Consider the following 115,343-nt stretch of genomic DNA (forward strand, 5'->3'; position numbering starts at 1 on the left):
CGACAGTTATTTCCTGATGGCGCAGATCCAGCTGCAGCACCAGCAGTTACACAAAGCCAAAGCGCTGCTGGTGCAGGCGCTGAAACTGCGCAATGAACCGGAGTTTCGTGTGCTGCTGATCAAAGTCTGCAGTTTGCTGGCACAGATGGCCGATGTGCAGCAGCTGATCAAAGCTTTGCAGCCCGCCGGGCTTTCGCAGGCAGGCTGGGCCGATACGCTGGGGGTGGCGCTGACCCGGCTTGGCGATCATCAGGCCGCCCTTGGTTATTTTGCCCGGGCTGTCGCCCTGGCCCCACAACAGGATGCCTATCAGTACAACTATGGGGTGGCGCTGAAATTCTGCGGCGATTTTGCCGCTGCCCGTCACGCCTTGCAGCACACCCTCCGGCTAAACCCGGAGCATAGCCCGGCCTGGTATGCCTTAAGTGAACTGGACAGCGCTGAACAGGCGCCCTCTGCCATGGCTCAGCTGCATCAATTACTCCGCCAGCAGCAGGACCCGGAACAGCGGCTGATCGCCAGTCATGCGCTGGCCCGGTACCAGGAAGCGCAAGGGGCCTTTGCCGACGCACTGGCCACACTGCAGCAGGCCAAACAAAAGAAAAAGCAGACGCAACCCAACGCGGTTGCGCAATTGCTGCAGCTGTTTCCGGCCCTGACCCAACTGGCGCAGCACGCCCAGCCCCCCGCCACAGGCAGCGACAGCAACGAGCCAGTTTTTATTATTGGTATGCCACGCTCCGGCACCACGCTGGTGGAACGGATTTTAAGCAGCCACAGCCAGGTGCAGTCGGCCGGTGAATTGCAGGATTTTGCCACTGCCGTCAAAGAACTCAGCCAAAGCCCCGGCCAGGCAGTGTTAGACCCGGCCACCTTAAGTGCGGCGTACCAGCTGGATCCGGCGGCAATAGCCGAACGTTATTTGCAGCGCAGCCGGGTGCTGACGGGAGCCAAACCGCATTTTATCGACAAACTGCCATTTAATTTCTTTTACGTTGACCTGCTGCGCCGCGCTTTTCCACAGGCAAAAATTATCTGGATGCTGCGCAACCCGGCCGACACTTGCCTGGGCAATTACCGGGCGCTGTTTTCGCTGCAAAACCCCTATTACAGCTATGTGTTTGACCTGGCAGACACCGCGGCTTTTTACGCCGGGTTTTACCGCTGGACAGAGTTCTGGCAACAACAGCAACTGCCACAAATTCGTTTTCAGTCCTATGAACAACTGGTGCGCCAGCCTGCCGAACAAACCCAGGCTTTGCTGAGTTTTTGTGGCCTGAGTGCTGAACCTGGCTGTTTTATCTCTGAGCGCAATACCAGCCCTGTCGCCACTGCGTCCAAAGTGCAGGTGCGGGAAGCCATTCACACCAAAGCCGTCGGCCGCTGGGCCAGGTACCAACCGGCGATAACCCCCTTGCTGCAGGCCTTAGAGCAGCACCAGTTGCCCTTTGAGTGGCCAGAATTTTGAGACCATAGCGCTAGGTGTCTGAACTTAAGGGCTTTATACTGTTGCGCTGTTTTTCAGTTCAAGGACTACTGCGATGAAAGTTCTGGTCGCCTCGGCCAACCCGGCCAAAATCCGCGCTGTGGAATCGGCTTTTGCGGAAGTTTTTGGCAGTGCCGGCTTATCCGTTTCTGGTGTCGCCACACAAAGCGGCGTGGCCGCCCAGCCGATGACCAGCGACGAAACCCTGCAGGGCGCGCTGAACCGGGTGCAGGCGCTGCAGCACGCTGATGCCGATTACAAAGTAGCCATAGAAGCCGGACTGGATGGCGATATGACTTTTGCCTGGATGCTGATTGAACACCAGGGCCAGTATGGCAAAGCCCGCTCGGCCAGTCTGATGTTGCCGCCAACAGCACTAGAAGCCCTGCAACAAGGCCTGGAGTTGGGGGATGTGATGGACCAGATGTTTGCCCAGCAGAATGTGAAACAAAAAGGCGGCGCCATAGCCCTGTTAACCAGAGATACACTCAGCCGCAGTTCGGTTTATCATCAGGCGCTAATCCTGGCATTGATCCCCTTTTTAAACCCGGAGTTATTCAACAGATAACGCATTCTCAATGCATGTAAAAAAAATCCACCTCCCCAGGAGCTGGATTTAAATTGACAAAAAAGCCTGCGTTAAGCAGGCTTTTACCGTGCAGCGTCCTTGCTGCAAACATGTTTACACCGTTTTACAGCATTAGAAGCGAGCTTCTAAACCCAGTTGGACTGAACGAGGAGCCTGCCAGCTATAAGCCGCACCATAAAACTCGTTACGACTTCCCGCCGTGCCAGCTTCATAGTGTTCGTTCACAGAAACAATTTCCTGAGAATCCAAAACGTTATAGATGTTCAGCGTTGCTCTCATATCGACACCACCCAGTTCGAAACTGTAGTTGGCAGATAAGTCTACTTTAAAGGTCCAAGGTGTACGGCCAACTGAACCACGAGGCACAAATCTGAAGCTATCGGTCTCTGAATCATAGATGTAGAACGTGTCGCCATAGCTGCCGTAAACCATTGGATCTATGTTCGGGTAGCCTGAACCAAACGCACTTTTCGGACGACCGCTTGCCAGAGTGCTGTTAAAACCAATCGTCAGATCTTCGGTCAGATCATAGCTACCATAGAGTTTAAACACATGACGTCTGTCGTTGGCCTGATAACCATCCGCGCCATCCATCAGAGCCGGGAAGTCAAAATCCTGTGTAATACCTGGATCGGCTTGACCGATGTCTGACTTCACAGCACCTTCAAAGTTACCCACGCTACGACTCCAGGTATAAACCAGAGTGACCCGTGCCGCTTCAGCTTTGTAGTCAAGCTGACTTTGAAGCGCGGTGTATTCGTTTTTCGCTTCTGGTAAACCAATCTCTTCAGCAGTGTAGGTACGACGGCTATCGGCATCAATCACGCCATCGCCATCATTATCTAATTGCCAGGTAGAATCTTGGCCTGGGTTTAACAGAGTACAGGTTGCCTGAGAAGCTAAAGGACCACAGTAATCATCCAGTGCAGAGACTACGTCACGGTATATACCACGCACTGACACTGTCATATCGTCGGTCAGTTGAGTTTCATAACCCAGAATATATTCATCTTTGGCAAATGGGTCGGCTTCTTCTGACTGGAAAGTAGCCTGGACTGCAGGATTGGGTACAGAGTTCACAACTGTTGAATTAGCGCCAGCCAGCGGAGTCAGACCTGTTGGAGCCCCCGTACTGTCATAACCGGTAAAGGTATAGAAAGTGGTGGTATCACTGACACCTGATGCCGCACGATAGTTGGTATTGTTTGGTACCGGTAAATAATAACGACCGTAAGTACCAAAGAATTTTGACGTGCCTTCACCTGTGGGATCAAAACTAAAGCCCAGGCGTGGAGCTACATCAGTATCAAATGAAGAGAACAACAAACCTGTTACCCCTGCATTCTCAAACTTGTCTTTGCGGATCCCTGCATTTAAACGCAGATTTTCCGTAACTTGCCATTCATCTTCCAAATACCAGGCATTTAAGTCAGTAGTAAAACCACCTCCACCAGCAAAAATGCGGTCACTCACGTAGTAAATGGTACTGTCTGTAGTGTTGGTGTAATTTTGGTTATTACCCACACGTCTGGATGCTCCGGCTGCCAAAGCCTGATAGGTCCAACTATGCCCTGTAATAGGAGCTGAGGTATGCATAGTGTCTCGAGTCTGTTTATCATAGCCAGCCCGGACCAAGTGATCACCCAATACATACTCAAGGTTTAAACGAAACTGTTCGTTGTTATCGACGTTGTCACCATAACTACCTCCAGGACCACAGCTGGTGATCTTCTCTGGCAGACCACGTGAATCAGTGACCGTTGGGCAATCCAAATTGCCAGGAATATTGGTGTACTCAGTTTCAATTTCACCGTACATCAAATTCAAGGTTAAATCATCGGTGAAGTTGCCTGTGTAGTTGACACTCTTCAGCTCCCCACCCCGTTTCAGGATAGTAGTACCGAGCAGGCTACCAATTTCTCCGGTTTCACCATCAAAACCATAAGTATCTGACGTTGTGTCGCTACGGTTGGAATAGGCAAAGAAACTCAATGTATGATCGTCAGTAATTAACCAGTCAATTTTGGTACCCCAAAACAGATTATCTCCGCCACTTGAATCACGTTTTACAAAACGGTTTGTTCCAGTGTAACGATCTGTCCCTGTATAGGATGCAAAATCATCCTGAATATTACGGGGGTTCACTAAAGCATAGATAAACAACTTGTCTTCAATTAACGGCCCACCAGCAGAAAATGTAATCTCTTTTGCGGTGTATTCGTCTTGGGTCGTGTTACGGAACACTTCACCTGTACCACCATCGCCCCGAGAGACAGAGCCTGACTCAGCTAAACCAGCCGGAGTCCACAATGCTGTAGCAGCAAACTCCCATTCGTTGGTACCACTTTTAGTCGTACTGTTAATTAAACCGCCTGTAGTACGGCCAAACTCTGCTGAATAACCACCGGTTTTTACCTGGAACTCTTTGTAGAATTCAAAAGGTACTGTACCGCAACCTAAACCCTGGCTGGTATCAGTTACTTCCATGCCGTTGATATAACATGAGTTCTCTGCAACAGATGCACCACCAAACGACGCTGTATTCCCAAAACGACTATCACCAGACACAGTTCCCGGAGCCAGCAAAGCAATAGCAGTCAGGTTTCGGTTTACTGGCATGCGGTCAATTTCGATTTCGCCAACAACCAAACCAGAATCACTGGTGGTCAGATCGATCGGGTTAATGCGGCTGCCGGTGACCTGAATCACTTCCAAGCCTTCAGAACCAGAGCTGCTCAAATTGTAGCTGGCTTGAGTGTTGCTACCTAAAGTAACACGCACTTTATCCGTGGTGACAATTTTTCCATCTTTCACAATGGTCAGCTCATATTCTCCTGTAGGCAACGAAGAAATACGAAAGGCGCCATTACTGGCCGGTGTTACCTCACGGCTCAATCCCGTCGCTTTATTTTTTACACTGACTTTATAGGTTGTAGAGTTGGCAGCATTAATAGTACCAACAATATCTTCTGCAAGAGCTACTGCAGGCATGCCTATAAAAGAGGCAATAGATAACGCCAGCAAACTCTTTTTTGCATATCTCATAATTTTCCCCTGGATATTATTATTTTCTTGTTTGTAGAAATAATCTACAAAAAAACAGTACCCCCAGAGGAAACACAAAGAAACAACACCATCGATGAAACAACAAAAAACAAAGCCAAAACCACATAAACAAATTTAATTAACCCATAATGAAAACATAAGTAATTAAATACATACAAAACAAAATAAAAGTTTACATAACTTAACATTACTATAATTCAATAAATATCATCAATCTGTTTATAAATTCTGAATCATAGACAATCAGGTCATTTTTCTATTCATTATTCGTGAGAATGATGAAACGAATATGACTGAACTGACTGCCATTCAGGCGCATCAACCGATCCTTAGCTGTGACCATGCACGGAAAGGGCTGGATCTGACTGCACCTTACAGCCTAAGCTGGGGCTTCAACCAACAAGGAGTGAACCATGGCAAATTTAAGAATTCTGGCGATTTGTGGCAGTTTACGGCAAAAATCCACGAATAAAGCACTGTTGCAGTATGCGATGCAGCAGGCTCCGGCAGGAATTGAGATTGAACTGGCGGACTTGTCGGAGCTGCCATTTTACAATGCAGATTTGGCAGAAAAACCGGCCAGCGTGACCAGACTGGTAGCACAGGCAGCCGCCGCTGATGGGTTGCTGCTGGCTTGCCCTGAATACAATTACTCTGTTGCGCCTGCCCTGAAAAACGCACTCGACTGGTTATCCCGTGAACCAAACAATGCCGTGTTGGCTGGCAAAACTGCGGCCATTCTGGGGTCCGGTGGCGGTATGGGCACGTCCAGGGCTCAGTACCATTTACGCCAGGTTTGTGTTTTTCTCGATTTGCACCTGGTGAATAAACCTGAAGTATTCTGCAATTCTTTCGGTAATAGCTTTAATGAGCAGGGTGAACTGGTGGATGAACGTATTCAGGGTTTGATCCAGCAACAACTGCAGGCGTTGGCCGTATTAACAGCGAAGATCCGCAATTAAAACAAGGCAGTGCTTGTGCCTGATTAAAAAGTTTGTCAGATTAGCCAAAGCAAAAACCCACGGATAAGAGGTTGTCGCTTGATTGAGCGTTTAAAACAGGATTTTTACCTGATGATGGTGACACTGGTCGGCGTGCTGGCCAGTTTCACCTTGGTACCTTTTGTGCTCTACCGTCTGGCCAGCGGGGATTATCTGGTTGCCACTGTGGATCTGTTGCTGATTGGCACCTGCTCGCTTTCGGTTCAATGGGCCTGGCGCACCGGTGATACTGAACGGCCAGGCCTGATGATGGCCGTGGCTTTTTGTATTGGCGCTGTCACTGTCGTGTATAAACTGGGGTCAGATGCGCTGTATTGGATCTACCCATTAATGATGTTTCTGTTTTTCCTGGTTGCGCCGCTCAAAGCCCTTTGGTTATTGCTGTCGATGCTGACCGCTATTGCGTTGCTGTACCTGTCAGACGAAAGCCATATATTTGCCAGCTCTTTTCAGTTTGTCGTCTTTATCGCAACCACCTTAATCACCTGCATCTTTGCCTATATTTTTGCCTACCGTACCCATTTGCAGCGCAATGAGCTGCGGAAACTGGCGACGATAGACCCCCTGACCGGTGCTTGCAACAGACATCACCTTTCCGATGAGTTGACAGCGGCAGTGCAGCACTACCGCACCACAGGCAGGGATTCAGGGTTGATGCTGCTTGATCTGGACCACTTTAAAAGCATTAATGATCAGTATGGTCACCAGACAGGTGACCAGATCCTGATGCAACTGGTGCCTCTGCTGCGGCAAATGGTGCGTCAGCAGGACCAGATTTACCGGTATGGCGGTGAAGAATTTGTGATTTTGGTGCAAGGGATTGAATTAGCCGATTTGCACCAACTGGCGGAAAAAATCCGTCATGGGATCTGGCAGCAACTGACGTTGCCGGATGACAAAACCATCACCACGTCCATAGGTATCGCCTGCACCAGCCAGGCCCGCGACTGGTCGCATTGGCTGCAGCTGGCCGATCAGGCGCTGTACCAGGCCAAGCATCAGGGCCGCAACAAAGTGATGCAGGCAGAACAGAATGTTACGACTTAAGTCGTAACGCCAGCCCACAGACTCTGCATTATGCTGAAGGTATTAGGGTTTGCAGGAGTTTGCTGATGTTGATGTTTTTTCTGCCACGTTACCTGGCTCTGACCATTCTTGTGTTACTCGGCGTGGCCCTGTTGCATGCAGTGCAACCTGTCAGGCTGGGTTTTGTTGCCGATGTGCTGGCCCCACCGCTGCTTTGCCTCTGGCTGGTCCCTTGGTATCAGGCTCAGCACCAGAATTTGCAGCTGACAGACCGCCCCCGGCTCACCTACGGCCTGGCGATGCTGGACGCGCTGGTGCAGGCCGCCCTGGTATTTATCAGCGTCGGCTCCGTGCAAACTAGTGGCTTAAGCGATGCCGTGCTGAGTTTTTTCAGTGTGGTGGTCTTTCATACCCTGATGATTTATTTCGCCTTGGGCTATGCCATCAGTAAAGCAGCGGCGACGCCAAGGTCGAAACCCGCATAAACAAAAAGGGCTGGTATCAGGTTTCAAACCAGCCCTTTTTTCCTTTTTAGCAAATTAGCTGCGCAGCAGGTGATCAAAGGCACCCAAAGCAGCTGTGGCCCCCGATCCCATCGCAATAATAATTTGCTTAAACGGGGTATTGGTCGCATCGCCTGCCGCATACACGCCGTTCAGTGATGTTTTGCCATAACCGTCGACAATAATCTCGCCGCGGTTGGTCAGCTCAACAGCACCGCGCAGCCACTCTGTATTTGGTACCAGGCCAATCTGCACAAAGATACCAGCCAGCTCGACGGTTTTGCTCTCGCCTGTCGCACGGTCTGTGTACTGCAGCCCCACCACTTTAGTACCATCCCCCAGCACTTCAGTGGTTTGTGCCTGTTTGATAATGGTGATGTTGGGCGTGGATTCGGCTTTTTTCACCAGCACAGCGTCAGCACGCAGCTTGGCATCAAACTCCAGCACAGTCACATGCTCCACAATCAAAGACAGGTCCAGCGCCGCTTCAATACCGGAGTTACCCCCACCGATCACCGCCACTTTTTTGCCTTTAAACAAAGGGCCGTCGCAGTGTGGGCAATAGGCCACCCCTTTGCCGCGGTACTCTTTTTCCCCTGACACGTTCATTTCGCGCCAGCGGGCACCGGTCGATAACACCAGGCTTTTGGCTTTTAATACAGCACCGTTGGCCAGCTCCAGCTCCAGATGCTCAGTGCCCTGACTCAACTTCACCGCTTTCTGGCTGTTCATCACGTCCACGTCATACTGCCGGACATGGGCTTCTAAATTCGCTACCAGCTTTGGCCCTTCGGTTTCTTTCACCGAAATAAAGTTTTCAATACCAACAGTATCAGCCACCTGGCCACCAAAGCGCTCAGCCACGACGCCGGTGCGCAGGCCTTTACGGGCAGAATAAATGGCCGCAGAAGCACCTGCCGGGCCACCGCCGACGATCAGCATGTCGTACGGCGCTTTGTTTTTCAGCGCGTCGGCCTGCCGGGCTGCAGCGTTGCTGTCTACTTTGTTCAGAATAGTGGTCAGGCTGATGGCACCTTGTGAAAACTGCTGACCATTCAGGAACACAGTCGGCACCGCCATAATAGCGCGCTTGGCCACTTCATCCTGAAACACAGCCCCATCGATCATGGTGGTTTTAATCTTCGGGTTCACGGCCGCCATCACGTTCAGTGCCTGCACCACTTCCGGGCAAGTCTGGCAGCTTAAGGACACAAAGACTTCGAAATTCAGCTCATCGGTCAGGCTGGCAATTTGCTCCAGCACCGCCTGCTCTTCTTTGATGGTGTGGCCACCAGAATGCAATAAGGCCAGCACCAGCGAGGTAAATTCGTGACCCAGAGGTACACCGGCAAAACGGATCAGGCTGTTTTTGGCAGTGCCACGCACAGCCATCGACGGCGCACGGACTGTCAGGTCCGTTTCTTCTTTGACGGAAACCAGCGGACTTAAACCAGCAATATCTGCGGCCAGCGCTTTAATTTCAGCGGCTTTCTCGCTGTTATCCAATGCAATCACCAGCTCCACCGGGCTTTTCAGGTATTGCAAATACGTCTGTAACTGAGATTTTAAGCTTGCATCTAACATATTTAGCTCCTTTGACTGCCTCTACTGGTCTGCTGCTGTTGCCTTTTGGCAAAGCTTCGCCATGCGGGATAAATCCCACGGGCAAAACATTAAAAATCTGGAATTGAACCGGCTGTGCCAGCCGGTTTGAATACAGGGGCTGGAGGTCAGCCCCTCTGTCTTACCAAGACTTAGATCTTACCAACCAGGTCCAGAGATGGCGCTAACGTCGCTTCACCCGGAGTCCATTTCGCTGGGCATACTTCGCCGTCGTGGTTTGCCACGTACTGGGCCGCCTGTACTTTACGGAACAGTTCTGCCGCGCTGCGGCCGATACCCAGGTCGTGGATTTCCGCCACTTTGATTTCGCCTTCTGGGTTGATCACAAAAGTACCGCGCAGAGCCAGACCTTCTTCTTCGATCATCACACCGAAGTTACGGGTGATAGTGCCAGTTGGGTCACCGATCATTGGGTAGTTGATCTTCTTGATCGTCTCAGAAGCATCGTGCCACGCTTTGTGCGTGAAGTGAGTGTCAGTAGACACTGAGTACACTTCGACACCAATTTCCTGGAACTTGGCATAGAAGTCAGCCAGGTCGCCCAGCTCAGTTGGGCATACAAAGGTGAAGTCAGCCGGGTAGAACACCACAACAGACCATTTGCCAGCCAGATCCTGATCCGTCACTGGTACGAATTTGCCCTGATGAAATGCAGTGGCTTTAAACGGCTTAATTTTGGTGTTGATAATAGAAGACATTGTCATACTCCATGTTGGTTAGTGAAATTGAACACACATCAGATGTTGCACAGTGTAGTCCGGTCCGATGATTTCATACAACGAATTAAATCCATAAATCTAATCAATAAAAATGATTGAACAAAACTCAACCAGCAGGACCCGCGCCGTCAGCATGCACTTCTGGACTAGACTGATGAAACACTCACAGCAGCATGGGGGCAAATTGTGACAGTTCAAGGCATTAGCTACGCTGTGTTATTGATTTTCTTTCTGAAGCTGACCGCAGCAACAGCAAACCCAGTGTCAGTGTATCAGTACACAGATCCCCGGGGGACACCGGTGTTTGCGGATACCGCACCTAAAACAACGCCTTTTCGTGTGCGAAATTACGACTGCGCTGCCTGTGGCCTGACACCGGCAGTCAATTGGGCTGACACACCACTTTTTCTCACAGAATATGCAAACCCGATCCGCCAGGCCGCCCGGCAACAACAGCTTGAGCAGGCCCTGATCCGGGCGGTGATCCACGCAGAATCCGCTTTTAACGCCACAGCGCGCTCTAAAGCTGGCGCTCTGGGCTTGATGCAACTGATGCCGCTGACCGCCAAAGCCCTTGGAGTGAACAACAGCCTGGATACCGAAGAGAACATTCAGGCCGGTTCAGCCTACCTGAAACAACAACTGCAGCGATTTGATGGTGAGCTGGAACGAGCGCTGGCGGCTTATAACGCCGGTCCCGGCGCAGTGGAACACTACAAAGGCATTCCCCCTTACGCTGAAACCCAGCGTTACATTGCCAGGGTCAAATTATTGCTGCAGCGTTACCGTCAGGCTATAGCAAAGCCTGCAGACGCTGTTTAAGCTCAGCGACAGAGCTGGTGTTGGGGAAAGTCAGAGCCTGAAAGCCGTCACGCCGGAAGGCTCTGTCCAGCTCGATCAGCACATGGGTTTGCCCGGCTTCGCAAACAAAAGACAGTTCCACTTCATTAATGCTGAATAAACCAAAACCTTTGGGTCTGAACTCCAGTTCCTGATAACAGCCGGTGCTGGAACGGAAGGTGCGGGCATTGACGTAGCCTTTTTCCACGTCCGCTTTCACCAGTTTCAGTCCCAGCTCGTCCATCGCCTGGATCACCCGGCTCACCAACTCTGGGGCCTTAATAAAAAGCCGGTCTTTGTCAGACGGGTCCAGTGCATTATCGACCGATAAACCTGTAGCCAGCCAGACAGCGGTCTGGTTATTACGCACCGGCAATTCAGTGATCGGCGTTTCCGGATGCAGCTGGCCTTTAAACTGCAAGCGTTTTTCCTGGCCGGGACCAATGCTGAACCTATCCGCCAGATGCCAGCGGGCCAGAGCCAGAGCGCTGTAATAATGATTGTCACCGGATTCCACTTTCATCCGCGTCATCAGGGCCAGCTCCAGCCCCTGGATATGCTGTTCCACCTCCCCCCCGCGGATAATAATCTCAGCCTGAAACTGCTGGCCCGGCAACAGCTGATCGGTTAACAAGACGGTGTCGACTTTGGCCGCACCAATACCCACACTGGCTAACAATTGCTTAAACATGGCGTCCTCCTTGGTTTGTTTTCGTTATATCCTCTTTGGCTGTTAAATTCGATCATCCGTGCCTGAAAAAAGGTAACAAATTATAAGGCATTGAATAAAAACAGTTTTATTCTTTGCGTTCGGACAGAGCTCTGTTGCAGACTAAAAGAAAAAGGAGAACCTTATGAAAAGCCTGTTTCCCGCTGTGACCCTTCCGCTGCTGCTCAGTGCCTGTGTCGTTCATGTGAATGCATCCAGTCCGGAACCTGCAGTGCAGGAACAGCAGACTTTATTTGTCACCAGTGCAGGCCTGAAAAAGTTAGTGCTGGAAAGTCAGGCCGGGGATGTCCGTATTGTCGGCAAAGCCAATCACACTCAGATTGATGTTGACGCCAGGCTGTATTATCAGGACAAAGCTCAGGTTCAGCTCAGTTTGCAAAGCCAGGGGGACAGCGCCATACTCAAAGCCCTGACCGACAATAACTGTGTTGGGATCTGCACAGGCGAATCGCCCCGCATTGATTTGGTTGTGACTGTGCCGGCAGCACTGGCACTGCAGATAGAGGATGGTTCCGGCACTATCAGTATCAATGGCATGGCCGCAGATATCGCCATTGAAGATGGTTCAGGCGCTATTGCGCTCGACGGTGGCGCTTCTGTTGAGATTGAAGACGGCTCGGGAGAGATGCAGATCAGCCATCTCAGCGGCTCCTTGTCAATCACCGACGGCTCAGGCTCCATCCAGGTGCAACAGGTGGCAGGGGCTGTCCGTATTGAGGACGGTTCAGGTGACATTACGGTGCGTCAGGTCGGTGGTCAGGTCCGGGTATCAGACGGTTCAGGCAGTATTTCAGTGCATCAGGCCGGCAGTTTTGTGCTGGACGACGATGGCTCCGGCGAACTGGATTTAACAGATATTCAGGGCGCCGTTGAACTGAACAAGGACTGAGTCGCCCCCCACACAGACAAAGCCCGGTATTGCGCCGGGCTGGCCTTTTGTCCCTTCTTATTGCCGCTTGCCACTTCAGTGGCCCATTGCAATCCGATTTGTCGCACACTTTTGCTAAAACAGAGGGACGACAGATGCATATCAGCAAAACAGAACTTCGATCGGCCGGTATCAGCTTTTTGGTACTGAGCAGTATTCTGGCGTTAGGCGCCTATCTGCCTGTGCTCACCAGCCCGCTGCAATCCTGCTGGCTTGCGCTGATGCTCTAACCCTGCTGACGGTACCACTCCCCGAGGATCAAACTGGCAGCGACACTGACATTCAGCGATTCCACATGGCCAGTGCCCGGAATTTGCAGCGCAATATCCGCCGCTTTCGCGACAGACTGCGACACCCCAAACATTTCTTCGCCAAAGACCACCACCACTTTGGCCGGTAATGTCGTTTTGTACAACGACTCGCCACCATGACTGGAAGTGGTCACCAGAGTGTATCCCGCGTCTTTGCACAGCTTCAGCGCCAATGGCAGACTGTCACAGTGCAAGCCTTCGACAAACTCCACTCCGCCTTCTGCGGTGCGGGCGGCGGCCCCATTGGCCAGCAAGTCGGCGTCTTTCATCAGAATACCGCTGATCCCAAAATGGGCGCAGGTGCGGGCAATAGCCCCCAGATTATGCGGGTTGCCCACACCATCCAGTGCCAGCAGACAATCGCGTTTTTTCACCTGCTGCAGGTATGTCGCCACAGAACGCACAGGCTTGCGTTTGAGCAATAGCACCACACCGCCATGGTGTTGGCTGCCACTGATCTTCTCCAGCTCGTCGTCAGAAACAATGTGATAAGCCTTTTTCGCCTGGGCCAGAAACTTCATCAGATCGGCAAATTTAGGTGCCAGCTGTTCATTCAGATACAAACGCACCAAGGCCTCAGGCCGCTGCTCAAACGCCACCCGGCAGGCATTTTCGCCATAAATTTTCGCTTCTTCGCTGCGGTTTTGTTTCAGTACTTTGGCGGAAACCGGCTTTTTGCCTGCCAGCTCCTGCCCTGCTTTGGCTGCCCAGGGCTTGTGCATCAGGCTGTTGCTGTCGGTCCGGGGGCCTGTACGGCGTTTGGCTGAACGATGGTCGGTCATGATGGGTCCAGTGCGGTAAAAATGGCGCTTAGTGTAGCAGTTTGTCATCCTGTGCCACAGTAGCAGACCGCACAAAGCTTGCCTTTCGTGCACCAGCCAGTATGCTGGCGTTTTGTTTTTGTTCTGGTTTTCTTATGCTGAGTTATCGCCACAGCTATCATGCTGGCAATCATGCCGATGTTATTAAACACCTGGTGCAGGTAGCCATTCTCAACTACCTGAAATTAAAAGATAAACCTTTCTGTTACCACGACACCCATGCCGGGGCCGGCTTGTACAGCCTGCACAGTGCTCAGGCGCAAAAAACCGCCGAGTACCAGACCGGCATAGGCCGTCTGTTCGACTACCAGGCGAATAGCCCGGAGCTGGCGGCTTATATAGCGCTGGTGAAAAGCCTGAATGACGGCGAGTTAGAGTTTTACCCGGGTTCACCGAAAATTGCCGCCTTGCTGTGCCGGCCCGGCGATACCATTCAGGCCACTGAGCTGCACCCGGCCGATCACCCTATTCTGGCCAGCCAGTTTGTGCAGCGCCGGCATTGCCGCATTGAACAGATGGATGCCTGGCACGGCATCAAGGCGATGCTGCCTCCGCTGGCCAAACGCGGCCTGGTGTTGATTGACCCGCCTTATGAGCTGAAAACCGAATACCAGGATCTGGTCAAAGGTCTGCAGCAGGCGTATCAGCGTTTTCCTCAGGCCACCTACGCCATCTGGTATCCGGTGATTGAACGCAGCGCTGTGGAGGCCTTTCTGACAGCTATTGCCAACACAGGTATCCGCAATCAGCTGCGTATTGAATACAGCCCTCTGCCAGACAGCTGCGGCTTTGGCATGACAGGCTCAGGCATGTTGGTGATCAACCCGCCTTACAGGCTGAAACAGCAAATGCAGCAGGCTTTGTTAGAGCTGGACCCGCTGCTGGCCCAGCACAACTCACAAATCCGGATTGAACAACAGGTGGAGGAATAAGATGCGCTGGCTACTGCTGCTCGTTGCTGGCCTGATGTGCGCCAAGGCCCTGGCCTTTGGCCCTGTCGGTCACCAGATGGTCTGTGATATGGCGTACAAACTGCTAAGCCCGGAGTCCCAACAGAAAGTGGACCAGTTACTGGCGTTGCATGAGGAAAAACACTTTGGCACCGCCTGTTCCTGGCCGGATCAGGTACGGGCGTTACCAGAATACAAACACACAGCCGTCTGGCACTACGTCAATATTCAGCGCAGTGACACCAGTGTCAGCATGGCGCACTGCCCGGCAAAAGGCTGTGTGTTATCGGCGATAAAGCAGCAAAGCCAGAAATTGGTGCCTTTCGCTCCGTCCAGAGCCCAGCTGGAAGCGCTGCTGTTTACCGGCCACTTTGTCGGTGATTTACATCAGCCTCTGCATGCCGGTTATGCCGACGATCTGGGCGGCAATAAAACCGCGGTTTATGTGGATGGTCAACCGTCCAACCTGCATGGCGTCTGGGACTACGTCATTCTGGAGCAGGCCGGTTACAGTGCAGCGGATAAACAACAGGCTTTGTATCAGAGGTTGCTGCAGAAACAGCAACAGTGGCAGTCCGTCAATGTATTGGACTGGGCCAATGAGTCGGTGCTGCTGGTCAAGCTGATTTATCAGGGGTACAAACCTGGCATGCTGGTGGACGCACACTACACAACAACGCATCTGCCCGAACTGGAACAACGCCTGCAGCAGGCTGCTGTCCGCCTCGCCTTCTTGCTGGAGCAAGGCTGGACTCAGCCAGCCAAGGCATCTCAGGGCAACTGAAAGGATTTAAATTTGTTCAGCTTCAGCTGGCTTAATAAATTGGCCAGCTGCAGCTGGTGCTCCAGCTCTGTCGGTTCAAGCTGATAAGCGCTGTAAAACATTCGGGCGGCCAGCTTCAGTTCACCATCCTGCTGATAACGTTGACCCATGCGGCAATACGCCTGAGCCCGTTGCTCTGGCGGGTACAGCAGCTGAAAACTCTGCCGCTGCAAGCCTTCAGCGTATATTCTGCCTGCATGGTAAGGCAGTTGATTTAACAAACGGTTGGCCCGCAGCAGCAACTCAAAAGCGGCTTGAGCCTTACCTATACGGTTCATCAACAAGGCGCCATGATACAAAGCCGGTAGTGACATGGGCATGCTTTCCAGATGGCTGCGCTGACGCTCCAGAAACTCTTCCACTGCTGTCACGCCCGAACTGAGCTGCATCAGGCTGGCCTGTAACCAGATCACTTCGGCAGCAAAGGCCTGTACTTCTTTATCAGCCACGACTTGCCTGAAGGTCTGAGTCAGCAGATTTTGCAGCGCCTCTGTCTGCTGATTCTTGTAGTGGGCCAGATACAACAAGACCCGGCATAAGCTCAGGCTCAGTGCACAATAGTTGTAGCCGCTCCCGGCCAGTCGACGTTTACGTTCAATAAATTCAATGGCCTGCTCATGCTGCCCTGACAGTACCAGCACCAGCTGAACCAGCTGTATCATCTGCAGCGACATGCCTGCGGCCGGGATCTGACTGACATAGTGCGCTGCTGTTGCATAATCATCATCGTTCATCGCCAGAAACACTGACCAGAACTCACGTTTTTCCTGATACGGCTGCAGTTCATCCGCCGGGTTTTGCAGAAACTCCCGGCAATGCGAGAGCTCGCCGTTTTCATAATCAATGCGGAATTGCGCCCACAAAGCCCAACCTTGTTGCCGGGCACAGGCATTTTTAATCAGACCAGCGGCTGCCTCATACACCCCCAGTTCCAGCAATACCGCCACTTTCAGCTGCAGCAGTTGGACAGGGGCATCGGCACCCGCTTTTTGCTGCAGCTCGGTAATCTGCTTAAAGGCGTCAACATAACGGCGTTTTTGCAGCAGTGCCAGGCAAGGCTCCAGAAAAGGCGCCAGCTTTACATGCTGTTTCAGCTCGTCGTCAATATGGTATTTATTGCAGGGCCGCTCCAGCAGACTGATTTGATGAAAAGGGTAATCCAGTGCATGGCGCAAGCGTTCGTTGGGATTGGCCAGCAACACCAGCCGGCTGGACGATTTCAGCAGCTGTTTATCGAGAATACGTTCTACTAAATCCTGCCCTGTCTGGCCTGGCTCCACCTCCTCAGCCAGGAAAATAATGTCATAAGGTGCCGGATGATCCAGGCTCAGCAAATCGTGCACGGAGCGGGCCATCTCCAGCTTTTTCATGCCGAGACCCTGCAAAATTTGTTTCATTAAATGCAAGGCAGCAGGGTCTGGCTCTATCACCAGTACCTGCAAATCAAAAAACTTACTGAAATCAAATTTGGTCAGACTCAACCAGGGCCTCCACCTATTGAAAAGCATATAACCACATGATTTTCTTAGTGTAGGCCTATTCTACTTTCAGGCAAACAAGTAATTTGGAAAAATCAATACCGTTGAAGCCTGCAGCAGCCTTTATTCCTGGCCGCGCCAGCGTGCATGACACAAAGTTTCATGTTTTTCTTTGCTGAGCAGAATCCGGGCCAGCAGAATTTCTTCCTGCCCCGCAACATCGGCCAGACCAATACGGGCTTCCAGATGCAATTGTGGCTCAAGTTCTACGGCAAACCAGTCTTGCCATTCATCCGTAGCACTCACCAAATCCACAAAAGCAGCTGCGTCTGCATGCTGCAGATACAGCTGATAATCCGCCGCGTTCAGATTCTCCTCGGCCAGCTCTTCAAAAATAACAAAAGCATGATCACAGAGTTCATCCAGGGTCCAGAGTTCCAGTTCAGGGATCGACATCGGCAGTTTCCTTTAAAAGCGGTCAATAGGCGTTTATGGCGCCGATTATAGCGCCCGACCGGCACCAGCCGCAAAAGTCTCTGGTGTCACCGGCAACGACGCGTTAGCATACAGCCCTTTTTACGGCGGAGCCTTCGGATGAACCAATACTTAAGCTTAGTCAGCCTGCTGGTGGATGATTACGATCAGGCGCTGGCTTTTTATCGGCAACAGCTGGGATTTGAATTGGTGGAGGACAGCCCACAAGGCGATAAACGCTGGGTGGTGGTTCGCCCGCGCGGCGCCAGAGAGAGCGCTATTTTGCTGGCCAAAGCCAGCACTGAGCTGCAGCGGGCCCAGATTGGCCAGCAAGGTGCTGGCCGGGTCTGGTTATTTTTGCACACAGAAGATTTTTACTCAGATTATCAACGTATGCTGCAGGCCGGTGTCGAATTTCTGGAACAACCGCGGGAAGAGCCCTACGGCACTGTGGTGGTGTTTCAGGATCTGTATGGCAATAAATGGGACCTGCTGCAAAGGCGGACTGCCTGATGTACCGCTGCCCTGTCTGTGCACAAGTGCTGACCCCCAACCCGGCGGGCTTGGGTTGCGTCAACCGCCATCAGTTTGACCGGGCCCGCGAGGGTTATGTCAATCTGCTGCCAGTGCAACACAAAAACTCCAAAGTGCCGGGCGACTCGGCCGACATGATGCAGTCCAGACGCTTATTCCTCAATGCAGGCCATTATCAGCCGCTGTCCGATGCACTGAACGCGCTGCTGGCCAGTGCCCAACCCGCCACATTGTTGGATTTGGGTTGTGGCGAAGGCTATTACAGCAACCGGCTGCAGCAGGCGTTGCCGGACACCACCGTCTATGGACTCGACATCGCTAAAACGGCCGTCCGATATGCCGCCAAAGCCTATCCGGCAGTGAAGTACTGTGTGGCCAGCGCCTGGCATTTACCTTTTGCCGACCAAAGCTTTGATGCCGTCCTGAAGCTGTGTGCGCCTTGTGAGCCACTGGAGCTGGCCAGGGTCAGCAACAAGGGGGCAACACTGCTTGCTGTCAGTGCCGCCCCCCAGCACCTGGTGGAGCTGAAACAACAAGTCTACCCACAGGTACGGTTACACAGCGAAGACATAGTGCAGATCCCAGGCTTCTGTCACCGGCACCGGCAACAGCTCAGTTATCAGCTGCAGGCGCTTCCTGCAGCTGAACTCTTGGCCTTGTTGGACATGACACCGCTAAGCTGGAAATTTAAACCCGGTCAGAAGCACGGGTTTGCCGCAACAAAGCCGGCTATCAGCCTGGATTTTTATCTGGATCTGTACCAAAAAAACTAAAACTGAAAAAACTGGCAACAGCTTTGCATAAACTCCGGCGGATTAACCAGGCAGTACCGCTGCAGAAGTTGGTGTATGCAAGAATTTCTCACCCAATATAAAAATGAACTCAAACTCTGTTTTCAGAATGTCGGCCATCACGAAAGCCAGTTACAGCAACTGAACAGCTGGTGGAGCAAAGTCAGCCTGATTGGCAAAATTAACTGTCTGAAAGTGGGATCCACCATTCTGGACAGCATGGATGAAACGCGGCAGCGTTTTGAGGAACTGCAGCAGGATCTGGTTGAACAATTGCTGCTGGAGCAAGGACGTAAACAACTGCAGGCCGATCAGGCTTCTGTGCAGCTGGCGCTGGATTTACTCACCCGCAACCTGTTTGAGCGCACCGCCGATATTGGCTTTCTGGCCAAAGATGCCGTCCTGATCCGTTACCTGCAGCAACAAGACAGCAGCGACACCGCCCAGTTGCAGCACCACCTGAGCCTGTACTGCAGATTCTATTCTGTCTATGACGATGTGCTGCTGTTCAGCCCGGATGCCCTGCTGCTGTGCCGGCTGCAAAGTGACAGGCCTGACCCCGGCCGTCCTGAACCTTATGTGCTTCAGGCGCTGGCGCAGCCCGGACAGTTTCAGGAATACTGTGGTCCAAGCGCCTTATTTAGCGAGAAAGACTGTGCCCTGCTGTACCTGCAGGCCGTAACCGACAGTGCGGGCACAGTGCGTGGCGTCTTGTGCCTGAGCTTTAAATTCAGCAATGAACTTCAGGCCATCAGTCAGCAACTGTTGCCAGAACAACAGGGACAGTTTTTCCGGCTGGTTGGGCCCAAAGCCCAGCTGTTATTTCAAAGCGCAGCTCACCAGAACCCTGCCGGCTTGCTGCCGAAACGTTGCCTGCAATCTTTGCAGGGCGAACCTTATCTGGTCAGCCCTGCACAAAGCCAGGGCTACCAGGGCTATGTGGGGCCGGGCTGGCAACTGCAGCTTTGGACGCCGTTAAAACTGCTGAACCAGACAGTGGCAGCAAGTGCCGGGCTGGCGTTGGACCCTGGCGCTTTATTTCCTCAGTTGCAGCAAATCCGCCAGGATTCGCTGCGGGTCAGTGACGAGCTGGATCTGATCGTGCTCAATGGCGTGATTGCCGCCGCCCGCAAAGCTGCCACCGAGTTTGTGCCTGTGCTGGATGCCATTCGCGGTATAGGCCGTCATATGCATCAGGTGTTCAGCAGCTCGGTCAGCGAACTGAGTCAGACGGTGCTGCAAAGCCAGCTGCAAGAACTGCAGACCATGGCCGTGCAGGCTGCTGATATGCTGGAACGCAACCTGTATGAACGCGCCAATGACTGCCGCTGGTGGGCACAAAACCCCCGCTTTCGTCAGGCACTGCAACAGCCGGCGATCCGCGCTGAGCTGCAGCAGGAACTGACTGACGAACTGCGCTATATCAATCAGCTGTACAGTGTTTATGCCGGTATTTATCTGTTTGATCAGCAGCAGAACATAGTGGCGGCCTCTGTGCCCTCCCTGCTGCAGCGGCTGCCGGCGTCAGCCGGTGCCGATGCCTGCCTGCAACTGGACTCGGCAGCGCTGTACCATGTCAGCCCGTTTCAGCCCAGCGAGCTTTATCAGGACAAGGCCACTTATGTGTATCAGGCGGCAATATTTCCCATAAAGGAACAAAAACCTGCAGGTGGCATTGCGTTGGTGTTCGACAGCGCGCCCCAGTTCAGTGCAATGTTAACGGATGTTCTCCCCAAAAACGGGCAGCATACTAGTCGCGATGGCTTTTCCGCCTGCTTTATTGATGCCACAGGCAAAGTTGTATCGACCAGTGCAGAGCAGCTCTGGCCGCTGCTCAGCCAGCTGGATTTACCTGCAGGGCTGCTGAGCAAAGCACTGCAGGGCGCCTGCACTGAGAAAATCAGGTTGCAGCAACATGACTGGTTAGTGGCGATAGCGCCGGGCCGTGGCTACCGCGAGTTTAAAACCACCGACTGTTATCGCCAGCAAATTTACGCCTGCTTTTTTCTGCGTTGCTGAAATAGCGGCCCCAGCGGTTCAGATGCCGGTCCGGCTGCGGGCTGGCTGATCGTTCCGGCCAAAAAAGCATCAAACCTGCCAACCTGGGTTTTCCTGTCCAATTCTGTGGCGCTGATTCTGCGGATGCTGTCTGGATCAGACTGGCCCTGTTCATCATTTTTTTCAATGACGACCATTTAATTAAATAGTTTTATCGGAACGAAGACTATGGATAAACTGCCGTTATTGAGCTATCTGCCGTTATTGAACACGCAGAAACTGCAAGTCAGCACGATAAATTGAACATTTTGCTCAAGCGAAGGTCGATACGTGGCTGGCTACAGATTGATTTCCTGTGTTGTAAGACCTGGTTACCCTGTACTAGCGCAAGCGGTTACCACTATCTCCCTGGACCGCTTTTTTCGCCCGGCTTATTGCCGGGCTTTTTTTTACAGCGTTGTCAGTTCGACACTGTGCTGGTTTTATTCCACAGATTCTGGTGTTTGCCGTAAGAAAAATACTCGTCCGGATACCAGCATTTGGGCAGCAGATCCATATTCTTGCGCTCTTCAAAATTGGACACCAGTTTGCTGAGTATTTCCAGCAGCCGCTCTTTGCTCATCACTTCCAGTTTTTTCCGCGCCTGCGGGAAGTACAGGTTGTTCTCAACACTGATCACCAGATTTGATGCTGTCTGACTAAAGGTCAGATTGCGGGTGGCCACCCGGCAAATAGGCATATCGGCAGCGGCCGGATACAAAGACACCACAATGGCATACTCGTATCTGTCCATATCACGCTTGTCGGAGTCTTTTGGAATATAGGTAATACCAAAGCCCTGCGGAAACATGCCGGTGATTTGCAGAAGGGCTTCTACTGCAGCCTTGTGGTAATAGCCACGCTCCACCCCACTTTGCAGCACCAGAGCCGCTTTAGGTAACGATTCGTAGTTGTGGTTCGCTTTGGTTGACAACACCACAGAGGTATAGATTTGCGGAATTTTCAGCAGATTGCCCACCCCACCTTCTGGCTTGATGGCGTTCTTCAGCAAGGTAAACACAAAGTTCAGCTTGTCCTGCTCGTTTTTATTAAACAGGTCGCGCTCTTCTTTGGAATTGCCGACATAGCGGTCGCAGGCCAGGCCTTTGACCACGTAGTTCAGGGTTTCCTGATAGTTGATCTTCAGTAACTCCACCCTGTCTGCGTCGTCCAGTACGCGAAACTCATTCAGGTCCCCCTCGGGCCCCCGCAGAATCTGCAACGCTTCAGGATGGAAAGTGCCAATATCCTGCAACAGCGCCGCCATCAGCAACGGGATCTGAACATCGTGTTTAAAAGGCGAATACTGCCCACCGTACCCCATATCCGGTAAGTCCAGTTTTTCCTTTTCTGCTCTGACTTTCGCCAGTACATAGTCATTCTGCAGTTCATTGTCGAGCAGTAACCTGTCCAGTAAACGCAGGCTCAGAATACCTTTGTATAAATGTTTATGCCGCTGATTCACCGACGCCATGTATTTACCGGAACTGGGGGATAACAACTGAATGGTGCCCAAGAGTTTGGAGCTCAGCTGGTTGGTCTCTTCAAAACTGTCGCCTTCTGACAGCTCCAGTATCGCCAGACAAATGGCTTTCAGTGCTCTGAACCGCTCAACCCGGCTGTCATCCAGCATGCGCAAATAAAGTTTGTACGCCGAGGTTGCTTCTGCCAGTTGTTTTTGCAGTGCCTCACTTTTTTCACCCTGCTCCAGTTTCTGTTCCAGTTGACGAATTTGCAGCACCAGTTGCTGGTGCTTCTCTTCCTGCTGTTTCGCATGACGAAAATAGTCGGTTGCCACTTCATAGACGGAATCATTGATCGGGGTCAGATCATGGATTTTGCTCAGCAAGGTTTTGACTGTTTTAACATAACCGGATTGACTCTGGGCTCCATTGGACATACGAACTGATATTCCTTGATTATGAATAAGTTACGATTTCTGATTATAGCAGCAGTTCTGCCTCACTCTACTCCGCTACTTCGGACCCCACAGGATCGTCTGCCGCTTCTGGCAGCATGTCTGGTTGCATCAAGGCGGCCATTTTCTTTTTGGTCTGAGGTTTGGCATTGAGTAGCCTGGACCAGAAATAAGTGGATAAGTCGCCCACCAGATTGGTTTCTGCATTAATCAGCACCACCAGACCCACACCTTTTTGTTTCGAATACGCCATCTCGGTACGGTAACCTTTGACCCAGCCGCCGTGATAAAACACTTCATTGCCGGCAAAGTTAAAAATTCTGAGCCCTAAGCCATAATGCGACGTGCTGACATACTGCCCCCAAGTGCGGCCACCTAAATCATTGGCAACCTTCACTCGTTTTTGCCGCACATCCTGCAGCATCACAGGCGATAACACAGCCGGATATTGCCCCAGCTGTGCCATCAGCCATTGACTCATATCCATCACACTGGCGTTCACACCAGCCGCCGGGTTCACCCGGTAATAACTGGGATTGACTTTGGTTTCAGCCCAGCCCCGTTTGACCCGAATATGAGGCATGGCCCGGTTTTTCGACGCCAGAAAAGCCGAATACCCCACTGAAGCGGTCGGCATTTTCAGTGGCTTAAACAACTTTTGTTCCATCAGGCTCTCAAAACTCTGGCCTGTGGTTTTCTCCATCACAGGTTCAATCAGGCTGAACATCACATTCTGGTAACCGTAACATTTACCCGGCGTGCAACGCGGATTCAGGTAGCGGAATTTCGGCAGGATCTGTTTAGGGGTCTGGTTCGCTTCGATCAAATCATCGTAGGTATTGGGAAACACCCCTGTACTTTGCGACACCAGATGCTCCACTTTCAGAGCTTTGGTCTGGCTGGCACTTTTAAAGGAGAACGCCGGAACATAGCGGGTGACAGGGTCCTGCCACTGAAAGCGGCCCTGATGCACCAGCATAGATGCCAGCTGCCCGGTAAATGTTTTGGACACAGACGCCAACCGGAACACCGTATAAGCATCCACCCTGGCTTTGCTGCCAACAGAGCGCACACCATAGGCTCCGACTTTTATAATTTGATTGTCTTTGACAATGGCATAGGCCGCCCCCGGCACATTGGCCTTTTTAAGTTGCTGCCGGAAATGTTGGTCAAACTCTTTGGCCAGCTGCTCCACCGGCGCCGCCACAGACTGGAGGGAAAACAAACAGAAGGCGCCCGCCAGTAATACAGTTAATCTCACACCAGAACCCTTAATTCGGAGCATCGCCCCTGCTGTTAGTCATGTTTTGCATCAGCTGGTACTGCTGCAAAAGTTCAGGAATTTGTTGTTCTGCCAGCTGTTGCAACTGGGCCGCACTGACCTGCTCAGGTTGCCACGGCCCCACCGCAAAAGGAGCCAGTTGCGGCCCGGCTAAATAAACCCAGGCATTCTGCCATTGCTGATTGGCATAGACCCGTACCAGCTCACGCCGGTACAAACCGCCGTCGATTTCTTCAAAAAAGTCCAGAATAGCCAGGTCCTCTGCCGTCACACCGGATAACAGCACACCCACTTGTTCTGCCTGGCTGTCGGCCATCAAGACAGGGACTGAACCCGCATCCAGATCTTTACTCAAGCCAAAACGCCGGTAGCCTGGTAACAGCGCCTCTGACTGTTGAAAGTCGTGCCCGGTCAGCGCTTTGGTGATCACAGGAAAGGTCAGCAAACCATAAACAAACAGCTGTGTGCAGTCCGGTTGAGTCATAAGCGGGTCTCCAGATGCCTCAGGGTCAGAAAAAGCCGTAAATCAAACTCCAGTTGATGATACTGGGGTTCCATGTGCTGGCACAATTGGTAAAAAGCTTTGTTGTGATCTTTTTCCTTCAGATGCGCCAGCTCATGCACCACCACCATCTGCAACAACGACAAAGGCAGTTTTTTAAACAAAGCACTGATACGGATTTCATTTTTTGATTTCAGCTTCGAGCCCTGAACCCTGCTGATCTGACTGTGCAGCCCCAGGCTGTTATCCAGGTGTAATTTGGCATCAAAGCAGACTTTACTGATCGGGGCGCTCGATTTCAGATAACGCTGTTTCAGCTGTTGGGTCAGTTGATACAGTGCCTGGTCGGTCTGGATACTGTGCTGGCGTTCAGGGTAACGCCCTTGCAGCACCTCAGCCAGCCGGCCTTGCTCCACCAGCTGCATCACTTGCTGCTGAATACCGGCCGGGTAAGCCGCCACATAACGTAAAGGGTCAAACGACATCAAAACAGACTCCAGCAAAAACTACAGGCAGTGTAATGAATTTTGCCTGCGGGTCCAGCCGGACTTTAAGTTTAACCAGCCGCAGGTTTCAACCAGCTGCGCAGTGCAGCGCTCGCTCACTGCTGCGAATAGCCAGGATCTGGCCCTGCTGCCCACGCACCAGCTCAACGGTTTGCCCCTGCCGCCAGCTCTGATCCTGACGTAACTGTTCCGCCAACTGCTGATCCAGCTTCACCAGCAACTGGTCACAAACCGCTACCTGCCACTGCTGCTGTTCAAACAACAACTGCCCTACCAGCGCCTGTTGTTGCGCTAAGGTCTGTTTTGCCTGTTCATACTGCTGATAACGCTGTTGCCAGCGTTCAGGCTGCTCGGAGTCGGTATGTTCAGTGAGCTGATGCAATTGCACTTGGTGGTAGCCTGCCTGCTGCACTGTCTGAATTTGGTAATAACTGTCCTGCTGCCAGACATAAGCCAGTGCCAGTATCGCCAGCACAGCTGCGGCTGCCTGGGGCCAATAGTGCGGCGATTTGCTGCGCCGGTTTAACCCTGACAATTGCTGCTGCAACTGAGCAGGCATAGCTGCTGTGGCTTTGTCTGCCTCATACAACTGCTGCAGTTTGTTATCAAGCTTGCTCATGATCCACTCCCAACTGTTGTGCCATAGCGGTTTTGGCATAACGCAGACGGCTTTTGATGGTTTCTTGCCCCACCTGACAAATGTCGCTGATCGCCATCAGACTAAAGCCTTCCAGCTGTAACAGCAGAGCTTCACGTTGCACTCTGGGCAAACCAGCATTAGCCCTGCGAAACCGCTGCTGCTCCTGAGCCAGCTGCAGTTCCAGTTCAGGTTGTTCAGCGGCTTCTGGCTCTACCGGTTCATGGAACCAGCGCCAGCGCTGACGCCGGCGTATTTCATCCTGCAACAGGTTACGCGCAATGCTGAAGAGCCAGGTTTTAAAACTGCTTTGCCCCTCGAACTGATAGCGCGCTTCCATCACCCGCAACCAGCTTTGCTGGCAAATGTCAGCAGCCAGATCCGCGGGGCATTGCCGCAACAGAAAGTAATACAGCGGCTGCCCATGCATTCTGACTAATGTCGCCACATCCTGCGAACCACGCTGTGTTGCCTTATGCAATTCCGGTTCAGCACAGCTGTCTCTGACTTCTGCAATTCTGCTTATGCTGTCCATACCCACCTCCACTGCGACTACTGAGCATCCAGGCCAAAATCCAGTTGCACCACCAAACCATGTTGGGCCACGGCTTTGCCTTCTGTCATTTGTGGCTGATATTTCCATTGCTGTAAAGCCCGGATAGCTTCACGCTCAAACACCCGTTTTGGTTCTGCCTCCAGCACCTGAACATTGGTGACCTGGCCTGCACTATCAATGGAATAACTCAGTTTTACCCAGCCCTGAATACCGTCTCGGGCGGCTTGCACCGGGTATTTCGGTTCAATCCGTACCAGGGGCAAAGCAGCTTTGTCCTGTAATCCTGCTGTAGGATCATCCGAAAACGAAGGCGGTTCGATCCGTGGAGGTTCGGTGACAAGTTCAGGGCCAGTCCCTTCACCCCCAATGTTTCTTGCAATCACAGGTGGTTGTACCGGCGGCGGAAACACAGGCAAAGCAGCTTTGTGTTTTTCTGGCTCTGTGTCAGGCCTGATCAACGAAAGGACAACAGGCTCTGAATTGATATGGAACACAGGAACAGCGTGCTGGCCCAATAAGGTCTGCATCAGTACAAATAGAAAAAAAGTCACTGCTGCGGCACCAGTAATAGCGACAGCAAATTGCTGACTGGTTTTCGCTTGAGATATGCTCATCATCATTCTTCTCCATGGCTTGTTTGTGAATTAGACGAACCAGCCGGCTAAAAGGGGTTATCAGCGGTGAAAAAATTAATAGTGTTGTTGTCTGTTGCAACCTGCCTGCAGCTGCAGGCCTGGCCGCAACAGATTGTGGTGGTGCGTCACGCGGAAAAACAGCCCGGCAGTCCAGACCCAGAGTTATCACTGTGTGGCCAACAACAAGCGCTGGCCATGGCGGCTCTGGTGCCAAAGCCTGTCAGCCAGGTCTGGCACACAGGCCTGAACCGAACCCGCCAGACCGCCGAGCTGATGGCATCAGACTGGCCAGATGCCAGACTGGCTACTTACCCGGCAGCAGATTTCAGTGCCTTAATGACCGCCTTGCAGCAGACGGAAAAGAACAGCCTGATCGTAGGGCACAGCAATACAGTACCGGATTTATTGCGCCAGCTCAGCGCCCAGGCTGCACCTGAATTGACAGAGCAGGATTATGGCCAGGTTTTCATATTGGAACGCCAAAACCAAAGTTATCAGTGGCGTATGGCCGCGGTACAGCCAGCGGTGCTCTGTCAGAAGAAACCTTGATATGCGGGGCAATCCATGCAGCCGTATTGCCCCGGTTACGGATTGGTTATTTGCGAAAACGCTCGACCAGTTCGTGTAATTGCTCGGATGTCGCCTGTAAATCCCGGCCCAGCTCACTGACCGCATTGCCGTTTTTCAGGGAGCTGGCCGCCAAATCAGAAATACTGACCAGTTGCTGATTGATATCCTCAGCCACATGAGACTGCTCTTCCACCGCTGCCGCCATCTGGCCAGCCATAGTGGCAATACTGGTCACTGCCGCGGTAATACCAGACAACATTTGTTCTGTCTGATTCACCTGTGCCACGCCCTGCTCTGCATCTTGTTGCCCACCCTGAGCCACCAGTACCGCCGCTTTGGCTTTGTCGGACAACTGCTGAATAATGCCAAAAATCTCTTTGGTGGAGTTTGTGGTGCGGGACGCCAGCTGGCGTACTTCGTCAGCCACCACAGCAAAACCACGGCCCTGATCACCGGCCCGCGCCGCTTCAATAGCGGCATTCAATGCCAGCAGGTTGGTTTGTTCCGCTATTTGTTCAATCATCTGTGCTGCTGAAACAATAGTGGAGGTTTGCTGCGCCAGGTCCCCTACCGAGCTGCTGATGTTATTCACTGTGTTTTGCAGCTGTACAATAGCCTGGCGGGCCTGACCTGCCACCTGCGCCCCTTGCCGCGCCAGTTGATCTGCATCATCCGCCTGTGTGGCCGTGTCCTGCACATGGGCAGACACTTCAGCAATGGTGGTGGTCATTTCATTCATCGCCGTCGCGACCTGCTCCGTCTGTTGTTGCTGCTGACGGATACTGTCGGCCGCTTCGACGGACCGTTTCATCACATGGCTGGACTGTTTGGCAACTGTGGTCGATGAGTCTTCAATCCGGGTAATAACCGCATTTAAGTGCGCCAGCTCGGCTAATAAGGCCACTTCCAGCTTGCCAAGCAAGCCACTGTCTTCGGTGTAAGACAACACCGCCAAATCATCCATAAATGGGCTGGGGTTCAGCGACTTTAATTTGCCCAGCGCCCCTCTGTAGCGGCTGACCCCTAATAAAATGGCGGACAGGGTACTCAGTAAAAAACCACCCGCAGCCCAGGCCGCACCTTGCCAAAACCACAATAAGGCACTGATGAGTACCAAAGCCAATGGCAACAGTTCCCACATCATGTCGTTTGGCCATTCGGCACTGACCTGGCGCATTGTTTTACCCTGATTAATCGCCTGATACAGTGCATCAGCCCGGCTGACTTGCTCCCGGCTGGGCAAAGTACGTACAGATTCATAACCCACCACTTTGCCATGTTCTGTGATAGGAGTGACATACGCATTCACCCAGTAATAATCCCCATTTTTACAGCGGTTTTTCACCAGCCCCATCCAGGGTTTTCCTTGCTGTAAATAGCCCCACATAGTGCGAAAAGCCGCTTCGGGCATATCGGGGTGCCGCACAATATTGTGCGGTTTCCCTATTAACTCTTCCCGCGAAAACCCGCTGATCGCAACAAAAGCATCGTTAACATGCTGAATGCTGCCTTTGATATCGGTTGATGAAATCAGTTGTTGTTCTTTGGGAAAGGTCCGCTCTACTGCAGTGACAGGCAGGTTCTTACGCATCCTTGCTCTCCTTGTTTTGAGCTAAAAATTAATCAGAGATATGATAATTCTGATAAAAACTAGCAGCAGTTCAGAAACAAAAACAGAAAATAGGGAAATTATTTTTTGCTGAGCAATACAAGCACTTCGGCATGTTGGCTATGCGGGAACATATCAAAGAGGCGGGCCCTTATCAGACGGTAGTCCAATGTCAGCTGGGCTAAATCTTTTGCCAGGCTGTGAGGGTTGCAGCTGGAATACAAGACATAAGCTGGTGCCAGCTGCAGCAGTTGCTGGCATAGTGCCGGTCCTAAACCACGGCGTGGCGGGTTGACCAGCAATAAATCCGGAGCCTGCTGCTGCGCCATGGCAAAGGCATTGGCATCCAATGCCATAAATTCCGGCTGCTCCAGTTGCAGTTCAGCGGCTGCTTTGCGGGCACTGGCAATGGCCGAAGCGGATATTTCAATGCCCGTCAGTTGAATGCCGGGCCTGCTGCTGGCCAAATGCAAACCAAAACCACCCACACCACAAAACAAATCCCAGACCGACTGCAGCGGCAAGTGCGCCGTCCAGTCCACAGCGCTTTGGTACAAGGCTGCCGCCACGTGTGGGTTGGTCTGAAAAAAGCTTTGCGGAGCCAGATACAAAGGCACCTGATTCAGCCGTTCCGCCAGATACAGCTGGTCCGTCAGCAGAATTTCGGTCTCCCCTTCCAGTTGTGCCATAGGCACAGGCTGCAGATTGACCGAACAGAGCTCCAGTTCTGGCCATTGTTGCTGTAGCCAGGGCAAATGTTTACGAATGGACGCCAGATGGTTTTGTGAGCGCAACACAAACCTCAACATAAAACGGCCACTGAAACTCGACTGACTGAGCAAAATAAACTTCAGCTCGCCGGTGCGCTGGGCGACCTGGTAAGGCTGCAGCCGGGCACGCTGAATAAACTGCTGCACCAGTGCAAAGGCGGATGAAAACGCCGGCGGATACAATAAACAGGAGGTTAAATCGACCGCTTCGCCAGAGCTTGACGTCAGCCCCAGTACTGGCTGCTCGCTGGAACCCGACACCACCATTTTGGCTTTGGTTCTGAACGCCGACTGCTGGCTTGGAAAAGGAGCGTCCACCTGATCGGGTGAAAAAGGTTCAAGCAACCCAAGCCATTGCTGTTGTTTGTGCTGCAACTGCTGTTGATAATCCAGCTCTATTTCCGAGCAGGAGCGACAAAGCCCTGCAGTAAATTGCGCACAATACACCAGAAATTCCCGCCCGAAAAAAAGACGGGCTAGTGTAAACCAGCCCGCCTGCCTTCCGCCAGCCTGATCAGGGCTTGAGGTGTTGCTGTAAAAAACTCAGCACAGTATCAAAGTATTTTTTCCGGTTTTGTGGGTCATAAAAGCCGTGGCTTTCATCATCAAATTCTAACCACTGATAAGTTTTGCCCTGTTTATCCAGTGCGGAGCGCAGCGCCTGAGCCTGACTATAGGGCGCCCGTTTGTCGCGTTTGCCATGAATTAGCAGCAAAGGCGCTTTAATAGTGCTGGCCCGGTGTGTCGGAGAAAAAGCGTTCAACAGCGCCGGATCAGTCCCCAATACCAGGTCAAGATAAGCGATACCGAAAGAACGCAAGGGTATATCCCCATCGGATTTCATCAGCTCCAAATCATAAACACCGGCAACACCAATAGCACAACGGTACAGTTCAGGTTCCACAGCCGCAGACTGAATGGCTGAATAGCCCCCAAAAGAGCCGCCCATAATGCACACTTGGTCGGCACTGGCAACGCCCTGTGCTATCAGATAACGAACCCCTGCGCTGATGTCTTTTTGGATAGCGCCCCCCCACTGCAGATAACCGGCCTGCTGGAATTCGGCGCCGTAGCCGCCTGAGCCACGATAATTCACCTGCAACACGTTGTAACCACTTTGACTCAGTAGCTGTACTTCTTCGTTAAAGCCCCAGTAGTCGCGCACACCATGTGGACCACCATGCACCAAAACCACCAGGGCTTTACTTTGTGCTTTATTCGCTTTGGTCAGATACCCCTGAATAGGCAACCCATCGAATGAGGTGTAGCTGATAGCTTCTGTTGTCGACCATTTGTGTTGCAGCAACTCTGGTTTCCGGTCTAACAACTTGCGTAGCGAATTATCCTTTTTCTGGTACAAGTAATAAGCCCCGGAACTGACGTCGCTGTATGCATAAATAATCCAGGTATTATCATCTGAACTGCGGCTGGTAATGGTCAGCACTTCGCCCGGAAATGCTGAGACCAGTTCTTTAAACAGCTGGCTCTCTACCCGTTTTTTATCCAGCAAGACATAATCCGGATAACCGTCATCTAAGCGCAATGCATAAGGCTGTTGGTCCTGTTTGGTCAGCTCAACATCCGTAATGCCGACTTTTGCATCGGTGAAAATGGTTTTGCGTTGACCTTGAAAATCCATCCTACTCAGAGCTGGCATCGGAGTGTCTTTCTGATCAAGTAAAATCAAGCTGTCATCCGATGCGCTGACGGCCACAACTTTGACCGCTTCACCAAACCATTGGGCTGGTAATTTAGTCCATTGATCCTGTTCCCTGAGATAGACATCTTGCAGGTAATTTTTGGTGGTCGTGACCGCCACCCTGGGCTCTCCCTGCGCGTTGGTAATAATTCTGGAATAAGGTGCTGGCGCAGCAGCAAGACGCTTAGTGGCACCAGTGTAGACGTTCAGCTTCAGGATCTCGGCCATCCCATCGCCGCTGGCACTCCAGTTGGTGGCGGTGATCAGAATAGTGTCGTCATCTTTCTCCAAGGTATCCACCACACGCCCCCAGGCGCGACGCCCTTCTTTCGCTTTAAAACGGGTTCCTATCTGCTGCTCTCCGGCACGGTAACCAAAAATGAGTTCCGACTTTTTGCCGTCGTAATTGACCGCAAACAGTTCACCGTAAAACAGCGGTTCTTCGCTCCAGGGGCTCGATTCCGCTAACTCAATCACCACACGCTCGTTATTCACCCACTGATAACTTCCAACCTCCATCAAGCCGGGAAATTTAGCACTCCCTACCATCTGAAAGCCGTCCAGTGCGATAAAGAGCAATGCGCGCCTACCTTCTACCCGTATTACCGCGGCCAGATGCTTGCCATCCGGTGATATTTTGACGTCGGTGTAGGTACTATGCTGAGCCAACAATGTGGTTAAATCAGGTTCATTCGTTTTTGCTGCACCAGGTTGTGCAAACAAGAAAAACAAAAACATAAAAAAAGAGGCGATCACTCTCATAAATTCCATTTATTCCTTTATCCAAAACAACTTCACTATCGAGCAACAACCTAACAAATTTTCACATCATTTTAAATAGAGCAATTGCTCTGGAGTAATTCTCCATTGCCAGAGCTGCATCATATCGGGCCCCTTCATCCCGCATAAACGCATGTTCAGCATTGTATTCAAACCAACTGAACTTCACCTGAGCTTCTGTCAGTTGCCGGTAAATCTCAGCACGGCCTGTTGCTGGCACATGCGGGTCTTGTTTGCCCCAAACCATCACCAGTTCGGCTTTTATCTGTGGACTAAGCGCCAGAGTTTGCTTTGAAGTCAGCGTGGGCAGCGTGTCACTGTGCAAATCTGTGGCATACAGGCAATAGGCGGCTTTCACTTGTGGCTGCAGCGCAGCCCGAAACGCCAGATGCCCCCCAATACAGACACCAAAGGCGCCGACTTCCGGGCGGACATACGGCAGGCTTTGCAGATACACCAGCATGGCCTGATTGTCGGAATCGTACTGCTCCAGCGGTTTGCTCCATTTGTCCTGATTGCCTTTGTCTTTACCGGCGTCGTCGTAAGCCAGCACAGTGCCTGCCGGGTTTAATTCATGGAAAATTTCCGGCACCAGCACCACTAAACCGTGAGACGCCAACAGAGTGGCGGTTCTGCTGATTGGCGCCGTCTGCTGAAATATCTCCGAATAAAACAACACCGCCGGATAACTGCTACCGGATTGTGCCGCCCCACGGGGCTGGTACTGATAGACCCGCATCGGGCCTGTCGCTGTATTGAGCGTGAGTTGCTGTTGTTCAACCTGCATAAGAAAGAATCCCCAAGATGTCTGGCCGTTTATAGTAATTAAGCACCGCACCACACACCAGAGTGCAGGTGGATTTTGATTAATTCGGCATTCAGTCTCGGCCACCTACACTGGCCGATATCAACTAAGGAGAATATTTATGCAACAACAGCCTTGGCTCGCCGCCGCTATTGTCTCTGCTGGTCTGGTTGGCGCTGCCGTCATCCTGGGTCATGCCGTGCTGGATTTTCGTGCCATGGAACGGGTGGTACAGGTCAAAGGGCTGTCGGAGCGGGAAGTGGCCGCCGACACCGTGATTTGGCCGGTGAAGTTTAGTGATGCGGATAATGATCTGAGCAAACTGGTGGCCAGCATTGAACGAAAAAATGAGCAGGTGCAGGCGTTTTTAAAGTTGCAGGGGTTCAGCCAGAATGAAATTTCCGTTGCCCCCCCTCAAATAGTCGACCGGCAGGCCGGCTATTACGATCCCAACACCCGGCAAATGCGCTACAGCGCCACCTCGACCGTCACTGTGTACAGCAGCAATGTGGATTTAGCCCATCAGGCCATGACCCGTTTACTGGAGCTCAGTAAAAGTGGCATCGCCATCGCCGGTCAGGATTACGACAGCAAGGCCGAGTTTATTTTCAACGGCCTGAATGAGATCAAACCCGACATGATTGAAGAAGCCACCCGCAACGCCCGCGAAGTGGCCAGCAAGTTTGCCACCGACTCCGACAGTCAGCTTGGCAAAATTAAAACCGCCAGCCAGGGCCAGTTCAGCATCAGTGACCGCGACAGCAATACCCCTTACATCAAAAAAGTACGGGTCGTTGCCACCGTGGATTATTACCTGTCGGATTAAGGAGCCATGCCATGAAGAAGTTAAGTCTTAGCCTTGTGCCATTTATTGCCGTGTTCTTGTTATCCGGCTGCGCCGTATCCGGCCCCAGTGTCTGAATCGAGCCTCCACGCCTGTACGTACCTGCAGTTGTGGTTGAACCTGCCCCAGCCGTAATTGTGGTGGAGGAGCGCCATTACCATCGCCACCATAAAAAACACAAACGCAATTATCACCCTTGCCACAGATGTGATGATTAACAGAAAAAAGCCGCTGAATTCAGCGGCTTTTGCATACGGAACTGCTGTTATTTCAAACCTGCCTGCTGTAATACGGCCTTTAACTGCTCCAGCGGCACCAGCTTCAGGTTCTGGCCTTGTTCTGGCATCCTGTTGCGGCCATCCTGCACCACAATCACCCCCTGTTCAAAACCAGGCCCCAGATCCAGGGTGGAAAGTTCCAGACCATCGGTTTCCGATGAACCATCGATCCCCAGTTGTGGGTTCAACCGAATACGAAAGCGTAGTACTGCATCATAAGGTGCTGTGGCTTTATAGAGCACATAACTGTCATTGCCCTGACTGGACACCAGCAGATAAGGCTGGTCCGCCTGCCATAACGCCAGGCCTTCCACATCGGCCACCAGCATCTGACCATCGGCTTTGATGATCTGCGCCCCCTGGGGTGTGGCATTGGCGCGGGCGTCAAAACGCCAGATACCAACATCTTCTTCACCCACAAACAGCTGATGCTGCTTATCGTCCGCCACACAACCTTCTGGCTGCGACGGCACCTTCAGGCGACGCACCAGTTGGCCGCTAAGGCCCTGGTCTGACGCCTTGATTTCATACTGGGCCACAGTGCCGTCTTTGCTGTTGGCAAACACATAAAACGCTGAGGTACCGGCTGGCTGATACATACACAAGCCATAAATATCCTGCAGTTGGGTCGCTATACGGGCCAGTGTGCTGACTTTGCCCTGCGCGTCGATGCCAAACAACTGAATACCATTGTCTGCTCTGGTGCTGGCTGATGCCAGCGCCAGGGTCTGGCCCTGATAATGGAAGCCATACCGCAGGTCCACATTATTCACCCGGCCGACCGGCAAAAACTGCTGCTGTGCGCCTTGCATGTTGTACACCGCCAGGCCTGCTCTTTTGTCGGTGGCCAACAGCAGGCTTTTCGCCGGATCGCTCGGGTGCTGCCACACCGCCGGGTCGTCTATCGCATCGCCGCGGTAACTGACCGCCGCCGTCTCCAGCGTTGGGCTTAACTGATAAAAAGCTGGTGTAACACCTGAACCTGGCATCTGCCCGGCTTTGTCTGTGCTATTGAGCTGACTCAGTCTGGAGGCACGCGCCCCGGCACTGAGCCCTTGTTGTGTCAACTGCAGCACCTCAGGTTCTTCCAGTGTTAAAGGCTGCCTGACAGGTGCCTGTTCCAAAGCCCCGGCCCGGTAACGCAACAACACAGCAGGCTCTGCTTGCAGTGCCAGCAAGTCCCCTTCAGCCGTCAGCTCCAGCGCTTTGATTTCGCCGCTCAGATGACCTTTTGGCGCCCGGACGTCAATCAGCTGGCGGTCTTCCGCCTGCTCCAGCTCGGCCGAATAAGCCCACAGTGCGGTATCGCCTTCAGCCAGGTACAACAGGCCTTTGTGTTGATCAACAGCACAGGCGCTCGCATTGGTCGGCAGGTTCAGGCGGCGCACCGGCAACGCTTTTTCCAGCCATTTGCCGTCCTGCGCCAGCAACCATTGCTCGCCAGTGCCGCGGTCACCTATTAAAAACAAACTCAACTGTTGGTTGGCCTGGCTGTAGTACCAGCACAGGTCATCCACCACCAGTTCAGTGCTGGTTTGCTGCAGGATCCGGGCGGGTTGTGCCGCTTCTTTCTGGCCCACCAGCACTTGATTGGTTTCAGTATCCACCGCAGCAAACCAGCTGTGTTGTGCCCCTTGCAGCAACTTAAAGCGTTCAAAACGACCGGCCCACTGACCTATCACTTTGCCCTGATGATCACGCAGCTGTACGGCCTCATCCCCCGGCAGCACAGTAAATTCAGCAGTCACCAGTTGCACCTCAGGTGCAGTGGTGGCAGTGGCACAAGCACTCAGACACAGCGCCGCCAGCAGCGTCAATTTATGAGAAAAAACAGTCATCCGGCTCTCCTTACCAACGGCTCAACTGCACACCAACAGCAAAAGTGCGGCCATATTCTTCGTACTGCGCATTAAACTGGCGCGTGCCTGTGTAGTTGTAATAAGGCTCATCGGTCAGGTTCACCGCATTAAAGTACAGCTGCAGTGCCGGGCTGACTTTGTATTTGGCACTGAAATCCCATTGCAGCTGCGCGTCGGAAAACAGGTCATAACGTGCATCGTCCAGCTCCGCTACTTCCACCAGATACTCTGACTTGTAATTGGCCGCCAGGCGCAGACTCCACTTTTCATCTTCATAACCCACAGCCAGGTTGGCGGTGCGGTCTGACTGGCTGGGCAGGTCAATATCCCGCACCATCAGTTCCCCGTCATCGTACCAACTAATCTGCGCCTCAGAACCGGTCAGGGTCAGGTTGGCGGACACCAGAAAATGCTGCCAGAAGCCACCCAAAGCGTTCAGTTGCTGCACCAGGTTCAGCTCCAGACCATAAAGACTGGCATCGTCCCCATTGACATAAGTTTCAGCGGCGCTGAAATCAGCGTACTCGCCATGGCCGGCTAAATCTGTGGCATAAATAAAGTCTTTAATGTCTTTGTAAAACAAGGTCGCCGACAGCACACCCAACGCGTCCGGGTAATACTCCACCCCCACATCCAGGTTGGTGGAGCGCAGCGATTTCAACGCCGGGTTGCCAAAACTGGCTTCCAGTTCATCGTCATCTTCTTCCAGTAAAAAGGCCGGAGCCAACTGGGCAAAGTTCGGCCGCACCAAAGAGCTGGTGGCCGCAGCGCGCAGCAGGCTGTTGTCGGACAACTCAAACTTACTGATCACTGCCGGCAACCAATGGGCTTCAGAGCCGCTGTAACTGCGGGGGCTGAACTCTTCATTGGTGTCGTCGTATTGACTGCCGAAGGCGTCGCGCTGTTCATGCTCATAGCGGCTGCCCGCCAGCACCTGCCAGCCATCGCCCTGCCAGTTGCCCTGCAGGTAAGCCGCCTGGATCTGTTCATCCACGCGGAAATCGTTGATTTGTGACTCCACCTCGTCCAGATAATCGCTGTTGTCCAGTGTATTCAGCATGGCCATCAGCCGATCCGGGTTGATGGCGGGGCCAAAGCGGTCCAGACCATAACGGGCGTTGCCGGTGCTGTAATCGGACAGACTCAGCGCACTGATACCCGCATCTTCGAAGTCTTCAAATAACCAGAGGCTTTCGTCCGCTGTTTTTTTACGGTCACTGAATTTGGCACCGGCTTTTACTTCCACTGCGCCCCAGTGGGTCAGCAGCTCACGGCCTAAATCCAGCTTGAAGTTATGTTCACGTTCTTCGGTGCGGGTGTCCGCCACTTCCACTTCATTCAGCTCATAGCTGCCCGCCTGATAAGCAGCCTCTGGCGCCTGCAGGCGCAACACATCGCGGCCGCTGAAACTCACCCCCTCATCAAACTCCGCAGCAAACTGACCATCCGCCAGGCTGTATGGTGTCACTTCGTCCGCCTGGCTGGCCCCGGCTTCCAACGACCAGAACCAGACATCCAGTTGCTGTTTCATCCCCAGCACCACAGCGCTGATGCTCTGGCTTTCTTCACGGGCTTTAATACCCCGCACCAGTTCAGCGCCACTGTCGGCACCGGCCAGCACAGGGTCGCTGAATTCAGTCAGTAAGCTCTGACGCACTTCGGTGTCAACAAATTCGCTGTAGAGGGTGCGCAGGTAGTAGTCGGTGTCGCCGCCTGGCCGGTAGTCCAGATTCAGCGCTGCGCCCTGGCGTTTGCGGCTGATGCTGTACTGGCGCTGTTCAAACTCTTCCAGTGCCTCGTCATCCAGCTCCCAGCTGCCGCCGGTTTCCACGTTATCGGATCCAAAGTCGCGGTCGGCATAAGAGGCGGAAAAAGCCACGCCCAATGCATCCTGATCAGCCCCTATATCAAAAATGCCCGTCGCCACGCCTGAAACTTTTGGGCTGGTTTCGCTTTGTTGCTGGTTGTAACTGCCCTCAGCGCTCAGGCTGTAAAAATTGTCGCGCCGGTCAAAAGCCGAAATGGCTTTAATATCGACGGTGCCGCCCAAAGAGCCGGCCGCCTGTTCAGGGGCAATGGTTTTGCTGACTTCGACAGAAGCCAGTAAATCGGACGGGATCACGTCCAGCGCCACAGCCCGGCGGCCTGCTTCCGGCGCAGCCAGCTGAGTGCCGTTGTAAGTGACCGTATTGTAATCCGGTGCCAGACCGCGCACCCGGATAAAGCGGCCTTCGCCCTGATCCGGCTCCACCGACAAGCCGGCCAGACGGGCCAGAGATTCACTTAAGTTTTTATCCGGAAACTGCCCCAGTTCATCTGTGGTCGCCACACTGACAATGCCGGTGGCAAAACGCTGCTGACTGAGCGCTTTACTGGCCGAGTTCAGCTGGCCCTGCACCGTCAGTTTATCAATATTGGCATCGACACTACTCAGGCTCAGATCACCCAAGACCAGTGAGCCATTGAGCTGGACCTGCTGTTGTTGCTGTGAGCGACCGGCGTAACTCAGCACCAGCTGATAATTGCCCTCGGGCAGGTTGGTAAAAGCAAAGCGGCCATCATGGCCTGTGACTTTGCTCAGCTTCAGTGCCGGAATACTGACCTGAACACCGGCCAGCAGCACCTCGCGGCTGTCGAGCACCCGGCCTGATAATTCAGCCGCCAGCACAGGTGAACTGCAGCTAAGGGCTACAGCACTGGCCAGCAGGGCCTTTTTAAAACCTCTGGTATTTCTATGAAGCACAGACATAACTATTCCCTGATCCTATTGAAAAACAATAAGCATCAGTCTGCTGTCGGACTGTGACAGGCCAAAGTCGGCCAGCGCCGGTCCTGCGCAAAAAAGACCCGGTCTGTTTAGCGCAACAGAAGGAATGGCTGTCATGTTTTTGTCATCCGGCCGGCGCAGACTGGTTTTTTTTGTATCACTGACCTGATTGAATCCCCTTATGACCAGTACCCATCCACGTAAACTGCTGCTGACCTTCAGCCTCTGCCTGCTGTCTTTGGTACTGGCGCTGCAAAGCGGCGATTTAAAACCTCTGGTGCGCATTGACTGGTTTGACGTTTTGGGGGAAGGCAGCAGCTTTTTAGTGGTGCTGGCCTGGCTGTTACTGGTGCTGTTCAGCAGGCCAGCCGGCCCTGTCACCAACGGCCTGTACGTCGGTTCTTTGCTGCTGGTGTTGTCCTACTGGCTGAACCTGCTGGATGAATTTATTGCCTACCCGGACAGCGAGCGCTTACTCAGCTGGCTGGAATCTATTCCGGCGCCCATTGGCATGCTGATCCTGACCATAGGCCTGATAGGCTGGCACCGTGAGCAGCGGCTGATTAATTCACAGCTGACCGGCCGCGAGCTGCATTTACGGGCCCACAATTTACTGGACCCACTAACCCGGCTGTACCGGCGCAACTACCTGCTGCAGGCCATACGGCGTGAACAGGCCTTGCAGGCTGAACATCAGCAGCCGTTTTGCCTCTGGTTGCTGGAGCTGGATGAACTGAAAACCCTGATGCAGCAGCAAGGGCTGGCGGCCAGCGAACAACGCCTGCAGCAACTCGCTGAGCTGCTGTTACTGCAGTTCAGGCCGGGGGATTTAGTGTGCCGCCTTAGCAGCCACAGCTTTGTGGTGCTGATGCCACAAACCAAGGTCCGTACAGCTGGCGTCCTGACAGAGCTGGCGGTCCGGCACCTGAACAGCAGCCTGAAACTGCAGGCCTGGCGCAGCGCCTTGAGCTGTCAGACCAAACAATCCCCCCCGTCTGCCGAAGACGTGCTGACAGAGTTGCAACAGCAACTGCAGCCCCAGCAACAGACAGAGCTGTGGAGCCTGCACTGATGTTGCTCTGCCCGCATGAACCCAGCCTGCTGTTCAGTGCTGTCGCCAAAGACATGCTGCAGTGCTGTGTGCGGCGTGGCTTTCATCTGCAAAAACTGCTTAAAGGCACGCCGCTGTTTCCGGCCGATTTAGATCAGCCACGGCTGAAACTCAGTGTGCAGCATTACCTGCAACTGGTGGACAACTGCCAAAAGCTGTGGCCCGGGCCTGAGCTGGCGCACCTGACCGCACAAAGCTGGCTGCACCACCACCCACATCCGTTGCTGCAGTTGCTGCAGCATTGCCAGACCCTGCCCGAAGCGCTGCTGCTGTTTGTCCGTTACCAAAGCCTGCTGTTGCCGCTGTGGTATCCCAGGTTGCAGCGCCAGCACGGCATGGTGCGACTGGAACTGCGCCCGGCACTGCAACTGGGGGCAGCCCGGCCTTTTATTGAACATCTGCTGTGCAGTTTTTTGACCGGCTTTTTTCAGCGCGAATTGGGCCAGGCCCCAGAAAAAATCAGTATGACCTGGCTATCGGATAACCCGGACTGGAGTTACCCGCTGGAATGGGGGGTGCAGCCACAACTGGCGGCCAACTGGACTTTAAGCTGGCCAACGCACTGGCACCGGCAGCCGCTGCCATTGGCCTGCACCAGCCGGAAAAAACTGCAACTAAGCTGGTGTCAGACTTTGCAACAAAGCCTGCCGCCATCTCAGGGGCTGTGGCAACAAACCGAACAACTGTTATTTGCCCAGTTACCGGATCTGCCCGCTCAGGAACAGGCCGCCCAGCACCTGGGCATGGCGCTGAGCCGTTATAAACGTTTATTGGCGCAACAAGGCTGCAGTTACCAGCAGCTCTGTGATCAGGTGCGCTTTAGTGTGGCCTGTGACGCCATGGCCCAGGCACTGCCAAACCGGCAACTGGCGCTGCTGTTAGGGTATTCAGATGAACACAACTTCAGGCGGGCTTTTAAACGCTGGGCCGGGCTGTTGCCCAGCCAGTTGCGGGTTTTGCTTTAACCTGTGGGCTCAGAGTATCACTCTGCCCCCAGAGGTTAACCCCCACTGTCAGCGGGCGCCGGTTTTGCCATGCAGGGCCTGGCCGTCAAACTCCACCCCATCCCAGCCGTACTGCATAAACTGGCGGATATTCTGATGATCAGTGCCGGTCGGTTGTTCCAGCACGTCCTGGCGGTAATAGTCACCAAACATCTGCAGGGTTTGAGGTTCAGACAAACGGTGCAATAACGCGAACGCGAGAATTTTGCAGGAACCGTTATTCTGCCCTGCCGCATTCAGTTGATCGCCATTTTTAAAGGCGGTTGGCGTAAAATCGTACAAAGCATCAATCAGGCTGATGCTCTGACTGAAACTGATGCTGTCCGGGTCTATCGTCAGTTGGCGAAAAAAATCTTCAAGCATGGGTCAATCCTGATTAAAGTTTGTACAAATCCGGCCGATAAGACTGCTGAACACCAGAGGGGAAAACTTATGCAAATCCTCAGCAGCAGTCAGCAACAACAGGCATCCGGCGCGTCGGTATCTTATGCTGTCCGGCGGGTGTCTCCAAGTCAAAACGACCAATCAACTGTAACAAAGGATAACAGCAGAGCGGCCATTGCGCCTGCCCCCCCTGAACCCCTTGTGGCTGCCGCCGATGAAGACAGCAGCGAAATCAGTCAAGACGCCCAGCTTGCTTTTAATAAGCAGAACACCATTGGCACCATTAAACGCCTGCTGGAACTGCTGAATAACGGCGAGCTGAAAGGCTGGATTGATCTGGAGAAACTGGCCAGAGCTTACAGTGGCATTCCGCCACAGGAAAACCAGAGCGCAGCGCAAAACGCGGAAGCACCGGCACAGTTGGTGCAGGAATGGCGTTACAGTGCCGAACATCTGGCGGCTGAGCTGAGTGGCAGCGCCAGTTTCAGCGACGGCACAGAAGTCGCCTGGTCCATCAGTTTTGAAATGAGCTATCAGGAATTCAGCTACTCAGAGCGGGTGGAGCAGCCCATGCAAGACCCACTGGTGCTGAGTATGAATGGCCAGCCGGCCGAGCTGACTGAGCAAACCAGCGTGTTTGCGCTGACGGCAGAACAAAGCAGTATCCGGCATCTGGCGAGCGGGCAATATTATCTGGCCGCCGATTATAACGGCAACGGCCAGGCCGACAACGGCACTGAGCTGTTTGGCCCTGAAACTGGCCAGGGTTTTGCTGAACTGGCGCAGCATGATGAGGATCAAAACGGCTGGATTGATCAGAATGACCACATCTGGTCGGCACTGAATCTGTGGCGGCCAGGCGAAGGTTTGTACAGCCTGAAACAAGCCGGGGTGATGGCACTGAACCTGAACACTGTCGCCACCCCCTTTACCTTGCGTCAGGGCGACCAGATCATGGGCCGGCTGCAACGCAGCGCAGTGTTCCTGACCGAAGATAAACAAGCCGGTTTGCTGCAACAAATTGATATCAGCGTCTAGCGCGACGCAGGTGCTAAGGCGGGCGGGGTAAACCACCGCCCTGTCAATCAGGACAGATCCAATAATCCGTCTGGTCTGTGATGGCGCCGTCTGTAGTGGCGTAGCTTGCTGCGCCAGCAGTCAGAACCTGCCACCGTCACTCCATATATCCAGTACCGGATCCGGCCAGTATTTATTGTTCACACAAGGTACACTTAGACAAAACCACCTTAACGGGGCGCCTTATGTTCAATCTGCAGCTGTACCAACAAGCCCGTTTGTCACGTGACCCACGTTTTGACGGCTTGTTTTTTGTTGGCGTCAAAAGCACCGGCATTTATTGCCGCCCCATTTGCCCGGCTAAATTACCGGCCGAACATCAAGTGGAATACTACCCTTGTGCTGCCGCCGCTGCTCAGGCCGGGTTTCGCCCCTGCCTGCGTTGCCGCCCCGACAGTGCCCCACAATCCCCGGCCTGGCTTGGTGTGCAAACGACGTTGCGCCGCGCGCTGAAGCTGATTGAACAAGGGGCGTTGCAACAAGGGAGTCAGGCAGAACTTTCCGCCCGTCTTGGCATCAGTGAACGTTATTTACGTAAGTTGTTTCAGCAGCACCTTGGGGTGGCGCCCAAACAATATGCTTTGTATCAGCAGGTGCTGCTGGCGAAACAGCTGCTGCATCAGACTCAGCTGCCGGTGGCCGACATTGCACTGCGTTGTGGTTTTCACAGTGTGCGCCGCTTTAACGACGCCTTTAAACAACAGGTTCAACTGACGCCGGGCCAAATCCGCCGTCGCCCCCATGGAGATCCGTCAGTGCTTGAATTGCAGTTAAGTTATCGTCCGCCTCTGGACTGGGCGGCCCAATTGGCCTTCTGGCAAAGCCGCACCCTGGACGGCATGGAGTGGGTGCAGGGCCAGAGTTATGGCCGAACTTTTGTGCATCAGGGCACAGCGGGCTGGTTTGAACTGAGTCCGCCCAAAGAAGGGCCACAAAAAGACAGCAGTCTGCAGTTGAAGCTGCACTGGCCCAGCACAGCTGATTTAAGCCCTGTGTTGGCGCAAATTCGCCAGCTGGCAGATTTAGACGCCAATATGCTGGCGATTGAACAGCAACTGAGCCCGGTCTTCGGAGCGCTGTTAAACCCAGGCTTACGTATTCCGGGGCTCTGGGGCAGCTTTGAAGCGGCGGTGCGCGCTATTTTAGGCCAGCAGGTCAGTGTGCAGGGCGCCCGTACTCAGCTGAACCGCTTACTGGCGGAACTGGCAGGCACAGTTCCCGGCACCGGTAAAAAGCTGTTTCCAACGCCAGAAGCTATTGCCGACAGCGAACTTTTGATGATTAAAGTGCCACAGGCGCGGCGTGACACCCTCAAAGCGCTGGCACGTTTTGTGATAGCGCAGCCCGACTCCACACCGGATGACTGGCTGCAACTCAAAGGCATTGGCCCCTGGACTGTGGCCTACGCCAAAATGCGGGGTTTGGGCGACCCGGACCTCTGGCTCGGCGGCGATTTAGGCGTACAAAAAGCACTGGCGCAGCTGCCGCAGTTTTCCGAACAGCAACTGTCGCCCTGGCGCAGTTACGCCACTTTTCAGGCCTGGCATAGTTTGTCATCGCCAAAAACCATACCTGACCCGGTCAGTAAGGACTAACCCATGCAACAACAACTTCAACTGCCAAGCCCCTTGGGACTGATTGAAATCAGCGCCAGCGAGCAGGGCATCCAGAGCATTTATTTTGTCGACCACTCTGACGCACCCAGCCAAAGCAACCAGCCCGCTTTGCAGCAGTGTCAGCAGCAACTAACCGACTATTTTGCCGGCAAGCGCCAGCAGTTTGACTTACCACTGGCCGCCAGCGGCACCGCCTTTCAGCAGCGGGTATGGGCCGCACTTTGCACTATTGGCTACGGACAGACCTGCAGTTATGGCGACATTGCTTTGCAGCTGCAGAACCCCAAAGCAGTGCGCGCTGTTGGTGCCGCCAATGGCCGCAACCCCTTGTCTATTGTGGTGCCCTGCCACAGGGTGATAGGCGCCAATGGCAGCCTGACCGGCTATGCCGGCGGTCTTGAGCGTAAACTCTGGTTACTGCAGCATGAACAAAACCATGGCTTTAGCTTAAGATGAGCTTAAATAATCTTTTAAATCAGCCAATTAAACAGTCAAAATTTTCGAACAACCAACACAAAATATTGCGCTTTTCTTCGAACAGATAGCCTGATTAACTAACCTCATCAACTTTGGAGGTGCATATGACTATCCGTTCAATTAAACAACTGATTCCGGCCATGCAGGCGTCTGACGGCGCTGGGGTGAAAATTAAACGCAGCCTGGGCCAACGCCAGGGCGTGCGGCTGGACCCTTTTTTAATGCTGGATGCTTTTGGTTCAGAAAAAGCGGACGACTATATCGCCGGTTTCCCGGCCCACCCGCACCGCGGCTTTGAGACTGTTACTTATATGCTGGACGGCCATATGCTGCATGAAGATCATCTGGGCAATCAGGGCCATTTAAAAAGTGGTGGTGTGCAGTGGATGACGGCCGGGCGCGGCATTATTCACTCCGAAATGCCACAGCAGGAATCCGGCCTGATGCGTGGTTTTCAGCTGTGGATTAATCTGCCGGCCGCTGAAAAAATGAAACCGGCCGCTTATGTCGATATAGCGCCAGCCGACATTCCGCGTTTTGAGCTGGCAGCCGGCAGCTGGGTCAAAGTGATTGCCGGTACCGTCGAACTGGACGGCCAACAGATGGCCGGGCCTATTCAGGGGTTAAGCACAGAACCTCTGTACCTGGATGTGCAGCTGCAAGGCGGCCAGTCGCTGGATATTCCGGTGCCTGCAGGCCATAACGTTTACCTCTACCCTTTTGAAGGTGACGCCTTCGTGGCCGGCCATAAAGTGCGCGAGCACCACGGCGCTGTACTGGAGCAAGGCGACTGGGTGGCTGTGCAGGCCGGGCAGCCGGTGCGTTTTATTCTGCTGGCGGCCAAACCCATTAATGAACCTGTGGTGCAATACGGTCCTTTTGTGATGAACAGCGTGGAAGAAATTGAGCAGGCCATCCGCGATTATCAGGCCGGTGTACTGACCGATAACCAGCAGGCTCAGACCATCGAAATTCATAAAGCCCATTAAAAGACGACAGGCTTTCTCCCACAACGGGGCTGATGCTATGATCAGCCCCGTTTTTTTATTGCTTAACGGGATTGGCCATGCAAAAAGTTGGAATTATTGGTGCGATGGAACAGGAAATCGCGCTGCTTAAAGCCCAAATTCAGGATCTGCAAACGCATAAAATTGCCGATTACGAATTTTACAGCGGCAGCCTGAATGGCTGCGCCGTGGTGCTGGTTCAATCCGGTATTGGTAAGGTGGCAGCCGCCGTGGCCACCACTTTACTTATTCATCAGTTCCAGCCGGATGCGGTGATCAACACAGGGTCAGCCGGTGGTTTTGACCCAGAGCTGAATGTTGGGGATGTGGTGATTGCCTCTGAAGTTCGCCACCACGATGTGGACGTAACCGCTTTTGGTTACGAGCTGGGCCAGGTGCCGCGTATGCCTGCTGCGTTTACGGCGCACCCACAGCTGATTGCGGCTGCTGAACAAAGCATTGCGCAGCTGGGCTTCTGCAAAACCAAAAAAGGCCTGGTCACCACAGGTGATGTCTTTATGTGCCAGCCGGAGCGTATTGCCAAAACCCGTGCTGAGTTTCCGGCCATGCTGGCGGTGGAAATGGAAGGCGCGGCTATTGCCCAGGTTTGCCATCAGCTGCATACCCCTTTTGTGGTGATCCGCAGCTTAAGTGACATTGCCGGTAAAGAATCGCCCAGCTCCTTTGAGGCCTACCTGGAAATTGCCTCAAAACACAGTTCCGCTATGGTGGTCGAACTGCTGAAGAACCTGAAAACTCTGTCGCTGAGCTAAGCAGACAGGCCTGCCGTTCCATGTCGCAGCTGCTGACCGAACTCTGGCTTTATCCGCCGCTGTTGTTGCTGGTCTGGATCCTTAGCCAGTACCTGCGGCTGCCACAGGAAACCCAACCAATGGCGCTGCTGCAGCTGTTTGCCACCCGGCTTGGCAACAAAGTGAACCCACCGAATCGCAGCACAGGTCAACAGCAACTGTCTGGCGCCTTGGCGCTGCTGACCCTGGTGCTGCCGCTGTTGTCATTGCTGTCCCTGCTGTACTGGTTTTCCGACTGGCCTTTGGTACTGGATGCGCTCTTGCTGTTTTTCTGCCTGGATTTCGGCCGCCAGCAACACCGCCACCGGCAGATCGCTTCTGCCATCCAACGCAAACAACTGGGACTGGCGCGGGATCTGCTGCAGCTGGAGGTGCTGCGGGACTGCAGCACCTTGTCCGAAGCCGGTGTATGCAAAGCCAGTATTGAACACCAGGCCCTTCAGCTGGCAAGGCATTGGCTGGCATTGGGCTTCTGGTTTCTTGTGGGGGGCGGCCTGACGGCCGTCGCTTACCGGCTGATTTTGCTGTGCAACCAAAGCTGGAACAGCAAACAGCCTTCTTTTCAGCAGTTTGGCAAAGCGGCTGCAACTTTAGGCCAGCTCTGCAGCCTGCCTGGCTACCTGGGCGCCAGCCTGCTGTATGCGGTCTTAGTCAGTCTGGGGCGCAGCTGGCGCGAGCTGCAGCACAGCAAACACAGCAACTTGTGCCGCGGACAACGATGGGTGCTGGCCAGCCTCGCAGGAGTACTGCAGGTGAATCTGGCCGGGCCCGTCAAGTACCAGGGCCAAAAGCAGCGCCGCGACAGACTGGGGCCGTCCCGGCTGCCTCAGGCTGCTGATGTATGGCTGACGGTACGGCTGAACCAGCAAGCTCAGTTGGCCTGCTATCTGCTGTTACTTTCTGTCAGCTTATTGCAACTTTTTTCAATACTGTATTAACACTGGACAAGGCTGAACAAAGCACTGTATTTTGATGTCTTGCCACAGTTTTACTGCAAAAATAACAATAACAACTAATTGAGTTTTAAGAGGTTTAAGTGACTGCTGCCTGGTTACGCTGCTGTTGTTTCTGCTGGCTGCTATTGGCCCTTCCGGCTTTTGCAGACACCCTGTTGCAGCCCTTAACACCGGATCAGAATTTATCCTCGGGTTCAGTCAATGACCTGCAACTGGACCATCAGGGCTTTTTATGGGTAGCCACTGCTTCAGGTCTGAACCGTTTTGATGGTAACCAGAATCTCCGCATCGGAGAGCCCAACACAGCACTCTGGACGCAGAATTACAGCAAAATTCTGCTCGACCAACAAAAACGTTTATGGGTGATGGCGCCCGCAGGTGGCCTGTATTTGTTCCGGCCTGAACAGGCTCAGCTGGATTTACAGCTGCGTTTGCCGGACACAGACCGAACGCCCAGCCGGATGTCCGGCTCTCTGACTTCAGACCCGCAGCTACTGCTGCTGAACAGCAACCGCCACCTCTACAGTTACCAGACCGAACAACGCCAACTGACATTGCTGGCCCAACTGCCGGAATCACAGGACAATTCGCTGTATATCCGCACCCTGCTGTCGTATCGCGACTGGGTATTTATTGGCAGCTCCAAAGGCCTGTACCTGCACAGGCCTGGACTGCCTTTGCTGAAAATTCCACATTTGCCTGCCACCGTATCGGGTGATTACCCGAATCATGTCAAGTCACTGCTTATCAACAATCAACAGCTGCTGGTGGGCACAGTGCAGGGTTTATATGCGCTGAACCTGGCAACGCTGGAACAACAGCCAGAACAACCCAGCCAGGTCAAAGTGCTGCAAAAAGACGCCAATATCTGGCAGATCATTGTGCGGCAGCAGCATCTGCTGTTGGGCACAGAACAAGGTTTACTGCAGCTGGATACCGCTACCGCCGAACAACATAACCTGGTGCAGTTTTCACAAAGCCAGGCTGCGTTATCTGACAACAACATTACCGCCATGCTGATGGATGAGTTAGGTGGTTTCTGGCTGGGCAGCCGTTTTGACGGCGCTTATTACTGGCACCCGCGCAGCCAGGCCGTGCAGCAGCTCAGCCGGACCGGAGCAGACGGCCTTGGCCTGTCCAACGATAACATTACCTCTGTCGCAGAACGCAGACCCGGTGAATTATGGCTGGGCAGCCGCAACGGTCTGAATTTGTGGAACCAACACAGCGGTGAAGTGCAGCAGTTTCTGAAAAACCCGGATCCAAAAGCCGTCTGGCACAGCAGTACCATCCTGAATATGTCCACCGACAGCCAGGGAAACCTGTGGTATTTCTCTTCTTCCGGCCTGAATTATTTTGATGCCCAAAGCCTGCAGCCCAAGCAATTGCCACTGCAAAACCCTGCGGATATCGCCCTCCTGGAAAAAGCCCGCACAGGCAGCCTGCATTGCACTTATGGTGCTTTTTACCTGCTAACGCTGCAAGGCTATTTTGGTTACAACCCGCTTGACGGTACTGTTCGGGAACTCACTCAGCTGCAAAAAGCCATTCCGGCCCGCGAGGTTCGGCAAATTCTGGGGCGTTGGCCTGCAGCGGAGGACTGGTTGTTGCTGGCGGCTAACGAAAAGCTGTATCTGGCGAATGAGAAAACCGCTGAATTACAGCTGTTGTATCAGGCTCCCACTGATCAGGCTTACGTATACCGCAGCGGCGACAAGATGGCGGTGGATAAAAATGGTCTGGTTTGGGTCAGTATGGCCAACCTGGGTTTGTTGGCCTTTGACAGTCAGAGCCGCAAACTGAAACATCTGTTTAATACTGCAAACAAACTGCAAACCAACGCTGTCTATGCCGTGCTGGCGGATCAGCAGGGTCAAATCTGGTTTTCCAGTGACAAAGGCGTATCCTCCCTCAATGTGGACAACCTTCATGTGGAACATTTCAGCAAACAGGATGGGTTGTCTGCCAATGGGTTTATTCCGCGCAGCAGCGCCCTGCTGAGTAACGGCGAACTGGCGTTTGGTTCTTTACGCGGAGTGAATCTGGTCTCCCCCACTCAATTGACCGAGCCAAGACAAAAACCTGCGGTGGTGATCACGTCGGTCAGCGCATTACAGACCAATTTGCATGCCCCAATGACCAGCCTCAATGACTACGAATTTAAACTGCCTTACCAAAACCAGGGACTGAGTATCAGCTTCTCCAGTCTGAACTACCGCGACGCCGCCAAAATGCGTTACCGCTTCTGGCTGGACGGCCCGCAGCGCTCTGTGTTTCCGGAGCAAAATCAGAGTTCGGTCAGTTTTGGTCAGCTGGCCCCGGGTGATTATCAATTTAATGTGATTGCCATTTCGCCTGTCTCGGGTATGGAAAGCGACGTCGCCAGCCTGAAACTGACGATCAGCCCCGCTCCCTGGTTAAGCCGTGGAGCTTTTATTGCCTATGGTTCCGTTGGTCTGCTGATCCTGCTGATCTATTTACGCACCCGCCAGCAGCAACAAAAAGTGTTGCGTCTGGCGCACGCCCGGGTCACCGCCAGTGAACAACGGTTGAAGCAGGCGCTGGACTCGATCGACAGCGGTGCCTGGGAATGGCATTCACACAAAAACTCCATGTTTGCCTCACGCATTCACAGCATGTTGGGCTATCAGGAGGCGCTGAACCCGTTGACCATGAGTCAGCATTTGTCCTTGATCCACCCGGATGACAAAGAGCCTTACCAACAAGCCTGGCAAAAACTGCTGCAAAACCCGGAACGCACCTTCGATCACAGCTACCGGATGCAACATAAAAATGGCCAGTGGCTCTGGTTTCGCGATATCGGCAAAGCGACAGAAGTGTCAGCAACAGGCCAGGTGGAACGGGTGATAGGGACTTTCAGCAATATGACTGAAACCCGCGCGAATCAGGAAAAGGCCCGTCTGTTTGGTGAGGCCTTCCAGCAAACCCGCGACTGGGTGGTGATCCTGGACGCCAGCCAGAAAGTGCTGGCAGCCAACCAGTCGTTTGCCGATGTATTTGGTTCTGTGGATGAATACCTGGCCAAACCGCGCACCCATCATTTAGGTATTAACCTGCAGCGCCGGCGTTTTTATACCCAGTTGCTGCGGAACCTGACGGTGAACCAGCACTGGCAGGGCGAAGAGCTGGTATTAACACCAGACGGCAAAGAACGCCCTACCCTGATCAATATCAGCGCCATTGGTGATGAACAGAAAGTGGAATTTTATGTGTTGGTGTTTACCGACATTACCGCACAGAAAGTTGCGGAAGAAGAATTGCGTTACCTTGCCAGCTACGATTCCTTAACCGGCCTGCCGAACCGCACCTTGCTGATGGACCGCATTCAGCACGGCATTGATCAGGCGAAACGGGCGAAAAAGTCGCTGGCGCTCTGTTTTATCGACCTGGATAAATTTAAGCAAATCAATGACTCACTTGGCCATGACGTCGGTGACCAGTTACTGCAGGAAGTGGCCAGACGGCTGAGAATCACTCTGCGTGAAACCGATACCATAGCGCGACTGGGGGGCGACGAGTTTGTGGTGCTGCTGGAGTCCTATAAAAACCAGGACAATATCAGCCATGTGGCACGCAAAATTCTGCAGTCTGTTGGGGAGCCCATGCAGCTGGGTCCTCATACGGTGTCGGTGTCGCCCAGCGTAGGTATTGCTGTGTACCCGGACGATGCGCAGGACGCCACCGCCCTGCTGAAACATGCCGACGTGGCGATGTACCACGCCAAAGATTTGGGCCGCAATAACTTCCAGTTCTTTATTAACGAAATGAACGAAAAAGCCCATATGCAGCTGGAAAAAGAAACCCAGCTGCGTCAGGCCTTTAAAAACCGTGAGTTTGTTAATTTCTACCAGCCCATTGTTGACTGCCGCTCCGAAGCTGTCATAGGGGTGGAAGTGTTGATGCGCTGGCAAAGTAAAAAAGGCCTGGTGCCGCCTTCGGACTTTATTCCAATGGCGGAAGATTTACGGCTGATTGTGCCTATGACGATGCTGCAGCTGGAGCAGGCGCTGCAGGATTTAACCCAGTGGCGCGCCAGTGGCCTGAACCTGTATTTGTCGGTCAATTTGTCCACCAGTCACCTGGAGCACCAAAGCCTGGCCGATCAGACCGCACTGCTGCTGCAAAAATACCAGCTACCGGCCAGTTGCCTTCGCTACGAGGTGACCGAAAGCGCACTGATGCGCGATCCGGAAAAAGCCATTACGACCATGCTGGCCTTGAGCAATTTGGGTATACAGCTGTCGCTGGACGATTTTGGCACCGGTTATTCGTCACTGAAGTACCTTAAAGAGCTGCCGATTGACGCCATTAAAATTGACCGCAGCTTTGTCAAAGACATTGGCATAGACCCGGACGACGAAACCATTATTGAAGCCATTTTATCGATGGCGGCCAGCCTGGGCATCAGTTGTGTGGCCGAAGGGGTGGAAACCGAACAGCAACTGGCATTTTTCAGCACCCGCCAGTGTTATTTGATCCAGGGTTACCTGTTTGCCAAACCCATGCCCGCCAAAGAACTGGTCAATTACCTGCTGGCGGAGCATCTGAATTAATAACAGCCTCTGTTTTGCGGGTGGGTTGGCTGGTTGGTGTCAAAAAACCTGAATTCCTGACCTCTGTGCGCTCAGATAGCTGTGTTGAACAAACTGGGCCAAAAGAAAGCCTGCTACTGCCCTTCGGGTGGCTGCCACAGTTCAATGCGGTTGCCTTCCGGGTCTGTCACCCAGCCGAATTTACCGAATTCTGAATCTTCGGTCTTGTCGTCCACTATACAGCCTTCATCCCGCAGCAGTTGCAGTACAGCCGCCAGATCGGCCACCCGGAAATTCAGCATAAAACTCTGCGCACCTGGGCCGAAATAGCTGGTGTCGGCGGCAAAGGGGCTCCAGACAGTGCAGCCTGTACCAGTCGGGTTGCCCTGGTGTTGCCAGCGAAATACGGCACCGCCCCAGTCTTCCACCGGCACGCCTAAATGGGTTTGATACCAGGCCGCCAGCGCCTTCGGGTCTTTGGCTTTAAAAAATACGCCACCTATGCCTGTCACTCGTTGCATTGTGATTCTCCTGCTGTCCAAAGATAAAGCTGTAACTCCTGACTGATCACAGGCAACTGCACCAGGCTCTGATACTGAAAACCCAGTGTTTGCCTCAGTTGCTGTGCCGCCCCAGTTTAAACAGTAAGTTGGTCCGCACCGCCGGCCATTCGCTGGCAATAATGGAATACACCACAGTGTCGCGGTAGGAGCCGTCTTTCATAATCATATGGTTACGCAAAATGCCGTCTTGTCTGGCGCCTAAACGTTCTATGGCGTTACGTGACGTCTGATTAAAAAAGTGGGTACGAAACTCGGCCGCTATAGCACCACATTGTTCAAATAAATGGCGCAGCATCAGGTACTTGGTTTCGGTATTCACGGCCGTGCGGCGCACCGATTCTGCATACCAGGTGTAGCCGATCAGCGCCCGTCTGTTGGTGGCATCCACCTGATAAAAGCGGCTGGTACCCACCACCAGCCCTGTGCTGTTCTGTGTGATGGCAAACGCCTGCTCACCTTGCGCTGAAGCGGCCACAGCCTGCTGTACATAGCCTTCCAGCTCGTCTGGTGTGGGCACAAAGGCATACCACAACTTCCAGCTTTCGCCGTCGTGCAGCGCAGCACGAAGTGCCGCTGTATGCGCCACAGTTAAAGGTTCCAGGCTGACATGCTGACCCTGTAACGGGCCGGGTTGGATCCACATAAGAAAAGCGTCCTTGTTTGTTGTTGTTCTGCTCTGGTTCCACTCTAATTTGGCTGGCCAAAAAGCACAACGCCTCAAACCAGCCTGCTGTCCATCCGCTTTATCCTGTTGGCGCTCTGAAATTCAGGAGGCCGCTGTTATACTGCGCGCCATTTCCCCTTGGTTCACCCCCTGAGTTTTGGAGTCTGAATGCAACCGCAACTGGTTAAAGGTGCCCTGCTCCTGCTGTTGGCAGAAGCCTGTTTTGCCGGTATAGGTGCCTGTGTAAAGTTTACCAGCGACAGCGCCAGCCATGCTCAGGTGGTGTTCTTCCGTAACTTTTTTGCGCTGTTGGTGATGCTGCCCTGGATAATGCTGCAGGGCAGACAAATTCTGTACACCAAACGCTGGTATTTGCATGTCAGCCGGGCCACCACCGGCATTATCTCAATGTACTGCTTTTTTTATGTGATCAGCCAGTTGCCTTTGGCGCAGGCCATGGTGGTGCTGTTAATGTCGCCTTTTATTGTGCCGCTGATTGCCTATTACTGGCTGAAAGAACGGCCCAGCCGCCTGACGCTGTTTTCCATTGGCCTGGGCTTTGTCGGTGTGCTGTTGGCGCTGCCGGTGGCAACCGGCCAGGGCGGTGCTTTTTACCTGTTTTTAGTAGCGCTGCTCTCGGCGGTGCTTGTGGCGGTGACCAAAACCACCATACGTTATATGTCCGACACCGAACCTGCAGCCCGTATTGTGTTTTATTTTTCCCTGCTGACCGCAGTCATTTCTTTTATTCCGGTGCCTTTTGCCTGGAACCCGCTGCCAGCCGAAGCCTGGTGGGGTTTTGCTGCTATGGGTGTGTTGGCGGCTGTCGGCCAAATGGCGATGACCAAAGCTTATGCCCTGGCCCCGGCGTCCGACATCGGCATCTGGACCTACAGCTCAGTGGTCTTTGCCGGTCTTTTTGGTTATCTGTTCTGGTCTGAACCTGTGACTATGGCCTGGTTTGCCGGGGTGTTGATTATTTTCTACGCAGGTTATATCAGCACACGACAGCGACTTATCTGATAACGTATTGAAATATAATAAAGTTTCATATTCTGTTACATTTGTCCTGCTATTTTTCTGACAAAGCTTCCAACCTTTTTGTACGTCGCTGCGACTTATAGCTATTCGCTATGAGGAGCTTCTATGAAAATTGCCGACACCAGCAGCCAGGATGAAGTGCTGCAGGCCAAAGCCAAACCGAAACAACTGATCTACGGCGCAGGCGCAGGCCTGGCGTTGCTGCTGGCTATTTGGGCCCTGACACCGGCCGTGCAAAGCTGGTCTCAGTCCGATTTGTCGGTGTCCATGTCGCGTGTGCGTATCGACACAGTGCGAAGCGCCGATTTTACCCGCGACATTACGGCTCAGGGCCAGGTGGTGGCTGCCGTCAGCCCCAAACTCTATGCACCGGCCGACGGCACTATCACCTTGCTGCTGGACGCTGGCACTGAAGTGACCAAAGGCCAGGTGCTGGCCAGCATCGACAGCCCGGAGCTGACCAGCAAACTGCAGCAGGAGCAAGCCACGCTGTACAGCCTGCAGACCAGTTATGACCGGCAAAAAATTCTGGCCAAACGTCAGCAGTTAACGGATCAGAAAGCGGTGGATATTGCCCTGATGACCTTAACCACTGCGGACCGGGAAAAACGCCGGGCCGATTTGGGGTTTGAAAAAGGCGTCGTCAGCAAAATTGAGCACGAAAAAGCACTGGACGACCTGAACACCGCCCAGGTGCAGCACCGCCACGCGGTGGAAGATGCGCGTCTGAATGTGGAGAACCTCGATTTTGAACTGAAAAGTCTGGCGCAGCAGCTGGACCGTCAGCGTTTGCTGGTGGAGGACTACCAGCGTCAGGTGGACGCGCTGAATGTGCGCTCCCCGGTCAATGGCCTGCTGGGTAACTTAGCCGTAGAAAACAAAACCTATATCGCGAAAAACCAGCTGATTCTGTCTGTGGTGGATTTAAGCCAGTTTGAAGTGGAAATTGCGGTGCCGGAAAGTTACGCCAACGACTTGTCCATTGGCCTGCCAGTGGAAGTGACAGTCGAACAAAAAACTTATGCCGGCAAGCTGGTCACCATTTCGCCTGAAGTATTTGAAAACCAGGTGAAAGGCCGGGTGCGTTTTACTGAAGGCGAAGGCCCGGCGGCGCTGCGGCAAAACCAGCGTTTGTCCAGCCGTATTTTGCTGGAACACAGGCCAGACGTATTGCAGGTGGCCCGTGGTCAGTTCCTCGACAGCAGCAATGGCCGTTTTGCCTACAAAGTCAGCAATGGCCTGGCGGTAAAAACCCCGATTGAAACCGGCGCCCGCAGTATCAGCGCGGTGGAAATTCTGTCTGGCCTCAAGCCGGGCGACCAAATCATTACCTCTGGCACCGACAGCTTTAACGGCGCCGACACTGTTCAGTTGAACTAACACCGAAGAATTAAGGAGAGCCCTGATGCTCAGCATGAAACACATCAGCAAGTCGTTTGTGACCGACAATGTCATCACCCACGCGCTGCGGGAAATTAATCTGGATCTGAACGAAGGTGATTTTGTCAGCGTGACAGGCCCGTCCGGCTCAGGCAAAACCACTTTTTTAAATATTGCCGGTTTGCTGGAACAAAGCTCCAGCGGCGAATACTGGCTGGACGGTGAAGACATTGCCAAGCTGAACGACGCTGGCCGCTCACGGATGCGTAACCAGAAAATTGGTTTTATTTTCCAGAGCTTTAACTTAATTCCGGATTTAAACCTGTTCGACAATGTCGATGTGCCCTTGCGCTACCGTGGTTTTAACGCGGCGGAGCGCAAAAAACGTATTGAACATCACCTGGACCAGGTGGGCCTGGCCTCGCGGATGAAACACCTGCCCAGCCAGCTGTCCGGTGGTCAGCAGCAACGGGTGGCCATAGCCCGGGCGTTAGCCACTTCGCCACGCTTTTTACTGGCGGACGAGCCCACAGGCAACCTCGACAGCCAGATGGCACAAAGTGTGATGGGCCTGCTGGAAGACATTAACAAAGGCGGCACCACCATTCTGATGGTGACGCACGACCCGTCGCTGGCCGCCCGCGCCAAACGCCAGATCTTTATCAAAGACGGCCGTGTTATTGAACTGACGCAGAAAAACCAGAACAACCTGCATCTGGTTAATGCGGAGTAAGGAGCAGCTTATGTTTGCGTATTATTTAAAACTGGCGTACTTAAGCTGCAAACGCACCTGGGGCATGACCAGCCTGATGGTGCTGGCCATCGCCCTGGGGATTGGCGCCTCGATGACCACCATTACGGTGAACTACCTGATGTCGGCCAACCCTATTCCGCACAAAAGCAGCGAACTCTTTGTGGTGCAGCTGGACAGCTGGGACCCGAATAACCCGTATTACGATGACGGCGACGCGCCGGACCAACTGACCTACCGCGATGCCACCTTCTTATGGCAGGCCAAACAGGCACCGCGTCAAACCATCATGACCCAGATGAGTGCCGTGGTGGAGCCTGCTGAAAAAGACGCCTTGCCTTTTTTAGTGGAAGGCCGCGCCACCAGTGGTGATTTTTTCCCCATGTTCGACACACCTTTTGTCTACGGCAGCGGCTGGGACCGCGAAGCCGATGAAAAACAACAAAAAGTGGTGGTGATTAACGCCGAACTGAACGAACGTTTATTTGGTGGCAAAGACTCAGTCGGCCAGAGCATCCGGCTGGCCGGTGACGACTACAAAGTGGTCGGCGTGATGGCGCGCTGGAACCCGAAACCGAAGTTTTATGACATCACCACAGGCGCATTCAGTGACACGGAAGAAGTGTTTGTGCCATTCAGCCTGATCACCGAACAGAAACTGGGCCGCAGCGGCAATACCAACTGCTGGAAACCCACCGAATCCGGTTACCAGGCCTTTTTGGACTCCGAATGCATCTGGATCCAGTTTTGGGTAGAGCTGCCTTCTGCGGCCGATAAAGAGCAGTACCAGACCTTTATCAACAACTACGCCAAAGACCAGCACCAGTTTGGCCGTTTTGCCCGTCAGGACAACAACCAGCTGCGGGATGTGATGCAGTGGCTGGAAAAACGTGAAGTGGTGTCGGACGATGCCAGCATGATGATGGCGATGTCGCTGATGTTTTTACTGGTGTGTCTGCTGAACACAGTGGGCCTGCTGCTGGCCAAGTTTTTAGGCAAAGCCAGTGAAATTGGCGTGCGCCAGGCACTGGGCGCCAGCCGGAAGGATTTATTTGTCCAGCACCTGATTGAATCGGGCCTGATTGGTCTGGCTGGTGGTGTATTGGGGCTGCTGCTGGCTTTTGCCGGCCTTGAAGCCGTGAAAAGCATGTACGGCGACTGGATCCGCGATTTGGCACGGCTCGACCTGACCTTGGTCGCCATGGCGATTGGCCTGGCGGTACTGTCCAGTATTCTGGCTGGTTTGTACCCGACCTGGCGCGCCTGTCAGGTGCAGCCGTCACAACAACTGAAAGCGCAATAAGGAGCCTGGCATGTTAGAGATTGGACCCATTTTCCGCGCTTTATTGCGCAATAAAATTGGCGCTTTGCTGATAGCGCTGCAAATTGCACTGACGCTGACCATTATGGTGAACGCCATTTTTATGATGCAGGAGCGCAGCGGCCAGATGGCCCGCCCCAGCGGCCTGGATGAAGCCAATACCTTTTACCTGAGCAACACCATTTTTGCGCAGAACTACAACCAACAAAGTTCGCTGGCGCGGGACCTGGACTTGATCCGCAAAACCCCGGGTGTGGTGGACGCCACCCAGATCAACGCCATTCCGCTGTCGGGCGGCGGCTGGTCTATGGGGCTGCAGACTAAACCAGGGGACGATATAGACGGCACCGGGGTGGCTGTGTATATGGTGGACGATCACGGCATCAATGCCTTGGGGGTCAAACTGATTGCCGGTGAAAATTTTGCGCCCACTGACATTGTCTGGCGTGCCAGCAGCAGTAATGACTGGCCGGCCAAAGCCATTCTGACCAAAGCCATGGCCGAACGTTTATTTGACGGCGACTGGCAAAATGCCGTCGGTAAAACTGTCTATATCAATAACCATGAACCTATCCAGGTCAGCGGTTTGATTGACACCCTGCAAGCGCCCTGGAACGGTTGGGACAATGTGGAAAACGCCATGCTGGTCCCTCAGCAGCTGGAAAGCCGTGGCAGCCGCTTTTTTATCCGCACCGAACCGGGCCGCCGTGACGAGCTGATGCCAGTGATTGAAAAAATGCTGGCCGAAGCCGACAAAGGCCGCATTATCCGCCGGGTCACCAGCATGGAACAAACCCGCACTGAAAGTTACCAGCAACACAAAGCCACCAACAGCATTCTGCTGACCGTCATTGTGGTGCTGACCTTAATCACAGGCTTCGGCATTGTCGGCCTGGCTATGTTCAGCATCAGCCGCCGTACCCGCCAGATTGGTACCCGCCGCGCTTTAGGCGCCAGCCAGTGGCAGGTGATGCGTTATTTTATGCTGGAAAACCTGCTGATAAGCGTTGTGGGGGTGCTGCTGGGGGCTGCCGGCGCTGTGGGCCTGAATATCTGGCTGGTCAGCACCTTTAGCATGACGCCTATAGGCCCGGGACTGATTGCAACAGGCGTGGTGGTGCTGCTGCTGGTCGGTCAACTGGCGGTCAGTTACCCTGCCCTGCTGGCGTCGCGGATCTCGCCAGCCACCGCGACCCGTGGCCGCGCCTGACACTAGGGCTTGTTGACGTTTCAGGGTTATTTTTGCAGCCGTCTGGCCGGTTTTTATGCCAGGCGGTGCGAGTGCAGTGTAGTTCGTCTACATAAACGAGCATCAACGCAGCAGAAAGACCGGCCAGACGCTGCCCTTCGGGTTCGTCTGGCGGCGCCATCTCGCCCCAGTCACATAGGTTCACTATGCTCCTGGGGTCTCACTGGCTTGTCGCCGCGCTGCAGCTTCAAATAACCTGGCTATAAAACTCTGACCTTCGAAGCTGCCGCTTTGTAGGCTGTGGCTGTGCAAGTTCCCAACCACTTTCCCCGCTGGTTTTGTCCTTAACAGCGGGGATTTTTCTGTGCTGAGCCTGGGTTATTTCGGCCCCTCCAGCCAGATCAGCGGATTGTCGCGTGGTTCATCCGGTTTTACCCTGTTACGGCCAGCCTGTTTGGCCTGATACATGGCTTCGTCGGCATCCGAAATCAGTTTACGGGCATGATAACCGCAGGCTTTGGCCGAACTGACACCAAAACTGGCGGTCATTTTAAAGGGATAACCCGACTGCTCCGGCTCCAGCGCTTCAATGGCCTGGCGCACAGTTTCCGCCAACGCCCAGCTCTGTGAAAAATTGCAGTCCAGCAGCACAATGGCAAATTCTTCGCCGCCGATGCGGCCTATGGCATCACTTTTACGCAAACACTCTTTGGCGGCATTGGCCGCCTGCTGCAAGGCCCAGTCACCAGCCTGATGGCCGTGGTTGTCATTCACCAGTTTAAAATGGTCCAGGTCAAATAAAATAAAACCCAGCTCCTGTTGCTGTGTTTCGGCCTGACGCAACGCGGTGTTCAGCAGCTCTTCAAAATGATCCCGACTGTATACACGGGTCAGTTTGTCATAGGTAACCCGCTCTTTTAGCTTGATGCGGACTCTGTGACTACGCACCACCAACGCGGCCAGCAGCAGCACCAGCACAGAGCCTACCAATAAATACAGCCGCTGGTTCTCCGCTTCGGCTTTGGCCAAAGCCGTTTCCAGCTGCAGCTGGTTGGCCTGCTGGTTTAACGCATCAATTTCCTGTTTGCGCTGCGCCGCCTGCATCAATGCCGCATGGTAGGCCAGCGCAGCCGACAACTGCCGGTTATTGGCTTTTTCATAGTGCTGCTGGTACTGCTCAAGGTAATCAAAAGCGGTGTCGGGCTGACCCAATAGTTTATAGGCACCAGCCAGCGCCTGGTACACCTGTTGGGCCACTTCCAGCGAATGCTCAACAGCTTTGGTTTTCAGATCCGGCAGTAAGGTGGCCAGCGCCCTTTGGGTAGCCGCCTGGTTTTGTTGTTTAACGGCAAGCTGCAACTCGCTGGCGTGCCATAACACTGTGAGGTTTTCATAACCCAAGGCCAAAGCCTGCTCTTGCTGTGACTGCAATAAAGCTTCGGCCTTGGCCAGTTGGCCCCGCTGTAAATACATCAGGCTAAGCGCATAATCGGTCAGCGAGCTGTAAAGCTGCTGCTTATCATCTGCACATTGTTGTTTTTTCTGAATAAACTCAGACAAAGGCATGACATCAATAGTACCTTTATAAGCAATTTGTGCAGCCAGAAATAAAGCGGTACAACGCTCTTTGGCATTCGCGTCACTCAGATCCAGTTTACCAAGCAATGAATTGGCTTCTTCATATAAACCGGATTCCAGCAGAGCGAGGGTCATCGCCATGACACCATTGCTGCGGGCAGCCGCGGACAAAGAGTTAAACTTATCTTCATTCAATTGCAGGCCGTAGACAAAAGCCTGATAAAAATCGCCCTGATGCTGATACAGGTTTGTCAGGGAAACCAGTGTACGTTGCTTTAACTCAAGCCCAACCTCGGAACCAAGTACCTCTTTAAATAACGACTCGGCGACACCGTAATCACTGCGGGCAAAAGAGGCGACGCCCTTATAGTAACTCAGGGTAATACGGTCAGATTCAGCAAGCCCCTGAACAGAGTCCGCCGAATCCAGACTCTGGATATACGCCAGAAACGCCTTTGGATTCGACGCAAACAGCTCGTCAATTTTCCGCGTATCTAGAGATTCGGCAGCACAAATGAACACTGGTGACACCAATAACATCAGGGTCAGCATCAGGGGATGAACAAAGCACTGCCGGGTTGTCATCAGGCAAACTTGATTTCTTGTTTGCTTTCTTCACTGTCATCTTCGGATTCATCTTCCTGATCGTCCGGAACAATGATGCAGCACACAATATCACCATTGGTACGTACCAACTGCGCAATTGCATTGCGATCCCCGGATAAAATTACCGCCATTTCCTGTTGTGATAAGCCCTGCTCCTGCATTTTTTGCTGCAGCTGGTCGGCGTTTAATGAACGCAATTCTGCACTGGACCCCAGGCTGGTTAAAAACTGAAGTAACTGACTCATAGATATTCCTTCATTGATGATCACGAAAAGCACTGGCTGAAACCGCCAGCTGGGTTATCAATCCAATACCGCTTTCAGGCGGCTTTGCATCGATTCGTTCACCTGCAAAGGCACTGCCGGTGGGATCACCAGCGTGGTATGCAAGTAGAGTTCGGCCTGCGGCAATTCAGCCAGTTTTATTTTGTCCATTCTGGGCTTGCCCACAGGTAAAGTGCAAGCTTCATAAAGCACCACCTGATGATCCGGCGGATACTGCTCGGATAACAGCTCGACCAATAACGCCAGCCGCTGCTGATTGGTGCTGAAACGGGCCACTGATAAATCACCGGCCACGCCAATTTGCCATAAAATCAGGTAAGCGCTGGGGTCGATAGTGCGTTTGAACATCATCAGCTGCGTGGTTTCATACTGCTGACAACCAACCCGGCCCGGGTCTATGCCTAAATCAGCGATCAGGCAGTCTTCCGCCGACACCCCAGGCTCCATATGAGCAGCAAAACCTTCGGCTCTGGCCTGAGCCATTGCCTGATGCGGCACCTGGGCAAATACACCGGGGTGGCCATAAAAAGCGCCAACCACTTTTTTACCGGCCCGCACTTCGGTCAGAATGGCGTCCACCATCTGGCGGTAACTCTGGTTTCTGTCCTGCCCTTCCTGATAATAGGGCTGCAGGCTGCGTACATCCGGGTGCAGGCTTTGCAGCCATTTTTCCACCACACCATGCGACATCAGCGCAAACACCACATCGGCCTGCTGAATATAACTCTGACTTATGGGCGTAATATGCGCCGCCATCATCATGCCAGTGCCAACACAAACCAAACTACCTGATGTTGTTGTCATTTTCTTTACCTGTCTGTCGCGTAAGGTGGTTGTTGTGTTAACTCTTGCCACTGTGCACGGCTTAAACACCAGTGCATATAACCATCCCGGCTGAACTGGTAGCGGATAAAGAGCCGTTTCAGCAAACCTGGTGCAGCTGCAGTGCTGATTTGATGTTTCGCCACCACGGCCTCTAACCCCAGTTGGTTAAAACCATAATTAATCAGGCCTGACAGCACAGGCACTGAATAGCCTTTAAAAAAGAATTCGGGAAATAACATCAGACCAAACTCAGCGCTGGCTGGTGGCACAAGCGTCAACGCAGCTAAACCAACTTGCTGCCCTTGCGGATTCCAGACCACCCAATACAGGTACCCCTGACGGCCCGCCGCCAGCACTTTTTCAAGTAAGGCCAGAGCGTCTGCTTCCGTAAGTACCGGGCCTATCTGCTGCATTACCTCTGCACAACTAAACAAGGCAATAAAGAGTGACTCATCCGCCCTGGTCAGTGGCGCCAGTCTGAACCCTAAGTGTTCAATAGGCTGCTGTTGCATTACTACCTGAAGTTATTCATTATTTTTATCAAACCACTGTAAAAGCATTCAGCAAAGCGAACAAGTGTTATCTGTTTACTCAAGGCGAAATCAGCAGCAAAGTGCCGAGTCTCGTGGTTCGGAGTCAGAAGTCCGGTTTGATAAATTAGTTTCCGCTCCCCCTGTAGTGGGGCCCAACTTACTCAGCTACACTGGTAAAAAAACTGACTGAAGGCGTCTATGCTGAACCTCACTGCAGAGTGTATCCGTCGTCGAGCCTGGTTGAGCCTGCTACCAGCTATCTGGCTCTGGAGTTGTTTTCCGTTACTGGCGGCCCCCAGCAAAAGCCTGCTACTGAGTTACACCAGCCACCCGGAAGTGGAGCAAAAGTTTATTCCGTTGCTGCGTCTTGCCTATCAGAACCTGGGCTACCAGGTACGTTTTATTAATGTGCAAAGCGACCGTTTTCCGCTGCTTATTCAACAACAACAGGTTGATGGAGATGTAGGGCGGCTGATTCAGATGACCGAGTTAGTCTCGGTCACAGTCCCCGTCTACCACCTAACTGATGCTCAGGTCAGCTTGCGTTGCAGACCTGGTATTCGTTGCGAAGAATCCATGTTGTACCAACAGGATGAACTTATCTACACCACAGCCAATACCCAGATTTACCAGCATTTAAAGCTGCACTTTCACGCACGAATGGAAACCAGCCGCGATTGGCAACATATTGTTGAGTTGTACAAACTGGGGCGGGTTGACCGCTTTATCTGGGTTGGCACCGCAGGGGTAGTGCCTGATGGTATCAAAGAAACCAAAGCGGTGTTGTTGAAAACACCAGCGCTGCCGCTCTACCACATACTGCACCAATCCAAAGCCGACTTAGTGCCTTTGGTACGTTCAGAACTGGAGCGGCTCAGCAAAATCGCCGCAAACCCAACCGCAACTCAGGCTGGCACTTAGAGTGCTACTCAGCTAAAATACGCCACCTTTTTTCAGTGTTAACTTTTTTACGGGCTACAACACCAATGGGCAAAAAGCTGCACATTAAAACCTGGGGCTGCCAGATGAACGAATACGATTCGTCCAAAATGGCGGACCTGCTGGATGCCACCCATGGCTACACTCTGACCGAAGATGCAGAAGACGCAGACGTGATTCTGCTGAACACCTGTTCGATCCGCGAGAAAGCCCAGGAGAAGGTATTCCACCAACTGGGTCGCTGGCGTCCGCTGAAAAAGAAAAACCCGAACCTGATTATTGGGGTCGGGGGTTGTGTGGCGTCCCAGGAAGGCGCGGCCATTCGTGAGCGCGCCCCTTATGTCGATATCGTATTTGGCCCGCAAACCCTGCACCGGCTGCCAGAGATGATTAACGCTGTGCGTGGCAGCAAGTCACCTGTTGTTGACGTGTCATTCCCTGAAATAGAAAAATTTGACCGCCTGCCGGAACCCAAAGCCGAAGGCCCAACCGCCTTTGTGTCCATAATGGAAGGCTGTTCCAAATACTGTACCTTCTGTGTGGTGCCTTACACCCGCGGTGAAGAAGTCAGCCGTCCGCTGGACGACGTATTGCTGGAAGTAGCGCAGCTGGCGGATCAAGGGGTGCGTGAAGTGAACCTGCTGGGTCAGAACGTCAATGCCTACCGCGGTGAAAAACACGACGGCAGCATTTGCCATTTCTCTGAACTGCTGCGTTTAGTGGCGGCTATTGATGGCATTGACCGCATCCGTTACACCACGTCGCATCCGGTGGAGTTCACCGACGACATTATTGAAGTGTACCGTGACGTGCCTGAGCTGGTCGATCACCTGCATTTGCCGGTACAGTCCGGTTCTGACCGTATTCTGGCGCTGATGAAACGCAATCACACCGCCATTGAATACAAATCAAAAATTCGTGCGCTGAAAAAAATCCGGCCGAATCTGTCGATGTCGTCCGACTTTATTATCGGCTTCCCGGGAGAAACGGCGGAAGACTTTGAGCAGACCATGGATCTGATCAAAGCGATGAACTTCGATTTAAGCTTCAGCTTTATTTACAGCGCCCGCCCTGGTACCCCAGCGGCCGACTTGCCGGACGATGTGCCGGAAGAAGAGAAAAAGCAGCGCCTGTATATTCTGCAGGACCGCATCAACCAGCAGGCGCAAAGCATTGCCCGCGCTATGCATGGCACAGTGCAACGTGTGCTGGTTGAAGGTCCGTCGAAAAAAGACATTATGGAGCTGACTGGCCGCACCGAAAACAACAGGGTAGTGAATTTCGAAGGCTCACCGGATATGATTGGTCAGTTTGTTGATATTGAGATCACCCATGTGTTTGCCAACAGCTTAAAAGGCAAAGTGATCCGCACCGAACGTGAGATGGATTTACGCCGTGCCGTATCCCCAGCCTCTATTCTGGCGAAAGCGCCAAAAGCAGATGAGCTGGGGGTCAGCAGTTATATACCCTAGTCACTTGAAATTGCGGGGAGACGGCAAGCCAGTGAGACCCCAGGAGCATAACAACCTATGTGACTGAGGCGAGATGGTGCAGCCAACAAAGCCGCAGCTTCAAGTACGACGGGTATATGCCTTAAGGCGAAATCCGGTGATTCAACAAAGGGTGCACAGCGCCCTTTGTTTTTCCAGGAACCAAACAGAGACAGGACATTGGACAACCCCATTACCAGCCTAGATTTTGCGTTAACTCCTTTTGACCCGCAGCGCCTTGCTTTGTTGTGGGGACCATTTGACGACAACCTGCGCCAGATAGAAAGGCGTTACCGGGTCCAAATTTCGTACCGGGATAACGAAGTGCATTTAGTCGGCCTGACCGCTCAGCTGGAGCCGGTGAAACATATTCTGGAATTACTGATGGCTGAGACCGTCAATGCCCAAGGCAAAGCCGTCGCGCTGACCCCTGAGCAGGTGCATCTGGTCATTCAGCAACAGCAGCAGGACCCGGACGAACAAGGTTCGGATGAAGTTAGCATCAAAACCCGCAAAGGCTCCGTCAAAGGCCGAAACGCCAATCAAAGCCGCTATGTGAAAAATATCCGTCAGCACGATGTTACTTTTGGTATTGGCCCTGCGGGTACAGGCAAAACTTATTTAGCTGTGGCCTGCGCTGTGGATTCGCTGGAAAAAGGCGAGGTGCGCCGCATCGTTTTAACCCGACCTGCGGTGGAAGCCGGTGAAAAACTGGGCTTTTTACCCGGCGACCTGACCCAGAAGGTCGACCCTTACCTGCGGCCTTTGTACGACGCTTTATTTGAAATGCTGGGTTATGAAAAAGTCGAAAAGTATTTAGAGCGTGGGGTGATTGAAATTGCGCCTCTGGCCTATATGCGTGGCCGCACTTTGTCGGACGCCTTTATTATTCTGGATGAAAGCCAGAACACCACAGTAGAGCAGATGAAAATGTTTCTGACCCGCATTGGTTTTAACTCCAAAGCGGTGATTACCGGTGACGTCACCCAGGTGGATTTACCACGGGGCCAGTACTCAGGTTTAAAACATGCGATGGATGTGCTGTCCGAGGTACCGGAACTGAGCTTCAACTTCTTTAAAGCCAAGGACGTGGTACGCCACCCTGTGGTACAAAAAATTGTACTGGCTTATGAAGCTTTTGATGCGAAAAAGCAGGCAGCGGCCGACGCCGCCAAAGCCGTAACATTGGGGTCAGAGTCAAAGGCGACATCCGACCTGAACCCCAAACAAAGCTGAGGATTTTATGGCCGTTATTCTGGATTTGCAGCTGGCCAGCAACGCCGCAAATTTACCCACTGAAGCGCAGTTCCAGCAATGGCTGGATGCAGCAGTGTTACCTTTTCAGCAGGACGCCGAAGTGACCATCCGTATAGTGGATGAAGACGAAAGCCGTCAGCTGAATTTTGATTACCGCGAAAAAGACAAACCAACCAATGTGCTGAGTTTTCCTTTTGAGCTGCCGCCAGGGGTGGACGAACTGCCGCTGCTCGGCGATTTAGTGATTTGTGCCGCAGTGGTAGCCACTGAAGCGGCAGAACAGGGAAAAGCACTGCATCACCACTGGGCTCATATGGTGGTGCATGGTTGTCTGCATTTATTGGGGTATGACCATATCGAAGATGCCGACGCTGAAGAAATGGAGCAGGAAGAAATTCAAATCCTCGCCACACTGGGCATAGAAAACCCTTATATTCTGCCGGATTAACTGATATCTTAATTTTTTATTCGTTTGGAGCTGAAAGTTTTATATGGGTGACGACCATTCTCACTCTAGCAAGGGTTCTGCGAAGTCCTGGTTAGAGCGTATAGCCGCCATTTTTACCGCAGAACCACAGGATTTATCCGATCTGGTCGAGATTATTCAGGAAGCTGGCCGTCGCGAGCTGATTGATACCGACACCCAGCGTATGCTGGAAGGTGTACTCGATGTCTCGAAAATGCGCGCCCGTGACATTATGGTGCCACGCAGCCAGATGGCAACCCTCAATATCAACCACAGCCTGCAGGAACTGATGCCAGTGCTGCTGGAAAATAATCACAGCCGCTACCCAGTGGTCAACGAAGACAAAGACCATATTGAAGGTATTTTGCTGGTCAAAGACTTGCTGGCCCATGCACTGAAAGGCGAAACCGATCTGGACCTGCGGCCTTTTCTGCGCCCGGCGGTCATTATTCCGGAAAGTAAACGTGTCGATGCGCTGCTCAAAGAGTTTCGCCAGAAACGCTACCATATGGCGGTGGTGGTCGACGAATACGGTGGTGTGTCGGGTCTGGTCACCATTGAAGATATCCTCGAACAAATCGTTGGTGAAATTGAAGACGAACACGACGATGAAGAAGATGTCGATATTAAACAAATGGCCAGCCATGTGTTTCAGGTCAGCGCCTTAACACCGGTCGATGAGTTTAACGAAAGTTTTGGCACCTCATTTGACGAAGAAGAGGCCAGTACCATAGGCGGCATTGTGTTGCATGCCTTTGGCCATATGCCGGAAAAAGGTGAAACCATCGAACTGCAACAGCTGACCTTTAAAGTCAGCAAAGCCAATAACAGACGCCTGGTGCAACTCCAGGTGATCAAAGCCAAACCCCCGGCAGAACCGCCGTCGGAATAAAGGAAGAACATCTTGTTGTTGTTACGGACCTCTTTCTTACCAGCCCTGCTTCTTGCAGGGCTGGGCGCATTCAATACTCTGGCTTATGCGCCTTACAGCGCTCATGCCATTCCACTTTTTACCTTAACAGCGCTGGCCATTATGGTGCTGCGTGCTCCCAGCTGGAAACAGGCCGCTTTGTATGGTTTTAGTTATGGTCTGGGCTGGTTTGCGGTGGGCATCAGTTGGGTGCATGTCAGCATAGCCACTTTTGGCGGCATGCCGCTGATTGCCAGCCTGGGTATTATGGCGCTGCTGGTGTTGTATTTATCCTTCTACCCGGCGCTGGCTGCTGCTTTGGCCTGGCGTTTTCGTGCCACTAAAGCCTGGCCGCTGCTGCTGGCCGCCTGCTGGTTGGTCGCTGAAAACCTGCGCAGCTGGGTGCTGACCGGTTTTCCATGGTTATCGGTCGGTTACAGCCAGACCAGTGGTTTTCTGGCGCCCTGGGCACCACTGATAGGTGAAGTCGGCATCAGCTTTATGATGCTGTTGTTTGCTGGCAGCTTTGCGGTGTTCGCGCTGCGCCGGCAGTTTGGCAGCGTGGCTGTCACTGCGCTGCTATTTGCCGCCACGCCTTTTCTTGGTGCTGTTAAGGGCTGGCAGGCCACAGACGACAAAGTGTCTGTGGCTTTGGTGCAAGGCAATATTCCACAAAACCTGCGCTGGGAGCCGGCCGAAGAAGCCAACACCATGAAAAAATACATGGAACTGTCGCGGGAGCATCTGAACCATCAGTTGATGATTTGGCCAGAGGCCGCCATTCCTCAGCTGGAGCCACTGGCGCTGGCCTACCTGATTAACCTGGATATGCTGGCCGCCGAGCGGGAAACCGCGGTGGTCACAGGTATTCTGGACTACAAAACCAATGGCGACGCCTACAATGGCATGATTGTGCTTGGCCGGTACCACAATGCCGTCACCCAAGGTGATTACAGCTACGGCACCAGCAACCGCTACCAAAAGCACCATCTGTTGCCTATTGGTGAATTTGTGCCTTTTCAGTCAGTACTGCGCCATGTCGCGCCGTTTTTTAACCTGCCGATGAGCAGTTTCAGCCGCGGTGACTGGCAGCAACCGAACCTGCAGGCCAATGGTTATCAGTTGTTGGCAGCACTTTGTTTTGAAATTGCGTTTCCACGCCAGATGGTGGCGAATTTCAACGACGACACCGACTTTCTGTTAACGGTCAGCAATGACGCCTGGTTTGGTGAATCCATAGGGCCACATCAGCATCTGGAAATTGCCAAAATGCGGGCGCTGGAATTAGGCCGCCCGCTGCTGCGTGCCACCAATAACGGCATTACCGCTGTGATAGCGGCGGACGGCACAGAATTGGGCCGCCTGCCACAGTTTGAAGAGGGGGTGTTGTCATTGCAGGTGCCGCAAACCACAGGCCGGACTTTGTACAGCCAGTTGGGCGACTGGCCTCTGAACTTAGTCAGCCTGCTGGTACTGGCTGCTTTCTGGCTACGCCAGCGGTTTAGCGCCGCCAGATAACACGCTTAAGCAAAGACGGTAACCACCTGCCGGCTTAACCCAACCAAAGCACCGGCAGGGTTCCATAAACGCGAGCTGATCAAATGATAGCCATCGGCGCCCTGCTCTATTTCTGCGGCATAGGACCAAAACTCTTCGCCGTTAAAACCAGTCCAGCCCGGCAATAACTCTAAGGTCCAGGTCAATGAACTGGCCGGTGCGGGCTGAGGCAATAAGCCAAGGCTCACCGGCCACCAGGCGTCTATTAATGCCAACAGCTCTGGCAAACCGGCTTCAGACTGATGCGCTTTTAAGCGGTTACGGCCCGCCAGTACCCGCTGGCTGCCACCACTGTAAGGCCAGGCACCAGCGTCCAGCATAAAATCAATGTGTTGAGTAAATTCCGGCACCCCAGGCGCCGCCGGCATCTGCCAGCCTCTATGCTGACTGATGCTGTTATGCTGCAATTCAGGCAACAACGGTAAATCCAGCTTTGACTCTCGGGCTACACCAAAACTGGCCAGCAGCACCAGCGCCACCTGGCCTTGCTGTTCAATTTCCACCAGCGCCTGCGTCACCGATTTGCCCTGTCGTAAAATCCGGCGGCTGACAGTCGCCATGCCGGGTTCCAGCGGAGCAACAAAAGAGACCGTCAGCGAACGGATATCTGCGGCGCTGACCGGCCCATTTAATAAATGCTGCGCTGCTAAGGCCGCTGCCATACCGCCAAATAGCGCCCTGCCCTGGCCCCAGCCAGCAGGCACCTCAATCTGTACCTGATCGGACTGGGCTGCAGAAAACTGCTGCATTACCTGTAAAAACTGCATTTCAACCTCATTAGCTGGCCCCGGGCTGCACGTTTCGCTGCAGCCCTGTCGATATGGTCGCTATCTTAGTTTTCTGACGGCTCCGCTTCCAGATCTTTTATTGACACGGTGCCACGGGCTTCGTCATTGCGTTGCTGCAGCTTGACTAAATACTTCAGCAGTTCAGGCGGAAAGCGGTGCAGATAGGGGTCGCCATTTATTTTGGTGATATTGACCGAGCTACCACCACCAAACTCCTGTCGGGTGCCATAAATATCGGTCACAATCCAGTCATCAATCAGAGCATACATAGTGTCGGCATCCTGCAGTGCGTCTTTTTCTGCCGGTTTCAGGTATTGATTTAAATGCGTTCTGAGGTCCTGCTGGAAATTTGGAAAGTAGCCGGCATTACGCTGGTAAAAGCTGGAGACCAAAAAGTTGTCGCCGGCCGGATAGGTACCGCGGTTGGAATTAATAAAATCAAAGGCGTTCGCCTGCAGAGCCCGCATCACATTTTCGCCGGTGTAAGCAAACTTGCGAATACTGGGACTGCCAATATAACCTTGGTACAAGCCATAGAGTACCAGAGGATCGTGGTCGAACTTTACCTTCAGCACTTTGTGCTGAATGTCGTTCAGACTCAACTGCACCCCTTCAATTTTCAGCAGCTTACGTTGCAATAAGCCGCCCTCTGCCGTGACAAACTCCTCCAGGTATTTCTTCGGATAGACTTTATTGATTTCATCTATCACCACCAAATTGTACAGATTCAACCAATAGGCCAGTTGCTCATTGGCAGTCAGGGTATTGAGCGCCACTTCACTGGGCAGCTGCTGCAGGCTTTGCCGTATCGCGCTGACATTGTCATTTAGCTCAGGTAATTTTCGAAACTGTTCGTAATGAAATTTGTTGCCCGCCAGAATAGTGCGGGTTTTGTATTTATTGGTTAAGCGGGTGCCTGTATGGGGCACCTCAGCTTTGGCCTTCTGCCGGTTGACCGGGCCAGACAGCAAGACCGACGAGCGCAGCACAAAGTCCCAGTCGGCGTAATCAATGACAATTTTGGAGTTGGGGTCGTCACCAAACCAATGCGCAGGTAATTCCTGCTCGCGGGCCTCAATGCCCCATGCAAACAGGACAATCAAGGGGAGTACTAACCAAGAGGTTTTCATTCTGGTGGCTCCTTCGATCTAATCACTGAACTGACAGTCACAGCCTGCAAACTGAACAGGCTGACCTGACTGGCTCCTTAGTTTTGCCCAGCTGCCTCGCCCAGATCTTTCACTGTGACGGTACCTAAGTTATTTTCATTGCGGTGTTTCAGCTCTTTTAACCGGACCATCAGCTCAGGAGAGAAACGGCCATAATTCACCGAGCGACTTTGCAAGGCATCACTCAGTAATTCCGTATTGGCCACTTCGCTGGTTTCCGCTGAGCCACCAAGCTGGCTGAACGCCCCTATAAATGCAGCATTATTGGTGGCCACACTGCCGCCAAAATTCTGGGTGGAACCGTAAATATCGGTGACAGTCCAGTCATCAATTTTTGCCACCAGCTTTTTCGCATTATCCAAAGCGTTCTGGTCGGTCATGCTCAGGTATTCTTTTAAATGCGCAGATAAATCCGCTTTAAAATCAGGGAAATAATCGGCATTGCGCTGATAGAAGTTCGCGACCAGAAAGTCTTTACCGGCTGGATAAGTACCGCGGTTCGAGTTGATAAAATCAAAGGCGTTGGCGGTCAGGGTGCGGCGCACATTATCACCGGTATAGGCATGTTTGCGGATGCTGGGGCTGCCAATATAGCCCTGGTACAGGCCATACAATATCAGCGGGTCCCGGTCGAATTTCACTTTCAGCACTTTGTGCTGAATATCATTCAGACTGAGTTCCACCCCTTCCACTGTGACGGTTTTACGCGCTAACAACCCATCATCGTCAGTGACAAAATCTTCCAGTTTCTTTTCTGGATAAATTTTATTGATTTCATCGACCACCACCACGTTATACAGGTTCAGCCAGTAGGCCAACTGCTCGTTATTGGTCAGCAGGTTCAGCGGAATCTCACTGGGTACCCGCTGCAAACTGTCACGGATAGCGCTGATACTTTGTTTTAATTCAGGCTCCTTACGAAATCGTTCGTAAAAGAACTTATTGCCGGCATTGATGGTTTTGACGTTGTAGTTGTTTTTCATCCTTGTACCGATACTGCCACGGTCTTCCGGCGCTTCTTCCCGGCTTGGCGGACCAGACAACAGCACAGAGGCTTGTAAGATGTAATTCCAGTCACTGTAATCGACAGTGATTTTGGAGTTAGGGTCTTCGCCAAACCAGTGTTTTGGCAATTCCGGCTCGCTGGCCTGACTGCCCAGTGCACACATCAGGGCTGCGAATGCTGATAACCAGTATTTTTTCATCAGAATCACTCCTTTGTTCTGCTGATTAATTTTGTGCAGACTCTTCTTCCAGATCTTTCACTGTGACAGTACCACTATGGCGTTCATTGCGTTGTTTCAGTTCTTTTAACCGCACAATCAGCTCCGGAGAGAAGCGGCCATAGTTCACAGAACGTCTTTGTAAGGCATCGCTGAGCAATTCAATATTAGAGTCTTCACGGGTTTCCGGCGGACCATCAATGCGACTGAACGCTCCCAGGAAAGCCGCATTGTTATTCGCCACACTGCCGCCAAAATTCTGGGTGGAACCGTAAATATCGGTGACAGTCCAGTCATCAATTTTTGCCACCAGCTTTTTCGCATTATCCAAAGCGTTCTGGTCGGTCATGCTCAGGTATTCTTTTAAATGCGCAGATAAATCCGCTTTAAAATCAGGGAAATAATCGGCATTGCGCTGATAGAAGTTCGCGACCAGAAAGTCTTTACCGGCTGGATAAGTACCGCGGTTCGAGTTGATAAAATCAAAGGCGTTGGCGGTCAGGGTGCGGCGCACATTATCACCGGTATAGGCATGTTTGCGGATGCTGGGGCTGCCAATATAGCCCTGGTACAGGCCATACAATATCAGCGGGTCCCGGTCGAATTTCACTTTCAGCACTTTGTGCTGAATATCATTCAGACTGAGTTCCACCCCTTCCACTGTGACGGTTTTACGCGCTAACAACCCATCATCGTCAGTGACAAAATCTTCCAGTTTCTTTTCTGGATAAATTTTATTGATTTCATCGACCACCACCACGTTATACAGGTTCAGCCAGTAGGCCAACTGCTCGTTATTGGTCAGCATATTCAGCCGGATTTCATCCGGCACTTTCTGCAGGCTTTCGCGAATACCTTTAATGGTCGCCTTTAATTCGGGGTTCTTACGAAAACGCTCGTAAAAGAACCTGTTACCGGCATTGATGGTTTTAACGTTGTACTTGTTTTTCATTTTGGTGCCGATACTGCCACGATCTTCCGGCGCTTCTTCCCGGCTTGGCGGACCAGACAACAGCACTGAAGCCTGCAGTACATAATCCCAGTCACTGTAATCAATAGTGATGGCGGAGTTTGGATCGTCACCAAACCAGTGTTCGGGCAGTTTCTGTTCGCTGGCCTGACTGCCTAGCGTAAAAGCCATGAAAACAGATGCCATTAACCAGTGCTTGTTCATAGGGGGGTCGCTCCTTCGTTTTACTTATGTTCAGCGGCCGGAGCACGAATACACCCTGTGCTTCGGGTTTAGTCAAAGCCTACAGTAGCTTAATTAGCCATTAGTTTCAAATTTGTTAACGCATTGATTTCATTAACAGGAATTCATGCAGTTTTGCAAGAATTTGCAACTGGAGGTCAGAACAGCGGGAGCAACTCAGCCAGGGTTTTCACCGTCAGATCGGCCTGAATACCGGCAGGAAGCTGTTTACCCGGGTGCTGGACAAAACAGGTATAAAAGCCCATCTGCCGGCCACCGGCAATATCGGCTTGAGGGTTATCGCCCACCATCAGCACTGTGGACGGGTCTGGCTGACCCATTTGTTCCAGCGCATGCTGAAAAATCCGTGGGTTGGGTTTGGCGGCGCCAACTTGTTCAGAGATCACCAGCAGATCAAAATGATCCTGCAGCCCGGCCTTTTCCAGCCGCACCTGCTGCAAGTCGGTAAAGCCATTGGTAATAATGCCCAGCCGCTTTTGACCTTTGAGCCGTTGCAATAATTCGATAGCACCGGGCAGAGGCGGACAGACCTGTGCCATGGCCTGCAGGTACTGCCGGTTCAGCACTGCAGGTTCAACGCCCAAACGTTGGCCCAGGGCCGTAAAACGGCGAACTTTCAGCTCGTCGGCCTGAATGTCGCCTTGCTGATACAACACCCACAGCGGCTGGTTCAGCGCCTGAAACTGCTGATACTCCTGCTCACTGAAGCCCAGGCCATAAGCGTGCATCATCAGCGACAGACCGCTGAAGGCATCAAAATGAAACAGGGTATCGTCAGCGTCAAACAACACCCATTCCAGCTTGGCTAACCAATGGTTATTCATCGGCGGTGCCATTGACGATATCGGCAATATCTTCCAGCCGGCGCAGTGCCAGGAAGTTGATGGTGCGTTTCGGGTACTGGCCTTTGCTGTTGCGCTCACCGGCCGGCATGTCCATCAGCAGTTCCAGCGCTTCATCCACCTGTTTGACGGTGTAGATATGGAACTGACCATCCCGCACCGCCTGGGTGACTTCGTCGTTCAGCACCAGGTTCAGCTGGTTACTGGCCGGAATAATCACCCCTTGTTCACCGTTTAAACCACGCGACTGGCACAGCCGGAAAAAGCCTTCAATTTTTTCGTTAACCCCACCTATGGCCTGCACCTGACCATACTGGTTGATGGAACCCGTCACCGCCAGGCTTTGTGCTATCGGCAAATCGGCAATGGCGGAAATCAGCGCACAAACTTCCGCCAGAGACGCACTGTCCCCATCAATCAGGCCATAGGATTGTTCCATCGCAATATTGGCTGACAGCGTCAGCGGGAAATGCTGGGCATATTTAGCGCCCAAATAACCGGTCAGCAGCATCACCCCTTTGGAGTGAATGGCTTTTCCCAGCTCCACTTCGCGTTCAATATCGACCACACCGGTCGAACCGGCAAACACAGTGGCACTGATGCGGGCCGGTGTACCAAAAGCCGTATCACCAATTTCCAGCACCGTCAGGCCATTGATTTTTCCAACCGCCCAGCCGTCAGTATCAATTAAAATCTGGCCTTCCTGAATATCTTCCAAAAAGGATTCGCTGATGCGGCCGGTGCGGTACTGTTTGCCGTCCAGCGCTTCCTGCACATGGGCTGCTGTGACTTCCGTCTGGCCATGCTGGCTGGCATAAAAACAGGCTTCCCGCACCAGCTCCAGCACTTCGGCAAAACGGGCCGACAATTTGCGCTGGTGCTCCGCCTGGCGGAAACTGAAACGCAGCAGTTGGGTCAGGCCACAGGCCGACAGGGTGTCCAGTCCCATTTGTTGGATCTGATCCTGAATTTGCAGCGACATAAAACGCATGGTGTGTGGTTCAAAGGGCAAATAGTGCTCAAAGTCGGCCAACACCCGGAATAACTCATTGAATTCGTCGTCTACATCCTGGATCAGGTAATACAGATCACGGGACCCCAGCAGCACAATTTTCACATTCAGCGGTATGGCTTTGGGCGTGATAATGGTGGAGTTGGTGACCGCATGGTCACTTAAGGTGTCGATCACAATTTCGCCGCTTTTCAGTGCCAGTTTCAGCGCATCCCAGACGCCGGGTTGCGTCAGCAAGCGGTCGGCGTCCAGCACCAGATAGCCGCCATTGGCTTTGTGCAACGCGCCGGGGCGGATCATGCCGTAATTGGTGTACAGGCTGCCCTGCATTGAGCTGTATTCGACCCGGCCAAATAAATTGCCGTAACTGGGGTTGGGCTCAAAGATAATAGGGGCGCCGTCCATTAATTCATGGTGCATCAGCACATTGGGTACAAAATCTTCCACAAACAAACTGCGGGTGTCCATTTCCTCCAGCTTGTCGGTTTCCGCCTCTTCCGGCAGCAACTCCAGCACGGCTTTGATCAGCGCCGGTTTCATCTCTTTCAGAAAACGCAGCACTCCAATTTCTTTGGCGTAATCATGCTCCAGCTGTTTCAGCAGCGGCTTGATAGCGGTTTCAATGGTCTCGCGGCGCAGCGCCCGCAGGTTTTCCGACAGTTCACGTTTCCACTGTGGCAACTCCAGCAACTGCTCGTTCAGAATGGTTTCCAGCTCTGACACCAGGTCATAAAAATACTGGCGTTTTTCGTCGGAGAGTTTGGCAAATTCGCTGTCATCCAGCGCTTTGCCATCGATCACCGGCGAAAAGCTGACCGCGCCATTTTCTTCATACAGCACCACTTGCTGTTCCAGTGCCTTGCGTTCCACCAGCGCAATGGCGGCTTCGTATTTATCGTCAAACGCCTGATGGATGGCTTTTTTCTTGCGCTGATAGCCCGGGTTATCAAAGGCGGCCGGAAAGGTGTCCAGCAGCTCGTCAATCAGCGCTTCTACTTTTTTTACCAGGACCTTGCCTTCACCCGGCGCCAGACGCAGCGTGTGAGGCACCCGCTCATCGTCAAAGTTATTGATATAACACCAGTCATCCGGTGTGGCTTTTTCGCTGGCGGCCTGCTGCAGCACATCCTGCACCAGGGTAAAACGCCCCAGTGCCGGTTCCCCCATCACATAGAGGTTGTAACCCGGCATATCCATACCAATGGCAAAGTTCAGCGCGGCTTTGGCTCTGTCCTGGCCAATAAAAGTGCTGGATAAACCGCTGACATCCAGCGCTTGTTGGATCAGTTCAGGGGCAAGGTTTGGACCTAATTGTTCGGGGGACAGCGCAAGGGTACGGCTCTGTGGCGTCATGCAAAAGGCTCTTCGTGATCAATAAAAAGGGGAAACTTCCCCATCTTAACAAAAGGTGGCGCAAAAAGAACAACCGCAATGGCTTTTACACCACCACAAAGATCAAGAGGGCAACCCCAGCCGTGAAAACTGCAGACCACCGCAGTCCGTGCAGCTGCACAGTTCATCCGGATGAAAAAAGCTCTGGGTCTGACCGCAGGCCGTGCACTGATACAGGCCCATACCGACCCGCTCCCCTTGCAGATACACGCCATGGTGGTGTAAATCTTCCAGCAGCTCCTGCCATTCCACCTGGGTTTTGTCGGTGATCAGTGACAACTCATACCAAAGCGCTTCAGGCCAGATCGATGGTGGCTCTTCTTCGTCAGACTGCCGCTTTAAAGTTTCCAGAAACAACTGAGTTTCATAGGCGCTTAAGTCTTTACCCGCTTTCAGATAAGCCCTGATGGTATCCGTCCACTGCACCAGCCGGCCCACCTGCTGCTCACGGGCTTGTTGCAACATTTCAGCTAACTCGTTGAGCCAGCGTTGATATTTGTCGGAAAAATCTGCCATAACTGCCTCCTGTACGTCAGTATAGTCGGCAATAAACGGCTTTTTTGTCAATTTAGTCGCAGCCCTGTTGTAGTTGGTCTGGCTTTGTTTCAGGCTGACCTTTTGCCGGAGTTTAAAATGAAAAAAAGAATGATAATGCTCGGCCTGGTACTGCACCTGAGTGCTCAGGCAGCAGACTATTTCCCGCCGGCCGGCCAATGGGCTGCGACCAGCCCCGCCAGCCTCAAAGTGAATGAGCAGCGCCTGGCCGATGCTGTCGCCTACGCCATTGCCAGTGAAAACAAAGCCAGTAAAGACCAGGCCCTGGTGCAGGCCACGACTTTTGGTGCCAAAGAACCTTACGACCAGATTATTGGCCCTATGTCGGTACGCGCACCAGCCAATGGTTTAATCATTTATCAGGGCAAACTGATCGCCCGTTGGGGGGAAGTCGACAGTGTCGATATGACCCACAGCATTACCAAAACTTTTTTAACCACTGTGACAGGGCTCGCCTGGCAACAGGGACTCATCCGCGATCTGCAGGACAAAGTGGGCCCCTCTATGCCGCAGGGTGTCGATTTATATCAGGGCGAGCATAACAGCCAGATCACCTGGGATCATCTGCTGCGTCAGACCAGCGACTGGCAAGGCACCTTGTGGGGCAAACCGGACTGGGCCGACCGACCCGAAGGCCAGACACCGGCTGACTGGCCAAACCGGCCACTGCGCACACCAGGCAGCCATTACAAATACAACGACGTGCGAATCAACCTGCTGGCGCTGTCCACACTTTATGTCTGGCGTAAACCTTTGCCCACTGTGCTGAATGAACAGATTATGCGGCCTATTGGCGCCTCGTCCACCTGGCGTTGGTACGGCTATGACAACAGCTGGATAGAACTGGACGGCCAGCGCATCCAGTCAGTGTCCGGCGGTGGTCACTGGGGCGGCGGTCTCTTTATCAATGCCTGGGATTTAGCCCGTTTTGGTTACCTGTTTTTGCGGGACGGCCAATGGCAAGGCAAACAGCTGGTCAGCAAAGCATGGATCCAACTGGCCCGCACCGGCGGCAACGCCAACCCCGAATACGGCTTTGCCAACTGGTTTTTAAACCCAGGCCGCAAAGCCCTGCCAAACGCCCCTGAAACGGCCGTCACCTTTCAGGGGGCCGGGCGCAATATTATTTATATCGATCAAGAAAACGATCTGCTGATGGTCGCGCGCTGGATTGGCAATGGCGATGAGCTGAACCAATTAGTGGGGAAAGTGTTGGCCGCATTGCCTGAATAAGCCAGCCCCCCTGGCCCTGCAGCCTTCACTGCAGGGCGTATTTCTGTCAGCAATGGCCGTCTTTGCTGTTGTTGGCGTCCCCACTGATGCGGTATGCTAGCGGCAATTTTTTTCGCCGGTTCAAAGCACTGCAGAGCCGGTTTTGCATGGTTTGAAGTCGGAAGGTCTGAATGCACGAACAATACAGCCCGCAGCAAATTGAACAGCAGCTGCAAGCGAAGTGGGAACAAAACAACGCCTTTAAAGTGGTGGAAGACGCCACCAAAGAAAAATTCTATTGCCTGTCGATGTTCCCTTACCCAAGTGGCCGGCTGCATATGGGCCATGTGCGTAACTACACCATTGGGGACGTGATCAGTCGCTTCCAGCGCATGCAAGGTAAAAACGTGATGCAGCCTATGGGTTGGGATGCCTTCGGTTTACCGGCAGAAAACGCCGCTATCAATAACAAAACCGCGCCGGCCAAATGGACTTATGCCAACATTGAGTACATGAAAAACCAGCTGAAACGCCTGGGTTTTGGTTATGACTGGGACCGCGAAATTGCCACCTGTCAGCCAGAGTATTACCGCTGGGAACAATGGTTTTTCACCAAGCTGTTTGAAAAAGGTCTGGTGTACAAAAAACTGTCGACCGTCAACTGGGACCCTGTCGATCAGTGTGTGCTGGCCAACGAGCAGGTGATTGATGGCCGCGGCTGGCGCTCAGGCGCATTGGTGGAGCAGCGTGAACTGGCGCAGTGGTTTATTAAAATCACCGATTATGCCGAAGAACTGCTGAACGACTTAGACCAGCTGGATGGCTGGCCTGAACAGGTCAAAACCATGCAGAAAAACTGGATTGGCCGCTCTGAAGGGGTGGAAATTACGTTCCAGGTTGCCGATACAGATCAAAAGCTTACGGTGTACACCACCCGTCCGGACACCTTGTATGGGGTGACTTATGTGGCGGTCGCCGCTCAGCACCCGCTGGCGCAACAAGCCGCATTGAATAACCCGGCATTGCAGGCCTTTATTGACGACTGCAAAGGCAACAAAGTAGCCGAAGCCGAAATGGCGACCATGGAGAAAAAAGGTGCGCCCACAGGTTTATTTGTGGTGCACCCGCTGACCGGTGAACAGGTACCGGTCTGGGTCGCCAACTTTGTGTTGATGGACTATGGTTCTGGCGCTGTGATGGCGGTGCCTGGCCATGACCAACGCGACTATGAATTTGCCACTAAATACGGTCTGGCGATTAAACAAGTGATTGAACCTGCCGCTGGCAGCGAAAGCGTCTGCGATTTAACCACGGCGGCTTTTACTGAAAAAGGCGTACTGGTGAACTCGGCAGAATTTAACGGCCTGGATTTCACCGCCGCATTTAAGGCCATTGCCGACAAGCTGTCTGGCCTGGGCATTGGCCAGGTGAAAGTGAACTACCGTTTGCGTGACTGGGGCGTCTCCCGTCAACGTTACTGGGGTTCACCCATTCCGATGCTGACACTGGAAGACGGTACCCAGGTGCCGGTGCCAGAAGACATGCTGCCGGTGCGCTTGCCGGAAGACGTGGTGATGGATGGGGTGAAATCGCCGATTAAAGCCGACCCAGAGTGGGCGAAAACGACCTATCAAGGCCAGGCCGCTTTCCATGAAACCGATACCTTCGACACCTTTATGGAATCGAGCTGGTACTACGCCCGTTACTGCAGCCCGGACCACGATAAAGCCATGCTGGACCCGGCCAAAGCCAACTACTGGCTGCCGGTTGACCAGTACATTGGTGGTATTGAACACGCCATTTTGCACCTGCTGTATTCACGTTTCTTCCATAAATTATTACGTGACGTGGGTTTAGTGCAGTCGGACGAGCCGTTCAAACGCCTGCTGTGTCAGGGCATGGTGCTGGCGGAGACCTTCTTCCGCGACACCGAGAACGGCGGCAAAGAATGGTACTCACCGGCCGACGTGACTGTGGAGCGTGACGACAAAGGCCGGATTACAGGTGCAGTGCTGCAAAGCGACGGCCAGCCGGTGCAAAGCGCGGGCATGAGCAAAATGTCCAAGTCGAAAAACAACGGCATCGACCCCCAGGTGGTGATTGACCAATACGGTGCCGACACAGTACGTTTATTTATGATGTTTACCGCACCACCAGAACAAACCCTGGAATGGCAGGATTCCGCCGTGGAAGGCGCGAACCGCTTCCTGCGCCGGATCTGGACTTTAAGCTCAGAAAACAAAGCGCTGTTTGGCACCGATTGGGCAGCGGAGCTGAATAACGGGCAAAAAGCTTTGCGCCGCGAAATTCACAAAACCATTGCCAAAGTGACAGACGACATTGGCCGCCGCTACACCTTTAACACCGCCATCGCCGCTATTATGGAGCTGACCAACAAGCTGCAAAAAGCGCCGGTCGACACCGATGCGGATAAGCAAGTGAAAGTGGAAGGTATTAAAGCCGTGCTGCAACTGCTGAACCCTATCACCCCTCACCTGTCCCAGTACCTGTGGTCCGAGTTGGGTCTGGGCGATGCACTGGAACAACAGCCATGGCCAACGGCGGATGCAGCCGCGCTGGTGGAAGACGAAAAACTGGTGGTGGTACAGGTCAACGGCAAGCTGCGTGGCAAAATCACAGTGGCGGCCGATGCGACTCAGGACGACGTGCTGGCGATGGCCAAACAAGACGAAAATGTTCAGCGTTTCCTCGAAGGCGCAGAGATCCGTAAAGTGATCTATGTGCCGGGCAAACTGCTGAACCTGGCGGTGGGCTGATGCGCAGCCTGCCTCTGCTTGCCCTGATGCTGCTGAGCCTGGTGCTCAGCAGTTGTGGTTTTCATTTACGTGGCAGCCTGCCGTTGGAAAAATTTCCGTCTTTGTATCTGGATGCCCCCAAGCATTCGGAGTTGGCTGAGCGGTTAAGCCTGCAACTGCAAAGCAACCAGGTCAAACTGCTTGAGCAGATGGATCCGAAAGCACCTGTACTGAAGCTGGAACAGGACAGCCTGGAACGACGCACCTTGTCCTTGTTCCCCAATGGCCAGGTCGCCGAATATGAACTGATTTATAAAGTCCGCTACACCCTGTATTTACCAGAACAAAACGAGCAACAACGCGAGTTTCAGTTGACCAGGGATTATCAGGACGACCCGAACAGCGCTCTTGCCAAAGCCAAAGAGCTGGATCTGATGCTGGACGAACTGCGCACTCAGGCGGCCAGCCGGATTATCCGCCAGCTGAACCGGACCCACTAAATGCTGAAACTGTATAGCAATCAGCTTGCTGCACAGTTAGATAAACAGCTGGCTCCTGTGTACCTGGTGTTTGGCGAGGAGCCGCTGCAAAAGCAGGAAAGCCTGGACTTAATCCGGAAAAAAGCCCGAACACAGGGTTTTGACGAGCGTCTGAGTTTCCAGTGGGATCCGCAATTCAACTGGTCCGATTTTCTGCTTGAATTGAACAACCTGTCGTTATTTGCCCCCCGCCGGTTATTTGAACTGGAACTGCCAGCCAAACTGCCGGCTGGCGCCGCCGACCAGCTGAAACAGCTGACGCAGCAGCTGCATCCTGACCTTGTCCTGGTGCTGCATGCCAATAAAAACGCCACTGAATTTGCCCGTAGCAGCTGGTTTAAACAGCTGGCCGAACAAGGCGTGCAGGTGCAGTTTTACCCGTTGGATGACCAGCAATTTGCCCGCTGGTTACAACAACGCGCAAGCAGCATGAAAGTGCAGCTGAGCCCCGATGCCATCACTTTGTTGCAGCATCACTGCGCCGGTAATTTATTAGCCGCCGCGCAGGAACTGGAGAAAATAGCCCTGACAGACCAGCAGGGCCGCATTGATGCGGCGTTGCTTGAGCAGTTTCTGGCTGACCAGTCACATTATTCAGTGTTTCAACTGGTGGATGCCTTGCTGCAGGGCCAGGGCAATGAGGCACTGCACAGGCTGCACCGCCTGTTGTTGCAGGACACTGAGCCTGTGATTATTGCCTGGCAATTGCAAAAAGAAATCCAGACCCTGCTGCAGATGCATCTGGCACAACAACAAGGCCTGCCGATGGCCGAGTTTTTTAAAAAACATGGGATCTGGCCCAAACGGCAGCCGATGTACCACAGTGCAGTGGCGCGGTTACCGCAGAAATGGCTGAGCTACTGCATTGCCGAACTGGCCGCGTTTGACCGCGCTTTTAAAACCGGCTTCCTGGCAGACCAGGATTTAGCGTTGGCCCATCTGGTCAGTTTGTTTGTCTGCCCTGTGCCCAAAGTCTTTTCACTGCAACAGATCTATGGCCATGACTAAAGCCCGTCTGGCGATTTTAGGGGGCACCTTCGACCCGGTGCACCGTGCCCATATTGCCTGTGCCCTCTTTGTGCAGCAGTTGTTGCAGCCTGAACAGGTGCAGTTGATGCCTTGCCATCTGCCAGCCCATCGCAGCAGCCCCGGGGTCAGCCCTCAGCACAGAGCAGCGATGGTCGAACTGGCGATTGCGTCTTATCCGGGCCTGACCTTGCAATCCCTGGAAATAAACCAGCACAAACCCTCTTACACAGCAGACAGCCTGGAACAGCTTCGTGTGTTGTATCCGGAGCACCAGCTGCTGTTTGTAATGGGCAGCGATTCGTTAGCCTATTTTAAAAGCTGGAAAAAATGGCAGTCTATTCTTGAACTTAGCCATTTGGTTGTCTGTCAAAGGCCTGGTTATTCCCGAACAGAAGGCGACTGCCCGGCATTATTGCAGCAGTTTGGTACAGAGAGTAAAGACCTGCTCGGCACCAAACCCAGTGGCGTCATTTTATGGCTGGACAATGCGCCTCTGGATTTATCAGCCACTCAGATCCGCCACTGCCTGCAAACCGGACAGCAGCAAGCGTTGCACCAGTTGCTGGATGCGAAGGTGCTGGCCTATATCCGCCAACACCGGCTCTATCAGGCCCTGTAATGGCGTGGAAAAAATGCTACCATAACGCGTTTTTTCAGCCTGGAGTAAAAAGTGCAAGCCCAAGAGTTATTAAGTTTCGTTCTGGACAAAATGGACGATATGAAAGCCAAGGACATCACCCCGGTCGATGTCAAAGGTAAATCCAATGTCACCGAAGCCATGGTGATTTGTTCAGGCACATCCAACCGCCACACCCGCTCTATTGCCGATTACCTGGTAAAAGAAGCCAAAAAGGCAGGGTTGTCGATTCTGGGGATTGAAGGCACAGGTTCAGGCGAATGGGTGTTGATTGACCTGGGTGATGTGATTGCCCATGTGATGCAGGAAGAAAGCCGCAGTTTTTACCAACTAGAGAAGTTGTGGAGCGCTTAACCGGATGAAGTTGTTACTGATCGCTGTAGGCAGCAAAATGCCGGATTGGGTGACAACAGCCTATCAGGAGTATGCCCGCCGCTTTCCCAGAGATTTACCACTGGAGCTGATTGAAATTCCGGCCGGTAAACGTGGCAAAAACGCCGATATCAAACGCATTCTGGAGCTGGAAGGCGAAAAAATGCTCGCCGCTGTGCCTAAAGGCGCACGAATTGTCACACTCGAAGTGGAAGGTGGCAACTGGAGCAGCCCGCAACTGGCACAAAAGCTGACGCAGTGGCAAATGGACGGACGGGATGTCTGCTTGTTGGTCGGTGGGCCTGAAGGCCTGGCTCCGGCCTGTATTGCAGCCAGTGAAGCCAAATGGTCCTTGTCTGCGCTGACCTTGCCTCATCCCATGGTACGGGTGGTACTGGCCGAAAGTCTGTACCGCGCCTGGAGTATCAGCACTAACCACCCTTATCACCGCGAATAAGCCATGCGCAAAGAACGTCAGGCCATCCAGGACCCATCCGCCGACAGTCAGTTGTTTAAACAACGGGCCGCTGTGGGTTTTGTCATCGTCGTGTTGTGTTTTACGCTGATTGTTTTCAACCAGTATCATCTGCAAATTGAGATGCACGAGCACTATGTCACCCGTGCCGACGGTAACCGCATTAAGCTCATTCCACAACCCCCGAACCGGGGACTGATTTACGACCGCAATGGCGTGCTGCTGGCCGAAAACCGCCCTATCCATTCGGTCGAACTGGTGCCTGAACAGGTTGCCGACATTAAAGCGACGGTGTCAGAGCTGGCCAAGCTGATTGAGATCACGCCAGAGCAGCAGGAAGAATTTTTAAAAGAAGTGCGCCACCACCGCCGTTTTGCCAGCATAGCGGTGAAAGAGCATCTGACTGACCAGGAAGTGGCGATTATTGCCGTGAATCAACACCGCTTTCCCGGCGTCACACTGGAAGCCCGCTTAACCCGGCATTACCCTTATGGCGATTTATTTACCCATGCCATCGGCTACATTGGAAAAATTAACGCCAAAGAGCTGGATAAGCTGGAAGCAGACGGAGTATCCGCCAATTATGCGGCCAGCCGCGACATTGGCAAAATTGGCATGGAGCGGTTTTACGAAAGCCAGCTGCATGGTCAGGTTGGTTTTGAGCAGGTGGAAGTGAACAACAGAGGCCGGGTGATCCGGGTGCTGAATTCTCAGCCCGCCACCTCAGGCGATGATCTGATCCTGTCCATTGACCTCAGCCTGCAACAAAAAGCCAAAGAGCTGCTGGGCGAAAACCGTGGCGCCATAGTCGCGATGGACCCACGAGACGGTGCGGTACTGGCGTTTTATTCCAACCCGAGTTACGACCCGAATTTATTTGTGCATGGCATCAGCGGCAAAAACTACCGTGAACTGCTGAACTCGCCGGATCGGCCTCTGGTGAACCGGGTGACGCAGGGTGTTTATCCGCCGGCGTCCACCATTAAACCTCATATGGCGGTACTGGGGCTGGAAAGCGGCACTGTCACAGAACAGACCCGCATTCCTGACCCTGGTTTTTATAAGCTGCCCAATTACAGCCGCCTCTACCGCGACCACGTCAAATGGGGTCATGGCTGGGTCGATGTGTACACCGCTATCACCAAAAGCTGTGATACCTATTTTTATGATTTAGCCGTCAAACTCGGCATCGAAAAAATTTCGTCTTATATGAAGCAGTTTGGTTTTGGCTCCCGCACCGGCATTGATGTGCTGGAAGAAAGCCAGGGGCTGATGCCCTCCAAGGAATGGAAACGGGCCCGCCATAAACAAAGCTGGTTTCCAGGCGACACCGTATCTTTGGGCATAGGTCAGAGTTACTGGACCATTACGCCGATGCAACTGGCGTTGGCGACGGCCGTTTTGCTGAATAATGGCGCCAAACCCACGCCCCATATGGGGCGGTTTTTCCGTAACCAGCAGCAGGACACCAGCCTGATTGCGCCGCTGCAACAAAGTGTTGAAGTGAAGAATCCGAAAAACTGGGATATTGCCCGTGAAGCGATGCGCCAGACCGTGATGATCCAGGGCGGCACTGGGTATAACGCCTTTAAAGGCATCAGTTACAGTGCAGGCGGAAAAACGGGTACAGCCCAGGTGATCAATATGGCGCAGAACCAGAAATACAACGCGGCGGCACTGAAAGAAATTCACCGGGATAACGCCATGTTTATTGGTTATGCCCCAGCCGAAAACCCCAGTATTTTATTGACAGTGGCGGTCGAAAACGTTGGTGGAGGTGGCGCCAATGCAGCCCCTATAGCCCGCAAAATGATGGACCACTATTTTACCCGGCAAAGTGCCGCAGGGGCGCAGCCATGACCACCTTAAAAGACCCCAAACACCAGGGCCTGCTGGCCAGGCTGCATCTGGACGGTCCATTGTTCTTCGCTCTGCTGGCATTATCCGCGACCGGGCTTTTTGTATTGTACAGCGCCAGTGGCCATGACATTGGCATGATCAGCCGTTATGTGCTGAGAGTGCTGATGGCTTTTGGTGTGATGCTGCTGTTGGCTCAGGTGAAACCTCAAACCCTGGCCTTTTGGGCTTTGCCGTTGTTTCTGGTCGGCACCGTCATGCTGATCCTGGTGCTGGCCGTTGGCCATATAGGCAAAGGGGCCCAGCGCTGGCTGGATTTAGGTTTTATGAAGTTTCAGCCTTCGGAGCTGATGAAACTGGCTGTACCTATGGCCATTGCCTGGTTTGTGTCATCCAACCCTTTGCCACTGCGCACCAAGCACCTGATTTTTGGTTTTGTGATGTGTGCCATACCCACAGTGCTGATCCAGCAGCAGCCCGACCTCGGCACCTCCATTCTTATTTTTGTCTCCGGCGCTTTTGTACTGTTTTTAGGTGGCATGAGCTGGAAAATTATCAGCAGCATTGCTTTGGCGCTGCCTGTGGTCGGCTACACCATGTGGCTGTTTTTTATGCATGACTACCAGAAACGTCGGGTGCTGACCTTTTTAAACCCGGAGAGCGATCCTTTGGGCTCTGGTTATCACATTATACAGTCCAAAATTGCGATAGGTTCAGGCGGCTTTGAAGGCAAGGGCTGGATGCAGGGTACCCAGTCACAGCTGGAGTTTTTGCCGGAGCGGCATACCGATTTTATTTTTGCGGTGTTCAGTGAAGAATTGGGCCTGATTGGGGTGTTGTTTTTGCTGGCGATGTACCTTTTTATCATTGCTCGTGGTCTGGTATTGGCCAGCCGGGCCCAGGACAACTTTGCCCGCCTGCTGGGAGGTAGCATTATGCTGACCTTTTTTGTCTATGTGTTTGTCAACATAGGTATGGTGTCCGGCTTACTGCCCGTCGTGGGGGTTCCCTTACCTCTGGTCAGTTATGGTGGCACATCAATGGTTACACTGATGGCAGGTTTTGGTATTCTAATGTCCATTGCGACTCATAAACGTTTTTTAGCTCCGCAGTCCTGATATGAAACTAAAAATAATAACAGCGCTAAGTCTTTCTCTGCTGATTTCGGCCTGTAGCCAAACTCCAAAGCCGTCTTCAGATTCTTCCGCAAACCAAAGTTGGGAAGAACCCAATAAAGGCCGTTACTCGCAAGACAAAGACAGCCACCCGACCCGCCTGCCGACCTTGCTGGAAATGACAGATCCGGAACCAAAAGCTGAACTGCTCAGTCGGGGTGGCAACAAACCCTACAACATCTATGGCGTAGACTACTCGCCGTTGGTGGGCATTACCGAATACGACGAGGTCGGTATCGCCTCCTGGTACGGCAATAAATTCCATGGACATAAAACATCCAATGGCGAAGAGTACAATGTGTTTGCAATGAGCGCGGCACATAAAACCCTGCCTTTACCCTCTTACGTGCGGGTGACCAATCTGGATACCAACCAATCCGCGATAGTGCGGGTGAATGACAGGGGCCCCTTCCACAACGACCGTATTATTGACCTGTCCTACTCTGCCGCCTACAAAATTGGCATGATGGGCAAAGGCACCGCCAGGGTGCGGGTGGAATTACTGGCTTCACCGGCCATGGCAGGCCAGGACACTTATGCTATGGGTCTTGGCAGCCCAAGCCGGAACAAATTTGAAGAAACCACCCTGGTGTCCAACCCGGCTACACCACGTCCGGGTTTAAGCCAGCCTCTGCCTGCTGCAGTGGCAGCCCCCACAGCGCCGGCTTATCAGGCCGCACCTGCAGTGGCGCGGGCAGGCAAAGTCAGTGGCTGTTATATCCAGTTGGTGGCCAGTGGCAATAAAGCCCGCTTGCAGCAACTGGGCGAACAAATCAGCCAACGTCATGCGGTGGCAACAGAAATTAACGATGGCAATGGAATTTTCCGTTTGCTGGCCGGTCCAATGACGTCAGCGGCAGCTGCCGGTGCCTTGTTAGACCAGTTGAAATCAGCGGATTACCCTTCAGCTTATATCACTGACAGAAACAGTTGCAGTTAACCCGAATTTTTTAGTGACAATCAAAAGAAAAGGTCTCATGAATACGTATCGTAAAATTTTTCTTGCTGGTTCCATTGGTGTTGCAAGCTTTTTTGCAGCCGGACAAACAGCGCCAGCCCAACCTACTGTGTTACCTCAGCCACCGGAAGTAAACGCCAAGGGCTATATTCTGATTGATTACCACACAGGGGCAGTGCTCGCGGAAGGCAATGCGGATGAACCTCTGGCCCCGGCCAGCCTGACCAAAATGATGACCAGTTACATCATTGGTATGGAAATAAAAAATGGCAATATCAAACCCAGCGACCCGGTCACTATCACCGAAAATGCCTGGGCGAAGCAGTATTCCGACTCATCAAAAATGTTTATTGAGGTCGGCGAAACCATCAGCGTCGAAGAACTGAACCGCGGCATTATCATTCAGTCAGGCAACGATGCCTGTGTCGCCATGGCCGAACATATTGCCGGCACCGAAGGGGCGTTTGTCGAACTGATGAATGCCCACGCCACCCGTCTTGGTATGGACAACACCACCTTTGCCAACGCGCACGGTTTACCGGATCCGGTGCAGCGCACCACGGCACGTGATATGGCTAAATTGTCCGTAGCCCTGATTCGTGACACGCCAGAGGAATACAAAATTTACTCCGAAAAAGAGTATGTATTTAACGGCATCAAACAATACAACCGTAACGGTCTGTTATGGGATAAAAGCCTGAATGTGGACGGCATCAAAACCGGTCACACCTCTGAAGCCGGTTACAGCCTGGTCACCTCAGCAACCAAAGATTCGATGCGGCTGATTTCAGTGGTGATGGGCACTGAAAGCGCTAAAATCCGTGAGGCGGAGAATAAAAAGCTGCTGACCTACGGCTTCCGTTTCTTTGAAACCTTTTCACCTTTTAAAGCGGGTGAAAAATTTGCAGAACAACGCGTCTGGAAAGGCACCAAAGATATGCTGACCTTGGGTGTACTGGAAGAAACGCCCATTACACTGCCACGCAACCAACGCAAAGAATTAAAAGCTGACTTTAAGTTGAATCAGCAACTGGTCGCCCCCATTACCAAGGGCCAGCAGTTGGGCACTGTTTACTTAAAACTGGGGGACAAAGACGTGGCCGAATACCCACTGGTTGCCCTGGAAGATATCGAACAGGCCGGTTTTTTCAGCCGCCTGATTGATATGGTAAAAATGCAGTTTGAATAAGCTGCCGGAACTGACCTTTTCCACAGAAGTCCCGGCCCGACCGGGACTTTTTTATTGATCTTAATGAGTACAACGCCATGACCACAGAAGTGAAAAACACCAGATTTGACGAATTTTTAGAGTTTCCCTGCGCGGTCAACTTTAAAGTACTGGGTGTGGCCGTGCCTGAACTGGTGGACCATATTGTGGCTGTACTGCAGGTGCACGCCAAAGCCAATGACTACAACCCGCAAGTCCGCCCCAGCAGCAAAGGCAATTATCACTCTGTCACTGTGTCCGTCACTGTGGTCAGTAAAGACCATATGGAACTGCTGTATACCGAACTGGGCCGGCTTGAACTGGTCCGTTATGTGATCTGAGGCCCCTTTTTTATCTGGTTGCAGGTATAATACGCGACCAAAAAGTGCAGTGGAGAGTGCTGTGACACTGACCCATCAGCTGGTGATCCGGGATTTAGGCCTGTGTGACTACAGGGAAGCCTGGCATGCCATGCAGCGTTTTACCGATGAGCGCGACGAACAAACCCCGGACGAGCTCTGGCTGGTAGAACATCCGCCGGTCTTTACTCAAGGCCAGGCTGGCAAAGCAGAGCATTTGCTGATGCCCGGCGATATTCCTGTGGTGCAGGTCGACCGGGGCGGTCAGGTGACTTACCATGGCCCTGGCCAGCTGGTCGTGTACGTGCTGCTGGATATTAAGCGCCGTAAACTGGGTGTCCGTGAACTGGTAACCCTGATTGAACAATGTATTGTCGACAGCCTCGCCCCTTATGGCATCACTGCTTATCCCCGTGCTGACGCGCCGGGAGTCTATGTCGACGGGCGCAAAGTAGCCTCTCTGGGCTTGCGGGTGCGCAAAGGCTGCACTTTTCATGGATTGGCGCTGAACGTCAATATGGACCTGAGCCCCTTTCAGCGCATTAACCCTTGCGGCTATGCTGGCATGGAAATGATCCAGACACAAAGTATTCAGGGCCCTCAGACTGTCGCTGAGGCCAAACAACAGCTGGTGCAGCAATTTTTGCAGCAACTGACCATAACCCATCCCGACCACAAAACAGGGTTAACAGATTAAAATGACCACCAAAACAGCCCGTATGGAACCCGGTGTCAAATTACGTGATGCCGACAAAATGGCGTTGATCCCGGTAAAGGTACTGCCAACCGAACCCAGCGAAATGCTGCGCAAGCCCGACTGGCTGAAGATCAAGTTGCCCCGCAGCACAGAACGTATTGAACAGATCAAAGGCGCCATGCGTAAACACGGCCTGCATTCGGTCTGTGAAGAAGCCTCCTGTCCTAACCTGCCGGAGTGTTTTAACCATGGTACTGCCACCTTTATGATCCTGGGGGCCATTTGTACCCGTCGTTGCCCATTCTGTGACGTTGCCCATGGCCGGCCTTTGCCGCCCAGCGCCGAAGAACCGGAAAAACTGGCATTGACCATTAAAGACATGGCGCTGAAGTATGTGGTGATCACCTCAGTCGACCGTGACGATTTACGCGATGGTGGTGCCCAGCATTTTGCTGACTGCATCAGCGCCATTCGCCGTGAAAGCCCGGCCATTAAAATTGAAGTACTGGTGCCGGATTTCCGTGGTCGCATGGATACTGCGCTGGATATTCTGACCCAAACCCCACCTGATGTGTTTAATCACAATCTGGAAACTGCACCACGGCTATACAAACTGGCGCGCCCAGGTGCCGATTACAAGTGGTCGCTGGAGCTGCTGCGTCGTTACAAAGAAGCCCATCCGGAAGTGTCCACCAAGTCCGGCCTGATGGTGGGGTTGGGTGAAACCACCGAAGAAATTATCGAAGTGATGCACGACCTGCGCGCACACAATGTCGATATGCTGACCGTCGGCCAGTACCTGCAACCCAGTAAGCACCACTTACCAGTCAAAAGGTACATGAGCCCGGCCGAGTTTGAAGAAATCAAACGTATTGGTTATGAAATCGGCTTTAAACACGTCGCCTCGGGCCCCTTCGTGCGGTCTTCGTACCACGCAGACCGCCAGGCCGCAGGTGAAGAGGTTGTGAATTACAACGCTAAATAACCAAAAACAATAAGGGTGGCCATAAAGGAGCTCTGCGACTTGGAGTTCCCTGTTATGGATAGGTAAGCAGTTGACATCAGGCCGGTTTCCCTGCGTCAGTCTATTTTTTGCCTTAAAAACCAACTATGCTTAGGGCAACAGATAAGAGAGGTTGTCGTGGATCACAGACGTTTTAGCCGGGTGCTGTTCAGTGGCCCCACTCTATTAACCGCATCTGGCCAGCAACTGCCTGGCCAGTTAAAAGATTTATCCCTCAAAGGTGCGCTGGTCCAGCTGGAACACACTGGCAGTCTGGTGATAGGCACGCCTTACCAGCTTGAAATCGAACTGAATGATTCTGGCCTGCACCTGCAGATGCAAGTCAGTGTCGCTCATCAGCATGGCCTGTTGGTCGGCCTGCGCTGTGACAAAGTGGATATTGAATCGGTCAGCCATTTACGCCGTTTGCTTGAACTGAACCTGGGTGACGCTGAATTACTTAGCCGGGAGCTGGCTGATCTGTCTGCACCTTAGACGACTGCTGCAACAGCCGTATCGCATCGGGATAGCCGAGTGCTGCGGCCTTTCGCATAAAGACTGACCAACTGGTCATGTCACCTGCCAGACGGGCTTTGTAGGCATAAAAATACTGCACTGGCATCAGTGCCTTTGCCGACTTGAGCTGATGCTGCATCAAGTGCAGGTACAAGGGACTGAGCTCCGCTTCGTGATAACGCATCAGGGACCAGTCTGCCAACGCATAAGCCTGCAGCCCCACTTGTGCACAAGTGTCCACTTTCACCAATTGCTCCACTGTGCGCTGGTGAGCAAAGCGCCGTTGATGCAAGGGCAGCTCGCCCAGATCCGTCAGCAGATTCGGAATATCCGATCGGGTACAAAGGTCTTTTGCGGTGGATTCTGGCAAGCGGTATTCATCGATAAATCCCAGCACATGAGCAAACTCATGCCGGAGCACAGAATAAGAGCTGTCTTCTGCTAACTGCAAAATACCGTTGTTATAACTGGCTCCGCCCTTACCGCCTATGACCAGCAGCTGAGTCATGGCACTGTGACGAACCAGTGAAGCCAAATGCTGATACTGGCACTGTACCCGGGTGTCAGACGCCAGGCTGCAACGCAGCTCCAGGCTCTGGATACGCTGCGCTGGCAAAAAACAGACCGACAGGCTGCTCATAGCCGGGTCCCGTTGCCATTCTGCCAGCAACCTTTTCCACTGTTGTTCCGCCGCCGCATTTTGCAGCACGGGTTGCAGCTGTAAGGCACATTCTGACCGCTGCAAGCCCGGTACAGAGCTGTTCCCCTGCCATAAACCATACTGAGCCAACAAAGATGGCTCAACTTGTGATTGTTGCGCTTGCTGCCAGAGCGACAAAAACTCAGCCGCTGCGTAAAAGCCCTGTTGCTGTTCCAGCAAGTGCAGATAAGGTGCTAACAACTGATGTTCACCAAGCTGCAGCGCCTGCAACTGCCATTTCAGCGCGGCTGCCCATTGCTGCTGTGCCAGGCGTCGCTGTGCCAGTTCAGTGGCGGCTGCCGCTTGTGTGGCCGCGGCTTTAAATAGTTCGGTGTCGGTTTTGGCGGACCAGTCTGGCTGACAAGCACAAAGCAGGCTGCATAAAAAAAAGCCAGCAAGCCGGCCTTTTTCAACAAAATGCAGCGGGCTACTGAGCCAGTTCTGCATCAGCATCCAAACCTCTTAACCTGTTCATTTCAATGCGGGCGTAACGGTGCTCAACAAATTCATGAATATTGGTGGCCAACGCTTTTTTGTAGTAATCCAACGCTTTGGTCGGGTGCTGCTGTTCATGCCATTTGGCCAGGTAAAAATACACTTCACACAAACGTTCAGCCAATTGCTGAGGATTCAGTTGTGGGTCAGCCGCAATCTCCAGCAATTGTTGTTCGGTGATTTTCCCCAGATAAAACGCGATAATCTGGCTGGCCCAGTGCTGGGAGTCCAGTCTGGCTTCGTTCAATGCCATGCGAGCCTGTGCTTCCGGAACTGATTTTTTACTCTCGGCAAAATACAACCATAAGGAACGGTAAGGGTCTGCTGGTTTAGCCTGGTAAAAGGCTTCGAAGTCACTGACAGCCAAATCATTTTTACCATCGTACATCAGGGCAATGCCCCGGTTCAGATAGGCATAATCATAATCCGGTGCCAGTTCCAGTGCAGCATCAAAAGACTCATAGGCTTCGTTGTAATTCCCCACCAGCGTATGATGAATGCCGATAAAGTTATAGGCATCCGCCATATCAGGTTGTAGCCGTAACGCACGCAGGAAATCAAAGCGGGCCAGAGCTCTTAAGCCAACGCTGTCATACATGACGCCGCGGTCATAAAACAAGCGGGCACGTTGTTCATCTGTAGCTTCGGGCTTGGTTAACAGCTCAGTGATTCGGGCGATCGCAATTTCAGTGCGATAAGAAACCGGCTGAGCCTCAGGCATCAGCAAATCTTCCACCAACTCAGGCTGAGACGCCGTGGTTTGAGCACAACCCGTCAGCCACACTGCACAAAGCAGTGTGCTGACGAAAGTCCGCAGGGCTTTATTCTGCAGCAGCTGCATCGGCAGCCTCAGCAGGTTTTTCCTGAGCTTCTTTGATGCTCAGACGGACGCGGCCTTGCTTGTCCACTTCCAGTACTTTAACCGCGACTTTCTGACCAATTTGCAGGTGATCCGCCACATTATTTACACGCTCATCAGAGATTTGCGAAATGTGCACCAGACCATCTTTACCAGGCAGTACGTTCACGAAAGCACCGAAGTCAACGATACGCACCACGTCACCGTGGTAGATACGACCCACTTCAATTTCAGCTGTAATGGCTTCAATTTTGTTGATAGCGATATTGGCAGCCTGAGAGTTAGTGGCAGCAATTTTTACAGTACCGTCATCTTCAATCTCAATAGTGGTGCCTGACTCTTCAGTAATTTGACGGATCACTGCACCGCCTTTACCAATCACGTCGCGGATTTTCTCCGGATTGATTTTCAGGGTGTAAATGCGTGGGGCGTGCTCAGACAATTCTTCACGGTGTGTGCTGATTGCCTGGTCCATCACGTTCAGAATATGCAGACGGGCTGCTTTGGCTTGTTTCAGCGCAATCTGCATGATTTCTTTGGTGATACCGTCAATCTTGATATCCATCTGCAGGGCGGTGATACCTTCTGAGGTGCCGGCCACTTTAAAGTCCATATCACCCAGGTGGTCTTCATCACCCAGAATGTCAGACAGAACCACGAAATCATCGCCTTCTTTAACCAGGCCCATGGCAATACCAGCCACAGAGGCTTTGATCGGTACACCTGCATCCATCAGCGCCAGAGAAGAACCACAAACAGAAGCCATTGAGCTTGAACCGTTTGACTCTGTGATTTCAGACACCATACGTACTGTGTACGGGAAATCTTCGAACGCAGGCATGACGGCAGCCACACCGCGTTTGGCCAGACGGCCGTGGCCGATTTCACGGCGTTTTGGTGAACCGACCATACCAGTCTCACCCACTGAGAACGGAGGGAAGTTGTAGTGGAAAATAAAGTGATCGGTTTTTTCGCTCAGCAAATCATCCACAGTTTGTGCATCACGGGCTGTGCCCAGAGTGGCAGTGACCAGTGCCTGAGTTTCACCACGGGTAAACAATGCCGAGCCGTGGGTACGTGGCAGCAGACCTGTCATCACCGACAGAGCACGCACCATTTCATTGTCACGGCCGTCGATACGCGGTTCACCTTTGATGATACGGCTGCGCACGATTTGGCTTTCCAGGTTATGGAAAATCTCACCAGCTTCCAGCTCGTTCAGGCTTTCACCCTCTGGCAGTTGTGCTTTGATTTTGGCAAATACAGCGGCCTTGATTTCACCGATACGCTCGTAACGTTTGGCTTTTTCAGTGATGCGGTACGCTTCACCAACATCGGCAGTTGCCAGTTCAGCAATTTGAGCGATCAACGCGGTGTTTTTGGCCGGAGCTACCCAGTTCCAGGCTGGTTTTGCAGCAGCTGCTGCAAATTCGTTGATGGCATTGATCACAGTTTGCATCTGATCGTGGCCATAAACGACGGCGCCTAACATCACGTCTTCTGACAAGATGCCCGCTTCAGATTCAACCATCAGTACGGCATTGGCCGTACCAGCCACCACCAGGTCCAGCTTACTGGTTTTCAGCTCAGCTTCGGACGGGTTCAGTACGTACTGGTTATTGATATAACCCACACGGGCGGCACCCAGAGGGCCGGCAAACGGAATACCAGACAGCGCTAAAGCCGCAGAGGTACCAATGATAGAAATAATGTCCGGCTGAATTTCAGGCTGCACAGAAACCACTGTGGCAATCACCTGCACTTCGTTGGTGAAGCCTTCAGGGAATAATGGACGTATTGGACGGTCGATCAGGCGGGAGATCAGGGTCTCACCTTCTGAAGGACGGCCTTCACGTTTAAAGAAACCGCCAGGGATACGACCGGCAGCATAAGTTTTTTCTTGATAGTTTACGGTCAGAGGGAAGAAGTCCTGACCTGGTTTAGGCTCTTTTTTACCAACCACTGTGACTAACACAGAGGTATCACCCATGCTGGCAAGTACAGCCGCGTCAGCCTGACGGGCGATCACGCCGGTTTCCAGAGTAATAGTGTGTTGGCCAAACTGGAATGATTTTACGATGGGAGTCACGTGAGTATTTCCTTTCTGATTTTCGCGTTTTTTCGCGGAGTCTTTTGTTCGATTTTTCGCGGCACAGTATAGCCTGTTCAACAGGTTAAAAGATAGCGGCGGCCTTCTGGCCTGCGAAGAAATATTAAGCGTTCCAGGACCGCAGGTCTGACCCGGCCGTCAGCAAAAAGTTCGGGGAGATACAATGAAAAGAAGGACAGGCAAGGATCCCGGCAAAGCTTAACCGGCTTCAGAAACAAAAAAGCCAGTCGGATGACTGGCTTTTTCGCATTTCGTCATTCAGTGAAGAATTAACGACGCAGACCTAAACGCTCGATCAGCGCAGCATAACGCTGAGCGTCTTTGCCTTTCAGGTAGTCTAACAGCTTACGGCGCTGGCTAACCATGCGCAGCAGACCACGACGAGAGTGGAAATCGTGTTTGTGATCAGCGAAGTGAGGCTGTAACTTGTTGATAGAACCAGTTAACAGAGCAACTTGAACTTCTGGTGAGCCAGTGTCGCCTTGTTTAGTCGCGAAATCAGCTAAAATTTTCGCTTTTTCTGCTGTAGTTAGTGACATAAATCCTCCGATTGGATGTACAGCTGTAGCCAGGCACTAATCCAGCCACAGCAAAAGAGCGCGCATTTTATGCGGTTTCACCAGCGCTGACAAGTAAAATCATCGGGCTGGTGTATTGGTATTCAACAGCCTGCGAACAGACAGAATGGCGCTTGTGACAGAGCCGACACCAATAAACTGCGCCGCCGTGCCATACAACTTCACAGCAGGTAAATCAGCCAGCCCCAACAGCTGCAATTCGGCATCTGTCAGTACCACCGTCTGGCCGTGCACCAAACGTTTTTGCTGCACTTCGTTCAGGTTGAGCGCAGGCAAGCCGGTCAGTGCCAAATCCATCGGCAACAACAACGCATCCAGACCAGCCCAGTCTTTGGCATCATTCAAAGGCACCAGCTCCCCTTCCTGTCGCATTTGCGCCGCATGAAAAGGCCCGACATGGGTGCGGCGTAATGCAGTCACATAAGCACCACTTCCTAATAACTCACCTAAATCATCAATCAAGGTGCGGATATAGGTGCCTTTACTGCAATGCACAATAAAGCTGGCATTTTCACCGTCAAAACTCAGCAACTCAAAACGGAAGACGTCTATAGGGCGGGCTTCACGCGGAACTTCTATGCCCTGACGCGCATATTTATACAGCGGCTGGCCCTGGTACTTTAACGCCGAAAACATGGTGGGCACCTGTAACTGCGGACCACGGAACCGAATAAGCGCCTGCTCCAGCTGCGCCAAATCAAACTGCACAGGCCGCTCGCTGATCACTTCCCCAGCAGCATCACTGGTATCAGTCCGTACACCAAAGCGGGCACTGACTTCATAGGTTTTGTCCGTGTCGAGCAAAAACTGGCAAAACTTGGTCGCTTCACCAAAACAAATCGGCAACAAACCACTGGCGAGCGGGTCCAAAGCACCGGTATGGCCGGCTTTTTCCGCCTGATACAACCAGCGGATCCGCTGCAAAATGCCATTGCTGGACACTTCCAGCGGTTTATCCAGCAATAAAATACCATTAACCGCACGACGGGCCATTATTCTTCCTCGTCGTGTTTAGCTTTTGGCTCTGGCTCCTGACCTGAAGCGACGCGTTTACGCTCGTCTTCTTTACGCACCTGTTCCACCAGGTTCGCCATGTTGATACCGCGGTCCAGCGACTCGTCAAAGTAAAACCTGATGGTCGGCACAATACGGGACTGAATACGCTTGGCAATCAAGCTACGGATAAAACCGCTGGCATCGTTCAGTATGTCCAGGTTCAGTTTTACTTTGGCCTGTTCCAGACCTAAAAAGGTGACGAAAATTTTGGCATGGGACAAGTCCTTTGACACATCCACAGCCGAAACTGTAATCATGCTGTGCAGGCGAGGGTCTTTGATTTCACGTTGTAAAATCACGGCCATTTCCTGCTGCATTTGTTGTGAGAGCCGGTCTACCCGGCTGAATTCTTTAGCCATTTGTTCTTTCCTTCTAGCTGAGAAAGAAACAGGGGCTAAGCACTGCCTAACCCCTGCCGATTTCTGTATCGAACTTTCTGCTGTTACAGCGTACGTTCTACCTGAACCACTTCGAAGACTTCGATTTGGTCGCCTTCGCGGACGTCGTTGTAGTTCTTCACGCCGATACCACATTCGAAGCCGTTACGAACTTCGGAGACGTCATCTTTAAAGCGACGCAGTGACTCCAGTTCACCTTCGTAAATCACCACGTTGTCACGTAACACACGGATTGGCGCGTTACGTTTCACAATACCTTCGATCACCATACAACCCGCGATGGCACCGAACTTCGGTGAGCGGAACACGTCACGAACCTGAGCCAGACCAATGATCTGTTGTTTAAACTCAGGCGCCAGCATCCCAGTCATCGCCGCTTTCACTTCGTCTAACAGTTCATAAATGATGCTGTAGTAACGCAGATCCAGGTTTTCATCTTCGATGATCTTACGTGCTGTGCCTTCGGCGCGCACGTTGAAGCCGATGACGATGGCCGACGAAGCCGCAGCCAGCGTGGCGTCAGTTTCAGTAATACCACCGACACCGCTGCCGATAATTCTGATCTTCACTTCATCGGTGGACAGTTTCAGTAAGGAGTCGGTAATAGCTTCAACTGACCCCTGTACGTCCGCTTTCAGCACTATGTTCAGCTCGGCCACATCGCCTTCGGCCATATTGGCGAACATATTTTCCAGTTTGGCTTTTTGCTGACGCGCCAGTTTAACATCACGGAATTTACCCTGACGGTACAGTGCCACTTCACGGGCTTTACGCTCGTCACGCACCACTGTCACTTCATCACCAGCTGCCGGCACACCGGACAGACCTAAAATCTCAACCGGAATTGAAGGACCTGCTTCTTTGACTTCCTGACCGTTTTCGTCGCGCATCGCACGAACGCGGCCATATTCGAAACCACAAAGCACGATATCGCCTTGCTTCAGCGTCCCTTCCTGCACCAGGATGGAGGCAACAGGCCCACGGCCTTTGTCCAGACGGGATTCAATCACCACCCCACGTCCCATGCCCTGCCGAACAGCTTTCAATTCCAGTAATTCAGCTTGAACCAACAGAGATTCCAGCAGGTTGTCGATACCAATACCCGCTTTGGCAGATACCTGAACGAACTGGGTATCCCCACCCCATTCTTCAGAAATGACACCGTATTGGGATAACTCGTTACGCACGCGGTCCGGATCAGCTTCTGGCTTATCAATTTTGTTCACCGCAACCACAATAGGCACACCAGCCGCTTTGGCGTGCTGAATCGCTTCTTTGGTTTGTGGCATCACGCCATCGTCTGCAGCCACCACCAGAACGACTATATCTGTGGCTTTGGCACCACGGGCACGCATTGACGTGAAGGCAGCGTGACCTGGGGTATCCAGGAAAGTGATCATGCCACGGTCAGTATCCACGTGGTAAGCACCAATATGCTGGGTAATACCACCGGCTTCACCTGCCGCTACCTTGGCTTTACGGATGTAGTCCAGTAATGAGGTTTTACCATGGTCAACGTGGCCCATCACGGTGACGACCGGAGCACGAGGCTCCAGTTGGCCTTCACCTTCACGGTCTGACATGACCGTTTCTTCCAGCTCGTTTTCTTTGGTCAGCGTGAACTTGTGGCCCATCTCTTCACAAACGATAGCGGCCGTTTCCTGGTCGATCACCTGGTTGATGGTTGCCATAGCGCCCATCTTCATCATCACTTTGATGACTTCAGACGCTTTGACCGCCATTTTGGCAGCCAGCTCAGCGACTGTGATGGTTTCGCCAATTTTGACTTCACGCTCTACCGGTTGGGCCGGTTTGTTAAAACCATGCTGCATACTGGTAGGGGTTTTCTTTTTCTTATGACGGTTGGCGCGGTTAAAAGCGTCTTTATCGTCCACATCGTCTTTTTTCTTGGCCTTGCCAGCTGGCGCCTTGGCCTTACCACTGCGACGTCCGCCCCGCTCGTCGCGAGAGTCGGCTTCGTCTTCTGCCTGTTTGGCATACGCATTGCTCGTCAGATGGTAATCATCTTTATCTTCTGTTGAATCTTCTTTTGACCAACGTTCTGCGTTTTCTTCGGCCAGACGACGGGCTTCTTCAGCCTGTTTTTGAGCTTCAAGCTCAAGTTTGCGCAGACGTTCCGCTTCCTGCTGCGCTTTGATACGTTCAGCTTCACGTTTGGCTTCTTCTTTGGCCGCTCGGCGGGCAGCTTCTTCCGGGTCATCTTTATGACCGGCTTTGGCCGCATCATCACGACGTTTGGCTTCAGCGGCTTTACGCTCTGCGTCTTCACGCGCTTTACGTTCAGCGTCGTCTTTAGCCTTTTTCTCAGCCGCTAAACGCTCCTGTTCACGGCGGGCTTCTTCAGCTGCACGTTCTTCTTCCAGGCGGGCTTCTTCCGCCTGACGCGCCGCATCGTCGCCAAATGGGCGTTTGACGTACGTTTTTTGCTTACGGACTTCCACCTGCACTTCACGGTTACGGCCAGCGCCACCGGACACGCTCAGCGTGGTTTTTTCTTTGCGTTTTAATGTCAGCTTGGTTGGCTCGGCCGACTGACCACCATGGGCCCGGCTTAAATGGTCCAACAACGTGCGTTTTTCTTCTTCACTGACCATCTGGCCAGCCGATTTTTGAATGCCTGCATCAGCAAACTGCTGGATTAAACGGTCAACTGTGGTGTTGACGTCACTGGCCAGTCTCTCAATAGTTACTTCTGTCATGTCAGTGTTTTCCTCCGTTTACCCAATCAGTTCTGTTCGTTAAACCAGACGATGTTACGGGCAGCCATAATCAGCTCAGCCGCTTTTTCTTCTGACATTTTTTCAATTTCGATCAAATCATCTACTCCAAGCTCAGCCAGGTCGTCGAGAGTGACAACACCTTTGCTGGCCAATACGTAAGCCGTATGAGTCCCCACACCCGGCAGGTTAATCAGCTCTTCACTTGGAGCCGCACCTTCCAGTGATTCTTCACTGGCCAGAGCTTTGGTGGTCAATACTGCTTTTGCGCGTTTGCGCAATTCTTCGACAGTGTCTTCGTCCAGACCGTCGATCGCCAGCAATTCACTGACAGGTACATAAGCGATTTCTTCCAGCGATGAGAAACCTTCGTCAACCAGCACACCTGCGAAGTCTTCGTCAATTTCCAGCGCGCTGATAAACAGGTTCAGCACTTTGGAGGTTTCTTCCTGGTGTTTCTCTTTCATGGCCGTCACTGTCATCACGTTCAGTTCCCAACCTGTCAGTTGACTGGCCAGACGAACGTTCTGACCGGCGCGGCCTATGGCCATCGCCAGATTGCTGTCTTCGACGGCAATATCCATCGAATGCGCATCTTCATCCACAATGATGGAGGCCACTTCAGCCGGAGCCATCGCGTTAATCACATATTGGGCTGCGTTGTCATCAAACAGCACTATATCCACGCGCTCACCGCCCAGCTCACCGGAGACAGCCTGCACCCGTGAACCACGCATACCGACACAGGCGCCGACAGGGTCAATACGACGGTCGTTTGTTTTCACCGCGATTTTGGCACGCAGGCCAGGGTCACGGGCGGCACCGCGGATTTCGATCATCTCTTCACCGATTTCCGGTACTTCAATGCGGAACAATTCGATCAGCATTTCCGGACGGGTACGGCTTAAAAACAGCTGAGCACCTCGGGCTTCTGGTTTTACTGCATACAATAAACAACGGATACGGTCACCAGGACGGAAGGTCTCACGTGGCAGCATTTCTTCTTTGGCCAGCATGGCTTCGGCATTGTTGCCCAAATCCACAATGATGCTGTCGCGGTTTACTTTTTTCACCACGCCAGTCACTAATTCACCGACCTGGTCGACATAAGCTTCAACCACTTGTGAACGTTCAGCTTCACGGACCTTTTGCACTATGACCTGTTTGGCCATTTGAGTGGTAATGCGGTCAAAGGTAATAGATTCGATCTGCTCTTCAACATAGTCACCCACCTGCAGTGACGGATCGTCAAACTGAGCGGCGGACAACGTCATTTCGCGGTATGGATGTTCCTGGATCTGGTCGTCAGGGATCACCTGCCAGCGGCGGAAAGTTTCATAAGCACCGGTTTTGCGATCAATAGCCACACGGACTTCAATATCACCTTCATTTTTCTTTTTGGTAGCAGCAGCCAGTGCATACTCCAGCGCCTGGAAAATCTTTTCACGTGGGACTGACTTTTCGTTGGACACGGCGTCCACAACCAATAAAACTTCTTTAGCCATCTTATTATGCCTCGCTATGACCTGTGTCTCAGAACACAGGAACCAGGTTTGCTTTATCTACATTATCCATCAGCAAACGGTAGGGTTTGCCATCCACTTCAACCACCAACATATCGTCTTCGATTTGTGTCAGCAGCCCCTTAAACTTACGGCGGCCATCCTGCGGAATAGCCAGTTTTACTTCGATTTTCTGCCCAACCACCTTGGTAAAGTGATCCGGCGTAAACAACGGGCGGTCTAAACCAGGCGAGGACACCTCAAGGAAATATTCAGTTGGAATTGGGTCTTCAACATCAAGAACAGCGCTGACTTCACGGCTGACCACAGCACATTGATCCACATTCACGCCTTCCGGGTGATCAATATAAAGGCGTAAGGTCGAATGTTTTCCCGCCCTTATTAATTCAATCCCCAACAATTCAAAGCCTGCAGATTCCACTGTAGGGGCAAGCAGCGCTGTTAATTGCTGTTCTTGTTTAGTCAAAGAGACCTCCTGACATCAGAAATAAAAAAAGGGCATAGCGCCCAGAATTTTAGTACAACTCGATTGCAGATATAAAAAAGCCCCGATCAAGCGGGGCGAATTTAACTCTGACTGAAAACTGATATCGCCAATCAATTTTCTGAATTCTATGGCACCTTTGTGCGCTTGCGGACTGCTCACCAACTTTATTTTACTTACGTAAAACATTCTGGAAATTGGTTGCGGGAGCCGGATTTGAACCGACGACCTTCGGGTTATGAGCCCGACGAGCTACCAGGCTGCTCCATCCCGCGTCCGTAAAACGCGCACATTATATAGTCCTGGTCTGACTATCGCAAGGCTGAATTCTTCATGCGCTTGCGGTGCTTCAATATTGGTGCCGAGAGCGGGACTTGAACCCGCACGCCCGAAGGCACTACCACCTCAAGGTAGCGTGTATACCAATTTCACCATCTCGGCTGAATTTTTGAGGGTTAGTTTCCTACCGGGATCTCAGACTCAGGCTTTTTCTGTTCAACCTGCTCTGTAGTCGGAGCCAGGTTTTCCCACTCGTCTGCCTTTTTCACATGAGTTGTGCTCAGGTTACCCAACAACAGGCTTAACGCAAAAAACAGTGTGGCCAATACGGTCGTAGTACGGGTCAAAAAATTGCCTGTTCCGGAAGAGCCAAAAATAGTGGCAGAAGCGCCGGCACCAAAAGAAGCACCCATGTCTGCACCTTTACCGTGCTGGATTAACACCAGACCAATCAGGGCAATTGCCACCAACAGATATAACACAATAAATAATTCGTACATTATTCACCTTTCGCACTGAGGCAAATTGCAACAAAGTCTGTTGCATTTAAACTGGCTCCACCAACAAGAGCACCATCGACGTCAGTCTGGGCAAAAAGTGAAGCACTATTGCCTGCGTTTACGCTGCCGCCATATAAAATCCGTACATCAGGCGCCGCAGCTGCATCATACCTGGCCAGTTGTTGGCGAATAAATGCATGCACCTGCTGGGCTTGTGCTGGCGTCGCTGTGTTGCCAGTGCCTATAGCCCACAAGGGCTCATACGCAATGACAGAGGCCGCCAGCCATTGAGGCTGCGCAGAATACACCGCATCCAATTGCTCTGCAAGCACCTGAAAAGTTTTTTCTTCGGCCCTTTGAGCCGCAGTTTCCCCTACACAAAGAACAGGGGTTAAACCTGCAGCCAGTGCCTGCGCCACTTTGGCAGCCACCAGAGAATTAGTCTCGCCATACAGGGTTCTGCGTTCGGAGTGCCCAACTATCACATGACTGGCACCAGCCTGGGCTAGCATAACGGCAGAAATTTCACCGGTAAAGGCACCTGCAGGCTGTTCGCTCAGATTCTGTGCACCCAAACGATAATTCGGATGTTTTGGAAAGTTCGGCAGAAAAATTACCGGCGGACAGATCAGAATATCCGGTAAAGCGCCAGATAACGCAACCAGACTGTCGCTGACCTGATGAACCAGATGCTGATCACCATTCATTTTCCAGTTTGCGACGACCAAAGGCTTGCGCTGTCTCATAATGTTGCCCCGAGCTGAAACCGGGCGAGATGGTAACCAACCTCGCCCGCTCAGACAAGTTAAAGTAGTGGTTTAACTGGCAATCCTCACTGAATCGGCTATTTTTTGCGCCATTTCCTGTACTTCGTCCTGTACTCTTCCTTCCACCATTACACGGATTAAAGGTTCAGTACCGGATTTTCGGATCAAAACGCGACCTTGCCCGGCCAGCTCCTGCTCTACCTGTTTAATCACATCTTTGACGTGCTGATTATCCAGTGGCGCTGTGCCTTTTTCAAAACGGACGTTAATCAGCACCTGTGGCAGTTTATGCATGCCCTGTGCTAATTCCGCCAGTGACAAACCGGCATTCAGCATGGCGGCCAGTACCTGCAATGAAGCGATAATGCCATCGCCAGTGCCAGTGTGATCCAGATTAAGGACGTGGCCGGAATTCTCACCGCCAATGCGCCAGCCTTTTTGTGCCAGCATTTCCACGACATAACGATCTCCGACCGCAGAGCGGGCAAAAGGAATGCCCAACTCCGCCAGTGCGATTTCAAGGCCCATATTACTCATCAGGGTCCCCACCACGCCGCCTTGCAGTTTGTCTTGCTGTTTGGCGTTGCGGGCGATGATATAGACAATTTCGTCCCCATCGATCACACGCCCTGTATGGTCGACCATCATCACGCGGTCGCCGTCACCGTCATAGGCAATGCCCAGGTTGGCGTTATTTTCCACCACGGTTTTTTGCAACAATTCTGTGTGAGTGGCACCACAGTGATCGTTAATATTCAGACCGTTGGGCTGAATGCCAATGGCAATCACGTCAGCCCCCAGTTCACGAAACACGTTAGGTGCTATGTGGTAGGTTGCGCCATGAGCACAATCAATCACAATTTTTAAGCCACTCAGATTCAAATGATTCGGTAAATGGCTTTTACAGAACTCAATATAACGACCGGCGGCGTCATCAATACGCTGGGCTTTGCCCAAACGTTCGGACGGTTCACAGATCATCGGCTGCTCCATCGCCTCTTCAATGGCCAGCTCGACGTCATCCGGCAATTTGGTTCCATCAGCAGAGAAAAACTTGATGCCGTTGTCGTAATAAGGGTTGTGAGATGCGCTGATGACGATGCCAGCCTCAGCGCGGAAAGTTCGGGTCAAATAAGACACCGCTGGTGTGGGCATAGGCCCCAATAAACGCACATCAACACCGGCCGCAACCAGGCCCGCTTCCAATGCAGTTTCCAACAAATAACCTGAAATCCGGGTGTCTTTACCAATCAGCACTTTGCGGGTGCCACGTTGAGACAATACGCGGCCGGCGGCCCAACCCAGCTTCATTGCAAATTCCGGAGTAATGGGAAATTCACCAACCTTGCCCCGGACCCCATCAGTTCCAAAATACTTCCTAGCCATGCTCTACTCCAAATAAGGTGGCTTGTGCAACCGCCACCGCTTGCACTGTTTCTTTGACATCATGCACCCGGATAATCCGGGCGCCTTGCATAACGGCTATTGTGGCACAGGCCAAACTGCCTGCCAAACGCTGCTCAACAGGCAGCTCTAACAACTGCCCAACCATGGATTTGCGCGACATGCCTGCCAGCACCGGGTAATTTAACTGCACCAGAGCTGACAGCCCGCTTAACAGCTGGTAGTTGTGGGACAGGGACTTGCCAAAGCCAAAACCCGGATCGAGTACGATTTGCTCTCGCTCTATTCCCGCCTGGAGACAGATGTCGGCACGCTGCTGTAAAAACTGACATACCTCCTGAACCACATTCTGGTAAACAGGAGCCTCTTGCATAGTTCTGGGCTGGCCTTGCATATGCATGAGGCATACCGGCACCCGCAGTTTTGCAGCCAGCGCCACTGCGCCTTCGTCCTGTAGTGCTTTGATATCATTCAGTATGTCTGCGCCTGCAGCCACAGCCTCACGCATCACTATTGTCTTACAGCTGTCAATCGAAATAACAGGATCTAACTCTTTACGCAGCAATTCAATGACCGGCAGCACCCGGTCCAGCTCCTGCTGCACCGATACTTCATTCGCCCCGGGGCGGGTAGATTCACCGCCAATATCAAGGATCGCAGCGCCGGCCTTTAACATGCTCTCCGCCTGCATCAACGCAGCATCATGGCCGATAAAACGGCCACCATCAGAAAACGAATCCGGGGTGATATTCAGAATGCCCATGACTTTGGGCCTGGACAGGTCTAATTGCCGCTGACGTGGTAACTGCAACAACATAAAAAAACTCCGTAAAACACAAACCCCGGTCAAGCCGGGGTTTGGTTACTCAATCAACTTATTACAAAGTGTTGTCAGTTGAAGGTTCTGTTGCCCCTGAGACCGTTTCTTTGGTTTCAGGTTCATCATTCTTCGGACCTTTGTTTTGATCTTTCGGTTCCCAGTTCTCGGGTTCACGTACCGGACGACGTGCCATCAAATCGTCAATTTGTTTGGCATCAATGGTCTCATAAGCCATCAGGCAATCCTTCATCGCATGAAGAATATCCATGTTCTCTTCGATCAGCTGCTTAGCCCGTGCATAGTTGCGGTCGATAAAGTCACGAATTTCTTCGTCAATCACTTTAATCGTCTCTTCCGACATATGGCGGTTTTTACTGACAGAGCGCCCTAAAAACACTTCGCCTTCTTCTTCGGCGTACAGCAGGGGCCCAAGCTTGTCCGAGAAGCCCCATTGCGTCACCATCTTACGGGCTAAGTCGGTCGCACGTTCAATATCGTTTGATGCACCGGTCGTGATGGCTTCAGGGCCATAAATGACTTCTTCCGCAATACGGCCACCAAACAGCGAACTGATCATGCTTTCCAGGAACCGCTTGGAATGGCTGACCCGATCACGCTCAGGCAGGTACATAGTGACACCCAAAGCACGGCCTCTGGGGATAATACTGACTTTGTAAACAGGATCATGCTCGGGTACCAGACGACCGACAATGGCATGCCCAGCTTCGTGATAAGCAGTCATTTCCTTTTCTTTTTCCGTCATCACCATAGAACGACGTTCAGTACCCATCAGAATTTTGTCTTTGGCTTTTTCAAATTCATCCATCGACACCACCCGGCGGTTTGAGCGCGCAGCAAACAGCGCCGCTTCATTGACCAGGTTGGCTAAGTCTGCGCCAGAAAAACCTGGTGTACCACGGGCAATCAATGAGGCGTCCACCCCATCTGCCAATGGCACTTTACGCATATGTACTTTCAAAATTTGTTCACGGCCACGAACATCAGGTAAACCAACCACCACCTGACGATCAAAGCGGCCAGGCCGTAATAAAGCCGGGTCCAACACGTCAGGTCTGTTGGTGGCGGCAATCACGATGATGCCTTCGTTGCCGTCGAAACCGTCCATCTCCACCAGCATCTGGTTCAGTGTCTGCTCACGCTCATCATGACCGCCACCTAAACCGGCGCCACGCTGACGGCCTACCGCATCAATTTCATCGATAAAGATGATGCAAGGAGCCGCCTTTTTGGCTTGCTCAAACATATCGCGGACACGGCTGGCACCTACACCGACAAACATTTCAACAAAGTCAGAACCCGATATAGTGAAAAACGGCACCTTGGCTTCACCCGCTATGGCTTTAGCCAGCAAGGTTTTACCTGTACCAGGCGGGCCGACCATCAGCACGCCTTTTGGGATACGTCCACCTAATTTCTGGAAGCGAGAAGGATCTTTTAAATAATCCACCAGCTCAGTCACTTCTTCTTTGGCTTCGTCACAACCGGCAACATCCGCAAAAGTAGTTTTGATCTGATCTTCACCCATCAGACGGGCACGGCTCTTACCAAAAGACATGGCACCTTTGCCGCCACCACCTTGCATCTGGCGCATAAAGAAAATCCAGACGCCAATCAGCAGCAACATAGGGAACCAGGAGATAAAGATCTGCCCCAGCACGCTGGGTTGCTCCGGTGCAGTGCCGGTAAAGGTGATGTCATTTTTGTACATGTCATCCACCAGCTTCGGGTCATACCCCATAGGGATCACGGTTTCAAACCGGTCGCCTGAGCGTTTGACCCCAGTGATCAGGCCACCCTGCTCTTTCACTTCGCGGATCTGCCCCTGATTTGCTTCTTTCAGGAATTGGGTATAACTGATTTGCCGCTCGGATTTGTCCGCCGGTCCAAAACTGTTAAAGACCGACATCAACACCACGGCAATCACTAACCAGACGATCAGATTTTTAGCCATATCACTCAAGGTAGGAACCTCTTAGTTACCAAAACAAATAATTAGGATTCGATGAAACTGGCGCTACTTTACTAAACTTTAAAGCCGGTCGCCACGATATATGTCTCGCTGGAGCGGGAGCGGGACGAATCCGGCTTACGAATTCGTACTGCAGAAAATACATCCCGTACCTGTTTGACATAGTCATCGAAGCCTTCGCCGTGAAAGACTTTCACCACAAAAGCACCATTTTTTTTCAACACTTTATGACACATATCCAGCGCCAGCTCTATCAGATACATACTGCGGGACTGGTCCACTGTCGCATTACCGCTCATATTCGGAGCCATATCAGACAACACCACATCAACGTTACGGCCGCCGATGCGTTCCAACAATGCATTGAGCACCGCCTCTTCGCGGAAATCACCTTGCAAAAACGCCACGCCGGCCAAAGGGTCCATCGGCAAAATATCACAAGCCACCACACAACCTGTTGGACCCACCAAACGAGCCGCAAGTTCAGACCAGCTACCCGGCGCAGACCCTAAATCCACCACCGTCATCCCAGTTTTGATCAGTTTGTCTTTGTCCTGAATTTCGTCGAGCTTAAAAGAAGCTCTGGAACGCAACCCCAGTTTTTGTGCTTTCTGCACAAAAGGATCACTGACATGCTCTTGAATCCAACGGGACGAGCTGGCGGAGCGTTTTTTCTTGGTCATCTCTGTACTCTTAAATAGTCTTCCACCGAAGATGGCGGTACAATACGCTATTTTCAAGCTTTCCCAACTGGAAAACCCGATTTATGAACTTAAGCAATAAACAAAAACAATTCCTCAAAGCCAAGGCGCATGAGCTGAAACCAGTGGTTTTGCTTGGCGGCAATGGTCTGACTGAAGGCGTCATGGCTGAGGTGGATTTGGCGTTGAATCATCACGAGCTGATCAAAGTTAAAGTGCCCAGCATCGACCGCGAAGAAAAAATCGCTATTATGGATGCCATAGTGCGCGAATCCAAAGCACAAAAAGTGCAGGTGATTGGCCATATTCTGGTGCTGTTCCGTCCTTCCGACGACAAAAAAATCCAGTTACCCCGCGGTTAAAGCCGGATAAACCCCGCCTGGATCAGAGACTGGCGGGCGTCTTGTTCATCCGACGCCAGATGACGGGTCAGATCCAATGGTTTGTCTGTGTCTGTGGCTTTCAGATACTGCCAGGTCAGGATTGGATCGGCAGGTAACAGTATTTCCACATGCTTGAGATTATGCGCCAGGGCCCAGACGGAGTTGTCCTGCAGCAGCGCAAAAGACTGAGCCGGACTGGGTTGCCACAGGCTCATATCCAGCACCACAGCCCAAGGTTCATGCAACACAGGCTGAACTGTCTCTCTGAACGCTTTGATGTATTCTTCAGTCTGCAGCACTGTCGAGACCCCGATGGCTTTTACCCAGAGTACCCGCTGTTCCAACTTCAACTGATAGGCTTTGTGTGGCACCAGCATATCCCCTACTTCACGACGTGGCTTAAACTCAGAATGCACCCCGTACAACGAGCTGAAAAAAATGGCGGCTAATGCCGCCATTTATTCAGAACCATGTTTAGAGGTACTGCACTTCGGCGATTTCGAATTCGACCTCACCGGCTGGCGTTTTGACCCTGACCACATCGTCCTGCTCTTTGCCTATCAGGCCACGGGCTATAGGTGAATTAACAGAAATCAGGTTGTTTTTGATGTCTGCTTCATCATCACCCACAATGCGGTAGGTCACTTCTTCTTCAGTATCCAGATTCAGAATAGTCACAGTGGAGCCAAAAATCACTTTGCCGTTATTTGGCATCTTGGTGACATCAATAATCTGCGCATTCGACAGTTTGGCTTCAATATCCTGAATACGGCCTTCAATAAAGCCCTGCTGTTCACGGGCGGCGTGATACTCGGCGTTTTCTTTTAAATCGCCGTGTTCACGCGCTTCCGCAATAGCTTCAATCACCGCCGGACGCTTAACTGTTTTCAGTTCCTGCAATTCATCACGCAGTTGTTGTGCGCCCTGAACTGTCATTGGGATCTGATTCATCCTTTTACTCTCTTATGTAATTCCTGCACTGATGCAACCCGGGCAAAAGCACTGGCGGCCGTTGACTGACAGGTTGCAAAAGCAGCATTCAGGGTTGTGGTGTAATTCGCTTTGTGTTGCAGCGCGCCACGACGTAATACTTTGGAATCTTCAATCGCCTGACGACCTTCAGTGGTGTTGACGATATAGCTGTATTCGCCGTTTTTAATGCGGTCCAGAATATGCGGACGGCCTTCAAAGACTTTGCTGACTTCGCGGCAAGCAATACCTGCAGCTTGCAATGCTTTGGCAGTACCCCCGGTCGCATCCAGTTCAAAGCCTTTTTCCAGCATCAGACGCGCTAACTCTACGACGCGCACTTTATCGCTATCACGCACCGAAAGTAAAGCCCGGCCACCGGACGGAATCATCACACCAGCGCCTAACTGCGCCTTGGCAAAGGCTTCAGCGAAATCATCGCCCACGCCCATCACTTCCCCTGTTGAACGCATTTCAGGGCCAAGGATAGGGTCAACGCCTGGGAACTTGTTAAAGGGGATCACCACTTCTTTCACTGAGAAATACGGTGGGATAATCTCTTCAGTCACACCCTGTTGTTTCAGGCTCATACCGGCCATACAACGGGCCCCAACTTTGGCCACAGGCAAGCCAATGGCTTTGGACACAAATGGCACAGTACGGGCGGCACGTGGGTTTACTTCAATCAGATAGACTTCCCCGTCTTTCACGGCAAACTGGGTATTCATCAGACCGACGACGCCCAGTTCCAGTGCCAGTTTCCGTACCTGGTCGCGCATCAGGTCCTGGATTTCTTTACCCAGGCTGTGTGGCGGCAGCGTGCAGGCAGAGTCCCCTGAGTGCACACCCGCTTGTTCAATGTGTTCCATAATGCCGCCGATCACCACGTCGGTGCCGTCGCAGATCGCATCGATATCCACTTCAATGGCGTCATCCAGGAAACGGTCCAGCAACACTGGCGAATCGTTAGACACAGACACAGCTTCCGTCATATAACGGCGCAGGTCGGTGTCGTCGTAAACAATTTCCATTGCACGGCCGCCCAGCACGTAAGACGGGCGCACGACCATAGGATACCCAATAGAAGGGGCCTTGCTCAGAGCTTCTTCCAGGCTGGTCACTGTGGCGTTTTTCGGCTGTTTTAAACCTAAACGTTCAACAGCTTGCTGGAAGCGCTCGCGGTCTTCTGCACGGTCGATGGCATCCGGAGAAGTCCCAATAATTGGCACTCCGTTCGCTTCCAGCGCACGGGCCAGTTTCAGGGGCGTCTGCCCACCGTACTGCACGATCACGCCTTTTGGCTGTTCTTTTTTCACAATTTCCAGCACGTCTTCCAGCGTAATTGGCTCAAAGTACAGACGGTCTGAAGTGTCATAGTCGGTCGACACAGTCTCTGGGTTACAGTTGACCATAATGGTCTCATACCCATCTTCACGCAGTGCCAGCGCCGCATGCACACAGCAATAGTCGAATTCAATGCCTTGACCGATACGGTTCGGGCCACCACCGATGATCATGATTTTGTCACGGCTGCTTGGTGCCGCTTCACATTCTTCATCGTAAGTGGAATACATATAGGCCGTGTTGGAAGCAAATTCTGCCGCACAGGTATCGACACGTTTGTACACCGGGTGCAGGTTAAAGCTGTGGCGTTTTTTGCGTACTTCAGTTTCAGCCACACCCAGAATGTCGGCGATGCGTTTATCGGCAAAACCTTTGCGTTTTAAGGTACGCAGACGCTGTTCATCCAGACCGGCAAAACCATGGGCGGCTACAGCCGTTTCTTCTTTCAGTAAATCTTCAATCTGCACCAGGAACCAAGGATCAATTTTGGTCAGGTTGAAAATTTCATCCATGCTCATGCCCAGGCGGAAGGCATCGGCAATGTACCAGATCCGGTGCGAACCTGGCTCACGCAGTTCACGGATAATTTTTTCACGGGCTTCCGGTGCATGGATGTCGATGACCGGATCCAAACCACAGACCCCAATTTCCAGACCACGCAGGGCTTTTTGCAGCGATTCCTGCTGATTACGGCCAATCGCCATCACTTCACCGACCGACTTCATCTGAGTGGTCAGGCGGTCATTGGCACCGGCAAATTTTTCAAAGTTAAAACGTGGTACTTTGGTCACCACATAGTCAATGCTTGGCTCGAAAGACGCCGGGGTTTTACCACCGGTAATGTCATTGGCCAGCTCGTCCAGTGTGTAACCCACAGCCAGTTTGGCTGCCACTTTGGCAATAGGGAAACCTGTGGCTTTGGACGCCAGAGCTGAAGAGCGGGATACCCGCGGATTCATCTCGATGATCACCATACGGCCATCTTCAGGATTAATACCAAACTGCACGTTGGAACCACCGGTTTCCACACCAATTTCACGCAGCACCGCCAAAGAGGCATTACGCATAATTTGGTATTCTTTATCCGTTAACGTCTGAGCTGGCGCTACTGTGATGGAGTCACCTGTGTGCACGCCCATAGGGTCGAAGTTTTCAATGGAGCAGACAATGATGCAGTTGTCGTTTTTGTCACGCACCACTTCCATCTCGTACTCTTTCCAGCCGATCAGCGATTCGTCAATCAGCAACTCTTTGGTTGGTGATAAATCCAGACCGCGGGTACAGATTTCTTCAAACTCTTCACGGTTATACGCAATACCACCGCCAGAACCGCCCATAGTGAAAGATGGACGGATAATGCAAGGGAAACCGATTTTTTCCAGCACTTCGAAAGCTTCTTCCATCGAATGCGCCAAACCTGCACGTGGACAGGCCAGGCCAATGGAGCGCATCGCTTTATCAAAACGGCTGCGGTCTTCGGCTTTGTCGATGGCATCGGCCGTTGCACCAATCATTTCGACATTGTATTTAGCCAGCACACCGTGGCGCTCTAAATCCAGCGCACAGTTTAATGCGGTTTGGCCACCCATGGTCGGCAACACCGCACATGGACGTTCCTTTTCAATAATTTTTTCCACTACTTGCCAGTGAATCGGCTCGATGTAAGTGGCATCGGCCATTTCAGGGTCCGTCATAATGGTGGCCGGGTTGGAATTCACCAGGATCACCCGGTAGCCTTCTTCTTTTAAGGCTTTACAGGCCTGAGCGCCTGAATAGTCAAATTCACAGGCCTGACCGATCACGATAGGACCGGCACCGAGGATCAGAATACTTTTAAGGTCAGTACGTTTTGGCATAACTCTTCCTGCTCTCGCTAATCAAGCCTGACGCTGTTGCATCAATTCGATAAAGTGGTCAAACAATTCACTGGCTTCATGAGGGCCAGGGCTGGCTTCAGGGTGGCCCTGGAAGCTAAAAGCCGGTTTGTCTGTACGGTGAATGCCCTGCAAGGTGCCGTCGAACAGCGATTTGTGAGTGGCACGCAAATTGGCTGGTAAGGTGGCTTCGTCCACCGCAAAACCATGGTTTTGTGCGGTGATCAGTACACGTTTTGTATCCAGGTTTTGCACCGGGTGATTACCACCGTGGTGGCCCACCACCATCTTGACGGTTTTGGCCCCACTGGCCAGTGCCAGTAACTGGTGACCCAAACAGATACCAAAGACCGGAATGTCAGTCGTCAGGAAAGTTTCAATGGCTTGGATGGCATAATCACAGGGTGCCGGATCGCCAGGACCGTTCGATAAGAAGATACCGTCTGGGTTCATTGCCAGTACCTGCTCAGCCGGAGTCTGAGCCGGCACCACAGTTAAACGACAGCCTCTGTCGACCAACATACGCAGAATATTGCGTTTCACACCAAAATCGTAAGCTACCACATGAAACTGCTTGTTTTCTGGAGTGACAAACCCCTGACCTAACTGCCAGCTGCCTTCGGCCCACTGATAAGGCTCACGAACCGTGACTTCTTTGGCCAGATCCATGCCTGACAGGCCAGGAAAACTGCGTGCCAGCTCAAGTGCTTTACTTTCGTCTAAATGATCACCGGCCATCAGACAGCCATTCTGTGCACCTTTTTCACGCAGAATACGGGTCAGCTTACGGGTGTCGATGTCGGCAATGCCAAGAATGTTACGGGATTGGAGGTACTGACTAAGGGAAGTTTGATTACGGAAATTGCTGGCTAACAAAGGAAGGTCACGAATAATCAGGCCTTTGGCCCACACTTTACCGGATTCTTCATCTTCCTCATTGGTGCCGGTATTTCCGATATGAGGATAGGTCAGAGTGACCATTTGTTCAGCGTATGAGGGATCAGTCAATATTTCCTGATACCCGGTCATTGAGGTATTAAACACCACCTCTCCGACAGAAACACCTTCAGCGCCAATGGCTGTACCGCGAAACACGGTGCCGTCTTCCAGTACGAGCAGGGCGGACTTAGTCAAGATAACCTCCAAACAGCAAAAAACGGGGGAAAAACAATCAGTTCACCACCCGTTTTGACCCAGAATTTTTGAACCCAGATTTGCCTAGGCAAACCTGATTATTCTAGGTGATTTGCGCTATTTGGTCTAACTATTTTTTGATTATTTATAAAA

The 115,343-nt window shown here is 52.6% G+C and carries 104 protein-coding genes and 2 tRNA genes (1 of these 106 only partly in view); 51 read left to right on the forward strand and 55 right to left on the reverse strand.

Annotation, left to right across the window (positions count from 1 at the left end):
• On the forward strand, positions 1-1,468 hold the 3' portion of the coding sequence (locus WKJ04_RS00550) for a sulfotransferase (RefSeq protein WP_337878635.1). The gene continues 116 nt to the left of window position 1, outside the view; 1,468 of the gene's 1,584 nt are visible here — the last part of the coding sequence; the start codon falls outside the window, past its left edge; its stop codon occupies positions 1,466-1,468.
• Positions 1,469-1,541: 73 nt separating this feature from the next.
• Positions 1,542-2,054 carry an inosine/xanthosine triphosphatase gene (yjjX, locus tag WKJ04_RS00555; protein ID WP_337878636.1) on the forward strand — a complete coding sequence of 171 codons (513 nt, stop codon included), beginning with the start codon at positions 1,542-1,544 and terminating at the stop codon, positions 2,052-2,054.
• A 132-nt stretch (positions 2,055-2,186) separates the two neighbouring features.
• On the opposite strand, the gene WKJ04_RS00560 is transcribed toward yjjX, so the two are convergent.
• Positions 2,187-5,120, reverse strand: a complete 2,934-nt coding sequence (locus WKJ04_RS00560; protein WP_337878637.1) for a TonB-dependent receptor — start codon at positions 5,118-5,120, stop codon at positions 2,187-2,189.
• A gap of 434 nt (positions 5,121-5,554) precedes the next feature.
• Between WKJ04_RS00560 and WKJ04_RS00565 the strand changes: the two genes are divergently transcribed.
• The 3 genes from WKJ04_RS00565 to WKJ04_RS00575 all read left to right on the forward strand — a co-directional run bounded on the left by WKJ04_RS00565 (position 5,555) and on the right by WKJ04_RS00575 (position 7,653).
• Complete coding sequence (locus WKJ04_RS00565) at positions 5,555-6,103, forward strand: NAD(P)H-dependent oxidoreductase (RefSeq protein ID WP_337878638.1); 549 nt, start codon at positions 5,555-5,557, stop codon at positions 6,101-6,103.
• A 78-nt stretch (positions 6,104-6,181) separates the two neighbouring features.
• Complete coding sequence (locus tag WKJ04_RS00570; protein ID WP_337878639.1) at positions 6,182-7,189, forward strand: GGDEF domain-containing protein; 1,008 nt, start codon at positions 6,182-6,184, stop codon at positions 7,187-7,189.
• Between the two features lie 65 nt (positions 7,190-7,254).
• Complete coding sequence (locus WKJ04_RS00575) at positions 7,255-7,653, forward strand: hypothetical protein (RefSeq protein WP_337878640.1); 399 nt, start codon at positions 7,255-7,257, stop codon at positions 7,651-7,653.
• Positions 7,654-7,707: 54 nt separating this feature from the next.
• On the opposite strand, the gene ahpF is transcribed toward WKJ04_RS00575, so the two are convergent.
• Positions 7,708-9,255 (reverse strand): alkyl hydroperoxide reductase subunit F, encoded by a 1,548-nt coding sequence (ahpF, locus tag WKJ04_RS00580; RefSeq protein ID WP_337878641.1) that lies wholly within the window; start codon positions 9,253-9,255, stop codon positions 7,708-7,710.
• A gap of 170 nt (positions 9,256-9,425) precedes the next feature.
• A complete protein-coding gene (gene ahpC / locus WKJ04_RS00585; protein ID WP_337840783.1) occupies positions 9,426-9,992 on the reverse strand; it encodes an alkyl hydroperoxide reductase subunit C in 567 nt (188 codons plus the stop codon).
• 207 nt (positions 9,993-10,199) lie between these two features.
• On the opposite strand from ahpC, the gene WKJ04_RS00590 reads away from it, so the two are divergent.
• Positions 10,200-10,835: a lytic transglycosylase domain-containing protein gene (locus WKJ04_RS00590; protein WP_337878642.1), complete on the forward strand. Its 636-nt coding sequence runs from the start codon at positions 10,200-10,202 to the stop codon at positions 10,833-10,835.
• On the opposite strand, the gene WKJ04_RS00595 is transcribed toward WKJ04_RS00590, so the two are convergent.
• Complete coding sequence (locus WKJ04_RS00595) at positions 10,807-11,544, reverse strand: sporulation protein (RefSeq protein ID WP_337878643.1); 738 nt, start codon at positions 11,542-11,544, stop codon at positions 10,807-10,809. The two genes, WKJ04_RS00590 and WKJ04_RS00595, sit on opposite strands and share 29 nt — an antisense overlap.
• A 163-nt stretch (positions 11,545-11,707) precedes the next feature.
• Between WKJ04_RS00595 and WKJ04_RS00600 the strand changes: the two genes are divergently transcribed.
• Both WKJ04_RS00600 and WKJ04_RS00605 read left to right on the forward strand, forming a co-directional pair.
• The gene (locus tag WKJ04_RS00600) at positions 11,708-12,472 is read left to right on the forward strand and encodes a DUF4097 family beta strand repeat-containing protein (RefSeq protein ID WP_337878644.1); all 765 of its coding nucleotides are present in this window, start codon (positions 11,708-11,710) and stop codon (positions 12,470-12,472) included.
• 134 nt (positions 12,473-12,606) lie between these two features.
• Positions 12,607-12,741, forward strand: a complete 135-nt coding sequence (locus WKJ04_RS00605; protein WP_337878645.1) for a hypothetical protein — start codon at positions 12,607-12,609, stop codon at positions 12,739-12,741.
• Here WKJ04_RS00605 and WKJ04_RS00610 read toward each other — a convergent pair.
• The gene (locus tag WKJ04_RS00610) at positions 12,738-13,604 is read right to left on the reverse strand and encodes a tRNA/rRNA methyltransferase (RefSeq protein WP_337878646.1); all 867 of its coding nucleotides are present in this window, start codon (positions 13,602-13,604) and stop codon (positions 12,738-12,740) included. The two genes, WKJ04_RS00605 and WKJ04_RS00610, sit on opposite strands and share 4 nt — an antisense overlap.
• A 134-nt stretch (positions 13,605-13,738) precedes the next feature.
• On the opposite strand from WKJ04_RS00610, the gene rlmJ reads away from it, so the two are divergent.
• Both rlmJ and WKJ04_RS00620 read left to right on the forward strand, forming a co-directional pair.
• Complete coding sequence (rlmJ, locus tag WKJ04_RS00615; protein ID WP_337878647.1) at positions 13,739-14,575, forward strand: 23S rRNA (adenine(2030)-N(6))-methyltransferase RlmJ; 837 nt, start codon at positions 13,739-13,741, stop codon at positions 14,573-14,575.
• 1 nt (position 14,576) lies between these two features.
• The gene (locus tag WKJ04_RS00620) at positions 14,577-15,377 is read left to right on the forward strand and encodes a S1/P1 nuclease (RefSeq protein WP_337878648.1); all 801 of its coding nucleotides are present in this window, start codon (positions 14,577-14,579) and stop codon (positions 15,375-15,377) included.
• On the opposite strand, the gene WKJ04_RS00625 is transcribed toward WKJ04_RS00620, so the two are convergent.
• Positions 15,365-16,897, reverse strand: a complete 1,533-nt coding sequence (locus WKJ04_RS00625) for a hypothetical protein (RefSeq protein ID WP_337878649.1) — start codon at positions 16,895-16,897, stop codon at positions 15,365-15,367. The two genes, WKJ04_RS00620 and WKJ04_RS00625, sit on opposite strands and share 13 nt — an antisense overlap.
• A 120-nt stretch (positions 16,898-17,017) precedes the next feature.
• Positions 17,018-17,350 carry a DUF440 family protein gene (locus WKJ04_RS00630; RefSeq protein ID WP_337878650.1) on the reverse strand — a complete coding sequence of 111 codons (333 nt, stop codon included), beginning with the start codon at positions 17,348-17,350 and terminating at the stop codon, positions 17,018-17,020.
• A gap of 138 nt (positions 17,351-17,488) precedes the next feature.
• Here WKJ04_RS00630 and WKJ04_RS00635 point away from each other — a divergent pair, with 138 nt between their 5' ends.
• From WKJ04_RS00635 to WKJ04_RS00645, 3 genes are all read left to right on the forward strand, one after another.
• Positions 17,489-17,881, forward strand: a complete 393-nt coding sequence (locus tag WKJ04_RS00635; RefSeq protein WP_337878651.1) for a VOC family protein — start codon at positions 17,489-17,491, stop codon at positions 17,879-17,881.
• Complete coding sequence (gene rlmA, locus WKJ04_RS00640; protein WP_337878652.1) at positions 17,881-18,675, forward strand: 23S rRNA (guanine(745)-N(1))-methyltransferase; 795 nt, start codon at positions 17,881-17,883, stop codon at positions 18,673-18,675. The genes WKJ04_RS00635 and rlmA overlap by 1 nt, the downstream gene beginning before the upstream one ends.
• 75 nt (positions 18,676-18,750) lie before the next feature.
• On the forward strand, positions 18,751-20,712 hold the full coding sequence (locus tag WKJ04_RS00645; RefSeq protein WP_337878653.1) for a hypothetical protein: 1,962 nt from the start codon (positions 18,751-18,753) through the stop codon (positions 20,710-20,712).
• A 439-nt stretch (positions 20,713-21,151) separates the two neighbouring features.
• Here the strand turns inward: WKJ04_RS00645 and WKJ04_RS00650 are convergent, their stop codons facing one another.
• The 7 genes from WKJ04_RS00650 to WKJ04_RS00680 form a co-directional block, all read right to left on the reverse strand.
• Entirely contained in the window at positions 21,152-22,630 is a 1,479-nt protein-coding gene (locus WKJ04_RS00650; RefSeq protein WP_337878654.1) for a hypothetical protein, read from the reverse strand.
• Positions 22,631-22,697: 67 nt separating this feature from the next.
• Positions 22,698-23,909 (reverse strand): serine hydrolase domain-containing protein, encoded by a 1,212-nt coding sequence (locus WKJ04_RS00655; RefSeq protein WP_337878655.1) that lies wholly within the window; start codon positions 23,907-23,909, stop codon positions 22,698-22,700.
• A 10-nt stretch (positions 23,910-23,919) separates the two neighbouring features.
• Positions 23,920-24,414 carry a gamma-glutamylcyclotransferase family protein gene (locus tag WKJ04_RS00660; protein ID WP_337878656.1) on the reverse strand — a complete coding sequence of 165 codons (495 nt, stop codon included), beginning with the start codon at positions 24,412-24,414 and terminating at the stop codon, positions 23,920-23,922.
• Complete coding sequence (locus WKJ04_RS00665; protein ID WP_337878657.1) at positions 24,411-24,917, reverse strand: M48 family metallopeptidase; 507 nt, start codon at positions 24,915-24,917, stop codon at positions 24,411-24,413. Before WKJ04_RS00665 ends, WKJ04_RS00660 begins: the two co-directional genes overlap by 4 nt.
• A gap of 88 nt (positions 24,918-25,005) precedes the next feature.
• Positions 25,006-25,557 (reverse strand): hypothetical protein, encoded by a 552-nt coding sequence (locus WKJ04_RS00670; RefSeq protein WP_337878658.1) that lies wholly within the window; start codon positions 25,555-25,557, stop codon positions 25,006-25,008.
• Positions 25,544-26,110 (reverse strand): sigma-70 family RNA polymerase sigma factor, encoded by a 567-nt coding sequence (locus WKJ04_RS00675; protein ID WP_337878659.1) that lies wholly within the window; start codon positions 26,108-26,110, stop codon positions 25,544-25,546. Before WKJ04_RS00675 ends, WKJ04_RS00670 begins: the two co-directional genes overlap by 14 nt.
• A gap of 17 nt (positions 26,111-26,127) precedes the next feature.
• Positions 26,128-26,748, reverse strand: coding sequence for an energy transducer TonB (locus tag WKJ04_RS00680; RefSeq protein ID WP_337878660.1), 621 nt, complete (start codon positions 26,746-26,748; stop codon positions 26,128-26,130).
• Between the two features lie 63 nt (positions 26,749-26,811).
• On the opposite strand from WKJ04_RS00680, the gene WKJ04_RS00685 reads away from it, so the two are divergent.
• The gene (locus WKJ04_RS00685; RefSeq protein WP_337878661.1) at positions 26,812-27,315 is read left to right on the forward strand and encodes a histidine phosphatase family protein; all 504 of its coding nucleotides are present in this window, start codon (positions 26,812-26,814) and stop codon (positions 27,313-27,315) included.
• Between the two features lie 46 nt (positions 27,316-27,361).
• On the opposite strand, the gene WKJ04_RS00690 is transcribed toward WKJ04_RS00685, so the two are convergent.
• The 4 genes from WKJ04_RS00690 to WKJ04_RS00705 form a co-directional block, all read right to left on the reverse strand.
• Positions 27,362-28,927 carry a PAS domain-containing methyl-accepting chemotaxis protein gene (locus tag WKJ04_RS00690; protein WP_337878662.1) on the reverse strand — a complete coding sequence of 522 codons (1,566 nt, stop codon included), beginning with the start codon at positions 28,925-28,927 and terminating at the stop codon, positions 27,362-27,364.
• Positions 28,928-29,025: 98 nt separating this feature from the next.
• On the reverse strand, positions 29,026-30,162 hold the full coding sequence (gene rlmC, locus WKJ04_RS00695) for a 23S rRNA (uracil(747)-C(5))-methyltransferase RlmC (protein ID WP_337878663.1): 1,137 nt from the start codon (positions 30,160-30,162) through the stop codon (positions 29,026-29,028).
• 67 nt (positions 30,163-30,229) lie between these two features.
• Positions 30,230-32,185 carry an alpha/beta fold hydrolase gene (locus WKJ04_RS00700; RefSeq protein WP_337878664.1) on the reverse strand — a complete coding sequence of 652 codons (1,956 nt, stop codon included), beginning with the start codon at positions 32,183-32,185 and terminating at the stop codon, positions 30,230-30,232.
• 52 nt (positions 32,186-32,237) lie between these two features.
• Positions 32,238-32,981 (reverse strand): dienelactone hydrolase family protein, encoded by a 744-nt coding sequence (locus WKJ04_RS00705; RefSeq protein ID WP_337878665.1) that lies wholly within the window; start codon positions 32,979-32,981, stop codon positions 32,238-32,240.
• 139 nt (positions 32,982-33,120) lie between these two features.
• Here WKJ04_RS00705 and WKJ04_RS00710 point away from each other — a divergent pair, with 139 nt between their 5' ends.
• On the forward strand, positions 33,121-33,825 hold the full coding sequence (locus WKJ04_RS00710; RefSeq protein WP_337878666.1) for an SIMPL domain-containing protein: 705 nt from the start codon (positions 33,121-33,123) through the stop codon (positions 33,823-33,825).
• A 283-nt stretch (positions 33,826-34,108) separates the two neighbouring features.
• Here the strand turns inward: WKJ04_RS00710 and WKJ04_RS00715 are convergent, their stop codons facing one another.
• Both WKJ04_RS00715 and WKJ04_RS00720 read right to left on the reverse strand, forming a co-directional pair.
• Positions 34,109-35,959: a phytase gene (locus tag WKJ04_RS00715; RefSeq protein ID WP_337878667.1), complete on the reverse strand. Its 1,851-nt coding sequence runs from the start codon at positions 35,957-35,959 to the stop codon at positions 34,109-34,111.
• Between the two features lie 10 nt (positions 35,960-35,969).
• A complete protein-coding gene (locus WKJ04_RS00720; protein ID WP_337878668.1) occupies positions 35,970-38,729 on the reverse strand; it encodes a TonB-dependent receptor in 2,760 nt (919 codons plus the stop codon).
• Between the two features lie 199 nt (positions 38,730-38,928).
• Here WKJ04_RS00720 and WKJ04_RS00725 point away from each other — a divergent pair, with 199 nt between their 5' ends.
• A complete protein-coding gene (locus WKJ04_RS00725; protein ID WP_337878669.1) occupies positions 38,929-39,819 on the forward strand; it encodes a diguanylate cyclase in 891 nt (296 codons plus the stop codon).
• Positions 39,819-40,823: a helix-turn-helix domain-containing protein gene (locus WKJ04_RS00730; protein WP_337878670.1), complete on the forward strand. Its 1,005-nt coding sequence runs from the start codon at positions 39,819-39,821 to the stop codon at positions 40,821-40,823. The genes WKJ04_RS00725 and WKJ04_RS00730 overlap by 1 nt, the downstream gene beginning before the upstream one ends.
• 48 nt (positions 40,824-40,871) lie before the next feature.
• Here WKJ04_RS00730 and WKJ04_RS00735 read toward each other — a convergent pair whose 3' ends face one another.
• Positions 40,872-41,225 carry a HopJ type III effector protein gene (locus WKJ04_RS00735; RefSeq protein ID WP_337878671.1) on the reverse strand — a complete coding sequence of 118 codons (354 nt, stop codon included), beginning with the start codon at positions 41,223-41,225 and terminating at the stop codon, positions 40,872-40,874.
• A 69-nt stretch (positions 41,226-41,294) separates the two neighbouring features.
• Here WKJ04_RS00735 and WKJ04_RS00740 point away from each other — a divergent pair, with 69 nt between their 5' ends.
• The 7 genes from WKJ04_RS00740 (at position 41,295) to WKJ04_RS00770 (ending at position 51,765) form a co-directional block, all read left to right on the forward strand.
• Complete coding sequence (locus WKJ04_RS00740) at positions 41,295-42,284, forward strand: hypothetical protein (protein WP_337878672.1); 990 nt, start codon at positions 41,295-41,297, stop codon at positions 42,282-42,284.
• A 224-nt stretch (positions 42,285-42,508) separates the two neighbouring features.
• Positions 42,509-43,918, forward strand: a complete 1,410-nt coding sequence (locus WKJ04_RS00745; RefSeq protein ID WP_337878673.1) for an AlkA N-terminal domain-containing protein — start codon at positions 42,509-42,511, stop codon at positions 43,916-43,918.
• 3 nt (positions 43,919-43,921) lie between these two features.
• The gene (locus WKJ04_RS00750; RefSeq protein WP_337878674.1) at positions 43,922-44,395 is read left to right on the forward strand and encodes a methylated-DNA--[protein]-cysteine S-methyltransferase; all 474 of its coding nucleotides are present in this window, start codon (positions 43,922-43,924) and stop codon (positions 44,393-44,395) included.
• 125 nt (positions 44,396-44,520) lie between these two features.
• Positions 44,521-45,405, forward strand: a complete 885-nt coding sequence (locus tag WKJ04_RS00755) for a pirin family protein (RefSeq protein WP_337878675.1) — start codon at positions 44,521-44,523, stop codon at positions 45,403-45,405.
• A 77-nt stretch (positions 45,406-45,482) separates the two neighbouring features.
• The gene (gene mtnN, locus WKJ04_RS00760; protein WP_337878676.1) at positions 45,483-46,196 is read left to right on the forward strand and encodes a 5'-methylthioadenosine/S-adenosylhomocysteine nucleosidase; all 714 of its coding nucleotides are present in this window, start codon (positions 45,483-45,485) and stop codon (positions 46,194-46,196) included.
• Between the two features lie 20 nt (positions 46,197-46,216).
• Positions 46,217-47,173, forward strand: coding sequence for a cobalamin biosynthesis protein (locus WKJ04_RS00765; protein WP_337878677.1), 957 nt, complete (start codon positions 46,217-46,219; stop codon positions 47,171-47,173).
• A 98-nt stretch (positions 47,174-47,271) separates the two neighbouring features.
• Positions 47,272-51,765 carry an EAL domain-containing protein gene (locus tag WKJ04_RS00770; RefSeq protein ID WP_337878678.1) on the forward strand — a complete coding sequence of 1,498 codons (4,494 nt, stop codon included), beginning with the start codon at positions 47,272-47,274 and terminating at the stop codon, positions 51,763-51,765.
• A gap of 113 nt (positions 51,766-51,878) precedes the next feature.
• On the opposite strand, the gene WKJ04_RS00775 is transcribed toward WKJ04_RS00770, so the two are convergent.
• The gene (locus WKJ04_RS00775) at positions 51,879-52,265 is read right to left on the reverse strand and encodes a VOC family protein (protein WP_337878679.1); all 387 of its coding nucleotides are present in this window, start codon (positions 52,263-52,265) and stop codon (positions 51,879-51,881) included.
• A 94-nt stretch (positions 52,266-52,359) separates the two neighbouring features.
• Entirely contained in the window at positions 52,360-52,950 is a 591-nt protein-coding gene (locus tag WKJ04_RS00780; RefSeq protein WP_337878680.1) for a GNAT family protein, read from the reverse strand.
• A 189-nt stretch (positions 52,951-53,139) separates the two neighbouring features.
• On the opposite strand from WKJ04_RS00780, the gene WKJ04_RS00785 reads away from it, so the two are divergent.
• The 5 genes from WKJ04_RS00785 to WKJ04_RS00805 all read left to right on the forward strand — a co-directional run bounded on the left by WKJ04_RS00785 (position 53,140) and on the right by WKJ04_RS00805 (position 58,674).
• The gene (locus WKJ04_RS00785; protein ID WP_337878681.1) at positions 53,140-53,994 is read left to right on the forward strand and encodes a DMT family transporter; all 855 of its coding nucleotides are present in this window, start codon (positions 53,140-53,142) and stop codon (positions 53,992-53,994) included.
• A gap of 123 nt (positions 53,995-54,117) precedes the next feature.
• Positions 54,118-55,392, forward strand: coding sequence for an HlyD family efflux transporter periplasmic adaptor subunit (locus WKJ04_RS00790; protein ID WP_337878682.1), 1,275 nt, complete (start codon positions 54,118-54,120; stop codon positions 55,390-55,392).
• Between the two features lie 25 nt (positions 55,393-55,417).
• Complete coding sequence (locus tag WKJ04_RS00795) at positions 55,418-56,125, forward strand: ABC transporter ATP-binding protein (protein WP_337878683.1); 708 nt, start codon at positions 55,418-55,420, stop codon at positions 56,123-56,125.
• A 10-nt stretch (positions 56,126-56,135) separates the two neighbouring features.
• On the forward strand, positions 56,136-57,446 hold the full coding sequence (locus WKJ04_RS00800) for an ABC transporter permease (RefSeq protein ID WP_337840830.1): 1,311 nt from the start codon (positions 56,136-56,138) through the stop codon (positions 57,444-57,446).
• Between the two features lie 10 nt (positions 57,447-57,456).
• Positions 57,457-58,674: an FtsX-like permease family protein gene (locus WKJ04_RS00805; RefSeq protein ID WP_337878684.1), complete on the forward strand. Its 1,218-nt coding sequence runs from the start codon at positions 57,457-57,459 to the stop codon at positions 58,672-58,674.
• A gap of 357 nt (positions 58,675-59,031) precedes the next feature.
• Here WKJ04_RS00805 and WKJ04_RS00810 read toward each other — a convergent pair whose 3' ends face one another.
• The 4 genes from WKJ04_RS00810 to WKJ04_RS00825 are packed head-to-tail and all read right to left on the reverse strand — an operon-like array spanning position 59,032 to position 62,458.
• Positions 59,032-60,816 (reverse strand): GGDEF domain-containing protein, encoded by a 1,785-nt coding sequence (locus WKJ04_RS00810; protein ID WP_337878685.1) that lies wholly within the window; start codon positions 60,814-60,816, stop codon positions 59,032-59,034.
• Positions 60,816-61,082, reverse strand: coding sequence for a hypothetical protein (locus WKJ04_RS00815; protein WP_337878686.1), 267 nt, complete (start codon positions 61,080-61,082; stop codon positions 60,816-60,818). Before WKJ04_RS00815 ends, WKJ04_RS00810 begins: the two co-directional genes overlap by 1 nt.
• Positions 61,083-61,139: 57 nt before the next feature.
• A complete protein-coding gene (locus WKJ04_RS00820) occupies positions 61,140-61,925 on the reverse strand; it encodes an SAM-dependent methyltransferase (protein ID WP_337878687.1) in 786 nt (261 codons plus the stop codon).
• A 5-nt stretch (positions 61,926-61,930) separates the two neighbouring features.
• The gene (locus WKJ04_RS00825) at positions 61,931-62,458 is read right to left on the reverse strand and encodes a GNAT family N-acetyltransferase (protein WP_337878688.1); all 528 of its coding nucleotides are present in this window, start codon (positions 62,456-62,458) and stop codon (positions 61,931-61,933) included.
• 219 nt (positions 62,459-62,677) lie between these two features.
• Here WKJ04_RS00825 and WKJ04_RS00830 point away from each other — a divergent pair, with 219 nt between their 5' ends.
• The 6 genes from WKJ04_RS00830 to lnt all read left to right on the forward strand — a co-directional run bounded on the left by WKJ04_RS00830 (position 62,678) and on the right by lnt (position 69,059).
• Complete coding sequence (locus WKJ04_RS00830; protein WP_337878689.1) at positions 62,678-63,400, forward strand: hypothetical protein; 723 nt, start codon at positions 62,678-62,680, stop codon at positions 63,398-63,400.
• 65 nt (positions 63,401-63,465) lie between these two features.
• Positions 63,466-64,890 (forward strand): tRNA (N6-isopentenyl adenosine(37)-C2)-methylthiotransferase MiaB, encoded by a 1,425-nt coding sequence (miaB, locus tag WKJ04_RS00835; protein WP_337878690.1) that lies wholly within the window; start codon positions 63,466-63,468, stop codon positions 64,888-64,890.
• A gap of 198 nt (positions 64,891-65,088) precedes the next feature.
• On the forward strand, positions 65,089-66,144 hold the full coding sequence (locus tag WKJ04_RS00840; protein WP_337878691.1) for a PhoH family protein: 1,056 nt from the start codon (positions 65,089-65,091) through the stop codon (positions 66,142-66,144).
• A 7-nt stretch (positions 66,145-66,151) separates the two neighbouring features.
• On the forward strand, positions 66,152-66,613 hold the full coding sequence (ybeY, locus tag WKJ04_RS00845; protein WP_337878692.1) for an rRNA maturation RNase YbeY: 462 nt from the start codon (positions 66,152-66,154) through the stop codon (positions 66,611-66,613).
• A 43-nt stretch (positions 66,614-66,656) separates the two neighbouring features.
• The gene (locus tag WKJ04_RS00850; protein ID WP_337878693.1) at positions 66,657-67,523 is read left to right on the forward strand and encodes a transporter associated domain-containing protein; all 867 of its coding nucleotides are present in this window, start codon (positions 66,657-66,659) and stop codon (positions 67,521-67,523) included.
• 12 nt (positions 67,524-67,535) lie between these two features.
• Entirely contained in the window at positions 67,536-69,059 is a 1,524-nt protein-coding gene (gene lnt, locus WKJ04_RS00855) for an apolipoprotein N-acyltransferase (protein ID WP_337878694.1), read from the forward strand.
• Positions 69,060-69,064: 5 nt separating this feature from the next.
• Here the strand turns inward: lnt and WKJ04_RS00860 are convergent, their stop codons facing one another.
• The 7 genes from WKJ04_RS00860 to WKJ04_RS00890 form a co-directional block, all read right to left on the reverse strand.
• Complete coding sequence (locus WKJ04_RS00860; RefSeq protein WP_337878695.1) at positions 69,065-69,865, reverse strand: thioesterase family protein; 801 nt, start codon at positions 69,863-69,865, stop codon at positions 69,065-69,067.
• A gap of 65 nt (positions 69,866-69,930) precedes the next feature.
• Complete coding sequence (locus WKJ04_RS00865) at positions 69,931-71,016, reverse strand: DUF547 domain-containing protein (RefSeq protein WP_337878696.1); 1,086 nt, start codon at positions 71,014-71,016, stop codon at positions 69,931-69,933.
• Positions 71,017-71,093: 77 nt separating this feature from the next.
• A complete protein-coding gene (locus WKJ04_RS00870; protein ID WP_337878697.1) occupies positions 71,094-72,260 on the reverse strand; it encodes a DUF547 domain-containing protein in 1,167 nt (388 codons plus the stop codon).
• 25 nt (positions 72,261-72,285) lie between these two features.
• Positions 72,286-73,419, reverse strand: a complete 1,134-nt coding sequence (locus tag WKJ04_RS00875; RefSeq protein WP_337878698.1) for a DUF547 domain-containing protein — start codon at positions 73,417-73,419, stop codon at positions 72,286-72,288.
• Positions 73,420-73,628: 209 nt separating this feature from the next.
• Positions 73,629-74,315: a pyrimidine 5'-nucleotidase gene (gene yjjG, locus WKJ04_RS00880; RefSeq protein ID WP_337878699.1), complete on the reverse strand. Its 687-nt coding sequence runs from the start codon at positions 74,313-74,315 to the stop codon at positions 73,629-73,631.
• Positions 74,308-76,698, reverse strand: coding sequence for an ATP-binding protein (locus WKJ04_RS00885; RefSeq protein WP_337840846.1), 2,391 nt, complete (start codon positions 76,696-76,698; stop codon positions 74,308-74,310). Before WKJ04_RS00885 ends, yjjG begins: the two co-directional genes overlap by 8 nt.
• Before the next feature lie 102 nt (positions 76,699-76,800).
• On the reverse strand, positions 76,801-77,253 hold the full coding sequence (locus tag WKJ04_RS00890) for a hypothetical protein (protein WP_337878700.1): 453 nt from the start codon (positions 77,251-77,253) through the stop codon (positions 76,801-76,803).
• Between the two features lie 117 nt (positions 77,254-77,370).
• On the opposite strand from WKJ04_RS00890, the gene WKJ04_RS00895 reads away from it, so the two are divergent.
• The 15 genes from WKJ04_RS00895 (at position 77,371) to WKJ04_RS00965 (ending at position 92,063) form a co-directional block, all read left to right on the forward strand.
• Positions 77,371-78,525, forward strand: coding sequence for a serine hydrolase (locus WKJ04_RS00895; RefSeq protein ID WP_337878701.1), 1,155 nt, complete (start codon positions 77,371-77,373; stop codon positions 78,523-78,525).
• A 170-nt stretch (positions 78,526-78,695) separates the two neighbouring features.
• Positions 78,696-81,281, forward strand: a complete 2,586-nt coding sequence (leuS, locus tag WKJ04_RS00900; protein ID WP_337878702.1) for a leucine--tRNA ligase — start codon at positions 78,696-78,698, stop codon at positions 81,279-81,281.
• Positions 81,281-81,760 (forward strand): LPS assembly lipoprotein LptE, encoded by a 480-nt coding sequence (lptE, locus tag WKJ04_RS00905; protein ID WP_337878703.1) that lies wholly within the window; start codon positions 81,281-81,283, stop codon positions 81,758-81,760. The genes leuS and lptE overlap by 1 nt, the downstream gene beginning before the upstream one ends.
• On the forward strand, positions 81,761-82,807 hold the full coding sequence (gene holA / locus WKJ04_RS00910; protein ID WP_337878704.1) for a DNA polymerase III subunit delta: 1,047 nt from the start codon (positions 81,761-81,763) through the stop codon (positions 82,805-82,807).
• On the forward strand, positions 82,794-83,447 hold the full coding sequence (gene nadD / locus WKJ04_RS00915; RefSeq protein ID WP_337878705.1) for a nicotinate-nucleotide adenylyltransferase: 654 nt from the start codon (positions 82,794-82,796) through the stop codon (positions 83,445-83,447). Before holA ends, nadD begins: the two co-directional genes overlap by 14 nt.
• Before the next feature lie 51 nt (positions 83,448-83,498).
• Complete coding sequence (rsfS, locus tag WKJ04_RS00920) at positions 83,499-83,819, forward strand: ribosome silencing factor (protein ID WP_337840853.1); 321 nt, start codon at positions 83,499-83,501, stop codon at positions 83,817-83,819.
• 4 nt (positions 83,820-83,823) lie between these two features.
• Positions 83,824-84,294: a 23S rRNA (pseudouridine(1915)-N(3))-methyltransferase RlmH gene (gene rlmH / locus WKJ04_RS00925; RefSeq protein ID WP_337878706.1), complete on the forward strand. Its 471-nt coding sequence runs from the start codon at positions 83,824-83,826 to the stop codon at positions 84,292-84,294.
• A gap of 3 nt (positions 84,295-84,297) precedes the next feature.
• The gene (gene mrdA / locus WKJ04_RS00930) at positions 84,298-86,172 is read left to right on the forward strand and encodes a penicillin-binding protein 2 (RefSeq protein ID WP_337878707.1); all 1,875 of its coding nucleotides are present in this window, start codon (positions 84,298-84,300) and stop codon (positions 86,170-86,172) included.
• Positions 86,169-87,287 carry a rod shape-determining protein RodA gene (gene rodA, locus WKJ04_RS00935; RefSeq protein ID WP_337878708.1) on the forward strand — a complete coding sequence of 373 codons (1,119 nt, stop codon included), beginning with the start codon at positions 86,169-86,171 and terminating at the stop codon, positions 87,285-87,287. The genes mrdA and rodA overlap by 4 nt, the downstream gene beginning before the upstream one ends.
• Before the next feature lies 1 nt (position 87,288).
• Positions 87,289-88,284, forward strand: coding sequence for a septal ring lytic transglycosylase RlpA family protein (locus tag WKJ04_RS00940; RefSeq protein WP_337878709.1), 996 nt, complete (start codon positions 87,289-87,291; stop codon positions 88,282-88,284).
• A gap of 37 nt (positions 88,285-88,321) precedes the next feature.
• Complete coding sequence (locus tag WKJ04_RS00945; protein WP_337878710.1) at positions 88,322-89,491, forward strand: D-alanyl-D-alanine carboxypeptidase family protein; 1,170 nt, start codon at positions 88,322-88,324, stop codon at positions 89,489-89,491.
• 77 nt (positions 89,492-89,568) lie between these two features.
• A complete protein-coding gene (gene ybeD, locus WKJ04_RS00950; RefSeq protein ID WP_337840859.1) occupies positions 89,569-89,850 on the forward strand; it encodes a DUF493 family protein YbeD in 282 nt (93 codons plus the stop codon).
• A gap of 61 nt (positions 89,851-89,911) precedes the next feature.
• A complete protein-coding gene (lipB, locus tag WKJ04_RS00955) occupies positions 89,912-90,565 on the forward strand; it encodes a lipoyl(octanoyl) transferase LipB (RefSeq protein WP_337878711.1) in 654 nt (217 codons plus the stop codon).
• Positions 90,566-90,587: 22 nt separating this feature from the next.
• Positions 90,588-91,550 (forward strand): lipoyl synthase, encoded by a 963-nt coding sequence (gene lipA / locus WKJ04_RS00960; protein WP_337878735.1) that lies wholly within the window; start codon positions 90,588-90,590, stop codon positions 91,548-91,550.
• Between the two features lie 156 nt (positions 91,551-91,706).
• Complete coding sequence (locus WKJ04_RS00965) at positions 91,707-92,063, forward strand: PilZ domain-containing protein (protein WP_337840861.1); 357 nt, start codon at positions 91,707-91,709, stop codon at positions 92,061-92,063.
• On the opposite strand, the gene WKJ04_RS00970 is transcribed toward WKJ04_RS00965, so the two are convergent.
• The 17 genes from WKJ04_RS00970 to rlmE all read right to left on the reverse strand — a co-directional run bounded on the left by WKJ04_RS00970 (position 92,029) and on the right by rlmE (position 109,468).
• Positions 92,029-93,237, reverse strand: a complete 1,209-nt coding sequence (locus WKJ04_RS00970; RefSeq protein WP_337878712.1) for a hypothetical protein — start codon at positions 93,235-93,237, stop codon at positions 92,029-92,031. The genes WKJ04_RS00965 and WKJ04_RS00970 overlap by 35 nt on opposite strands.
• Entirely contained in the window at positions 93,212-94,120 is a 909-nt protein-coding gene (gene nlpI / locus WKJ04_RS00975) for a lipoprotein NlpI (protein ID WP_337878713.1), read from the reverse strand. The genes WKJ04_RS00970 and nlpI overlap by 26 nt, the downstream gene beginning before the upstream one ends.
• Positions 94,101-96,227: a polyribonucleotide nucleotidyltransferase gene (pnp, locus tag WKJ04_RS00980; protein ID WP_337878714.1), complete on the reverse strand. Its 2,127-nt coding sequence runs from the start codon at positions 96,225-96,227 to the stop codon at positions 94,101-94,103. Before pnp ends, nlpI begins: the two co-directional genes overlap by 20 nt.
• A gap of 290 nt (positions 96,228-96,517) precedes the next feature.
• The gene (rpsO, locus tag WKJ04_RS00985; RefSeq protein WP_337840865.1) at positions 96,518-96,787 is read right to left on the reverse strand and encodes a 30S ribosomal protein S15; all 270 of its coding nucleotides are present in this window, start codon (positions 96,785-96,787) and stop codon (positions 96,518-96,520) included.
• A gap of 99 nt (positions 96,788-96,886) precedes the next feature.
• On the reverse strand, positions 96,887-97,819 hold the full coding sequence (gene truB, locus WKJ04_RS00990; RefSeq protein ID WP_337878715.1) for a tRNA pseudouridine(55) synthase TruB: 933 nt from the start codon (positions 97,817-97,819) through the stop codon (positions 96,887-96,889).
• A complete protein-coding gene (gene rbfA / locus WKJ04_RS00995; protein ID WP_337878716.1) occupies positions 97,819-98,241 on the reverse strand; it encodes a 30S ribosome-binding factor RbfA in 423 nt (140 codons plus the stop codon). The genes truB and rbfA overlap by 1 nt, the downstream gene beginning before the upstream one ends.
• An 83-nt stretch (positions 98,242-98,324) precedes the next feature.
• On the reverse strand, positions 98,325-101,000 hold the full coding sequence (gene infB / locus WKJ04_RS01000) for a translation initiation factor IF-2 (RefSeq protein WP_337840868.1): 2,676 nt from the start codon (positions 100,998-101,000) through the stop codon (positions 98,325-98,327).
• A 26-nt stretch (positions 101,001-101,026) separates the two neighbouring features.
• On the reverse strand, positions 101,027-102,523 hold the full coding sequence (gene nusA / locus WKJ04_RS01005) for a transcription termination factor NusA (RefSeq protein ID WP_337840869.1): 1,497 nt from the start codon (positions 102,521-102,523) through the stop codon (positions 101,027-101,029).
• Between the two features lie 28 nt (positions 102,524-102,551).
• Complete coding sequence (gene rimP / locus WKJ04_RS01010; RefSeq protein ID WP_337878717.1) at positions 102,552-103,007, reverse strand: ribosome maturation factor RimP; 456 nt, start codon at positions 103,005-103,007, stop codon at positions 102,552-102,554.
• Between the two features lie 216 nt (positions 103,008-103,223).
• Positions 103,224-103,300: transfer RNA gene (locus WKJ04_RS01015), tRNA-Met, on the reverse strand.
• An 81-nt stretch (positions 103,301-103,381) separates the two neighbouring features.
• Positions 103,382-103,466: transfer RNA gene (locus WKJ04_RS01020), tRNA-Leu, on the reverse strand.
• A gap of 14 nt (positions 103,467-103,480) precedes the next feature.
• Complete coding sequence (secG, locus tag WKJ04_RS01025) at positions 103,481-103,804, reverse strand: preprotein translocase subunit SecG (RefSeq protein ID WP_337878718.1); 324 nt, start codon at positions 103,802-103,804, stop codon at positions 103,481-103,483.
• Positions 103,804-104,550, reverse strand: a complete 747-nt coding sequence (tpiA, locus tag WKJ04_RS01030) for a triose-phosphate isomerase (protein WP_337878719.1) — start codon at positions 104,548-104,550, stop codon at positions 103,804-103,806. Before tpiA ends, secG begins: the two co-directional genes overlap by 1 nt.
• Positions 104,551-104,622: 72 nt before the next feature.
• Positions 104,623-105,957, reverse strand: a complete 1,335-nt coding sequence (glmM, locus tag WKJ04_RS01035; protein WP_337878720.1) for a phosphoglucosamine mutase — start codon at positions 105,955-105,957, stop codon at positions 104,623-104,625.
• Positions 105,950-106,792 carry a dihydropteroate synthase gene (gene folP / locus WKJ04_RS01040; protein ID WP_337878721.1) on the reverse strand — a complete coding sequence of 281 codons (843 nt, stop codon included), beginning with the start codon at positions 106,790-106,792 and terminating at the stop codon, positions 105,950-105,952. The genes glmM and folP overlap by 8 nt, the downstream gene beginning before the upstream one ends.
• Positions 106,793-106,853: 61 nt before the next feature.
• Positions 106,854-108,767, reverse strand: a complete 1,914-nt coding sequence (ftsH, locus tag WKJ04_RS01045; protein ID WP_337840875.1) for an ATP-dependent zinc metalloprotease FtsH — start codon at positions 108,765-108,767, stop codon at positions 106,854-106,856.
• Positions 108,768-108,838: 71 nt separating this feature from the next.
• Positions 108,839-109,468, reverse strand: coding sequence for a 23S rRNA (uridine(2552)-2'-O)-methyltransferase RlmE (gene rlmE / locus WKJ04_RS01050; RefSeq protein WP_337878722.1), 630 nt, complete (start codon positions 109,466-109,468; stop codon positions 108,839-108,841).
• An 83-nt stretch (positions 109,469-109,551) separates the two neighbouring features.
• Between rlmE and yhbY the strand changes: the two genes are divergently transcribed.
• Positions 109,552-109,848 carry a ribosome assembly RNA-binding protein YhbY gene (gene yhbY, locus WKJ04_RS01055; protein ID WP_337840877.1) on the forward strand — a complete coding sequence of 99 codons (297 nt, stop codon included), beginning with the start codon at positions 109,552-109,554 and terminating at the stop codon, positions 109,846-109,848.
• Here the strand turns inward: yhbY and WKJ04_RS01060 are convergent.
• The 4 genes from WKJ04_RS01060 to carA are packed head-to-tail and all read right to left on the reverse strand — an operon-like array spanning position 109,845 to position 115,190.
• Complete coding sequence (locus WKJ04_RS01060) at positions 109,845-110,327, reverse strand: hypothetical protein (protein ID WP_337878723.1); 483 nt, start codon at positions 110,325-110,327, stop codon at positions 109,845-109,847. The genes yhbY and WKJ04_RS01060 overlap by 4 nt on opposite strands.
• A 16-nt stretch (positions 110,328-110,343) precedes the next feature.
• The gene (gene greA, locus WKJ04_RS01065; protein ID WP_337840879.1) at positions 110,344-110,820 is read right to left on the reverse strand and encodes a transcription elongation factor GreA; all 477 of its coding nucleotides are present in this window, start codon (positions 110,818-110,820) and stop codon (positions 110,344-110,346) included.
• Entirely contained in the window at positions 110,817-114,038 is a 3,222-nt protein-coding gene (gene carB, locus WKJ04_RS01070) for a carbamoyl-phosphate synthase large subunit (protein ID WP_337878724.1), read from the reverse strand. The genes greA and carB overlap by 4 nt, the downstream gene beginning before the upstream one ends.
• A 21-nt stretch (positions 114,039-114,059) precedes the next feature.
• Complete coding sequence (gene carA / locus WKJ04_RS01075; protein WP_337878725.1) at positions 114,060-115,190, reverse strand: glutamine-hydrolyzing carbamoyl-phosphate synthase small subunit; 1,131 nt, start codon at positions 115,188-115,190, stop codon at positions 114,060-114,062.
• Positions 115,191-115,343: the final 153 nt, after the last annotated feature.

This window comes from Rheinheimera sp., assembly GCF_037442345.1.
Classification (GTDB): Bacteria; Pseudomonadota; Gammaproteobacteria; order Enterobacterales; family Alteromonadaceae; genus Pararheinheimera.

Coding starts and splice junctions, on each gene's coding strand:
- WKJ04_RS00825 (WP_337878688.1), bottom strand. CDS start 62,458: ATGCAACAGCAGCCTATTGAACACTTAGGGTTCAGACTGGCGCCACTG.
- WKJ04_RS00680 (WP_337878660.1), bottom strand. CDS start 26,748: ATGATGAGCATATCTCAAGCGAAAACCAGTCAGCAATTTGCTGTCGCT.
- ahpF (WP_337878641.1), bottom strand. CDS start 9,255: ATGTTAGATGCAAGCTTAAAATCTCAGTTACAGACGTATTTGCAATAC.
- WKJ04_RS00630 (WP_337878650.1), bottom strand. CDS start 17,350: ATGTCGATCCCTGAACTGGAACTCTGGACCCTGGATGAACTCTGTGAT.
- yhbY (WP_337840877.1), top strand. CDS start 109,552: ATGAACTTAAGCAATAAACAAAAACAATTCCTCAAAGCCAAGGCGCAT.
- WKJ04_RS00940 (WP_337878709.1), top strand. CDS start 87,289: ATGAAACTAAAAATAATAACAGCGCTAAGTCTTTCTCTGCTGATTTCG.
- WKJ04_RS00800 (WP_337840830.1), top strand. CDS start 56,136: ATGTTTGCGTATTATTTAAAACTGGCGTACTTAAGCTGCAAACGCACC.
- folP (WP_337878721.1), bottom strand. CDS start 106,792: ATGTTGTTGCAGTTACCACGTCAGCGGCAATTAGACCTGTCCAGGCCC.
- nusA (WP_337840869.1), bottom strand. CDS start 102,523: ATGGCTAAAGAAGTTTTATTGGTTGTGGACGCCGTGTCCAACGAAAAG.
- WKJ04_RS00870 (WP_337878697.1), bottom strand. CDS start 72,260: ATGAAAAAATACTGGTTATCAGCATTCGCAGCCCTGATGTGTGCACTG.
- rodA (WP_337878708.1), top strand. CDS start 86,169: ATGACCACCTTAAAAGACCCCAAACACCAGGGCCTGCTGGCCAGGCTG.
- WKJ04_RS00860 (WP_337878695.1), bottom strand. CDS start 69,865: ATGCAGTTTTTACAGGTAATGCAGCAGTTTTCTGCAGCCCAGTCCGAT.
- mtnN (WP_337878676.1), top strand. CDS start 45,483: ATGCAAAAAGTTGGAATTATTGGTGCGATGGAACAGGAAATCGCGCTG.
- rlmA (WP_337878652.1), top strand. CDS start 17,881: ATGTACCGCTGCCCTGTCTGTGCACAAGTGCTGACCCCCAACCCGGCG.
- leuS (WP_337878702.1), top strand. CDS start 78,696: ATGCACGAACAATACAGCCCGCAGCAAATTGAACAGCAGCTGCAAGCG.
- WKJ04_RS00755 (WP_337878675.1), top strand. CDS start 44,521: ATGACTATCCGTTCAATTAAACAACTGATTCCGGCCATGCAGGCGTCT.
- lipA (WP_337878735.1), top strand. CDS start 90,588: ATGGAACCCGGTGTCAAATTACGTGATGCCGACAAAATGGCGTTGATC.
- yjjX (WP_337878636.1), top strand. CDS start 1,542: ATGAAAGTTCTGGTCGCCTCGGCCAACCCGGCCAAAATCCGCGCTGTG.
- WKJ04_RS00700 (WP_337878664.1), bottom strand. CDS start 32,185: ATGGAATTTATGAGAGTGATCGCCTCTTTTTTTATGTTTTTGTTTTTC.
- WKJ04_RS00820 (WP_337878687.1), bottom strand. CDS start 61,925: ATGACAACAACATCAGGTAGTTTGGTTTGTGTTGGCACTGGCATGATG.
- WKJ04_RS00730 (WP_337878670.1), top strand. CDS start 39,819: ATGTTGCTCTGCCCGCATGAACCCAGCCTGCTGTTCAGTGCTGTCGCC.
- WKJ04_RS00610 (WP_337878646.1), bottom strand. CDS start 13,604: ATGACCGACCATCGTTCAGCCAAACGCCGTACAGGCCCCCGGACCGAC.
- WKJ04_RS00810 (WP_337878685.1), bottom strand. CDS start 60,816: ATGACAACCCGGCAGTGCTTTGTTCATCCCCTGATGCTGACCCTGATG.
- rlmE (WP_337878722.1), bottom strand. CDS start 109,468: ATGACCAAGAAAAAACGCTCCGCCAGCTCGTCCCGTTGGATTCAAGAG.
- WKJ04_RS00970 (WP_337878712.1), bottom strand. CDS start 93,237: ATGCTGATGCAGAACTGGCTCAGTAGCCCGCTGCATTTTGTTGAAAAA.
- WKJ04_RS00850 (WP_337878693.1), top strand. CDS start 66,657: ATGGGTGACGACCATTCTCACTCTAGCAAGGGTTCTGCGAAGTCCTGG.
- WKJ04_RS00785 (WP_337878681.1), top strand. CDS start 53,140: ATGCAACCGCAACTGGTTAAAGGTGCCCTGCTCCTGCTGTTGGCAGAA.
- WKJ04_RS00745 (WP_337878673.1), top strand. CDS start 42,509: ATGTTCAATCTGCAGCTGTACCAACAAGCCCGTTTGTCACGTGACCCA.
- WKJ04_RS00650 (WP_337878654.1), bottom strand. CDS start 22,630: ATGTCCAATGGAGCCCAGAGTCAATCCGGTTATGTTAAAACAGTCAAA.
- rlmH (WP_337878706.1), top strand. CDS start 83,824: ATGAAGTTGTTACTGATCGCTGTAGGCAGCAAAATGCCGGATTGGGTG.
- WKJ04_RS00575 (WP_337878640.1), top strand. CDS start 7,255: ATGTTGATGTTTTTTCTGCCACGTTACCTGGCTCTGACCATTCTTGTG.
- WKJ04_RS00675 (WP_337878659.1), bottom strand. CDS start 26,110: ATGGACAGCATAAGCAGAATTGCAGAAGTCAGAGACAGCTGTGCTGAA.
- WKJ04_RS01060 (WP_337878723.1), bottom strand. CDS start 110,327: ATGGCGGCATTAGCCGCCATTTTTTTCAGCTCGTTGTACGGGGTGCAT.
- infB (WP_337840868.1), bottom strand. CDS start 101,000: ATGACAGAAGTAACTATTGAGAGACTGGCCAGTGACGTCAACACCACA.
- yjjG (WP_337878699.1), bottom strand. CDS start 74,315: ATGAATAACCATTGGTTAGCCAAGCTGGAATGGGTGTTGTTTGACGCT.
- WKJ04_RS00705 (WP_337878665.1), bottom strand. CDS start 32,981: ATGCAGGTTGAACAACAGCAACTCACGCTCAATACAGCGACAGGCCCG.
- nadD (WP_337878705.1), top strand. CDS start 82,794: ATGGCCATGACTAAAGCCCGTCTGGCGATTTTAGGGGGCACCTTCGAC.
- WKJ04_RS00635 (WP_337878651.1), top strand. CDS start 17,489: ATGAACCAATACTTAAGCTTAGTCAGCCTGCTGGTGGATGATTACGAT.
- rpsO (WP_337840865.1), bottom strand. CDS start 96,787: ATGTCACTAACTACAGCAGAAAAAGCGAAAATTTTAGCTGATTTCGCG.
- WKJ04_RS00895 (WP_337878701.1), top strand. CDS start 77,371: ATGAAAAAAAGAATGATAATGCTCGGCCTGGTACTGCACCTGAGTGCT.
- WKJ04_RS00865 (WP_337878696.1), bottom strand. CDS start 71,016: ATGAAAACCTCTTGGTTAGTACTCCCCTTGATTGTCCTGTTTGCATGG.
- WKJ04_RS00560 (WP_337878637.1), bottom strand. CDS start 5,120: ATGAGATATGCAAAAAAGAGTTTGCTGGCGTTATCTATTGCCTCTTTT.
- truB (WP_337878715.1), bottom strand. CDS start 97,819: ATGGCCCGTCGTGCGGTTAATGGTATTTTATTGCTGGATAAACCGCTG.
- WKJ04_RS00805 (WP_337878684.1), top strand. CDS start 57,457: ATGTTAGAGATTGGACCCATTTTCCGCGCTTTATTGCGCAATAAAATT.
- WKJ04_RS00750 (WP_337878674.1), top strand. CDS start 43,922: ATGCAACAACAACTTCAACTGCCAAGCCCCTTGGGACTGATTGAAATC.
- WKJ04_RS00890 (WP_337878700.1), bottom strand. CDS start 77,253: ATGGCAGATTTTTCCGACAAATATCAACGCTGGCTCAACGAGTTAGCT.
- WKJ04_RS00875 (WP_337878698.1), bottom strand. CDS start 73,419: ATGGCTTTTACGCTAGGCAGTCAGGCCAGCGAACAGAAACTGCCCGAA.
- WKJ04_RS00775 (WP_337878679.1), bottom strand. CDS start 52,265: ATGCAACGAGTGACAGGCATAGGTGGCGTATTTTTTAAAGCCAAAGAC.
- rlmJ (WP_337878647.1), top strand. CDS start 13,739: ATGCTGAGTTATCGCCACAGCTATCATGCTGGCAATCATGCCGATGTT.
- WKJ04_RS00710 (WP_337878666.1), top strand. CDS start 33,121: ATGCAACAACAGCCTTGGCTCGCCGCCGCTATTGTCTCTGCTGGTCTG.
- WKJ04_RS00690 (WP_337878662.1), bottom strand. CDS start 28,927: ATGCGTAAGAACCTGCCTGTCACTGCAGTAGAGCGGACCTTTCCCAAA.
- ybeY (WP_337878692.1), top strand. CDS start 66,152: ATGGCCGTTATTCTGGATTTGCAGCTGGCCAGCAACGCCGCAAATTTA.
- WKJ04_RS00790 (WP_337878682.1), top strand. CDS start 54,118: ATGAAAATTGCCGACACCAGCAGCCAGGATGAAGTGCTGCAGGCCAAA.
- rbfA (WP_337878716.1), bottom strand. CDS start 98,241: ATGGCTAAAGAATTCAGCCGGGTAGACCGGCTCTCACAACAAATGCAG.
- WKJ04_RS00725 (WP_337878669.1), top strand. CDS start 38,929: ATGACCAGTACCCATCCACGTAAACTGCTGCTGACCTTCAGCCTCTGC.
- WKJ04_RS00665 (WP_337878657.1), bottom strand. CDS start 24,917: ATGTCGTTTGACCCTTTACGTTATGTGGCGGCTTACCCGGCCGGTATT.
- WKJ04_RS00735 (WP_337878671.1), bottom strand. CDS start 41,225: ATGCTTGAAGATTTTTTTCGCCAACTGACGATAGACCCGGACAGCATC.
- ybeD (WP_337840859.1), top strand. CDS start 89,569: ATGACCACAGAAGTGAAAAACACCAGATTTGACGAATTTTTAGAGTTT.
- WKJ04_RS00605 (WP_337878645.1), top strand. CDS start 12,607: ATGCATATCAGCAAAACAGAACTTCGATCGGCCGGTATCAGCTTTTTG.
- miaB (WP_337878690.1), top strand. CDS start 63,466: ATGGGCAAAAAGCTGCACATTAAAACCTGGGGCTGCCAGATGAACGAA.
- WKJ04_RS00780 (WP_337878680.1), bottom strand. CDS start 52,950: ATGTGGATCCAACCCGGCCCGTTACAGGGTCAGCATGTCAGCCTGGAA.
- WKJ04_RS00795 (WP_337878683.1), top strand. CDS start 55,418: ATGCTCAGCATGAAACACATCAGCAAGTCGTTTGTGACCGACAATGTC.
- WKJ04_RS00715 (WP_337878667.1), bottom strand. CDS start 35,959: ATGACTGTTTTTTCTCATAAATTGACGCTGCTGGCGGCGCTGTGTCTG.
- WKJ04_RS00765 (WP_337878677.1), top strand. CDS start 46,217: ATGTCGCAGCTGCTGACCGAACTCTGGCTTTATCCGCCGCTGTTGTTG.
- WKJ04_RS00565 (WP_337878638.1), top strand. CDS start 5,555: ATGGCAAATTTAAGAATTCTGGCGATTTGTGGCAGTTTACGGCAAAAA.
- lptE (WP_337878703.1), top strand. CDS start 81,281: ATGCGCAGCCTGCCTCTGCTTGCCCTGATGCTGCTGAGCCTGGTGCTC.
- WKJ04_RS00670 (WP_337878658.1), bottom strand. CDS start 25,557: ATGAGCAAGCTTGATAACAAACTGCAGCAGTTGTATGAGGCAGACAAA.
- WKJ04_RS00885 (WP_337840846.1), bottom strand. CDS start 76,698: ATGACGCCACAGAGCCGTACCCTTGCGCTGTCCCCCGAACAATTAGGT.
- WKJ04_RS00830 (WP_337878689.1), top strand. CDS start 62,678: ATGCTGAACCTCACTGCAGAGTGTATCCGTCGTCGAGCCTGGTTGAGC.
- WKJ04_RS00660 (WP_337878656.1), bottom strand. CDS start 24,414: ATGACTCAACCGGACTGCACACAGCTGTTTGTTTATGGTTTGCTGACC.
- tpiA (WP_337878719.1), bottom strand. CDS start 104,550: ATGAGACAGCGCAAGCCTTTGGTCGTCGCAAACTGGAAAATGAATGGT.
- greA (WP_337840879.1), bottom strand. CDS start 110,820: ATGAATCAGATCCCAATGACAGTTCAGGGCGCACAACAACTGCGTGAT.
- mrdA (WP_337878707.1), top strand. CDS start 84,298: ATGCGCAAAGAACGTCAGGCCATCCAGGACCCATCCGCCGACAGTCAG.
- carB (WP_337878724.1), bottom strand. CDS start 114,038: ATGCCAAAACGTACTGACCTTAAAAGTATTCTGATCCTCGGTGCCGGT.
- secG (WP_337878718.1), bottom strand. CDS start 103,804: ATGTACGAATTATTTATTGTGTTATATCTGTTGGTGGCAATTGCCCTG.
- WKJ04_RS00600 (WP_337878644.1), top strand. CDS start 11,708: ATGAAAAGCCTGTTTCCCGCTGTGACCCTTCCGCTGCTGCTCAGTGCC.
- WKJ04_RS00620 (WP_337878648.1), top strand. CDS start 14,577: ATGCGCTGGCTACTGCTGCTCGTTGCTGGCCTGATGTGCGCCAAGGCC.
- holA (WP_337878704.1), top strand. CDS start 81,761: ATGCTGAAACTGTATAGCAATCAGCTTGCTGCACAGTTAGATAAACAG.
- ftsH (WP_337840875.1), bottom strand. CDS start 108,767: ATGGCTAAAAATCTGATCGTCTGGTTAGTGATTGCCGTGGTGTTGATG.
- WKJ04_RS00945 (WP_337878710.1), top strand. CDS start 88,322: ATGAATACGTATCGTAAAATTTTTCTTGCTGGTTCCATTGGTGTTGCA.
- WKJ04_RS00720 (WP_337878668.1), bottom strand. CDS start 38,729: ATGTCTGTGCTTCATAGAAATACCAGAGGTTTTAAAAAGGCCCTGCTG.
- glmM (WP_337878720.1), bottom strand. CDS start 105,957: ATGGCTAGGAAGTATTTTGGAACTGATGGGGTCCGGGGCAAGGTTGGT.
- WKJ04_RS00595 (WP_337878643.1), bottom strand. CDS start 11,544: ATGTTTAAGCAATTGTTAGCCAGTGTGGGTATTGGTGCGGCCAAAGTC.
- WKJ04_RS00740 (WP_337878672.1), top strand. CDS start 41,295: ATGCAAATCCTCAGCAGCAGTCAGCAACAACAGGCATCCGGCGCGTCG.
- WKJ04_RS00645 (WP_337878653.1), top strand. CDS start 18,751: ATGCAAGAATTTCTCACCCAATATAAAAATGAACTCAAACTCTGTTTT.
- nlpI (WP_337878713.1), bottom strand. CDS start 94,120: ATGCAGCTGCTGCAGAATAAAGCCCTGCGGACTTTCGTCAGCACACTG.
- WKJ04_RS00815 (WP_337878686.1), bottom strand. CDS start 61,082: ATGAGTCAGTTACTTCAGTTTTTAACCAGCCTGGGGTCCAGTGCAGAA.
- ahpC (WP_337840783.1), bottom strand. CDS start 9,992: ATGTCTTCTATTATCAACACCAAAATTAAGCCGTTTAAAGCCACTGCA.